111 protein-coding genes, 2 tRNA genes and 1 pseudogene (1 of these 114 running past the window's edge) are annotated in these 113,900 nt (G+C 68.3%); 45 read left to right on the forward strand and 69 right to left on the reverse strand.

The features are described from left to right. Positions 1–123: 123 nt before the first annotated feature. From A5771_RS07635 to leuC, 3 genes are all read right to left on the reverse strand, one after another. A complete protein-coding gene (locus A5771_RS07635) occupies positions 124–810 on the reverse strand; it encodes an HU family DNA-binding protein (protein WP_064854616.1) in 687 nt (228 codons plus the stop codon). A gap of 198 nt (positions 811–1,008) precedes the next feature. Further along, positions 1,009–1,605: a 3-isopropylmalate dehydratase small subunit gene (gene leuD / locus A5771_RS07640; protein WP_064854617.1), complete on the reverse strand. Its 597-nt coding sequence runs from the start codon at positions 1,603–1,605 to the stop codon at positions 1,009–1,011. A 28-nt stretch (positions 1,606–1,633) separates the two neighbouring features. Beyond that, positions 1,634–3,061 carry a 3-isopropylmalate dehydratase large subunit gene (leuC, locus tag A5771_RS07645; protein ID WP_064854618.1) on the reverse strand — a complete coding sequence of 476 codons (1,428 nt, stop codon included), beginning with the start codon at positions 3,059–3,061 and terminating at the stop codon, positions 1,634–1,636. Between the two features lie 30 nt (positions 3,062–3,091). Here leuC and A5771_RS07650 point away from each other — a divergent pair, with 30 nt between their 5' ends. Further along, positions 3,092–3,793 carry an IclR family transcriptional regulator gene (locus A5771_RS07650; RefSeq protein ID WP_064854619.1) on the forward strand — a complete coding sequence of 234 codons (702 nt, stop codon included), beginning with the start codon at positions 3,092–3,094 and terminating at the stop codon, positions 3,791–3,793. 45 nt (positions 3,794–3,838) lie between these two features. Further along, the gene (locus tag A5771_RS07655) at positions 3,839–4,339 is read left to right on the forward strand and encodes a pyridoxamine 5'-phosphate oxidase family protein (RefSeq protein ID WP_064854620.1); all 501 of its coding nucleotides are present in this window, start codon (positions 3,839–3,841) and stop codon (positions 4,337–4,339) included. Between the two features lie 51 nt (positions 4,340–4,390). Here the strand turns inward: A5771_RS07655 and A5771_RS07660 are convergent. The 4 genes from A5771_RS07660 to A5771_RS07675 form a co-directional block, all read right to left on the reverse strand. Beyond that, positions 4,391–4,463: transfer RNA gene (locus A5771_RS07660), tRNA-Glu, on the reverse strand. Positions 4,464–4,537: 74 nt separating this feature from the next. After that, a tRNA-Gln gene (locus tag A5771_RS07665) sits at positions 4,538–4,609 on the reverse strand. A gap of 107 nt (positions 4,610–4,716) precedes the next feature. Continuing rightward, positions 4,717–6,180: a glutamate--tRNA ligase gene (gltX, locus tag A5771_RS07670; RefSeq protein WP_064854621.1), complete on the reverse strand. Its 1,464-nt coding sequence runs from the start codon at positions 6,178–6,180 to the stop codon at positions 4,717–4,719. Continuing rightward, the gene (locus tag A5771_RS07675) at positions 6,177–6,974 is read right to left on the reverse strand and encodes a fumarylacetoacetate hydrolase family protein (RefSeq protein WP_064854622.1); all 798 of its coding nucleotides are present in this window, start codon (positions 6,972–6,974) and stop codon (positions 6,177–6,179) included. Before A5771_RS07675 ends, gltX begins: the two co-directional genes overlap by 4 nt. Before the next feature lie 60 nt (positions 6,975–7,034). Here A5771_RS07675 and A5771_RS07680 point away from each other — a divergent pair, with 60 nt between their 5' ends. The 6 genes from A5771_RS07680 to A5771_RS07705 all read left to right on the forward strand — a co-directional run bounded on the left by A5771_RS07680 (position 7,035) and on the right by A5771_RS07705 (position 12,075). Continuing rightward, positions 7,035–8,291 (forward strand): MFS transporter, encoded by a 1,257-nt coding sequence (locus tag A5771_RS07680; protein WP_064854799.1) that lies wholly within the window; start codon positions 7,035–7,037, stop codon positions 8,289–8,291. Between the two features lie 25 nt (positions 8,292–8,316). Next, on the forward strand, positions 8,317–8,826 hold the full coding sequence (gene ectA, locus A5771_RS07685) for a diaminobutyrate acetyltransferase (protein WP_064854623.1): 510 nt from the start codon (positions 8,317–8,319) through the stop codon (positions 8,824–8,826). Positions 8,827–9,012: 186 nt separating this feature from the next. Then, complete coding sequence (gene ectB, locus A5771_RS07690) at positions 9,013–10,284, forward strand: diaminobutyrate--2-oxoglutarate transaminase (RefSeq protein ID WP_064854624.1); 1,272 nt, start codon at positions 9,013–9,015, stop codon at positions 10,282–10,284. Continuing rightward, positions 10,281–10,688 carry an ectoine synthase gene (locus A5771_RS07695; RefSeq protein WP_064854625.1) on the forward strand — a complete coding sequence of 136 codons (408 nt, stop codon included), beginning with the start codon at positions 10,281–10,283 and terminating at the stop codon, positions 10,686–10,688. Before ectB ends, A5771_RS07695 begins: the two co-directional genes overlap by 4 nt. Beyond that, complete coding sequence (gene thpD / locus A5771_RS07700; protein ID WP_064854626.1) at positions 10,685–11,575, forward strand: ectoine hydroxylase; 891 nt, start codon at positions 10,685–10,687, stop codon at positions 11,573–11,575. Before A5771_RS07695 ends, thpD begins: the two co-directional genes overlap by 4 nt. A gap of 8 nt (positions 11,576–11,583) precedes the next feature. Beyond that, positions 11,584–12,075, forward strand: a complete 492-nt coding sequence (locus A5771_RS07705) for a DUF3830 family protein (RefSeq protein ID WP_064854627.1) — start codon at positions 11,584–11,586, stop codon at positions 12,073–12,075. A gap of 104 nt (positions 12,076–12,179) precedes the next feature. Here the strand turns inward: A5771_RS07705 and A5771_RS07710 are convergent, their stop codons facing one another. After that, a complete protein-coding gene (locus A5771_RS07710; protein ID WP_064854800.1) occupies positions 12,180–13,553 on the reverse strand; it encodes an amidase in 1,374 nt (457 codons plus the stop codon). Positions 13,554–13,565: 12 nt separating this feature from the next. Then, positions 13,566–14,546 carry a D-2-hydroxyacid dehydrogenase gene (locus A5771_RS07715; protein ID WP_064854628.1) on the reverse strand — a complete coding sequence of 327 codons (981 nt, stop codon included), beginning with the start codon at positions 14,544–14,546 and terminating at the stop codon, positions 13,566–13,568. 81 nt (positions 14,547–14,627) lie between these two features. Between A5771_RS07715 and A5771_RS07720 the strand changes: the two genes are divergently transcribed. Genes A5771_RS07720 through A5771_RS07735 form a run of 4 tightly spaced genes read left to right on the forward strand, consistent with a single transcriptional unit; the run spans position 14,628 to position 17,993 of the window. Further along, complete coding sequence (locus tag A5771_RS07720; RefSeq protein ID WP_064854629.1) at positions 14,628–15,395, forward strand: maleate cis-trans isomerase family protein; 768 nt, start codon at positions 14,628–14,630, stop codon at positions 15,393–15,395. Next, entirely contained in the window at positions 15,392–16,111 is a 720-nt protein-coding gene (locus A5771_RS07725; protein WP_064854630.1) for a maleate cis-trans isomerase family protein, read from the forward strand. The genes A5771_RS07720 and A5771_RS07725 overlap by 4 nt, the downstream gene beginning before the upstream one ends. Continuing rightward, entirely contained in the window at positions 16,108–16,791 is a 684-nt protein-coding gene (locus tag A5771_RS07730; protein WP_064854631.1) for a GntR family transcriptional regulator, read from the forward strand. Before A5771_RS07725 ends, A5771_RS07730 begins: the two co-directional genes overlap by 4 nt. Beyond that, on the forward strand, positions 16,788–17,993 hold the full coding sequence (locus tag A5771_RS07735) for an MFS transporter (RefSeq protein ID WP_064854632.1): 1,206 nt from the start codon (positions 16,788–16,790) through the stop codon (positions 17,991–17,993). Before A5771_RS07730 ends, A5771_RS07735 begins: the two co-directional genes overlap by 4 nt. Here the strand turns inward: A5771_RS07735 and A5771_RS07740 are convergent. From A5771_RS07740 to A5771_RS07775, 8 genes are all read right to left on the reverse strand, one after another. Further along, positions 17,990–19,006 carry a 3-isopropylmalate dehydrogenase gene (locus A5771_RS07740; RefSeq protein ID WP_064854633.1) on the reverse strand — a complete coding sequence of 339 codons (1,017 nt, stop codon included), beginning with the start codon at positions 19,004–19,006 and terminating at the stop codon, positions 17,990–17,992. The genes A5771_RS07735 and A5771_RS07740 overlap by 4 nt on opposite strands. Further along, positions 19,003–20,589, reverse strand: a complete 1,587-nt coding sequence (serA, locus tag A5771_RS07745) for a phosphoglycerate dehydrogenase (RefSeq protein WP_064854634.1) — start codon at positions 20,587–20,589, stop codon at positions 19,003–19,005. Before serA ends, A5771_RS07740 begins: the two co-directional genes overlap by 4 nt. A 44-nt stretch (positions 20,590–20,633) precedes the next feature. After that, positions 20,634–22,109, reverse strand: a complete 1,476-nt coding sequence (locus A5771_RS07750; RefSeq protein ID WP_064854635.1) for a biotin carboxylase — start codon at positions 22,107–22,109, stop codon at positions 20,634–20,636. A gap of 139 nt (positions 22,110–22,248) precedes the next feature. Continuing rightward, on the reverse strand, positions 22,249–23,250 hold the full coding sequence (gene ilvC, locus A5771_RS07755; RefSeq protein WP_207545408.1) for a ketol-acid reductoisomerase: 1,002 nt from the start codon (positions 23,248–23,250) through the stop codon (positions 22,249–22,251). 45 nt (positions 23,251–23,295) lie between these two features. Next, positions 23,296–23,808, reverse strand: a complete 513-nt coding sequence (gene ilvN, locus A5771_RS07760; RefSeq protein WP_064854637.1) for an acetolactate synthase small subunit — start codon at positions 23,806–23,808, stop codon at positions 23,296–23,298. After that, positions 23,808–25,673, reverse strand: a complete 1,866-nt coding sequence (locus A5771_RS07765; RefSeq protein ID WP_064854638.1) for an acetolactate synthase large subunit — start codon at positions 25,671–25,673, stop codon at positions 23,808–23,810. Before A5771_RS07765 ends, ilvN begins: the two co-directional genes overlap by 1 nt. 205 nt (positions 25,674–25,878) lie before the next feature. Beyond that, on the reverse strand, positions 25,879–26,733 hold the full coding sequence (locus tag A5771_RS07770; protein ID WP_064854639.1) for a metal-dependent hydrolase: 855 nt from the start codon (positions 26,731–26,733) through the stop codon (positions 25,879–25,881). Then, positions 26,730–27,380 (reverse strand): TetR/AcrR family transcriptional regulator, encoded by a 651-nt coding sequence (locus A5771_RS07775; protein ID WP_064854640.1) that lies wholly within the window; start codon positions 27,378–27,380, stop codon positions 26,730–26,732. Before A5771_RS07775 ends, A5771_RS07770 begins: the two co-directional genes overlap by 4 nt. Before the next feature lie 149 nt (positions 27,381–27,529). On the opposite strand from A5771_RS07775, the gene A5771_RS07780 reads away from it, so the two are divergent. After that, positions 27,530–27,868: a PH domain-containing protein gene (locus A5771_RS07780; RefSeq protein ID WP_064854641.1), complete on the forward strand. Its 339-nt coding sequence runs from the start codon at positions 27,530–27,532 to the stop codon at positions 27,866–27,868. 27 nt (positions 27,869–27,895) lie between these two features. On the opposite strand, the gene A5771_RS07785 is transcribed toward A5771_RS07780, so the two are convergent. Then, the gene (locus A5771_RS07785) at positions 27,896–28,705 is read right to left on the reverse strand and encodes a DoxX family membrane protein (protein WP_064854642.1); all 810 of its coding nucleotides are present in this window, start codon (positions 28,703–28,705) and stop codon (positions 27,896–27,898) included. Between the two features lie 147 nt (positions 28,706–28,852). Here A5771_RS07785 and A5771_RS07790 point away from each other — a divergent pair, with 147 nt between their 5' ends. Further along, positions 28,853–29,974, forward strand: coding sequence for a PQQ-dependent sugar dehydrogenase (locus tag A5771_RS07790; protein WP_064854643.1), 1,122 nt, complete (start codon positions 28,853–28,855; stop codon positions 29,972–29,974). Positions 29,975–30,289: 315 nt separating this feature from the next. Continuing rightward, positions 30,290–31,339 carry an outer membrane porin GjpA gene (gjpA, locus tag A5771_RS07795; RefSeq protein ID WP_064854644.1) on the forward strand — a complete coding sequence of 350 codons (1,050 nt, stop codon included), beginning with the start codon at positions 30,290–30,292 and terminating at the stop codon, positions 31,337–31,339. Positions 31,340–31,616: 277 nt separating this feature from the next. On the opposite strand, the gene gatB is transcribed toward gjpA, so the two are convergent. Together gatB and tenA are read right to left on the reverse strand one after the other, a co-directional pair. After that, positions 31,617–33,119 (reverse strand): Asp-tRNA(Asn)/Glu-tRNA(Gln) amidotransferase subunit GatB, encoded by a 1,503-nt coding sequence (gene gatB / locus A5771_RS07800; protein ID WP_064854645.1) that lies wholly within the window; start codon positions 33,117–33,119, stop codon positions 31,617–31,619. Positions 33,120–33,142: 23 nt separating this feature from the next. Next, entirely contained in the window at positions 33,143–33,811 is a 669-nt protein-coding gene (gene tenA, locus A5771_RS07805) for a thiaminase II (protein WP_064854801.1), read from the reverse strand. Positions 33,812–33,844: 33 nt separating this feature from the next. On the opposite strand from tenA, the gene A5771_RS07810 reads away from it, so the two are divergent. Further along, positions 33,845–34,231: a DUF2237 family protein gene (locus A5771_RS07810; RefSeq protein WP_064854646.1), complete on the forward strand. Its 387-nt coding sequence runs from the start codon at positions 33,845–33,847 to the stop codon at positions 34,229–34,231. Between the two features lie 4 nt (positions 34,232–34,235). Here the strand turns inward: A5771_RS07810 and A5771_RS07815 are convergent, their stop codons facing one another. From A5771_RS07815 to gatC, 5 genes are all read right to left on the reverse strand, one after another. After that, a complete protein-coding gene (locus tag A5771_RS07815) occupies positions 34,236–34,613 on the reverse strand; it encodes a hypothetical protein (protein ID WP_234782994.1) in 378 nt (125 codons plus the stop codon). Between the two features lie 81 nt (positions 34,614–34,694). Continuing rightward, positions 34,695–35,726 (reverse strand): ATP-dependent 6-phosphofructokinase, encoded by a 1,032-nt coding sequence (locus tag A5771_RS07820; protein ID WP_064854802.1) that lies wholly within the window; start codon positions 35,724–35,726, stop codon positions 34,695–34,697. Positions 35,727–35,786: 60 nt separating this feature from the next. After that, positions 35,787–36,023 (reverse strand): amphi-Trp domain-containing protein, encoded by a 237-nt coding sequence (locus A5771_RS07825; RefSeq protein ID WP_064854648.1) that lies wholly within the window; start codon positions 36,021–36,023, stop codon positions 35,787–35,789. A 44-nt stretch (positions 36,024–36,067) separates the two neighbouring features. Next, entirely contained in the window at positions 36,068–37,549 is a 1,482-nt protein-coding gene (gene gatA / locus A5771_RS07830) for an Asp-tRNA(Asn)/Glu-tRNA(Gln) amidotransferase subunit GatA (RefSeq protein WP_064854649.1), read from the reverse strand. Continuing rightward, complete coding sequence (gene gatC / locus A5771_RS07835) at positions 37,546–37,845, reverse strand: Asp-tRNA(Asn)/Glu-tRNA(Gln) amidotransferase subunit GatC (RefSeq protein ID WP_064854803.1); 300 nt, start codon at positions 37,843–37,845, stop codon at positions 37,546–37,548. The genes gatA and gatC overlap by 4 nt, the downstream gene beginning before the upstream one ends. A 30-nt stretch (positions 37,846–37,875) precedes the next feature. Between gatC and A5771_RS07840 the strand changes: the two genes are divergently transcribed. Continuing rightward, complete coding sequence (locus tag A5771_RS07840) at positions 37,876–38,550, forward strand: hypothetical protein (protein ID WP_064854650.1); 675 nt, start codon at positions 37,876–37,878, stop codon at positions 38,548–38,550. Here the strand turns inward: A5771_RS07840 and ligA are convergent. Beyond that, positions 38,547–40,622, reverse strand: coding sequence for an NAD-dependent DNA ligase LigA (gene ligA / locus A5771_RS07845; protein WP_064854651.1), 2,076 nt, complete (start codon positions 40,620–40,622; stop codon positions 38,547–38,549). The genes A5771_RS07840 and ligA overlap by 4 nt on opposite strands. Positions 40,623–40,835: 213 nt before the next feature. Between ligA and A5771_RS07850 the strand changes: the two genes are divergently transcribed. Next, complete coding sequence (locus A5771_RS07850) at positions 40,836–41,687, forward strand: EamA family transporter (RefSeq protein ID WP_207545405.1); 852 nt, start codon at positions 40,836–40,838, stop codon at positions 41,685–41,687. Positions 41,688–41,704: 17 nt separating this feature from the next. Next, positions 41,705–42,100 carry an MmcQ/YjbR family DNA-binding protein gene (locus A5771_RS07855; RefSeq protein ID WP_064854652.1) on the forward strand — a complete coding sequence of 132 codons (396 nt, stop codon included), beginning with the start codon at positions 41,705–41,707 and terminating at the stop codon, positions 42,098–42,100. Here the strand turns inward: A5771_RS07855 and A5771_RS07860 are convergent. Continuing rightward, complete coding sequence (locus tag A5771_RS07860) at positions 42,095–42,400, reverse strand: ArsR/SmtB family transcription factor (RefSeq protein ID WP_109401062.1); 306 nt, start codon at positions 42,398–42,400, stop codon at positions 42,095–42,097. The two genes, A5771_RS07855 and A5771_RS07860, sit on opposite strands and share 6 nt — an antisense overlap. Continuing rightward, positions 42,397–42,885, reverse strand: a complete 489-nt coding sequence (locus A5771_RS07865) for an SRPBCC family protein (RefSeq protein WP_064854654.1) — start codon at positions 42,883–42,885, stop codon at positions 42,397–42,399. The genes A5771_RS07860 and A5771_RS07865 overlap by 4 nt, the downstream gene beginning before the upstream one ends. Positions 42,886–43,108: 223 nt before the next feature. Between A5771_RS07865 and A5771_RS24635 the strand changes: the two are divergent. Both A5771_RS24635 and A5771_RS07875 read left to right on the forward strand, forming a co-directional pair. Beyond that, positions 43,109–43,518, forward strand: a pseudogene (locus tag A5771_RS24635) (DUF4226 domain-containing protein). 215 nt (positions 43,519–43,733) lie between these two features. Continuing rightward, positions 43,734–44,303 (forward strand): sensor domain-containing protein, encoded by a 570-nt coding sequence (locus tag A5771_RS07875; protein ID WP_165606152.1) that lies wholly within the window; start codon positions 43,734–43,736, stop codon positions 44,301–44,303. A 123-nt stretch (positions 44,304–44,426) separates the two neighbouring features. Here the strand turns inward: A5771_RS07875 and A5771_RS07880 are convergent, their stop codons facing one another. Next, positions 44,427–45,440: a methionine synthase gene (locus A5771_RS07880; RefSeq protein WP_064854657.1), complete on the reverse strand. Its 1,014-nt coding sequence runs from the start codon at positions 45,438–45,440 to the stop codon at positions 44,427–44,429. A gap of 94 nt (positions 45,441–45,534) precedes the next feature. Between A5771_RS07880 and A5771_RS07885 the strand changes: the two genes are divergently transcribed. Next, positions 45,535–46,110, forward strand: coding sequence for a sensor domain-containing protein (locus tag A5771_RS07885; protein WP_082947135.1), 576 nt, complete (start codon positions 45,535–45,537; stop codon positions 46,108–46,110). A 10-nt stretch (positions 46,111–46,120) separates the two neighbouring features. On the opposite strand, the gene mnmA is transcribed toward A5771_RS07885, so the two are convergent. The 9 genes from mnmA to A5771_RS07930 form a co-directional block, all read right to left on the reverse strand. Continuing rightward, entirely contained in the window at positions 46,121–47,197 is a 1,077-nt protein-coding gene (gene mnmA, locus A5771_RS07890) for a tRNA 2-thiouridine(34) synthase MnmA (RefSeq protein ID WP_064854659.1), read from the reverse strand. A 10-nt stretch (positions 47,198–47,207) separates the two neighbouring features. Continuing rightward, entirely contained in the window at positions 47,208–48,392 is a 1,185-nt protein-coding gene (locus A5771_RS07895; RefSeq protein WP_064854660.1) for a cysteine desulfurase family protein, read from the reverse strand. 37 nt (positions 48,393–48,429) lie between these two features. Continuing rightward, positions 48,430–49,272 carry a lysophospholipid acyltransferase family protein gene (locus A5771_RS07900; protein WP_082947114.1) on the reverse strand — a complete coding sequence of 281 codons (843 nt, stop codon included), beginning with the start codon at positions 49,270–49,272 and terminating at the stop codon, positions 48,430–48,432. Beyond that, positions 49,269–50,081, reverse strand: coding sequence for a GNAT family N-acetyltransferase (locus A5771_RS07905; protein ID WP_064854661.1), 813 nt, complete (start codon positions 50,079–50,081; stop codon positions 49,269–49,271). The genes A5771_RS07900 and A5771_RS07905 overlap by 4 nt, the downstream gene beginning before the upstream one ends. A gap of 76 nt (positions 50,082–50,157) precedes the next feature. Beyond that, positions 50,158–50,883 (reverse strand): SDR family NAD(P)-dependent oxidoreductase, encoded by a 726-nt coding sequence (locus A5771_RS07910; RefSeq protein WP_064854662.1) that lies wholly within the window; start codon positions 50,881–50,883, stop codon positions 50,158–50,160. Next, positions 50,880–51,623 (reverse strand): SDR family oxidoreductase, encoded by a 744-nt coding sequence (locus A5771_RS07915; protein WP_064854663.1) that lies wholly within the window; start codon positions 51,621–51,623, stop codon positions 50,880–50,882. The genes A5771_RS07910 and A5771_RS07915 overlap by 4 nt, the downstream gene beginning before the upstream one ends. Before the next feature lie 92 nt (positions 51,624–51,715). Further along, positions 51,716–54,442 carry an ATP-binding protein gene (locus A5771_RS07920; protein ID WP_267887463.1) on the reverse strand — a complete coding sequence of 909 codons (2,727 nt, stop codon included), beginning with the start codon at positions 54,440–54,442 and terminating at the stop codon, positions 51,716–51,718. 67 nt (positions 54,443–54,509) lie between these two features. Next, positions 54,510–55,466, reverse strand: coding sequence for an electron transfer flavoprotein subunit alpha/FixB family protein (locus A5771_RS07925; RefSeq protein WP_064854664.1), 957 nt, complete (start codon positions 55,464–55,466; stop codon positions 54,510–54,512). 30 nt (positions 55,467–55,496) lie between these two features. Continuing rightward, complete coding sequence (locus A5771_RS07930; protein ID WP_064854665.1) at positions 55,497–56,288, reverse strand: electron transfer flavoprotein subunit beta/FixA family protein; 792 nt, start codon at positions 56,286–56,288, stop codon at positions 55,497–55,499. Positions 56,289–56,485: 197 nt separating this feature from the next. Here A5771_RS07930 and A5771_RS07935 point away from each other — a divergent pair, with 197 nt between their 5' ends. The 4 genes from A5771_RS07935 (at position 56,486) to A5771_RS07950 (ending at position 62,251) form a co-directional block, all read left to right on the forward strand. Then, complete coding sequence (locus A5771_RS07935) at positions 56,486–57,268, forward strand: class I SAM-dependent methyltransferase (RefSeq protein WP_064854666.1); 783 nt, start codon at positions 56,486–56,488, stop codon at positions 57,266–57,268. After that, the gene (locus A5771_RS07940) at positions 57,265–58,785 is read left to right on the forward strand and encodes a 1,4-alpha-glucan branching protein domain-containing protein (RefSeq protein ID WP_064854667.1); all 1,521 of its coding nucleotides are present in this window, start codon (positions 57,265–57,267) and stop codon (positions 58,783–58,785) included. The genes A5771_RS07935 and A5771_RS07940 overlap by 4 nt, the downstream gene beginning before the upstream one ends. Before the next feature lie 136 nt (positions 58,786–58,921). Further along, positions 58,922–60,166, forward strand: coding sequence for a glycosyltransferase family 4 protein (locus A5771_RS07945; protein ID WP_064854668.1), 1,245 nt, complete (start codon positions 58,922–58,924; stop codon positions 60,164–60,166). A gap of 6 nt (positions 60,167–60,172) precedes the next feature. Then, positions 60,173–62,251: an MMPL family transporter gene (locus tag A5771_RS07950; RefSeq protein WP_064854669.1), complete on the forward strand. Its 2,079-nt coding sequence runs from the start codon at positions 60,173–60,175 to the stop codon at positions 62,249–62,251. Here the strand turns inward: A5771_RS07950 and A5771_RS07955 are convergent. Next, positions 62,214–63,167, reverse strand: a complete 954-nt coding sequence (locus A5771_RS07955) for an alpha/beta hydrolase (protein WP_064854670.1) — start codon at positions 63,165–63,167, stop codon at positions 62,214–62,216. The two genes, A5771_RS07950 and A5771_RS07955, sit on opposite strands and share 38 nt — an antisense overlap. A gap of 72 nt (positions 63,168–63,239) precedes the next feature. On the opposite strand from A5771_RS07955, the gene A5771_RS07960 reads away from it, so the two are divergent. Then, positions 63,240–64,211, forward strand: coding sequence for an LLM class flavin-dependent oxidoreductase (locus tag A5771_RS07960; protein WP_064854671.1), 972 nt, complete (start codon positions 63,240–63,242; stop codon positions 64,209–64,211). Positions 64,212–64,215: 4 nt separating this feature from the next. Here A5771_RS07960 and A5771_RS07965 read toward each other — a convergent pair whose 3' ends face one another. After that, positions 64,216–66,234: a hypothetical protein gene (locus tag A5771_RS07965; protein ID WP_234782995.1), complete on the reverse strand. Its 2,019-nt coding sequence runs from the start codon at positions 66,232–66,234 to the stop codon at positions 64,216–64,218. 26 nt (positions 66,235–66,260) lie between these two features. Next, entirely contained in the window at positions 66,261–67,301 is a 1,041-nt protein-coding gene (locus tag A5771_RS07970; RefSeq protein ID WP_234782999.1) for an ATP-grasp domain-containing protein, read from the reverse strand. Positions 67,302–67,830: 529 nt separating this feature from the next. Here A5771_RS07970 and A5771_RS07975 point away from each other — a divergent pair. Genes A5771_RS07975 through A5771_RS08010 form a run of 8 tightly spaced genes read left to right on the forward strand, consistent with a single transcriptional unit; the run spans position 67,831 to position 75,259 of the window. Beyond that, positions 67,831–68,931 carry a polyprenyl synthetase family protein gene (locus A5771_RS07975; RefSeq protein WP_234783000.1) on the forward strand — a complete coding sequence of 367 codons (1,101 nt, stop codon included), beginning with the start codon at positions 67,831–67,833 and terminating at the stop codon, positions 68,929–68,931. Then, positions 68,928–70,451, forward strand: coding sequence for a phytoene desaturase family protein (gene crtI / locus A5771_RS07980; RefSeq protein WP_064854673.1), 1,524 nt, complete (start codon positions 68,928–68,930; stop codon positions 70,449–70,451). The genes A5771_RS07975 and crtI overlap by 4 nt, the downstream gene beginning before the upstream one ends. Next, positions 70,448–71,410: a phytoene/squalene synthase family protein gene (locus A5771_RS07985; RefSeq protein WP_064854674.1), complete on the forward strand. Its 963-nt coding sequence runs from the start codon at positions 70,448–70,450 to the stop codon at positions 71,408–71,410. Before crtI ends, A5771_RS07985 begins: the two co-directional genes overlap by 4 nt. Continuing rightward, a complete protein-coding gene (locus A5771_RS07990) occupies positions 71,407–71,730 on the forward strand; it encodes a lycopene cyclase domain-containing protein (RefSeq protein WP_064854675.1) in 324 nt (107 codons plus the stop codon). Before A5771_RS07985 ends, A5771_RS07990 begins: the two co-directional genes overlap by 4 nt. After that, the gene (locus A5771_RS07995; RefSeq protein WP_064854676.1) at positions 71,727–72,038 is read left to right on the forward strand and encodes a lycopene cyclase domain-containing protein; all 312 of its coding nucleotides are present in this window, start codon (positions 71,727–71,729) and stop codon (positions 72,036–72,038) included. Before A5771_RS07990 ends, A5771_RS07995 begins: the two co-directional genes overlap by 4 nt. Next, a complete protein-coding gene (locus tag A5771_RS08000; protein WP_064854677.1) occupies positions 72,025–72,750 on the forward strand; it encodes a class I SAM-dependent methyltransferase in 726 nt (241 codons plus the stop codon). Before A5771_RS07995 ends, A5771_RS08000 begins: the two co-directional genes overlap by 14 nt. Further along, positions 72,747–74,267, forward strand: coding sequence for an FAD-dependent oxidoreductase (locus A5771_RS08005; RefSeq protein ID WP_064854678.1), 1,521 nt, complete (start codon positions 72,747–72,749; stop codon positions 74,265–74,267). Before A5771_RS08000 ends, A5771_RS08005 begins: the two co-directional genes overlap by 4 nt. Continuing rightward, complete coding sequence (locus A5771_RS08010) at positions 74,264–75,259, forward strand: DUF5914 domain-containing protein (RefSeq protein WP_064854679.1); 996 nt, start codon at positions 74,264–74,266, stop codon at positions 75,257–75,259. The genes A5771_RS08005 and A5771_RS08010 overlap by 4 nt, the downstream gene beginning before the upstream one ends. A gap of 7 nt (positions 75,260–75,266) precedes the next feature. On the opposite strand, the gene A5771_RS08015 is transcribed toward A5771_RS08010, so the two are convergent. Next, complete coding sequence (locus tag A5771_RS08015; protein WP_064854680.1) at positions 75,267–75,998, reverse strand: DUF1990 family protein; 732 nt, start codon at positions 75,996–75,998, stop codon at positions 75,267–75,269. A 310-nt stretch (positions 75,999–76,308) separates the two neighbouring features. On the opposite strand from A5771_RS08015, the gene A5771_RS08020 reads away from it, so the two are divergent. Beyond that, positions 76,309–77,058, forward strand: coding sequence for a DUF1990 family protein (locus A5771_RS08020; protein WP_064854681.1), 750 nt, complete (start codon positions 76,309–76,311; stop codon positions 77,056–77,058). 41 nt (positions 77,059–77,099) lie between these two features. On the opposite strand, the gene A5771_RS08025 is transcribed toward A5771_RS08020, so the two are convergent. The 6 genes from A5771_RS08025 to A5771_RS08050 all read right to left on the reverse strand — a co-directional run bounded on the left by A5771_RS08025 (position 77,100) and on the right by A5771_RS08050 (position 82,059). Beyond that, positions 77,100–77,486, reverse strand: coding sequence for a hypothetical protein (locus A5771_RS08025; protein WP_082947118.1), 387 nt, complete (start codon positions 77,484–77,486; stop codon positions 77,100–77,102). 13 nt (positions 77,487–77,499) lie between these two features. Beyond that, positions 77,500–77,958 carry an SRPBCC family protein gene (locus A5771_RS08030; protein WP_064854682.1) on the reverse strand — a complete coding sequence of 153 codons (459 nt, stop codon included), beginning with the start codon at positions 77,956–77,958 and terminating at the stop codon, positions 77,500–77,502. Between the two features lie 225 nt (positions 77,959–78,183). Continuing rightward, positions 78,184–79,227: a type 2 isopentenyl-diphosphate Delta-isomerase gene (fni, locus tag A5771_RS08035; RefSeq protein ID WP_064854683.1), complete on the reverse strand. Its 1,044-nt coding sequence runs from the start codon at positions 79,225–79,227 to the stop codon at positions 78,184–78,186. Positions 79,228–79,231: 4 nt separating this feature from the next. After that, entirely contained in the window at positions 79,232–79,723 is a 492-nt protein-coding gene (locus A5771_RS08040; RefSeq protein ID WP_064854684.1) for a TspO/MBR family protein, read from the reverse strand. Between the two features lie 149 nt (positions 79,724–79,872). Then, positions 79,873–81,258: a cryptochrome/photolyase family protein gene (locus A5771_RS08045; RefSeq protein WP_064854685.1), complete on the reverse strand. Its 1,386-nt coding sequence runs from the start codon at positions 81,256–81,258 to the stop codon at positions 79,873–79,875. Between the two features lie 60 nt (positions 81,259–81,318). Next, the gene (locus A5771_RS08050; protein WP_064854686.1) at positions 81,319–82,059 is read right to left on the reverse strand and encodes an acyltransferase; all 741 of its coding nucleotides are present in this window, start codon (positions 82,057–82,059) and stop codon (positions 81,319–81,321) included. A gap of 103 nt (positions 82,060–82,162) precedes the next feature. Between A5771_RS08050 and A5771_RS08055 the strand changes: the two genes are divergently transcribed. Then, entirely contained in the window at positions 82,163–83,449 is a 1,287-nt protein-coding gene (locus A5771_RS08055) for a PQQ-binding-like beta-propeller repeat protein (protein ID WP_109401068.1), read from the forward strand. Between the two features lie 16 nt (positions 83,450–83,465). Here the strand turns inward: A5771_RS08055 and A5771_RS08060 are convergent, their stop codons facing one another. The 9 genes from A5771_RS08060 to A5771_RS08100 all read right to left on the reverse strand — a co-directional run bounded on the left by A5771_RS08060 (position 83,466) and on the right by A5771_RS08100 (position 92,388). After that, entirely contained in the window at positions 83,466–84,167 is a 702-nt protein-coding gene (locus A5771_RS08060; protein ID WP_064854687.1) for an esterase, read from the reverse strand. A gap of 77 nt (positions 84,168–84,244) precedes the next feature. Beyond that, entirely contained in the window at positions 84,245–85,453 is a 1,209-nt protein-coding gene (locus tag A5771_RS08065; protein WP_207545410.1) for a THUMP-like domain-containing protein, read from the reverse strand. Beyond that, positions 85,450–86,418 (reverse strand): class I SAM-dependent methyltransferase, encoded by a 969-nt coding sequence (locus tag A5771_RS08070; protein ID WP_064854688.1) that lies wholly within the window; start codon positions 86,416–86,418, stop codon positions 85,450–85,452. The genes A5771_RS08065 and A5771_RS08070 overlap by 4 nt, the downstream gene beginning before the upstream one ends. Before the next feature lie 34 nt (positions 86,419–86,452). After that, positions 86,453–87,511 carry a histidine phosphatase family protein gene (locus tag A5771_RS08075; protein ID WP_064854689.1) on the reverse strand — a complete coding sequence of 353 codons (1,059 nt, stop codon included), beginning with the start codon at positions 87,509–87,511 and terminating at the stop codon, positions 86,453–86,455. A 160-nt stretch (positions 87,512–87,671) separates the two neighbouring features. Continuing rightward, complete coding sequence (locus A5771_RS08080; RefSeq protein WP_064854690.1) at positions 87,672–88,763, reverse strand: histidine phosphatase family protein; 1,092 nt, start codon at positions 88,761–88,763, stop codon at positions 87,672–87,674. Positions 88,764–88,894: 131 nt separating this feature from the next. Continuing rightward, a complete protein-coding gene (locus A5771_RS08085) occupies positions 88,895–89,905 on the reverse strand; it encodes a histidine phosphatase family protein (RefSeq protein ID WP_064854691.1) in 1,011 nt (336 codons plus the stop codon). 82 nt (positions 89,906–89,987) lie between these two features. Continuing rightward, entirely contained in the window at positions 89,988–90,722 is a 735-nt protein-coding gene (locus tag A5771_RS08090; RefSeq protein WP_082947136.1) for an enoyl-CoA hydratase, read from the reverse strand. Further along, the gene (locus A5771_RS08095; protein ID WP_064854693.1) at positions 90,719–91,537 is read right to left on the reverse strand and encodes an NUDIX hydrolase; all 819 of its coding nucleotides are present in this window, start codon (positions 91,535–91,537) and stop codon (positions 90,719–90,721) included. Before A5771_RS08095 ends, A5771_RS08090 begins: the two co-directional genes overlap by 4 nt. Further along, positions 91,534–92,388, reverse strand: a complete 855-nt coding sequence (locus tag A5771_RS08100) for an ABC transporter ATP-binding protein (protein WP_064854694.1) — start codon at positions 92,386–92,388, stop codon at positions 91,534–91,536. The genes A5771_RS08095 and A5771_RS08100 overlap by 4 nt, the downstream gene beginning before the upstream one ends. 162 nt (positions 92,389–92,550) lie before the next feature. On the opposite strand from A5771_RS08100, the gene A5771_RS08105 reads away from it, so the two are divergent. After that, positions 92,551–93,945 (forward strand): PE-PPE domain-containing protein, encoded by a 1,395-nt coding sequence (locus tag A5771_RS08105; RefSeq protein ID WP_064854695.1) that lies wholly within the window; start codon positions 92,551–92,553, stop codon positions 93,943–93,945. An 84-nt stretch (positions 93,946–94,029) separates the two neighbouring features. Here the strand turns inward: A5771_RS08105 and serB are convergent, their stop codons facing one another. After that, entirely contained in the window at positions 94,030–95,256 is a 1,227-nt protein-coding gene (gene serB, locus A5771_RS08110) for a phosphoserine phosphatase SerB (RefSeq protein ID WP_064854696.1), read from the reverse strand. 58 nt (positions 95,257–95,314) lie between these two features. Further along, a complete protein-coding gene (ctaD, locus tag A5771_RS08115) occupies positions 95,315–97,039 on the reverse strand; it encodes an aa3-type cytochrome oxidase subunit I (protein WP_064854812.1) in 1,725 nt (574 codons plus the stop codon). 138 nt (positions 97,040–97,177) lie between these two features. Here ctaD and A5771_RS08120 point away from each other — a divergent pair, with 138 nt between their 5' ends. Continuing rightward, the gene (locus A5771_RS08120) at positions 97,178–98,257 is read left to right on the forward strand and encodes an iron-siderophore ABC transporter substrate-binding protein (RefSeq protein ID WP_064854697.1); all 1,080 of its coding nucleotides are present in this window, start codon (positions 97,178–97,180) and stop codon (positions 98,255–98,257) included. Here the strand turns inward: A5771_RS08120 and A5771_RS08125 are convergent. After that, a complete protein-coding gene (locus A5771_RS08125; protein ID WP_064854698.1) occupies positions 98,254–98,697 on the reverse strand; it encodes a hypothetical protein in 444 nt (147 codons plus the stop codon). The genes A5771_RS08120 and A5771_RS08125 overlap by 4 nt on opposite strands. Positions 98,698–99,032: 335 nt before the next feature. Here A5771_RS08125 and A5771_RS08130 point away from each other — a divergent pair, with 335 nt between their 5' ends. After that, positions 99,033–100,625: an adenylate/guanylate cyclase domain-containing protein gene (locus tag A5771_RS08130; protein ID WP_064854699.1), complete on the forward strand. Its 1,593-nt coding sequence runs from the start codon at positions 99,033–99,035 to the stop codon at positions 100,623–100,625. A gap of 133 nt (positions 100,626–100,758) precedes the next feature. Then, on the forward strand, positions 100,759–101,811 hold the full coding sequence (locus A5771_RS08135) for an NAD(P)-dependent alcohol dehydrogenase (RefSeq protein WP_064854700.1): 1,053 nt from the start codon (positions 100,759–100,761) through the stop codon (positions 101,809–101,811). 14 nt (positions 101,812–101,825) lie between these two features. Here the strand turns inward: A5771_RS08135 and A5771_RS08140 are convergent, their stop codons facing one another. Continuing rightward, complete coding sequence (locus tag A5771_RS08140) at positions 101,826–103,025, reverse strand: CynX/NimT family MFS transporter (protein WP_064854813.1); 1,200 nt, start codon at positions 103,023–103,025, stop codon at positions 101,826–101,828. A 102-nt stretch (positions 103,026–103,127) separates the two neighbouring features. Between A5771_RS08140 and A5771_RS08145 the strand changes: the two genes are divergently transcribed. Next, on the forward strand, positions 103,128–103,802 hold the full coding sequence (locus tag A5771_RS08145; protein WP_064854701.1) for a FadR/GntR family transcriptional regulator: 675 nt from the start codon (positions 103,128–103,130) through the stop codon (positions 103,800–103,802). Positions 103,803–103,807: 5 nt separating this feature from the next. Here A5771_RS08145 and A5771_RS08150 read toward each other — a convergent pair whose 3' ends face one another. From A5771_RS08150 to A5771_RS08160, 3 genes are all read right to left on the reverse strand, one after another. Beyond that, a complete protein-coding gene (locus tag A5771_RS08150; RefSeq protein ID WP_064854702.1) occupies positions 103,808–104,221 on the reverse strand; it encodes a DoxX family protein in 414 nt (137 codons plus the stop codon). After that, positions 104,218–105,450 carry an MFS transporter gene (locus A5771_RS08155; RefSeq protein ID WP_064854703.1) on the reverse strand — a complete coding sequence of 411 codons (1,233 nt, stop codon included), beginning with the start codon at positions 105,448–105,450 and terminating at the stop codon, positions 104,218–104,220. The genes A5771_RS08150 and A5771_RS08155 overlap by 4 nt, the downstream gene beginning before the upstream one ends. A 71-nt stretch (positions 105,451–105,521) precedes the next feature. Then, positions 105,522–106,496, reverse strand: coding sequence for a GlxA family transcriptional regulator (locus A5771_RS08160; RefSeq protein ID WP_082947119.1), 975 nt, complete (start codon positions 106,494–106,496; stop codon positions 105,522–105,524). A 122-nt stretch (positions 106,497–106,618) separates the two neighbouring features. Here A5771_RS08160 and A5771_RS08165 point away from each other — a divergent pair, with 122 nt between their 5' ends. Together A5771_RS08165 and A5771_RS08170 are read left to right on the forward strand one after the other, a co-directional pair. Next, complete coding sequence (locus A5771_RS08165) at positions 106,619–107,254, forward strand: HD domain-containing protein (protein WP_207545412.1); 636 nt, start codon at positions 106,619–106,621, stop codon at positions 107,252–107,254. Between the two features lie 17 nt (positions 107,255–107,271). Beyond that, complete coding sequence (locus A5771_RS08170; protein WP_064854705.1) at positions 107,272–107,973, forward strand: nitroreductase family protein; 702 nt, start codon at positions 107,272–107,274, stop codon at positions 107,971–107,973. Between the two features lie 100 nt (positions 107,974–108,073). Here the strand turns inward: A5771_RS08170 and A5771_RS08175 are convergent, their stop codons facing one another. Next, positions 108,074–108,514 carry a hypothetical protein gene (locus tag A5771_RS08175; protein WP_082947120.1) on the reverse strand — a complete coding sequence of 147 codons (441 nt, stop codon included), beginning with the start codon at positions 108,512–108,514 and terminating at the stop codon, positions 108,074–108,076. After that, positions 108,514–109,647 carry a hypothetical protein gene (locus A5771_RS23900; RefSeq protein ID WP_234783004.1) on the reverse strand — a complete coding sequence of 378 codons (1,134 nt, stop codon included), beginning with the start codon at positions 109,645–109,647 and terminating at the stop codon, positions 108,514–108,516. The genes A5771_RS08175 and A5771_RS23900 overlap by 1 nt, the downstream gene beginning before the upstream one ends. 123 nt (positions 109,648–109,770) lie before the next feature. Here A5771_RS23900 and A5771_RS23315 point away from each other — a divergent pair, with 123 nt between their 5' ends. Continuing rightward, on the forward strand, positions 109,771–109,908 hold the full coding sequence (locus A5771_RS23315) for a hypothetical protein (protein ID WP_165606175.1): 138 nt from the start codon (positions 109,771–109,773) through the stop codon (positions 109,906–109,908). Positions 109,909–110,010: 102 nt separating this feature from the next. On the opposite strand, the gene nrdF is transcribed toward A5771_RS23315, so the two are convergent. The 3 genes from nrdF to A5771_RS08190 form a co-directional block, all read right to left on the reverse strand. After that, complete coding sequence (nrdF, locus tag A5771_RS08180) at positions 110,011–110,985, reverse strand: class 1b ribonucleoside-diphosphate reductase subunit beta (RefSeq protein ID WP_207545406.1); 975 nt, start codon at positions 110,983–110,985, stop codon at positions 110,011–110,013. A gap of 107 nt (positions 110,986–111,092) precedes the next feature. Continuing rightward, complete coding sequence (locus A5771_RS08185; protein ID WP_064854707.1) at positions 111,093–112,613, reverse strand: flavin-containing monooxygenase; 1,521 nt, start codon at positions 112,611–112,613, stop codon at positions 111,093–111,095. A gap of 119 nt (positions 112,614–112,732) precedes the next feature. Continuing rightward, a protein-coding gene (locus A5771_RS08190; protein ID WP_064854708.1) for a hypothetical protein crosses the window boundary here: on the reverse strand, positions 112,733–113,900 show its 3' portion. The gene runs 788 nt beyond the window's last position; only the last 1,168 of its 1,956 coding nucleotides appear in the window; its start codon lies beyond the right edge, outside the window; it ends in the stop codon at positions 112,733–112,735.

Here is a 113,900-nt window from a genome sequence, read left to right on the forward strand (position 1 = left end):
GCGCGCCGGGGGGGGGGGGGTGCTCCCCCCCCCCCCCCCCGGGCCCCGCGGGGGGCCCCCCCCCCGGGGGGCCCCCCCCCCGGGCCCGGGGGCCCCCCCCCCGCGCCCCCCGGCTATTCGTGGTTACTTACGGCCTTTTCGTGCCGTGGCCTTGGTGGCCTTCTTGGCCGGAGCCTTCTTGGCCGCCGTCTTCTTGGCGGTGGCCTTCTTGGCCGGAGCCTTGGTTGCGGCCTTGCGGGCCGGAGCCTTGGCCGCCGTCTTCTTGGCGGTCGCCTTCTTCGCCGGAGCCTTGGCCGCAGTCTTCTTGGCCGCCGTCTTCTTGGCCGCGGCCTTGGTTGCGGCCTTCTTCGCCGGAGCCTTCTTGGCCGCCGTCTTCTTGGCGGCGACCTTCTTGGCCGGAGCCTTGGCAGCCGTCTTCTTGGCGGCGGCCTTGGTGGCCTTCTTGGCCGGCGACTTCTTCGCCGCCTTCTTCGCGGCCGTGGTACCGGCACCGGCGCCACGCTTGACCGCGAGACCCTCGGACGGGACGCGCTGCGCGCCAGACACAATCGCCTTGAACTGCGCGCCCGGCCGGAACGCGGGGACAGACGTCGGCTTCACCTTGACCGTCTCACCGGTGCGGGGATTGCGGGCCACGCGCGCGGCGCGACGGCGGCGCTCGAACACGCCGAACCCGGTGATGGTGACGCTCTCACCCTTGTGGACGGCACGCACAATGGCATTGACGAAATGCTCCACGGCTTCTGTCGCCGACCGACGGTCGGTGTCCAATTCCTTTGTGAGCACCTCGATGAGCTCTGCTTTGTTCATCCAATCCCTCCGAAACCAGTGGCCCTCCTTGAGCCGACTAGAGCACACGGTAAACCCTGATACCACTGATATCCAAGAGCCACGCGCAATTTCAGATGAGATTATCGGCCAATTCCGCAATCCGGTTCCCGCCCTTGGCCGCTGACGAGAGGCGTTCAATCAACCGGAAATAGGCTTCCGGAGACCGTCACGAGACGGTCACGAGGCCGGCAAGGTCCGCGGTTTCCAGTCCGGCCGGGCCGCCTCAAAAGAATCGATTTCGTCGAGTTTCCGCAGCGTAAGGCCTATATCGTCAAGCCCTTCGGACAGTCGCCAGGCGGTGTAGTCGTCAATAGTGAACGCCACCACCGACGTTCCGGCGGTGATATTCCGATCTTGAAGATTGACAGTGATTTCCAGTCCGGGGCTTGCCTCGATGAGTTTCCAGAGCAGTTCCACGTCGTCCTGGGCCACCTGGGCCGCCAGCAACCCCGCCTTGCCGGCGTTTCCGCGGAAGATGTCGGCGAAACGCGAGGAGATCACCACCCGGAAGCCGTAGTCGAGCAGTGCCCACACCGCGTGTTCCCGCGATGAACCGGTGCCGAAGTCCGGCCCGGCAACCAGCACCGAACCTTGGTCGAACGGCTTGAGATTCAGGATGAACGACGGGTCGGTGCGCCAGGTGGCGAACAGGCCGTCCTCGAATCCGGTCCGGGTGATGCGCTTCAAATAGACCGCGGGAATGATCTGATCGGTGTCGACATTGGACCGCCGCAGCGGGACGCCGATTCCGGTATGGGTGTGAAAAGCTTCCATGACTAAACTCCTTTAAATACCGTGGCAGTCAGTTCAAGTCGGCAGGGGCCGACAGCGTCCCGCGGACCGCGGTGGCGGCGGCCACGACCGGAGACACCAGGTGGGTTCGCCCGCCTTTGCCTTGCCGGCCCTCGAAATTGCGGTTGGAGGTCGACGCGCAGCGCTGTCCCGGAGCGAGCTGATCCGGGTTCATTCCCAGGCACATCGAGCAGCCGGGCTGACGCCATTCGGCACCGGCGGCGGTGAAAACCTCAGCGAGCCCTTCGGCTTCGGCCTGGTTACGCACCCGCATCGATCCCGGCACGACGAGCATCCGCACCCCCTCGCAGACCTGCCGACCCCGCAGTACGTCGGCCACCGCGCGCAGATCCTCGATCCGTCCATTGGTGCACGACCCGACGAACACCGTGTCAACCGCGATCTCACGCATCGGCGTCCCGGGGCGAAGGTCCATGTAGGCCAACGCCTTCTCCGCGGCCCGCCGCGCGGCCTCGTCGGTGATCGTCTCCGGATCGGGCACCGCCGCACCCAGCGGCACCCCCTGGCCGGGGTTGGTGCCCCAGGTGACGAACGGGGTCAGTGCCGAGGCGTCCAAGAAGACCTCGGCGTCGTACACCGCACCGGGGTCGGTGCGCAGACGGTCCCAGTAGGTCACCGCGGCATCCCAGTCCGCGCCGGCCGGCGCATGCGGGCGGCCCCGCAGATACTCGTAGGTGGTCGCATCGGGAGCGACCATCCCGGCCCGGGCGCCGGCCTCAATGCTCATGTTGCAGATCGTCATCCGGGCTTCCATCGACAGCGCCTCGATGACACTGCCCCGGTATTCGATGACGTAGCCCTGGCCGCCGCCGGTTCCGATCTGGGCGATCACTGCCAGGATGATGTCCTTGGCGGTGACCCCCGCCGGCAATTGACCGCCTTCCCCTTCTACGGTGACCGCCATCGTCTTGAACGGCCGCAGCGGCAACGTCTGGGTGGCCAGCACGTGTTCGACCTCCGAGGTCCCGATGCCCATCGCCAGCGCGCCGAACGCACCGTGGGTCGAGGTGTGGCTGTCACCGCAGACCACGGTGGTGCCGGGCTGGGTGAGACCCAGCTGCGGCCCGATGATGTGCACGATGCCCTGGTCGATGTCGCCCATCGGGTGCAACCGGATGCCGAACTCGGCGCAGTTGTGCCGCAGCGTCTCGACCTGGGTACGCGACACCGGGTCGGCGATCGGCTTGTCGATGTCGATCGTCGGAACGTTGTGGTCCTCGGTGGCGATGGTCAGATCCGGGCGCCGCACTGCGCGGCCGGCCAAGCGCAGACCCTCGAACGCCTGCGGACTGGTTACCTCATGAACGAGGTGCAGATCGATGTAGATCAGGTCGGGTTCGGTTCCGCCGCCGGAGACCACGACGTGGTCGGCCCAGACCTTTTCGGCCAGGGTGCGAGGTTGCTGCGTCATTACCATTCTCACATTCTGAGACGTTAGTATCTAGATATGGGACAGCATAGCGGCATCGGCGTTTTGGACAAAGCCCTGGTGGTGCTGCACACGGTCGCCGAATCGCCGTGTGGGCTCGCCGAACTGTGCGATCGCACCGGCCTGCCTCGCGCGACCGCGCACCGCCTGGCCGCCGGACTCGAGGCGCACCGGCTGCTCGGGCGCGACGATGACGGCCGCTGGCAGATCGGTCCCGCGGTCACCGAACTGGCGGCCCGCGCCGATGATCCGCTGCGCGCAGCCGGCGCCGCGGTGCTGCCGCGGCTACGGGAGATCACCGACGAGAGCGTTCAGCTGTACCGCCGCGAGGGCTCCGCGCGGGTCTGCGTGGCAGCGCTGGAACCCCCTGCGGGGCTGCGGGACACGGTTCCGGTCGGCGCCCGGCTGCCGATGACGGCCGGCTCGGGAGCCAAGGTTCTCCTGGCCTACGCCGAACCGGCGCTCCAGCAAGAAGTGCTGGCGGAGGCCAAGTTCACCAGCCGCACCCTGGCCGACGTGCGCCGGCGCGGCTGGGCGCAGAGCGTCGCCGAGCGCGAACCGGGTGTGGCCAGCGTCTCAGCGCCGGTGCGCGACCAGCGCGGCACGGTGGTGGCGGCCATCTCGGTGTCGGGTCCGATCGACCGGATGGGACGACGCCCCGGCGCGCGCTGGGCGGCTGCACTGCTCGCGGCCGCCGAGGCACTCACCGCCCGGCTGTGACCCAGCCGCGTACGCCGTTGGCCACGCACCTGCCAGACTGCTGGGATGGGAACCAACCAGCGCGCGCAGATCGTCATGACCGACGCCGAGGTCGCCGACTTCGTCACCAGCCACCGCACCGGAACGCTGGCCACCATCGGCCCCGACGGCCAGCCGCACCTGACTGCGATGTGGTACGCGGTGCTCGACGGCGAGATCTGGCTCGAGACCAAGGCCAAGTCGCAGAAGGCGGTCAACCTGCGCCGCGATCCGCGCGTGAGCTTCCTGTTGGAGGCCGGCCAGACCTACGACACCCTGCGCGGGGTGTCGTTCGAAGGAGTCGCCGAGATCGTCGACGACCCGGAGACCTGCTTCCGGGTCGGCGTCAGCGTCTGGGAGCGCTACACCGGGCCCTACAGCGACGAGATGAAGCCGGGCGTCGAGGCGATGATGAACAACCGGGTGGCTGTGCGCATCGTCACACGGCGCGCCCGGTCCTGGGACCACCGCAAGCTGGGGCTGCCGGCGATGCCGCTGGCCGGTTCGACCGCGCCGACGAGCGCCTGAGCCCGCCCGAAATCCACAAAGGCCCGCACCTTGGTGCGGGCCTTTGATTTGTACCCCCGATGGGATTCGAACCCACGCTACCGCCGTGAGAGGGCGGCGTCCTAGGCCGCTAGACGACGGGGGCTAGAACATTTACGGGTTGTCAGCATAGCCCAACCCCAACGGCCCGCCTAATCGCTTGCGGCGGACCGGTTTTTGCTGGGGTACCAGGACTCGAACCTAGAATGGCTGAACCAGAATCAGCTGTGTTGCCAATTACACCATACCCCATTGGCTAGCCATAACCGCTGGTCACAGTGCCGGTCGGGCACTTCGAGCCAGCCGCTGTGGGCCGACGTGCAGACTACCAAACTTCTACCGCGAAGTACTCATCGCGCTTACCCGACGCCGTTACGGGCCGCCCGCAACCGCGCCAGGCTGCGTTCTGCGCCCAGCAGTTCCAGTGACTCGAACAGCGGCGGGCTGACCAACCCGCCGGTGACCGCGACCCGGACCGGACCGAACGCCTTACGCGGTTTGAGCTCCAGAGCCTCCAGCAACGCGGCCTTCAGCGCAGCCTCGATGGCCTCGGTGGTCCAGTCCCCCACCCCCTCCAGCGCGGCGATGGCGGCGTCCAGGACGGGGCCGGCCTCAGGCCCCAACTCCTTGGCGACCGCGCGCGGGTCCAGCGCGTAGGCGTCGTCGTTGAAGAACTTCAGCAGTCCCCAGGCGTCGCCGAGCACCACGATGCGGGTCTGCACCAGCGCCGCGGCCGTCGCAAAGGCGGCGCCGTGCAACCCGGTGTCATGACCATGGGTGTCGAAGTAGGCGCGCAGTCGGGTGGTGAAGTCTTGCGCGTCCAGCATCCGGATGTGCTCGGCATTGAGCGCATCGGCCTTCTTCTGATCGAACCGGGCCGGGTTGGAGTTGACGTCGGCCACATCGAAGGCAGCGACCATCTCGTCGAGACCGAAAACGTCGCGGTCGTCAGCGATCGACCAGCCCAGCAGCGCCAGGTAGTTCAGCAGCCCTTCGGGGATGAAGCCGCGGTCGCGGTGGGCGAACAGATTCGACTGCGGATCGCGCTTGGACAACTTCTTGGTTCCTTCGCCCAAAACCGTTGGCAGGTGCGCGAACTCCGGAATACGGTCGGCCACGCCGATGCGCATCAAGGCCTGATACAGCGCGATCTGCCGGGGGGTGGACGGCAGCAGGTCCTCACCGCGCAGCACATGGGTGATCTTCATCATCGCGTCATCGACCGGGTTGACCAGCGTGTACAGCGGATCCCCGTTGGCGCGGGTCAGCGCGAAATCGGGAACGGTGCCCGCCGGGAAGGTCGTCGGCCCGCGAACCAGGTCGTTCCAGCCCAGCTCGGTATCGGGCATCCGCAACCGCACGACGGGCCGGCGCCCCTCGGCCAGGTAGCCGGAACGCTGGTCATCGGTGAGGTCCCGGTCGAAGTTGTCGTAGCCCAGCTTGGGATTGCGGCCGGCGGCCAGGTGACGGGCTTCGACCTCGTCCGGCGTCGAAAAGGCCTCATAGGCCTCGCCGGCCGCCAGCAGCTGGGCAACCACGTCGCGGTGGATGTCGGCGCGTTGCGACTGCCGGTAGGGGCCGTAGGGACCGCCCACTTCGGGCCCCTCGTCCCAGTCCAGCTGCAACCAGCGCAGCGCGTCGAGCAACGCCAGATAACTTTCCTCGCTGTCGCGCTGCGCATCGGTGTCCTCCACCCGGAAGACCAAGGTGCCGCCGGTGTGCCGGGCGTAGGCCCAGTTGAACAGTGCGGTGCGGATCAGGCCGACGTGCGGTGTGCCGGTCGGAGATGGGCAGAACCGAACGCGAACAGCGGGTGCGGTCACGACTTTCCTTTGCGGATAACCGGATTAGTGAGGGTTCCGATGCCTTCGACGGAGACGGACACGGTGTCGCCGTGTTCGATGGGGCCGACGCCGTCGGGGGTGCCGGTGAGGATGAGGTCGCCGGGCAGCAGGGTCATCACCGCCGAGATCCACTCCACGATGGCGCCGATGTCGTGAATCATCAGCGAGGTCCGGCTGTCCTGCTTGACCTGCCCGTTGACCTCGGTGCGGATCGCCAGGTCGGTCGGGTCGAGGTCGGTGACGATCCACGGCCCGACCGGGCAGAAGGTGTCGTGCCCCTTGGCCCGAGTCCACTGGCCGTCGGATTTCTGCTGGTCCCGCGCCGACACGTCATTGCCGATGGTGTAGCCCAGGATGTTGTCGCAGGCCCGGGCCGCCGGAACGTCCTTGCACGGCCGCGAGATCACCACGGCCAGCTCGCCCTCGTAGTGGACCGGGGACGCATTGGCGGGCAGTTGAATCGGCACGTTCGGCCCGACGATCGCGGTGTTGGGCTTGAGGAACATGGTTGGGTTGGCCGGTGCGGCGCTACCCATCTCGGCGATGTGGGCCGCATAGTTCTTGCCGATGCAGACCACCTTGCTGGCCAGGATCGGGGCCAGCAGGCGCACGTCGGCCAGCGGCCAGGACCGGCCGGTGAACTCCGGTGTGCCGAACGGGTGCTCGGCGATTTCGCGAGCGGTCATCGCGGTCATGTCATCGGGCCGGTCCGGGTCACACTCCACACTGACGAAGGCGACGCCGTCCGGGCTGGCAATTCGGCCTAGGCGCATTCGAGCAAGCCTAGTGTTCGTGGCCAGCAGACACCGACTGGCATGTGGAACCATGACCAGGTGTCCACGGAGTCGATCAGCAGTGCTGCACGCTGGTCGGTGATGATCGTGGCGTTGGTGGCGACGCTGTGCTCGTTCGTGTTCATCAACGGCATCGCCTTCGTCATCCCGATGCTGGAGACCAAGCGGGACACCAATCTCGCGATGGCGGGTCTGCTGGCCTCGATGCCCAGCTTCGGCATGGTGCTGACGCTGTTCGCCTGGGGCGCCCTGCTGGACCGCATCGGCGAGCGGATCGTGTTGTCCGTCGGCTCCGCGCTGACCGCGCTGGCCGCCTTCGGGGCCGCGTCGATGCACTCACTGGTCGGGGTCGGCGCGTTTCTGTTTCTGGGCGGCATGGCCGCCGCCAGCGCCAACAGCGCCAGTGGCCGGCTGGTGACCGGTTGGTTCCCGCCGCACCAGCGCGGGCTGGTGATGGGGATCCGCCAGACGGCGCAGCCGCTGGGAATCGCCCTGGGAGCCGAGGTGATTCCGGAACTGGCCGAGCACGGTCTGGCGCGGGCGCTGATGTTCCCCGCGACGCTGTGCGCGGTGGCGGCGGTGGCGTGTGCCATCGGGGTGGTCGATCCGCCGCGGCGACCGCGGTCGGCGGCGACGGGCGCCGAGTTGTCCAACCCCTACCGCGGCTCGAAGGTGCTGTGGCGCATCCATGTGTCCTCGGCGCTGCTGATGGTTCCGCAGTGTGTGCTGGCCACCTTCATGCTGGTGTGGCTGATCGTCGACACGGACTGGTCGATCGCCGCCGCCGGCAGCCTGGTGACGGTGTCGCAGTTGCTCGGCGCCGCCGGGCGGGTGCTGGCCGGCCGATGGTCCGACCGGGTGCACTCGCGGCTGCGACCGATCCGCAGCCTAGCCGTCGCCGGGGCGGTGGCGATGGTGGTGCTCGGGGTGACCGATCATCTGCACTCCCACCTGGCCGAAGCCGCGATGGTCGTCGCGGCGGTGATCAGCGTGCTGGACAACGGGCTGTCGTCGACGGCGGTCGCCGAGATGGCCGGGCCGTACTGGAGCGGACGCGCACTGGGCACGCAGAACACCACCCAGCGCCTCACCGCCGGAATCGCGCCCCCGGTGTTCGGTGCATTGATCGGCGCCATCGGCTACCCCTTGGCCTTCGCGCTGTGCGGGCTGTTCCCGCTGGTTGCGTGGCGGCTGGTGCCGGTCCGCGCCGAGCCCGAGGGCCGCTCGGTGCTCGAGGCGCTGCGCACGCTGCGGGTGCCGCCCGGCCCGCCGCCCGACCCGTCGGTGAATCCGTGATCGCCTGCCCCGTACCGTCGATCAGATGACGGACCCGGCTGACATTCATCTTCGGACACCGACTGTGGCGGACGGCCCGGCCCTGTGGCAGATGGCCGTCGACAGCGCGACCCTCGACGTCAACGCGCCCTACGCCTACCTGCTGTGGTGCCGCGACTTCGCCGCCAGCTCGGTGATCGCCGAGGTCGGCGGCGAGCCGGCCGGCTTCGTCACCGGCTACCGCCGCCCGCAGCAGCCCGCAACGCTGATGGTCTGGCAGGTGGCGGTGAACGACGCGCACCGCGGCATAGGCCTGGCCGGCCGGATGCTCGATCATCTGGCGGCCGACCTGGTGGCCGACGGCGGCACGCACCTTGAGACGTCAATCACACCGGACAACGAGGCCAGCCGCCGTCTTTTCGGCGCTTTCGCGCGCCGCTGGGAGGCCGCCCTCGAGTGCTCCGAGCTGTTCGGGGCGGGTTTGTTCCCCGAGTCCCACTTGGCCGAGGAGCTGTTTCGGATCGGCCCGTTGCGGGTAGACACGCCACGTCGGTAGCAGCATCACAAGGTTGAGATAACAATTTGGTCTCGGTAAGGTCGCGACCGCGCAAAGTGAGCCCCGGCAAGGCAGCCGGGGGCATCCGAGCGGGGTGGTAGGTCGAGCCGAGATCACCCGCGGCACGAGTTTTAAATCGACCTGTCGTTCCGTTCCGTTGTATGTGACCGACGGACGGAGGAAGCCATGAGCATTTTCGAAAGCCTTGAATCCGAAGTACGGAGTTATTGCCGGTCCTGGCCGGTGACATTCGACCGGGCCAAAGGTTCCCGGATCTGGGACGTCGACGGCACCGAATACGTGGACTTCTTCGCCGGCGCCGGGGCGCTGAACTACGGCCATAACCATCCGGACCTGAAGGCGCCGTTGCTGGAGTACCTCAGTTCGGACCGGGTGGTGCACAGCCTCGACATGAACACGGTGGCCAAAGGTCAGTTCCTGGAGCGGTTCGAGGAGGTGATCCTCAAGCCGCGCGGGCTGGATTACAAGGTGCAGTTCCCCGGCCCCACCGGAACCAACGCGGTGGAGTCGGCGCTGAAGCTGGCCCGCAAGGTCACCGGCAAGGAAAGCATCATCAGCTTCACCAACGCGTTCCACGGTATGACGCTGGGTTCGCTGAGCGTCACCGGCAACTCGATGAAGCGCGGCGGCGCCGGCATCCCGCTGGTGCATGCCACCCCGATGCCCTACGACAACTACCTCGACGGCGTCACCCCCGACTTCATCTGGTTCGAGCGACTGCTGCAGGACAGCGGCAGTGGGCTCAACGAGCCGGCCGCGGTGATCGTCGAGACGGTGCAGGGTGAGGGCGGAATCAATGTCGCCCGGCTGGAATGGCTGCACGGGCTGGCCGAACTCTGCAAGCGCCACGAGCTGCTGCTGATCGTCGACGATGTGCAGATGGGCTGCGGGCGCACCGGGCCGTTCTTCAGCTTCGAGGCGGCCGACATCGAGCCGGACATCGTCTGCATGTCCAAGTCGATCAGCGGATACGGCCTGCCGATGGCGCTGACGCTGTTCAAGCCCGAGCTCGACGTGTGGGAGCCCGGCGAGCACAACGGCACCTTCCGCGGCCAGAACCCGTCGTTCGTCACCGCCACCGCGGCGCTGAACTTCTGGACCGACAACCTGCTGGAAAAGCAGGTGATCCGCAAGGGCGAGCAGATCGAACAGGCGCTGACCGAGGTGATCGAGCCCTTCGACGGGGTCCAGACCCGCGGTCGTGGGCTGATCCGCGGGGTGGCGTTCGACCGGCCCGAGTTGGCCGGCGCGGTGCAGAAGGAGGCGTTCGCTCGCGGCCTGCTGTTGGAGACCTCCGGACCGGAGGGTGAGGTGGTGAAGATGATGCCGCCGTTGGTCATCGACGACGACGACCTGGCCGAAGGCCTGACGATCGCGGCCCATGCGATCGAGGCTGTCGCCGCTAAAGAACTCACTACCTCAGGAGCCAAAGGATGATCGTTCGTACCCTCGCCGAGATCAAGGGCACCGACCGCGACGTGCAATCCAAGACCTGGAACAGCCAGCGGTTGCTGCTGGCCCGTGACGGGCAACGGTTCTCCATGCACGAGACCATCCTGTACGCCGGTACCGAGACCTCGATGTGGTACGCCAACCACGTCGAGGCGGTGTACTGCGTCGGCGGCGAAGGTGAGCTGATCAACGAGGAGACCGGTGAGGTGCACCCGCTGCGCGACGGCACCCTCTACCTGCTCGACGGGCACGAACACCACCGTGTTTCGGCCCACACCGACCTGCGCATGGTGTGTGTGTTCGACCCGCCGGTCACCGGTCAGGAGGTACACGACGAAACCGGCGCCTACCCCCTACTCACCGAGGAAACCCAGGAGACCGCTTCGTGACGACGGCCGTCACCGACCACTACCCCACCCGCAACAACGTCACCCTCGGCATCGAGCCGCGACACGACCCGGTGGTCTGGGGCGCGGCGGCCAACAGCGGGCCGCTGCCGGCGGCCGAGGTCGAGGCGTTCGATGCCGATGGATTCCTGGCCGTCGACGCCCTGGTGGACGCCGACGTGGTTGCCGACCTCCGCAATGAGCTGGACCGGCTGCGCGCCGACCCGGTGCTGGCGGCCGACGAGCGCTCGATCTGCGAGCGGGACAGCGGGCAGATCCGGTCGGTCTTCGAGGTGCACCGGATCAGCCCGGCGTTCGCCGCGCTCGTCGCCGACCCGCGTCTGGTCGGCCCGGTCCGCCAATTGCTCGGCTCGGAGGTCTACGTGCACCAGAGCCGGGTCAATTTCAAGCCGGGCTTTAACGGCCGGGAGTTCTACTGGCACTCCGACTTTGAGACCTGGCACGCCGAGGACGGCATGCCTGCCCCGCGGGCGATCAGCGTCTCGGTGGCCCTCACCGAGAACCTGGACAGCAACGGTTCGCTGATGATCATGCCGGGATCGCACCGCTGGTTCGTGTCCTGCCCGGACGAGACGCCGCCGGATCACTACCGTTCGTCGCTGAAGCAGCAGGAGATCGGCACACCCGACGACGACAGCCTGACCTGGATGGCCGAGCAGCACGGCATCCGCCAGATCACCGGCCCGCCCGGGTCGGCGGTGTTCTTCGACAGCAACTGCATGCACGGGTCGAGCAGCAACATCACCCCGTATCCGCGCTCGAACGTCTTCATCGTCTACAACAGCGTGGAGAACACTCTGGTGGAGCCGTTCGGCGCCGCCGCCCCGCGGCCGACCTTCGTCGCCAGCCGCACCTTCGACCCGGTGTAGGGACTGCTGTGGCGCGTTTCCTGTCGATCACGCTGACCGGCCGTGGCGTGTCGTGCCGCGCGCGGCTGCTCGACGACGAGGCGCCCCGGACCTGCGCCCTGGTCTGGGAGGCGTTGCCGCTCGCCGGCCAGGCCTACCACGGCAAGTACGCCCGCAACGAGGTCTACACGCTGTTGCCGCCGCTGGGCGACCCGGGGCGGGAGAACACCACGGTGACGCCGATCCCCGGCGACGTCTGCTTCTTCGGCTTCGACGCCGGCGACATCGGTAACCCCGCCTACGGTTACGACGAAGGCGGACAAGGGAAATCACCGATGGGCGCGACCGACCTGGCTATCTTCTACGGCCGCAACAACCTGCTGCTCAACGGTGACGTCGGTTGGGTGCCCGGCAATGTGTTCGCGACGATCGAAGAGGGTTTGGCCAAGATGGCGGCCGCGTGCAACGACCTGTGGATGGCCGGCGCGGTCGGCGAGCGACTGGCCTTCGCCCGCGCCTAGTTACCCCCTTCCCGGTTACCCCCTTCCCGCGAGCGTGCGTGTCCCCGGCCGACACGCCGTGCGGTTTACCGTTTTTGCGCACGCTCGCGTGAAAGGGGAACTCGTCAGAGGCCAAGCACGCGCTCGGCGAACAGTCCGGCCGCCAGCACCAGGTCGTCACTGTGCCGCGGACCGACGATCTGTAGGCCGATCGGCAGACCCTCGGCGGTCTTACCGATCGGGATACTCAGCGCCGGCTGCTGAGTCATGTTGAACGGGTAGGTGAATGGCGTCCACTGGGCCCACCAGCGCAGGCCCGAATCGATCGGCACGTCGTGCCCGGCGGCGAAGGCCGGGATCGGCACCGTCGGCGTGAGCAGCAAATTGTGGCGTTCGTGGAAGCGCCCCATGGCCATTCCCAGGTCCACGCTGACCTGACGGGCGGCCAGATAGTCGACAGCCGACACCGCCAGGCCTCGGTCCCACATCTCGGCCAGGCCGGAATCGACCAGCCCGCGGTCCTTTTCGTGGCCGCGCAGGCTGCCGGCCGCCCCGGTCGCCCACAGCACCTCGAAGGCATCGATCGGATCGGCGAAACCGGGATCGGCGACCAGGACGTTGAGTCCGGCGACGGCGAGCGCCTGCACCGCCGCGGCAACCGCGGCCTCGATCTGCGGGTCGACGTCGACATAGCCAAGCGTCGGCGAGTAGGCGACGTCCAGGCCGACCACCTCGCGCCGGACTTCGCCACGGTAGGTGGTCAGGGTCGGCGGTAGCGACGTCGGGTCCCGGTGATCGGGTAGCGCGATGATGTCCATGAGCACTGCGGCGTCCTCGACGGTCCGGGTGAGCGGCCCGGCGTGGGCCAATGGCCCGAACGGGCTGATCGGATACATCGGGACCCGTCCGTGGGTGGGCTTGAAGCCGACCACGCCGCAAAAACTCGCCGGGATGCGGATGCTGCCCCCGCCGTCGGTGCCGATCGCCAACGGCGCCATCCCGGCGGCCACCGCGGCCGCGCTGCCGCCCGACGACCCACCCGCGGTGCACGTGGTGTCCACCGGGTTGCGGGTGATGCCGCTCCGGGGGCTGTCGGTGACCCCCTTCCACGCCAGCTCCGGGGTGGTGGTCTTGCCCAGCAGCACCATGCCGTCGTCACGCATCTTGCCGACCGCCGGGCTGTCGTCGGGCCACGGCCCGGCGGCGTCGGCAAGCAGCGATCCGCGCAGGGTGGGCCACCCGGCGGTGCGGAACACGTCTTTGACCGCGACCGGCACCCCGTCGAGCAGGCCCTTGGTGTAGTTGCCGCTCCAGCGTGCTTCGGACTTACGGGCCGCCGACAGGGCGGCCTCCTCGTCGACCAGGCAGAAGGCGTTGACCTCGCCATCGCGCTCGGCGATCGCCGCGATCGCCGCGGCGGTTGCCTCAACCGGCGAGAGCTCACCGGAGGTGTAGGCGGCAACCAGTTGCAGCGCGGTCAGTTCGGTGGGATGAGTCATGTGCACGCCTCCTCAACCGGTTCCGTTCGGCGTGGTCGTCGACGGCGCGTAACCGCGGCGTTTATCGATGACGTTGTGCAGCGGCTGGCCGGACACGTACCGCCGGAAGTTCGCAATGAACTGTTGCTGCAAGGCGTTTCGCCAACCCGTGATGTCGCCACTGTGGTGCGGGGTCAGGCGCACGCCCGGAGCGCTCCACAGCGGGTGGTTCGGCGGCAGCGGCTCGGGGTCGACGACATCGAGCGCCGCGCCGGCAAGGGCGCCGGCGTGCAGGGCCGACACCAACGCCTCGGTGTCGATCAACTCACCGCGACCGACGTTGATCAGCCGGGCGGTCGGGCGCATCGCGGCCAGCGCGCCGGCGTCGACCATGCCGCGGGTCTGCGGCGTCAATGGCGCGGCCAGCACCACGTAGTCGGCATCGGCGACCGCGGCCGGCACGTCGGTGGTGATCGCCCCGAAGTCGGGATCCGCACGCGCTGAACGCCCGACGCCGCGTACCGACATTCCGACCGCACGCAGCAGCCGCGCGATGGCCCGGCCGACCGGCCCGGGGCCGACGATGGTGACCGACGCACCGGCGACCCTCTCGGTGTCGAAGTGTTGCCACCGCCGGTCGCGCTGGGCCTCCCCGGACCGCCGGAAGTCCTTGGCGAAGGCCAGGATCTGTCCCAGCACGTATTCGGCGATGGGCTCTTCGAAGATGCCGCGGGAATTGGTGACCACGACGTCGCTGTCGATCAGGCCGTCGAACAGCACCGCGTCCACCCCGATGGCGGCAACCTGAACCCAGCGCAGCGCATCAACGGCCGGCCACACCGATTCCAGTGCCGGAGAGGAGAAGTCGTACAGGAACAGCACGTCGGTGCCGGTGATCGCCCCGGCCAGCCGCGCCGACGGAACCATCCGCAGCTCGGCGTCTGCGCTGATCGATTCGAGTAGGGCGGGAACCGACTCTCCGTGCTGGACGGTTACCACCGGCCGCGCGTCCACATTGACACGGTAAAAACCGATCGTATGATTGTCAACAATCCAGGGCTGGCCTGGGGGTGGAACGTCAGTATGGGGAAACCCATGGATCTGTCCCTGTTTCCGGGAGTGCCGGATTTCGACGGGCTGGTCGATCAGCGCGATGTCGGCATCATCGCGCCCTTCGATCTGGCGATCGAGCGTGAGCTGTGGCGCTGGATCCCCGCCGAGGTGGCGCTGCACCTGGCGCGCACCCACTACGAACCGGTGCCGGTGAGCCGGGCGATGGCCGAACTGGTCTCCGACACCAACCACCTGCAGGCCGCCACCCGCGACGTTCTGCACGTCGAGCCGGAGGTGGTCGCCTACCTGTGCGCATCGGGCAGCTTCATCCGCGGCGTCGACTACGAGAAGACCCTGGTCACCGCGATCGAAACGGCGGGCGCCGAGGCCGCGGTCACCACCTCGGGGGCACTGGCCGAGGCGCTCATCGCGCTGGACATCTCCCGGGTGTCCGTGCTGACCCCCTACGACGCCGAACTCACCGATCTGCTGCGGGCATTCTTGACCGAGCTGGGGGTGACCGTGCTGCACTCGGATCACCTCGGCCTGGGCGGCGGCATCTGGAAGGTGAACTACCGGACGGTGGCCGAACGGATTCTCGCCGCCGACCGTCCCGACGCCCAGGCGATCTTCGTCAGCTGCACCAATCTGCGCACCTACGACATCATCGCGCCGCTGGAGGAGATGCTCGGCAAGCCGATCCTGACGGCGAACCAACTGACGATGTGGGCGTGCCTGGGCCGGATGAACCTGCCGATGATGGGCCCCGGCAAATGGCTGCGGGACGTCTTCACCGGAGCCCCGCCATGAGCGGCGTCGGCTGCGTGGGTTTTATCTATCCTGATCACGCCGCGGAATCCGACTACGGCCACGCCGGCCGGCTGCTCGGGATAGAACTACCCGTCGTGCACATCTACGGCACCGACCTGCACGCCGTGCCGGAGCTGATGGATCTCGGCAGCCCGGCCAAGCTCGCGCAGGGCGCCGCGCTGCTGGCGCCGCGGCGGCCCGCCGCCGTGGTCTGGGCCTGCACCTCGGGCAGCTTCGTGTTCGGCCCCGGCGGCGCCGCCGACCAGGTCGACCGGCTGGCCGCCGAGGCCGGGGTGCCCGCCTCGAGCACGTCGTTCGCCTTCGTACACGCCCTGGCCGCTTTGGGCTGCCGACGCGTTGCGGTCGCCGCCAGCTATCCGCGCGACATCGCCGAACTGTTCGCGGATTTCATCGCCGCCCATGGTGTCACCGTTGCGGCGATGGGAGATGCCGGTATCCCCACCGCCGCCGAGGTCGGCCGCCTCACCCGGTCGCAGATCCGGGACCTCGCGCTGGGCAATGACGTGCCGGGCACCGATGCGCTGTTGATCCCCGACACCGCCATGCACACCATCGCCCAGGTCGACGAGCTCGAGCGGCTGCTCGGCAAGCCGGTGCTGACCGCCAACGCGGTGACGGTGTGGGAGGGTCTGCGCATCGCCGGAATAGCGGGGCGGGCAACGGGTCTCGGCAAGTTGTTCGAGGTCAGCCCATGACACTGTCACGAGACGCCGGGTTCGAGCCGTTGAGCAGGCCCTCCACGCCGGAGCTGATTGCCGAGCGGCTCCGCGCGGCGATCATCCGCGGCCGGCTGGCGCCGGGCCAGCAGCTCGGCGAGGCGAGTTTGGCCGCGCAGTTCGAAGTGTCCCGCGGTCCGTTGCGCGAAGCGATGCAGCGTCTGGTGGCCGAGGGGCTGCTGCGCAGCGAACGCAATCGGGGCATCTTCGTCGTCGAGCTCACCGACGACGACGTGCGCGATGTCTACCAGGCACGCAAGACCATTGAACGGGCCGCCGTGACCGAAGTGCTGCACGGCGATCCGGGGGCCGCCGCGACCCGGCTGCGCGCACCGGTGGAGGCCATGCGGGTTGCCGCCACCCGGGGTGACGAGGCCGCAGTGGCCGACGCCGACCAGGAGTTCCACGAGGTGCTCGTCGATTGTGCGGGCAGCCCACGGTTGCACCGGGCGATGCGCACCCTGTTGTCGGAGACCCGGATCCTGCTCGGCGAACTCGAAGAGGCCTACCCCGACCTGGGTGAACAGGTCACCGAACATGTGGTGTTGCGCAAGGCGATCGGCGACGGCAACGAAGCCGTCGCGATCCGGCTGATCGAGGAGCACATGGACGATGCGGTCCGCCGGCTGCTGGTGCGGCGTGCGACGATCACCGGGTGACCGCTGACGCGATAAGTAGCGCGCGCCGCTGGTCGATCCTGGGATTGGCACTGACGGCCACCATGTGCGCCAGCGTGTTCATCAACGGTGTGGCGTTCCTCATCCCCACCCTGCACAGCGACCGCGGCCTGGATCTGGCTCGGGCCGGGCTGCTGTCCTCGTTGCCGAGCTTCGGTTTGGTGATGACGCTGATCGCCTGGGGTTATCTGGTGGACCGGCTGGGTGAGCGGCTGGTGCTGGTAACGGGCTCGGCGCTGACCGCGCTGGCGGCATTCGGAGCCGCGACCGCTTCTTCAGGGGGCTCGCTTACCGCGACCGGCGCCTTCCTGCTGCTGGGCGGAATGGCGGCGGCCAGCAGCAACACCGCGAGCGGCCGACTGGTGGTGGGATGGTTTCCCGCGCATCAGCGCGGCATGGCGATGGGCATCCGACAGACCGCACAACCCTTGGGAGTCGCGCTGGGCGCCTTGGTGATTCCGCGCCTGGCCGAACACCACGGCATCGGCGTGGCGTTGCTGTTCCCGGCTGCGGTGTGTGCGGTGGCGGCGCTGGCCTGCGCGGTGGGGGTAACTGACCCGTCTCGTCCACCGCGCACCGGCGCACCGCCCGAGCACCTGGCCAACCCCTACCGCGGGTCGGTGTTGCTGGTGCGGATCCACGCGATGTCGGTGCTGCTGGTGGTGCCGCAGGTCATGGTGTGGACGTTCATGCTGGTGTGGCTGATGTCCGAGCGGGGCTGGTCGGCTGGCGCGGCCGGCGTCCTGGTCACCGTCAGCCAACTGTTGGGAGCGGCAGGCCGGATCGGGGCCGGACGCTGGTCGGATCGGGTCGGGTCCCGGCTACAGCCGGTGCGCACCATCGCCGTCGCCGCTGCGCTGACCATGCTGGCGCTCGCGGTGGCCGCCTGGGCCGGCTCGCCGATCAGTGTGGCGCTCATCGTGGTGGCGTCGGTGATCACGGTGTCGGACAACGGATTGGCGTTCACCGCGATCGCCGAGATCGCCGGCCCATTCTGGAGTGGGCGGGCGTTGGGCGCCCAGAACACCAGCCAACACTTCGCGGGCGGGTTGGCGCCGCCGTTGTTCGGCACCCTGATCGGCGTGGCCGGCTATCCCCTGGCGTTCGCGGTCTGCGCGCTGTTCCCGCTGGCCGCGCTGCCGGTGGTGCCCGCCGACCCCGAAGAGCGAACGCGGAATGCTTAGAGCAGTCCCAGGATCCGGTCGCCGGTGGCGACGGTGGACAGCTTCTGCCCGCCGCGGGTAGCCAGGTGCTTCTCGACGGCCGCGTCCACCCGGTCGGCGGCGGCGTGCTCACCGATGTGGTTGAGCAGCATGGCCACTGACGTCACCGCCGCGGTCGGGTCGGCGATGCCCTGCCCGGCGATGTCGGGGGCGCTGCCGTGCACCGGCTCGAACATCGACGGATTGGCTCCGGTGGCGTCGATGTTGCCGCTGGCCGCCAGCCCGATTCCGCCGCACACCGCCCCGGCCAGGTCGGTGATGATGTCGCCGAACAGGTTGTCGCTGACGATCACATCGAACCGGCCGGGATCGGTGACCAGGTAGATGGTGGCGGCGTCGACGTGGGTGTAGGCCGTCTCGACGTCCGGATAGTCCTTGCCGATCTCGGCCACCGTGCGCGTCCACAGCGACCCGGCGTAGGTCAGCACATTGTTCTTGTGCACCAGGGTCAGGTGCTTGCGCCGGGCGCGCGCCTTCTCGAACGCGAAGCGCACCACCCGAGCCACGCCGTAGGCGGTGTTGACGCTGACCTCGGTGGCGACCTCGTGCTCGGTGCCGACCCGCAGCGCCCCGCCGTTGCCGGTGTAGGGGCCCTCGGTGCCTTCGCGCACCACCACGAAGTCGATGGCCGGCGGATCGGCCAGCGGGCTTGTCACCCCCGGGTAGAGCCGGCTGGGGCGCAGGTTGACGTGGTGGTCCAGGGCGAACCGGGCGTGCAGCAACAGGCCGCGCTCGAGCACGCCCGAGGGCACCGACGGGTCGCCGATCGCCCCGAGCAGGATCACGTCGTGGCCCCGGAGTTCGTCGAGCACCGAGTCCGGCAGCACCTCACCGGTGGCGTGATAGCGCTTGGCGCCCAGGTCGTAGCTGGTCTTCTCGGTGCCGGGCAGCACCGCGTCGAGCACCTTCACGGCTTCGGCGATGACCTCCGGGCCGATGCCGTCACCGGGGATGACCGCGAGTTTGACGCTCATGACAGGTCGACCTGCTCAATCACGTTGGCGCTGACGGCCGCACTGATCGCCGACTGCACCTCGGCGGGCACCGGGCGGTCCACCCGCAGCAGGATCGTCGCCGCCGGCCCCTCGGCGTCTTCGGAGAGCTGCGCGGCATGGATGTTGATACCCGCCGATCCCAGCAGGGTGCCGATCTTGCCCAGCGCGCCGGGCTGATCGGAGTAGTTGATGATCAGGTTGACGCCCTCGGCCCGCAGATCGAAGTTGCGGCCGTTGACGGTGACGATCTTCTCCACCAGCTGCGGACCGGACAGCGTGCCGGCCACCATGACCGCCGACCCGTCGGCGGTGACGGCCCGCAGTTCGACGACGCTGCGATGGTTGGGACTTTCGGAGGCGGTGCCGATCTCGGCGTCCACCCCGCGGTCGGCGGCCAGGGCCGGCGCGTTGACGAACGTCACCGGGTCCTCGATGACCGCCGAGAACAGTCCGCGCAGGGCCGAAAGCTTCAGTATTCCAACATCTTCGGACGCCAGCTCGCCGCGTACCTGCACGCTCAGGGAGACCGGCGGCCCATCGGAAAGCACGCCGGCCAGCAGGCCGAGCTTGCGCACCAGGTCCAGCCAGGGTGCGACCTCCTCGTTGACCGCGCCGCCGCCGACGTTGACCGCGTCCGGCACGAATTCGCCGGCCAGCGCCAGCTTCACGCTCTTGGCGACATCGGTGCCGGCCCGGTCTTGTGCCTGGGAGGTGGAGGCGCCCAGGTGCGGGGTCACCACCACCTGCGGCAGGTCGAACAGTGGCGAGTCGGTGCACGGCTCGGTGGCGAACACGTCCAGGCCGGCGCCGCGGACATGGCCGCCGGCGATGGCCTCGGCCAGGGCGGCCTCGTCGATCAGCCCGCCGCGGGCGGCGTTGACGATGATCACCCCCGGCTTGGTCTTGGCCAGCGCCTCCTTACCGATCAGGCCCGCCGTCTCGGGGGTCTTGGGCAGGTGCACCGAGATGAAGTCGGCGCGGGCCAGCAGCTCATCCAGCGACAGCAGCTCGATGCCCAGCTGGGCGGCCCGCGCGGCCGACACGTACGGGTCATAGGCGACGATGTGCGCGCCGAACGCGGCCAGGCGCGCCGCGACCAGCTGGCCGATCCGGCCCAGTCCGACCACGCCGACGGTGTGGTCGAAGATCTCGGTGCCCGAGAACGACGAGCGCTTCCACTCGCGGCCGTGCAGGGAGGCGTTGGCGGCCGGGATTTGTCGGGCGGCGGCCAGCATCAGCGCGATCGCGTGCTCGGCGGCGCTGTGGATGTTCGAGGTCGGAGCGTTGACCACCAGCACGCCGCGCGCGGTGGCGGCGTCGACGTCGACGTTGTCCAGGCCGACACCGGCGCGCGCCACGATCTTGAGCTTGGTGCCGGCGGCGAGTACCTCGGCATCGACGGTGGTTGCCGAGCGCACCAGCAAGGCGTCGGCGTCGGGGACGGCCGCCAGCAGCTTCTCCCGGTCCGGGCCGTCGACCCAGCGCACTTCGACCTGGTCACCCAGGGCGGCCACGGTGGATTGGGAAAGTTTGTCAGCGATCAGAACCACGGGCAGAGTCACCCGAACAGCCTAACGATGGCTGCCTGGACGCCGAAGCCGGGCGGTCACGCCCTCGCCACGAGCCGCGGGACGGTCGGTTCACCCGGGGTCAGGCGAGTCGAGCGGAAGTGGGCCTTGATGCCAGCGACCCAGCGCCGGCACCGCTCGGTGAGCCGATAGTCCTTGGTCTGCAGGTGCCCGCGGGTGACCAGCACGCCGAGTTCGGCGCCCTTGCAGCGCACATCGCCGGGCGCCGCGATGCGCATGTAGAACGCCTCCGACTCGTCCATCAGCGAAGCCCAGTCGTTGGCGGGACGGGCAAACAACACCCGTCCGTCGTCGTCGAGCCGCCACACCCCGGTGCGCGGCGTCGCGGTCAGCAGCTCGACGTGCGAGGAGGTCTCCCAGATCATCAGCTGCCCCCAGACGTCGTCGTCGCCGTAGCCGCGTTCCCAGCGCGAGTTGAGCTCGTCGACGTCGAGGTCGTATTCCACGTCCAGGTATTCGAGCAGGTGGAACAGGAACAACGGCACGTCGGCGTAGGCCTCGGTGGTCAGGTTCGTCATCGGGCTCACTCCGCTCAGACGGGGATTCACCTCGCCGAGATACAGCTCGCCGGAGTCCAGGTCGCGCAGCAGGTCCACCTCGAAGTAGCCACGGTATCCCTCGCGCCCCAAACAGCCGCCCAGCTTGCTCACCATCTCCCGCGCGGCGTGCGTCTGCGGCGGTGTCAGCGCCCCGCGCCACACGTCATTGCCGCACCACCCGCCCTTGTACGGGGTCAGCTCTGAATAGCCGACCAAGCTGGTCATGGCCGGGCCGACCACGGTGCCGTGCCGGGTCAGCGCGCCCTCCAGGCACACCTCGACATTGCGGATGCGCTTCATCACCTTGAGTTCCTGTCCGACTAGGGCCTCGGCATACCGGTCCCAGTCGCGTTGGCCGCGCAGAAAGTACGTCGTCGTGCCGGCGTCGCCGTAGGCGGCCTGGACGACGAGGTTCTCCCCCAGCCCGGCACCGTGGGCCAGCGCCAACAGGTCGTCATAGGAACCGGCCCGCCCGATCACATGGGGCACGCTCGACACGCCCGCCTGCTGAGCCAGGCGCGTCATGACGATCTTGGAACCCAGACGATGCCGCAGCTCCCATCCCGGCTGCATGACCTCCAGCTCCACTTCGTGGGCCAGAGCCTGGGTCGCCTCGTCGAGCATCACGAAGCAGGCCTTGCCGCCGGGCCCTTGGTGCGCGATGAACTCGAGTGTCTCCGGATCACGCAGCAGGTAATTGCACACATCCTGCATGGAGTCGAAGTCCATCCGGTTGCGCCGGCGGGGGACGAACACCCGCGGATGCTCGCCTTCGAACGAGTCGAAGTACGTCAGGTAGAAGAAGTTGCGCACCCAGCGGTCGATGCCGAGCAGGTTGAACGGGGTCGGCGAGATGAAGTACAGCGGGACGGTGTTGGTGTGAAAGAACGCGCGGATGTCGGACAACCCGCGCAGCGGGGGGCGCGGCTCGGGCTGCGACCCACCGGCGTGCATCCCTCAAGTCTGCACCGGCCGCCGTGCATAGCGAGAAAATCGGCCCCGACCGCCGCGCGAGCGTGCGTAGTCCCGGTCTCGGCACGGAGTGTCGGACCGGGGACACGCACGCTCGCGCAGAAGGTGGCGCAGAGGGTGACTAGGCCGTCTCGGTGATGGGCCGGTCCACCCAGCTCATCAGGTCGCGCAGCTTCTTGCCGGTGACCTCGATCGGGTGCTCGGCGTTGGCCTTGCGCAGCCCCTCGAGTTCCTTGTTGCCGCCTTCGACGTTGGCGACCAGGCGCTTGACGAAGGTGCCGTCCTGGATGTCGGAGAGGATGTCGCGCATCCGCTGCTTGGTGTCGGCGTCGATCACCCGCGGCCCGGACAGATAGCCGCCGTACTCCGCGGTGTCGGAAACCGAGTAGTTCATCCGGGCGATGCCGCCCTCGTACATTAGGTCGACGATCAGCTTGAGCTCGTGCAGCACCTCGAAGTAGGCCATCTCCGGGGCGTAGCCGGCCTCGACCATGACCTCGAAGCCGGCCTTGACCAACTCCTCGGTGCCGCCGCACAGCACGGCCTGCTCACCGAACAGGTCGGTCTCGGTCTCCTCCTTGAAGGTGGTCTTGATGACGCCGGCCCGGGTGCCGCCGATGCCCTTGGCGTACGACAGCGCCAGCGCCTCACCGGCGCCGGTCGGGTCTTGGGCGACCGCGATCAGCGAGGGCACGCCCTTGCCGTCGACGAACTGGCGGCGCACCAGGTGCCCCGGCCCCTTCGGTGCGACCATCCCGACGGTGATGTCGGCGGCCGGCTTGATCAGGCCAAAATGGATGTTCAGGCCGTGGCCGAAGAACAGTGCGTCACCCGCCTTCAGGTTGGGCTCGATGTCGTTCGTGAAGATCTCGGCCTGCGCGGTGTCGGGCGCCAGCAGCATGATCACGTCGGCCCACTTGGCGACCTCGGCCGGGGTGTCGACCTCCAGGCCCTGTTCGGAGACCTTGGCCCGCGACTTGGAGCCCTCCTTGAGGCCCACCTTCACCTGCACGCCGGAGTCGCGCAGGCTCAGCGAGTGCGCGTGGCCCTGGCTGCCGTAGCCGATCACACCGACCTTGCGGCCCTGGATGATCGACAGGTCGGCGTCGTCGTCGTAGAACATCTCAACTGCCACTTTGTGTCACTTCTTTCTATCTTTTCTGGGGGACTATTTGGTCGTGCCGATGCCGCGTGGACCGCGGGACAACGATACGAGACCCGATTGGACGATCTCGCGGATGCCATAGGGCTCCAGCACCCGCAGCAGCGCCTCGAACTTGGCCGGGGTGCCGGTGGCTTCGATGATCAGCGATTCCGGCGAGACGTCGATCACCCTGGCGCGGAACAGGTTCACCGCCTCGACGATCTGCCCGCGGGTACCGGCGTCGGCGCGGACCTTGATCAGCGCGATCTCGCGGGAGACCGAGTTGTCGTCTTCCTGCTCGACGATCTTGATGACGTTGATCAGTTTGTTGAGCTGCTTGGTGATCTGCTCCAGCGGGGTGTCCTCCACCGAGACGACGATCGTCATCCGCGACATGTTCTTGGTCTCGGTGGCGCCGACGGCCAGTGACTCGATGTTGAAGCCGCGCCGGGAGAACAGCGCGGCGACCCGGGCGAGCACGCCGGGCTTGTCCTCGACCAGCACCGAGAGGGTGTGCGTCTTCCAGGCGGTGGTCATCAGGCGTGTCCTTCGTTGTCTTCGTCGTCGAACAGCGGCCGGATACCGCGGGCGGCCTGGATCTCGTCGTTGCTGGTGCCGGCGGCCACCATCGGCCACACCTGCGCGTCGGCGCCGACGATGAAGTCGATCACCACCGGGCGGTCCGTGATCGCCCGGGCCGCCTTGATCACGTCTTCGACGTCTTCTTCACGGTCGCAACGCAATCCGACGCAGCCGTACGCCTCGGCCAGCATCACGAAGTCGGGAATGCGGTGCGAGTGGGTGGCCAGGTCGGTCTGGCTGTACCGCTCCCCGTAGAACAGGGTCTGCCACTGCCGCACCATGCCCAGGTTGCCGTTGTTGATCAGCGCGACCTTGATCGGGATGCCCTCGATCGCGCAGGTCGCCAGCTCCTGGTTGGTCATCTGGAAGCAGCCGTCGCCGTCGATCGCCCACACCTCGGCGTCCGGGCGGCCCATCTTGGCCCCCATCGCCGCCGGGATCGCGAAGCCCATGGTGCCCAGTCCCCCGGAGTTCAGCCAGGTGCGCGGCTTCTCGTACTTGACGAACTGCGCCGCCCACATCTGGTGCTGGCCCACGCCGGCGACGTACAGCGCCTCGGGTCCGGCGATCTGGCCCAATTTCTCGATCACGAACTCCGGGCCGAGGCTGCCGTCGCTCTGCGGGCCGTAGCTCAGCGGATAGGTGGAGCGCACGTCGTCGAGGTAGGCCCACCACTCATCCAGGTCCAGCGCCAGCTTCTCGGTGCGCAGCGCGGCGATCAATTCGGTGATGACGGCCTTGACGTCGCCCACGATCGGCACGTCGGCATGCCGGTTCTTGCCGATCTCGGCCGGGTCGATGTCGGCGTGGATGACCTTGGCGTCCGGGGCGAACGAGTCCAGCTGGCCGGTGACCCGGTCGTCGAAGCGGGCGCCGAGGGTGATCAGCAGATCAGAGCGCTGCAGGCCGGCCACCGCCGACACCGTGCCGTGCATGCCGGGCATGCCCAGGTGCTGGCGGTGACTGTCCGGGAAGGCGCCGCGCGCCATCAAGGTGGTGACCACCGGGATGTTGGTCAGCTCGGCCAGCTCACGCAGCTCCGCGCAGGCGTCGCCGCGGATCACCCCGCCGCCGGTGTAGAGCACCGGCCGGCGCGCCGCGGCGATCAGCCTGGCGGCCTCCCGGATCTGCCGGTTGTGCGGTTTGGTGGTGGGCTTGTAGCCGGGCAGGTCCAGCTTCGGCGGCCAGGCGAAGGTGCACTGGCCCTGCAGGATGTCCTTGGGGATATCAACCAGAACTGCTCCAGGCCGTCCGCTTGCCGCGATGTGGAATGCCTCGGCGATCACCCGGGGGATGTCGTCGCCGTTGCGGACCAGGAAATTGTGCTTGGTGATCGGCATGGTGATGCCGGAGATGTCGGCCTCCTGGAAGGCATCGGTGCCGATCAAGGACCGCCCGACCTGACCGGTGATGGCGACCACCGGGATCGAGTCCATCTGCGCGTCGGCCAGCGGGGTGACCAGGTTGGTGGCACCCGGCCCCGAGGTGGCCATCATGACCCCGACCCGCCCGGTGGCGTGCGCATAGCCACTGGCGGCGTGCCCGGCGCCCTGCTCGTGACGGACCAGCACGTGGCGCAGTTTCTTGGAGTCGAACAGCGGGTCATAGACCGGCAACACCGCTCCACCGGGGATACCGAAGATGACGTCGACGTCGAGTTCCTCCAGCGACCGGATCACCGACTGGGCGCCGGTCAGCTGCTCGGGTGCGACGCGCCGGACCGCGGGTTTGGCTTTCTCGGCGGAGGGGGCCCCGTAGGCCGGCTGCGGCCCCTCGGTTGCGGCCGACCGCTGCGACGGTCGCGTGGTGGGTGCGCTCACGGTTTCCTCTTTGTCTCTGGTGAACTGGACTGGTGGCAACAAAAAACCCCCGCCAGCTCAGCTGCTGCACGAGGGTTGCGCGTTGGTGGTTGAAAGCTCAGGCAACAACCAACGCGCAGGGGGTTACTACGAGCATGCCGTTGTCCATAGCCAAAGACGGTAGTCGCTGCACCGACCGGGCGTCAAATGACTCGGTCGGTGTACTTCAGTGCAAATGGCCGGCGAGCACTCCTTGCTCACCGAACAGCGCCGCCGTCCACTGCTCCAGTAGCGCGGTGTTGTCGTGGTCGTCGGGGTGGAAGCCAGGCCGCATGTACTCCCCCAGCCGGCGGAAGACTGCGCGAGTCAAGAACGGCGAGTGCCGCAGGGCCGCAAAACTGCGGACGAGTCGCACCGGGTGATAGGCGGCCCGGTCGGCGAAGAGCGAGATGAGGGTGTTCGTCACGACAGCGAGGGGAAAACTGAAGCGGATTATCCGCATCGTCCGGATGCGCCGGGTCTCGTCACCCCCGACCGCGCGATAGACGTCGAAGGCCACCGAGCGGTGCTCGGATTCCTCGATGGCGTGCCATAGCAGCATGGATCGCACTTCGGTGTTGCCGAGCAGGGCCTGGGCCCGCTCATCAGTGAGCAGGGTCTCGGCGAACACGGCGGTGAAATGTTCGAGCGCGGCAGTGATGGCAAGGCACGTCAGCGGGGAGAACCGTCGTTCGATGGCTTTCTGGCGGCGGTTCACCAGCCGGTCGATCCTGCGGGTCGGGTAACCCATCTCATGCAGTCGCTCATTGAGTGCACGGTGCTCGCGCCCGTGGGTGACCTCCTGGCCGATGAATCCCTTGACCTGATCTTTGAGGTCGGGGTCGGTGATCTGGTCGGCGTAGCGACGCACCGAACGAATGAAGAAGTCCTCGCCCTCGGGGAACACCGCCGACAGGTGCGCGATCATGTGGCTCATCACCAGGTCACCCTGGACGAAGTGGCGATCCAGGGCCGCCACCGGGTAGTTGAACCGGATGCGACGCGGCTGTACCGCCGGGTGGCGGTTCTCGTTGGCGGTCATGACTCTCTCTCGGGTTGTCGGTCTGCCGGGCCGGCCACCAGCGGTCGGGCCAGCGTCTTGAAAGTGTCGAGAATGTCGTTGGCGGCCAACGGTTCGTAGCCGTCGATCAGGCGCGACATCGCCAGGCCGTTCATGAGCGCGAAAGCCATCTGCAGCCCGACGCGCGACTGCGGCGTGGCGGTACTGTCCGGGCCGGCGGGGGCCAGCAGTTGGGCGTACACCCGTTCGCAGGCCTCCGCGAACTGCCGGTCGGTTTCGATGATCGCCGGCGCCAGATCGGGGTCGGTCCGAGCCGCCACCCACAATTCGTGCGTTGCGGTGAAGGTGGGACCGGAGAACATCGACCACAGCAGGTCGAATGCCTCGTCGAGCTTGTCGGCGGCGGGGTCGAGGCCGGCCATCAAGATCTCGAACTCCTCGATCCGGCGATTCAGCGCGAACTCGATGGCGGCGGTCAGCAGCCCGATCTTGCTCGGGAAGTGCCCTTGCAGCGCCCCCACCGACACCCCGGCGCGACGGGCCACCTCCGTGGTCGTGGTGCCCTTGAAGCCGAGCTCGACCAGTGCGTCAAGCGTCGCGTCCAGCAGCGCGTGCCGGGTTCCCGCGGTCCGCTCCGCCTGGGTCCGGCGAGGTCTGGTCGGCGCCATGGGGCCATCCTGCGCTACTTAAAATAAGTAGTCAATATTTTTATGGGGGCTTTCGGCTGCGAGCGCACTACCGGGACCGGCGGTGACATCATGCGAGGGTGGCCTCCCACTCCCCCGATCCCGCACCGTTGGTGATCCGACTCTCGCCGATGGCCCACTTCGCGGTCGGTTTCCTGGCCCTGGGCCTGCTGATACCGGTCCTGACCTGGCCGGTCACCGCGCCGGTACTGGTGTTGCCAGTGCTGGCCTCGGCGTTGATCGCCCGGTGGCGGACCGTAGCCGACGCACATCAGGTCACCGTGCGGAACCTGCTCGGCAGCCGCTCGGTGGACTGGGACGACATTGCCGGGCTGGGGTTCAACCGGGGGTCGTGGGCGCGGGCGCATCTGCACGACGGCGAGCAACTGCGCTTGCCGGCGGTCAGCTTCGCCACCCTGCCGCTGCTCACCGAAGCCAGTGGCGGGCGGGTACCCAACCCGTATCGCTGAACCGTGCTACGGCGGTTCCAGCCGGGTTCAGCCGATCGGGTTCGCCCCGTTGAGGAAGATCCACATCGCCACGCCGCCGGCGATCCCGAGCAGCAACGCCGCGATCGACCCGATGAACGGGCGCCGGGCCCAACCCCGGTCCCCGTCAAGCCCGTACCGGCCCGGTCCGACCAGCACGATCGCCACCGCCACCACGATCAGCATCAGGTGGAATTCGTGACCGTCGGGCAGGAAGAACTCGAAGCGGCCCGGGCTCTGCGACGAGACGCCGGCGAGCACGCCGTTGATCAGGTACGCCAGGGCGCCGGCCGCGGCCAGCGGGGTGAACAGACCCAGCACCAGCAGCAGCCCGGCGGCGATCTGCCCGCCGCCGGCGGCGTAGGTCAGGATGTCGGCGTGCTGGTAGCCGGCGTCGGCGATCGAACTCTTGAATCCGGTCACGCCTTGGCCGCCCCACCAGCCGAACAGCTGGCGCAGACCGTGGGCTACCAGCAGCACGCCCAGGCCCACCCGCAGGATCAGCAGGCCCAGATCTTGGGTTCCGCGCCGGTCCACCACCCGAAATGGATCGTCGGTGTCAGCGCCGACCGGACCGGGCACCCGCCCGGCGGGGGCCTGCGGTTCGGCATACGGCAGCGGGTTGTAGTCGCCGCCGAGGGGACGCGAGCCGGTCGGGTCATAGGGCGGGATAGCCGCAGTCTCGAAATCACCGGTATAAGTCGGCGATGGCATGTCGTCCTCCGGATCTACCAGACGTGCCGACTCGGGACGTCCTTTGCCTGCGTCGGCAGCTCCACCCGGCCGACGCCAGTGTGAGCCCTCACCTTGACTCTTCACCCTGCAAGGGTAAGGGCAACCCCGGCGGGATTGGGGATTTGAACGGCTTCGTTAGCGAATCGATTCCGGCCCGGTGCGACCTCGACGACGCCGCGCTACAACGGGCTTCGTGGCGGACCCGGGCCCGGTGTCCGTAACCTGGCGGGCATGCGGATGCGCGGGGCGGTTCACCGGGTGCCTGTCGTCTTGGGCGCGGCCCTACTGATTCTGACCGGTTGCGCGCACTTCGACGACGCGCAGTCCCAGCCCTTCACCACCGTGCCCCGCCGCGGGATGGCGCCCACCACGACGCCCCCGCCGCCGCCACCCCTGCCGGCCAACCCCTTCCCCAAGCAGTGCCCGGCGCCCGGGGTGATGCAGGGGTGCCTGGAGAGCACCAGCGGCCTGATCATGCACGCCGACAGCAAATCGGCGCTGGTCGCCGAGCGGACCACCGGCGCGGTCAAGGAGATCTCGCTGACCGCCGAACCCAAGGTGAAGACCGTTATCGGCGTCGACCCGGCCGGCGACGGCGGGTTGATGGACATCGTGCTGTCGCCGACGTACGCCCAGGACCGGTTGATGTACGCCTACATCAGCACCCCCACCGACAACCGGGTGATCCGGGTCGCCGACGGCGATGTGCCCAAGGACATCCTGACCGGGATCCCCAAGGGCGCGACCGGAAACACCGGCGCGCTGGTCTTCACCAGCCCGACCACCCTGGTGGTGCTGACCGGCGACGCGGGCAATCCGGCCGCGGCGGCCGACCCGGGATCGACGGCGGGGAAGGTGCTGCGCATCGAGCAACCCACCACAATCGGCCAGGCCGCCCCCACCACCGCGCTGAGTGGGCTGGGCGCTGGCGGGGGCCTGTGCGTCGATCGCGTCGACGGCTCGCTCTACGTCACCGACCGCAGCCCGAGCGGCGACCGCCTGCAGCGCATCACCAAGGACTCCCAGGTGTCGACGGTGTGGACCTGGCCGGACAAGCCCGGCATCGCCGGGTGTGCCGCGATGGACGGCATCGTGCTGGTCAACCTGATCAACACCAAACAGACCGTCGCCGTGCGCATGGCGTCGGGTACCGGTTCGGTCACCAGCGAGCCGGAGGTCATGCGCCAGGACTCCCACGGCCACGTCTGGGCCGTCAAGATGTCGCCGGACGGCAACGTCTGGGGCGCGACGGTGAACAAGACCGCCGGTGACGCGGAGAAGCTCGACGACGTCGTGTTCCCGCTGTTCCCGTCCGGCGGCGGCTTCCCGCGCGCCAATGACGACAAGGACTGATCCGGTCGCGCATTGACCTGAGCTTGCAATAGGTCGACTCAGAGCAATCTTTGCAATCGACGGGACAACCCCTGCAGGTCGGACGGATTGCACGAACGGCACGGCTCTCGCCGGTCCGCAGACTGCCCGCAATAATCGACTAAAAATCTGTTTGACCAGGTATTCATTTGGGTCGACTCCGAAAATATAGACCGCTGTCCGACGCGTCCCCGTCGGCCGCGTCACAATCCCGACGGTGGTTGGCCTCCTAAACTACTTTCAAGTAACCTTTCGTAAGCTGTGCGACCCGTCACAGAAACCGTAATGAGGAGACCCATGCAATACGTTGTTCGCTCACCGTGGATCGTCGCCGGCGCGGCGCTCGTCGGCGCCGGCGCCATCGCCGCCATCCCGGTCACCGCGCCGCTGCCGACCCTGCCTGCCGCGCACTCATCCGCGGTGGCGCTGACGGCCGACTTCGATCCGTTCGGAGCCTGGCAGGACGTGTTCGACACCGCCAAGACCAACGCCACCACGCTGTGGGACGCCGTGTCGGCGGCTCCGATGATGGCCAGCCAGCAGCTGATCGCCAACCTGATCAACGGCGTGTCGATCGACCCGCAGGCCGTCATCGACGCCGTCGTGCAGCCCAGCATGGAGACCGACCTGCCGATGTCACCGCTGCTGTTGAGCAACGACGCGCTGCAGGCACTGATCACCCTGGTGATGCCGCAGTACATGCCCGACGACTTCCCCCTCAGCACCGATGAGCTCACGCCGGTTCTCTCTTTCCTGGCATCACCGCTCAGCGGGGTGCTGATCGGCGCGCTCGCCCCGAGCATCAGCCCGCTGGTTGCGCTCTACAACGGCGTTACCGAGATCAGCACCGCGTTGTCCGGCGACAACCCGGATTGGACGGCGGCGCTGCAGGACATGGCCAACCTCCCGGCCAACATGCTCGGCGGACTCCTCAACGGGGCCACCCTCAACCTGGATGCGCTGCTGCCCAGCCTGACCGAGGCCGGCCTGCTGCCCGAAGACCTGGACGTCACCGCGCTCAGTTACACCTTCGGCGGCCTGCTGTCCCCCGGTCTCACCGGCAGCGACGTCGAGGGCTTCGTCAACCTGATCTCCGACGGCAGCTCCCCCGGCATCGGCGGCTCGATCATCAACGGATTGGGGCTGACCACCGGCCTCATGGGCTTCCCGCTGGTGGTTGAGGGCCAAGGCGTCGGGCTGCTGGGCGCGTGGCAAAGCCTGGAAGAGATCATCGCCCACGCTCTCGGCTGGGACGGCGTGAGCAATCCGCTCGACGATGTGGCCGCCGGTGGCAGCGCGGTCGGCACCGACCTGCTCGCCGACCTGATGGGTTCGATCGGCCTGTAGGCCCGTTCTCCAGCCCACGAGTGGCCCCCTCCGATCGCGGAGGGGGCCACTTTCGTCGTCGGTAGCGTGCGATCGGTTCTCACAGAAGCTTTACCGACTGCGCCCCCGCGGCCTTAAATATCGGCTTTAACTTGGGAGTCACCTAGCGAAAAGGACGACGACACGATGTTGATCGACGTGCGGTGGCTGCAGTTCATCTTCGACCACCGGAGCAACCAGCGAGTCCGTCATCTGCCGCAGATCGCCGGCGCCGCCGCCGCCGACTGAGGCGGCCGGACTACCCGCAGGCTTTCAGCACCAGTTCCCGCACCCGGGCGGCGTCGGCCTGGCCCTTGGTGGCTTTCATCACCGCGCCCACGATGGCGCCGGCGGCCTGCACTTTGCCGCCCCGGATCTTCTCGGCCACATCGGGATTGGCGGCCAGCGCATCGTCGATCGCCGCTTGGATCACCGAGTCGTCGCGGACCACGACCAGGCCGCGGTCGGTCATCACCTGGGCCGGCTCCCCCTCCCCGGCGAGCACTCCTTCGACCACCTGGCGGGCCAGCTTGTTGGACAGCTCGCCCGACTCCACCAGCGACACCACCTCGGCGACCTGCGCCGGCGTGATCGCCAGGGCGTCGAGTTCGACACCGGCTTCGTTGGCCTTCTGCACCAGGAAGTTTCCCCACCAGGCCCGGGCCGCCTCGCTGGAGGCCCCGGCTGCCACGGTGGCCGCCACCAACTCGACCGCGCCCGCATTGACCAGATCCCGCATCACCTCGTCGGAGACGCCCCACTCGTCTTGAATCTTCTTGCGGGCCAGCCACGGCAGCTCACCGATGGTGCCGCGCAGCTGCTCAACCAGCTCGGCGCTCGGCGCTACCGGCTCCAGGTCGGGCTCGGGGAAGTAGCGGTAGTCCTCAGCGGTCTCCTTGGCCCGTCCCGGGCTGGTGTAGCCCGCCTCGTGGAAGTGCCGGGTCTCTTGGATGACGGTGCCACCGCCGGTCAGCACCGCGGCCTGGCGACGCATCTCGTAGCTGACCGCCACTTCGACGCTCTTGAGCGAGTTGACGTTCTTGGTCTCGGTACGGGTTCCGAATTCCGTTGTCCCGGTAGGCATCAATGACACATTGGCGTCACAGCGCATCGATCCCTGGTCCATCCGCACATCGGAGACGTCCAGGGAGCGCAGCAGATCCCGCAGCGCGGTCACATACGCCCGGGCGATCTGCGGGGCACGCTCACCGGCGCCGGTGATCGGCTTGGTGACGATCTCGATCAGGGGAACGCCGGCCCGGTTGTAGTCCACCAGGGACTCGCTGGCGCCCTCGATGCGGCCGGTGTCGCTGCCCACGTGAGTGAGCTTGCCGGTGTCCTCCTCCATGTGGGCACGTTCGATGTCCACCCGCCACACCGAACCGTCCTCCAGTGGCACGTCCAAGTGACCGTTGAACGCGATCGGCTCGTCGTACTGGGAGATCTGGTAGTTCTTCGGCTGGTCGGGATAGAAGTAGTTCTTGCGGGCGAACCGGCACCAGGAGGCGATCTCGCAGTTCAGCGCCAGCCCGATCCGGATCGCCGATTCGACCGCGGCGGCGTTGAGCACCGGCAGCGAACCGGGCAGGCCCAGGCACACCGGGCACACCTGGGTGTTGGGTTCGGCGCCGAATGCGGTAGAGCACCCGCAGAACATCTTGGTGGCCGTGGACAGCTCGACATGCACCTCCAGGCCCAGCACCGGGTCGAAGCGGGCGACGACGTCGTCGTAGTCGAGCAGTTCGGCGACAGCAGCGGTCATGGCCGAAAGTCTAGGTGACCCCGTCACACCGGCCAGTCCTCCATCCGGTAGGCCGCGTCGAAGAACATCCACTCGTAGCGGGCGGTGGTGTGGAAATGCCGGCGCATCAGTTCCCGCTCGGCCGGTGACGCGTCCGCACCGACCCGGTCGGTGACCGCGAGCACCGCATCGACCACCTCCTGGAACTCCTGGCCGGCGTAGGTGTCGATCCAGCGTTGGAACAGCGGCTCGGGCGAGCCGTGACGCTGCAGGTGTTCGCCGACCCGGGCGTAGATCCAGTAGCAGGGCAGCACCGCCGCGACGGCTTCGGGGTAAGAGCCGGACGCGGTGACGGCCAGCAGGTAACTGGCGTAGGCCTGGGTGGTCGGGCCGGCCGGAACCGCCGCGGCCGCGCCGGCGTCGAGCCCCAGGTCGGTGAGTAGCCCGGCGTGCAGCTCGGTCTCGGCGGCGATCGCCACGCCGACGTGCTCGGCGAACATCGTCAGCTCCGCCTCGAGCGGCGCCTTGGCCGCACAGCCCGCCAGCGCCCGCGCGTAGGCCCGCAGGTAGTGGTCGTCCTGGACGATGTAGTAGCGGAATTGGTCGTGGCCCAAGGACCCGTCGGTGAGTCCGGTGATGAACGGGTGTGCGCAGATTCGCCGGTAGATATCGGCGGCCTGGTCCCAGAGTGCGTCACGTGTGCGATTGACCATGACCCACCGTAGCCCGCCCACTAAACTGGCCGGATGTCCGAGCGCAACGTATTGGGCGATCCGCTACAACCATGCGGCAGTGACCCGATCACCGGTTTCTACCGGGACGGCTGCTGTTCGTCGGGTCCGGAAGACATTGGGCTGCATACCATTTGCGCGGTGGTTACCGCCGAGTTCCTCGAGCACCAGCGCTCGATCGGCAATGACCTGTCCACGCCGATGCCCGCCTATCGGTTTCCGGGCCTGGCCCCCGGTGACCGCTGGTGTGTCACCGCGGTGAATTGGCTTCGGGCGCATCGTGACGGGCGGGCAGCTCCGGTGGTGCTCGCCGCCACCCATGAACGCACCCTCGACGTCGTTCCGCTGGATGTGCTGCGCGCCTATGCCGTTGACGTGCCTGACGACCTGGGCGATCTGTGATCCGCTACGAGCCGAGCACGGCGCCGATACCGCCGTTTTGTTGCTGCTGCTGACGGTGATGGACGTACCAGACGAACTGCTCTACCAGCTCGCCGTATTGGGGGCAGTCTGCCATCACCGACCCGGCCAGCAACTGTCCGGTCTGGTCCTGAGGCAAACCGGAAGTAGCCAGGATGTGGTCGACGGCGTGTTTGACGCCCGCCAGAGTCGGCTGGTCGCTCATGAACGCGCAGACCTCGCCACCGTGCTCGTCGACGTATCCGCTCACCGCGTCGCCGCTGGCGTGCGCCGGGGCCGCTGGGGCCAGCACTACCGGCACGGCGCACAGCGCCGCGGCCATCCGCAACAGCTTCCCCATTCGCGCCCCCCGACGTTCGTCCATCCGGCTAGCGAACCGTAGTCCGCCGAACACGCATCGACCATTCGGTGACTATTTCCCCAACAGGTGATGCACAAACGCGAACTACCCGAAAAACGCCGCCGCGTCGTCATAGCGGCTCTGCGGTACCACCTTGAGCTGGCGCACCGCGTCGGCCAACGCGACCCTGCCGATCTCCTGGCCCTGCAGCGACACCATCATTCCGTACTCACCGGCGTGAGCGGCGTCGGCGGCGTTCACACCGAAGCGGGTGGCCAGCACCCGGTCGTAGGCGGTCGGGGTGCCGCCGCGCTGCACATGCCCCAGCACGGTGGTGCGCACCTCTTTCTTGACCCGCCGCTCGATCTCGACGGCCAATTGCGCGGCGACCCCGGTGAATCGTTCGTGGCCGAACTCGTCGATGCCGCCGGCCCGTAGCTCCATCGATCCGGCGGCGGGTTTGGCTCCTTCGGCGACGACGCAGATGAAGTGCGACGAGCCGTGCTGGAAGCGCTGCTTGACCAGCCGGCACACTTCTTCGACATCGAAGGGTTGCTCGGGGATCAACGTCATGTGCGCACCGGAGGCCAGGCCGGCATTGAGTGCGATCCAGCCGGCGTGGCGGCCCATCACCTCGACCAGCATCACCCGCTGGTGGGATTCGGCGGTCGAATGCAGCCGGTCGATGGCCGCGGTGGCGACCTCCAGGGCGGTGTCGTGCCCGAAGGTGAGATCGGTGCAGTCGATGTCGTTATCGATGGTTTTGGGCACCCCGACCACCGGCACGTCCTCCTGTGACAGCCAGTGCGCCGCGGTCAGCGTGCCCTCTCCGCCGATGGGGATGAGCACGTCGATGCCGTTGTCGTCGAGGGTTGCCTTGACCTGGGCCAGGCCGGCGCGCAACTTGTCCGGGTTCACCCGGGCCGTGCCGAGCATGGTGCCGCCCTTGGCCAGCAATCGGTCGTTGCGGTCGTCGTTGGCCAGCTGGATTCGCCGGTTCTCCAGCAAGCCGCGCCAGCCGTCCTGGAATCCCACCACCGACGAGCCGTAGCGGGAATCGCAGGTGCGCACCACCGCCCTGATCACCGCGTTCAAGCCGGGACAGTCACCGCCACCGGTGAGGATTCCGATCCGCATGAGATCCATCTTGCCGGGTGGCCGCCTGTCGGTTCCGCTGTTGGCCGGATCTCGCCCGGCTCAGGCCTTGGGGACCGACCACCCCAGTTCGAACTCGACCTCGTATTTGACCCTGCTGCCCTTGTCCTCGCGCTCGATCTCGATCTCGCGCTCGAGCGCCTCGGGCACGTCGAGCGTGCCGCCGGCACCGTAGGTGATCGTGCCGGCTTCCAGTTCGTCGGCGAGGCGACGCAGGTCTGCGGCGGCCTCGGCCCGACTCATCATCCGTTCTTCCTCGTGAATCGTGACTTCTCCCATACCGCCAGGGTACGGATGCCATACCCGCGGGGGTATGTACTCGACTACACCGGGGTGGGCAGAGCCCCCCGGGCGGCCTCGTAGGCGGCGCCCACCCGGTAGAGCCGGTCGTCGGCCAACGCCGGCGCCATGATCTGCAGGCCCACCGGCATCCCGTCGTCGCCGGAGAGACCCGACGGCACCGACATCCCGCAATGCCCGGCCAGGTTCAGCGGCAGCGTGCACAAGTCGAACAGGTACATCGCCAGCGGGTCGTCCACCTTCTCCCCCAGCCGGAACGCCGTGCTGGGCGTGGTCGGTGAGATCAGCACGTCGACGGACTTATAGGCCTCGTCCAGATCGCGGGCGATCAACGTGCGCACCTTCTGCGCCTGGTTGTAGTAGGCGTCGTAGTAGCCCGCTGACAGCGCGTAGGTGCCGAGCATGATGCGGCGCTTGACCTCCGGACCGAATCCGGCTGCGCGGGTCAGCGCCATCACCTCCTCGGCGCTGTGGGTGCCGTCGTCACCGACGCGCAGCCCGAACCGCATCGCGTCGAACCGGGCCAGGTTCGACGACACCTCCGAGGGCAGGATCAGGTAGTAGGCGCTCAGCGAGAAGTCGAAGTGCGGGCAGTCCACCTCGGAGATCTGCGCGCCCAGCGCCGTCAGCTGTTCGACGGCGGCGTGGAACGACGCCAGCACGCCCGGCTGGTAGCCCTCCCCGCTGTGCAGCTGGCGCACCACCCCGATCCGCACACCCGAGAGGTCGCCGCCGGCCCCGGCTTTCGCGGCGGCGACGACGTCGGGCACCGGTGCGTCCAGCGAGGTGGAGTCGCGCGGGTCATGCCCGGCGATCACCTGATGCAGCAGCGCGGTGTCGGCCACCGTGCGCGCGCACGGCCCACCCTGGTCCAGCGATGACGCGCAGGCCACCAGCCCGTAGCGGCTGACCGTGCCGTAGGTGGGTTTGACGCCGACGGTGGCGGTCAGCGCGGCCGGCTGGCGAATGGAACCGCCGGTGTCGGTGCCGATGGCCAGCGGCGCCTGGAAAGCCGCCAGCGCTGCGGCGCTCCCACCGCCGGACCCGCCCGGCACCCGCTCGACATCCCAGGGGTTGCGGGTCACCTGGTAGGCGGAGTTCTCCGTGGAGGAGCCCATCGCGAACTCGTCCATGTTGGTCTTGCCCAGGATCGGGATGCCGGCCGCGCGCAGCCGTGCGGTCACGGTCGCGTCGTAGGGGGGCCGCCAGCCTTCCAGGATCTTCGATCCGCAGGTGGTGGGCGCATCGACGGTGGTGAACACGTCCTTGAGCGCCAGCGGCACCCCGGCCAGCGCCGAGGGCGCCTCGCCGGCGGCGATCGCCTGGTCGGCCGCTTCCGCCGCGGCGAGCGCCTCATCGGCGCCGACGTGCAGGAACGCCCCGTAGCGGTCGTCGGTGGCCGCGATCTGGTCCAGGTGAGCTCTGGTGACCTCGACCGAGGACACCTCGCGGGCAGCGATCCGCGCCGCCAGGGTGGCCGCGTCGGACCGGATCAGCTCACTCACTGGCTCTCCCCCAGGATCTGCGGCACCGCGAAGCGGCCGTCTTCGGCACGGGGGGCGGCCGCGAGCGCCTGCTGCTGAGTCAGGCAGGGCACGATCTCATCGGGACGGGTGACGTTGACGGCCTTGAGCGGATTGTCGGTCGCCTGCACACCGGTGACGTCCACGGCCTGGATTGTGCTGACGTGGGTCAGGATCGCGTCGAGTTGGCCGGCGAAGCCGTCGAGTTCGGCGTCGGTCAGCGCCAGCCGGGCCAGCCGGGCCAAGTGCGCTACGTCGTCACGGGAGATCTGGGACACGACCGCCAAGCCTAGCCGGGCTGTGGAACAGTGTTCGCCGTGCCTTCCTATCTGCTGCGCGTCGAACTGGACGACCGCCCGGGCAGCCTCGGGTCGCTGGCGCTCGCCCTGGGCTCGGTGGGTGCCGACATCTTGTCGCTGGACGTCATCGAGCGCGGCAGTGGCTCGGCGATCGACGATCTGGTGGTCGAGCTGCCGCCCGGGTCGATGCCCGACGTGCTGATCACCGCCGCCGAACGGCTCACCGGGATACGAGTGCACAGTGTGCGCCCGCACACCGGGCTGCTGGAGGCGCACCGCGAACTCGAGCTCATCGACCGCATCGCGGCGGCCGGTGACCGCCGGGCCAAACTGCAGAAGCTGGTCGACGACGCGCCCCGGGTGCTGCGGGTCAGCTGGTGCATGGTGGTGCACGGCGAGGGATCCGCCGGGCGGTTCCGCCGGCTGGCCGGCAGCCCGGGCACCCCCGAGACCGAAGTCGGTGCGTTGCCGTGGCTGCCCATCGAGCGCGCCACCGCGCTGGACAACACCGCCGAGTGGGTCCCCACGGTCTGGCGGGAGATGGACACCGCGCTCCTGGCCGCCCCGCTGGGCGACCCGCGCACCGCGGTGGTCTTGGGACGCACCGGCGGTCCGGCGTTCCTGCCGGCCGAAGTGGCGCGGCTGGGCTATCTGGCCGGGATCGTCGCGACCCTGCTGGGCTAATCCGTTGTCTCGGCCGGCCCTTCGGCCAGCAACCTGGCGAAGCCCTCTTCGTCGAGGATCGGCACGCCGAGTTCGACGGCCTTGTCGTACTTCGACCCCGGCGCGTCACCGGCGACGACATAGGCGGTCTTCTTCGACACCGATCCGGCCGCCCGGCCGCCGCGGGCGATGATTGCCTCCTTGGCCTCATCGCGGGAGAAGCCGGTCAGGGAACCGGTCACGACGATGCTCAAGCCCTCCAGGGTTCGTGCGATGCTCGCGTCGCGCTCGTCGGCCATCCGCACCCCGGCCGCCCGCCACTTGTCGACGATCGTGCGGTGCCAGTCGACGTCGAACCATTCGGTGACCGCGCTGGCGATGGTGGGCCCGACGCCCTCGACGGCCGCCAGCTGCTCGGTGGACGCCGCGGTGATCGCCTCCAGGCTGCCGAACTCGGTGGCCAGCGCCCGGGCCGCGGTCGGGCCGACGTGGCGGATCGACAACGCCACCAGCACCCGCCACAGCGGTTGGGATTTGGCCTTGTCCAGGTTGACCAGCAATTGCCGGCCGTTCTTGGACAGCGCACCACCTTTGGTGGTGAACAACTCGGTGCGCAGCAGGTCGTCTTCGGTGAGGGTGAACAGATCGCCCTCGTCGGTGATGACGCCGGCGCTCAGCAGCGCGATCGCCGCCTCGTACCCGAGGGCCTCGATGTCGAAGGCGCCGCGGCCGGCGACGTGGAACACCCGCTCGCGCAGCTGCGCCGGGCAGGACCGCGCGTTGGGACAGCGGATGTCGACGTCGGCCTCCTTGGCCGGCGCCAGCAGGGTTCCGCATTCGGGGCAGTGGGTGGGCATGACGAATTCGCGTTCGGTGCCGTCGCGCAGGTCGACGACCGGCCCGAGCACCTCGGGGATCACGTCGCCGGCCTTGCGGATGATCACGGTGTCGCCGATCAGCACGCCTTTGCGTTTGACCTCCGAGGCGTTGTGCAGGGTGGCCAGCCCCACCGTGGAGCCGGCCACCTTGACCGGGATCATGTAGGCGAACGGGGTGACCCGGCCGGTGCGCCCGACGCTGACCCGGATGTCGACCAGCGTGGTCTGCGCCTCCTCCGGTGGGTACTTGTAGGCCACCGCCCAACGCGGCACCCTCGAGGTGGCACCAAGTCGGCGCTGCAGTGCCCGATCATCGACTTTGACGACCACACCGTCGATTTCGTGTTCGACGTCGTGGCGGTGCTCGCCCCAGTAGGTGATGCGTTCGGCTACAGCGGCCATGCCTTCGACGCGGGCGGTGTGGGCCGAGACCGGCAGGCCCCAGGCGCTCATCGCGGTGTAGGCCTCGTGCAGGGTGGCCGGGTTGAATCCCTCGGTGTAGCCGAGACCGTGGCAGACCATCCGCAGATTGCGGCGGGCGGTGACGGCCGGGTTCTTCTGCCGCAGTGACCCGGCCGCGCTGTTGCGGGGATTGGCGAACGGCGCCTTGCCCTCGGCGACCAGCCCGGCGTTGAGGGTTTCGAAGTCCTCCAGCCGGAAGTACACCTCGCCGCGCACTTCCAGCACCGCCGGGATCGGGAATTCGCCGGCGGCGGTGAGGAATTCGGGGATGTCGGCGATGGTGCGCGCGTTGAGCGTCACGTCCTCGCCGACGCGGCCGTCGCCGCGGGTGGCCGCGCTGCTCAGGCGGCCGTCGCGATACACCAGCCCGAGCGCCACCCCGTCGACTTTGAGCTCGCACAGATAGGTGGTGTCGCCGCCGATCTCCCCGGCAACCCGGCCCGCCCAGGCGGTCAGCTCATCGGGTGAGAACACGTCCTCCAGCGACAGCATCCGCTCCAGGTGCTCGGCCGGCGCGAACTCGGTGGTGAACCCGGCCCCGCCCACCAGCTGGGTCGGTGAGTCCGCGGCCCGCAGCTCGGGGTGCGCGTCCTCGAGCGCGAGCAGCCGGTTGAAAAGATCGTCGAATTCACTGTCGGGGATGATCGGCGCGTCTTTGACGTAGTAGCGGAACTGGTGCTCGCGCACGTCTTCGGCCAGGTCGTGCCACTGCCGCCGGATCTCAGGGGTGACGCTGTCCGCTTGTGGGCTCACCCCCGCAGGTTATCCGGTTCGGTCTGCGCCGGAGTTTCGGCGCAGGGTGATTCTTGTCCCGCCGGCCCGCTGGCCAGGGCCGAAAAAACCGAACCGACCCGAACCGTTCACGGCCTGTACACCGCGAGTGGTTAATCTGCGCCCTGCGTAAGCCATCGGGAGAGAGCTTGCTCACCACCGCGGGACTGACCTCATTAGGAGCACCGAGCACGCATGGCCTCTTCAAGCCCCTCGCTGGCGTTGCTGTCGGCCGCCGGCTTCGGCGTCACCGACTTCGTCGGCGGGGTGGCCGCCCGCCAGGTCACCGCGCTGCGGGTGATCCTGATCTCCACGCCGGTGTCGATGGTGCTGATCGGCGGCCTGGCCGTGCTGTGCGGCGGCTCGGTCACCACCAACGCGGTGATCTACGGGGCACTGGGCGGGATCAGCCAGGCGGTCGGTATCTGGTGGTTCTTCTCGGCGCTGGCCGCCGGACCGATCTCGGTGGTGTCACCCCTGGCCGCCCTGGTCGACTCCGCCGTCCCGATCGGTTTCGGGTTCCTCTCCGGTGAGCGGCCCAGCCCGGTGGCCACGGCCGGCATCGCACTGGCACTGATGGCCGTGTTGCTGATCAGCCGAGAGGCCACCGGCGGGACTCCCACACCGCACCGCTTCACCTACAAGGTGGCCTGGCTGACGATCGCCTCCGGATTGGCGCTCGGACTCAACTTCGTGTGCATCGACCACACCGAGCTCCAGTCGCGGCTCTGGCCACTGCTGTTCGCCCGGGCCGCGGCGACCGTGCTGGTGGTTGTGCTGGCGACGGCCACCCGCAACGCGGCGCCACCGTCGGGGGCCCCGCTGCGGCTGGCGCTGATCGCCGGCGTGCTGGACACCGGGGCCAACGTGACGATGGTGCTGACGCTGCACACCTCGCTGCTCTCGCTCGGCAGCGTGCTCATCTCGCTGTACCCGGCAGCAACAGTGGTGCTGGCGATCGTGGTGCTGCGCGAACGAGTACATCGCTGGCAGGTCGTCGGCATGGTGCTCGCGGCCGCCGCGGTGGCGATGATCACCACCGGCTGAGGCTTTAGCCTGATACGGTGCCGCACCCGATCATGTTCCGCGACGACGACCCGGGCCTGGCGGACCTGCGCCGCATCGCCTTGGGCTTTCCCGAGGCGTCCGAGAAGATCTCGCACGGCCGCCCGGTGTTCTGCGCGCCGAAGATGTTCGCGATCTACAGCGGCAGCACCAAGATCGACGGCACGATGGTGCGCTATCCCCACTCGCTACTGGTCAAGGTCGAGGAATCCGAGCGGCGCGCCCTCGAGCAGGACAACCGGTTCTTCTATCCGATGTATCTGGGACCGTCAGGCTGGCTGGGACTGGATTTCGATGCCGCCCAGGTGGATTGGGATGAGGTCGGCGAACTGGTCGACGCCTCGTTTCGGCTGACCGCGTCGTCACGGTTGATCCGGCTGCTCGACGGGCTATGACTCGACGTGGGCGCGCAACCGGTGGATGGTGGCGTCCCAGCGCCGCGACAGCGCGGCGAGGTAGTCACCAGCTTCGGCCAGGGGCCGGGTCTGCACCTCCCAGATGCGTTCTCGGCCGCGGCGGGCGCTGTTGACCAGGCCCACCTCCTCCAGCAGTTGCAGATGTTTCGTGGCCGCCTGCCGCGTCACCGGGACCACCTGGGCGACTTGAGAAGTCGAACAGGGACCGCCCTCGCACAGCCGCTTGACGATTAGCAACCGGTTGGGGTCTCCGAGCGCGCCGAAGACCGGGGCCGTCACGCCGGCCGGCCCAGCGCCAGGTGCTTGCGCACCAACTCCGCCTGGTGCGCCCAACCGCCGGAGTTCGCCTCGAACGCACCGGAGCGCCGGGCTTCCGGCAGCGCGTCGAAGCCGCTCTCGACGATGGTGAGGTGCACCCCGTCGGCCGTTTCGGCGAGGGTGAACTCCACCAGGGTGGTCGGCTCGTCCTCGGCATCGGCCTCACCGGCGCATGGGTGCCAGCGGTAGGCGAACCGTCGCCGCGGTTCCACCGCGACGATCTGCCATGTCGTTCGGTTGCCCGCGTGCGGCTCCTGCAGCCGGGCGACCTCCTCGTCGACGGTCGTCGGGGTGATCGTCGCCGTCACCGAACTGCCGGCGACGAAGGGTCCGTCGATCCGGACACCGAACCACTGCCCGAATTCCGCCGAGTCGCTGATCGCCTGCCACACCCGGTCCAGCGATGCCCGCAACACGACCTGCTTCTCGATACGATCGGCGCTCATACGCAACCTCCTGGTTGCCTATCAGTAGAACAAGCCCCGGCCCCGATGCGCAACCCTTCGGTTGCGCTGTTAGATCGGGCCGAATCCGCCGACGGGACACTGCCGTAGGGAAGCAGGCGCCGTTCCGGTCAGCGCGACGACAAAGACGACATCACTGGCCGGGGCCAGCGCGAACCAGTCACTTGCGTACACGCGATGACGCCGACGCGCGTACCTTTGCGCTATGCCGGACCAGTTGGGCGCCTTCGCCGATGCCGCCCGGGCACGCGAACAGCAGTTGGTGCAGCGGCTGGCGACGTCGGTGGAACTCGACCGGACTTTCGAGGGGATCCTGCACGGCGCGCACCAGTACAACCTGCAGGCACGACAGCGTTGGATGCGCTTGAAACAGAGATCCGTGCGGCCGCCGCAACCTGGCCAGGCCTTGGCACCCCGGCCGGAGCCCGCCAGTTCCAGGCGTATCTGCTGGCGTTGACCGGGCGGTACCCGGCTGGTGGCGCGAAGCAAAAAGGCGGTCCTGACGATCAATCACCGGTAAATGAATCACTTGACGATCTGTATCAGGACTTGGCGGAAGTGAACGTAAAAATTGCCGCACAACGCCCGCCCCCCGGATCCCCGAAACCCTGCTGAGGCGGCGGAGTATAACGCGGAAGCTCAGGAATTATATGACGAAATTCTTACCTTGTCAGCCAAATTCCTCGCTTATGGCGTCACGATACAAGTGCCACCTACCCCAGAACTTCCTAGATGAGGTGTCTGACCGTGTGGTTTTTGGAGGGGATAACGTGATTCGCAAAAGGTTGTTCCCACGGTTCAAGATGCCCGCTATCACGTACGGTATTGTCGTGGCGCTAAGCGCCTGCCATTCCGGCGGCGTTGGCGCGGTACCGGGCGTAGATGCCGGCTCGTTGATCGTGGGGCTCGGTGAGGTTAAACGTATCGCTGACCGCAACGACCTCACTTCGCTGCCGGTGAGGGATGCGCCCGCCTCGCATCACGAAAGCTCGCACACGCCGGAGCAGTGTCGCCCGGTGTTCGGCCAAGAAGACGCTTTTGGCCATAACTGGACACAGTTTCGCGCCATGACATACACGGCCGTCGGTAAAGAAATAAACGTCATCTCTGCCGTCACGCAGGCGGTCGGGATATATCCCGATGACGGCGCGGCGAAAGCTGAATTCGACCGGATCGTATCGTTCTCCGAGGCTTGCGCGACGCTAAAGGCAAAGCTCTACGATTTCCGCATGAATAGACAAGATCCGTCCACTGTTGCCCTGGTCTTCCCGGGGAATTCGCAGAGCGTAATATACCGCGTAGCATCATCAGTGCTGATCGATGTCGTAGTCCAAGGTATTCCCCGCTCGGACCAGATCGCAGAAGCTGTCACGCAATTGATCTCCGACCGGGTGAAGTAAGTAAATAATCGCCGACCTCGTCGTTCGCCGCGCATCGCGAGACAGCATCACACGCACGCCGACAACTAGTTCGTCATCTGCGGAAAATCAGCCTCGGTTCGGGGCCGGTTTCCGCCGGAGCCGCTACACCGCCTCCGGATCCTGCGCCAGCGCCTCACCCGCCTTGCGCACCAGCCCCACTGCGGTGCGTGCCCACTCGGGCGTGGCGCCGGCCATCCCGCAGACCGGGCTGATACCGACCCGCTCGCCCAGCACCGAGCGCGCAAAGCCGATCCGGTCGGTGACCGCGGCCACCGCGGCGGCGAGTTCCTCCACCGACGGGCGCCGCGCCGGCGCGACCGCCGGGAGCAACCCCAGCACCACGGTGCGGCCGGAATCGACGAACGCGCCGATCGCGTCGTAGTCGGGCGCCTCCAATGCGGTGGCGTCCAGCGATACCGCAGTGATACTACTGCGCTGCAACACATTCCACGGCAGTCCAGCCGCGCAACTGTGCACCAGCACCTCGCCGCCCACGGTCTCGGCGCAGCCGTTGAGCAGCGCCGTGGCCACCGCCTCATCGATGCCGGGCACCGGGCTCAGCGCGGTCACCCCGGCCAGCCGGCCGGTCACCGCGGCGGTCAGGGACGGCTCGTCGAACTGCACGACCACCGGGGTGTCGAGCCGACGGGACAGCTCGGCCCGATGCGTCTTGAGCCCCTCGGCCAGCGACGCGGCCAGGTCCCGGACCGCACCGGGGTCGGTGATGGCCCGGTGGCCGTTAGCCAGCTCTACCTCGGCGGCCAAGGTCAGCGGCCCGGGCGCCTGCACCTTGACCGGCTGCCCGCTGCCGCGCAGGCCGGCGATCTCCCAGGCTTCTTCGAGGGCATCGGCGTCCTCGCCGAGCAGGCTGACCGCGCGCCGGCTCACCGCGCCGGGCCGCGCGGCCAGCCGGTAGCCGCGCGGGGCGGTGTCGATGGCGATGTCGACCAGCAGTGCGCCGGCCCGGCCGATCAGATCGGCACCCACCCCGCGGCCGGGCAACTCGACCAGGTGCGCCAGGCTGCCGCCCAGCTCCCCCACCACCACCTCGGCGGCTTGGCGCGCGGAGGTACCCGGCCAGGAGCCGATACCGGTGCCGGTGGCGAAAACACTCACCCGGGAACCGTACCGGCGGGCTAACCTTCGACGAGTGAGGACCTCGCGGCTGCTGCCGTTGTGCGCGGTCGCGGCCCTGCTGGGGTGCACCCGGATGGTGGGTGGCGCGGGCCTACTGCCACCGACGCAGATTCCGGGTCGCCTGCCACCCGAAGGGGTCGAGGTCAGCAGGATCTTGCTCGACAACTCCCGGATGCGTGGGATCACCGGCGCCGGTGAGGAATTGACGATTATCCCGTCCATGGATACCACCTCGCCGGTCGACATCGACGAACTCGCCGCGACGCTGCCTGCACCGTGCCGCTACATCTACGCCGAGAACACGGTGTTCGGCCGGGAGTTCGCCCAGTTCCGCAAGATCACCTACCAGTACCCTCCCAAGGGCGCCTTGATCTCCGAGGGCGCCGCCGTCTACCCCGACCCGGATACCGCCCGGAGCGCATTCGACGCCCTCATCGGCACCGTCGCCGAGTGCGCCGACAGTTCGGCCGGCCCGGTCCTGGTCGGCGACTGGGCCGCCGACCAGCAGACGCTGCATACCCGTGCCGGCGCGTGCGGCCGTTCCTACCTGCTCAAAACGGTGGCCCTGCTGGAGGTCACCCACTGCGGGTTCTCGGAGTCGATCGCCGATCTGGTGGTGATCAACATGGCGGCCGGGGTTCCCGGTTAAGGGCGGTGGCTCAGTCGCCGGTGCCGGCGATGGTGGCGCTGGCGATCACTTCGTCGCCGTGCGCGTCCGGGCGGTAGCAGGCCAGGGTCTGGCCGCGGGCCACTCCGCGCAGCGGCTCACGCAGCCGCACCCGCAGTTCGTCGCCGACCGGTTCGGCGATCGCGCCGACGGTCTCGCCGTGCGCGCGCACCTGCACCTCGCACTCGACGGGCCCGTCCCACGCCCGCCCCGAGGTGAACACCGGCGTCCGCCCGGTCAGCTCCAGCACGTCCAGGTCGGCGGCGGCGCCCACGGTGACGGTGCCGGTGGCAGCGTCGATACCGGTCACATAGCGCGGCCGGCCATCCGGTCCGGGCCCGGCGATGCCCAGGCCCTTGCGCTGGCCGATGGTGAAGCCGTGCACCCCGTCGTGTTCGGCCAGCACCGTGCCGCCGGCGTCGACAACGGCCCCGGGCCGCACCCCGATATGGCTGCCCAGAAAGGTGCGGGTGTCGCCGGTCGGGATGAAGCAGATGTCGTGGCTGTCGGGTTTGCCGGCCACCGCCAGGCCGCGTTCGGCGGCTTCGGCGCGGATCTCCGGCTTGGGGGTATCACCGATCGGGAACGCCGCGTGGCTCAGCTGTTCGGCGGTCAGCACCGCCAGCACATAGGACTGGTCCTTGTCGGCGTCGACCGCGCGGCGCAGCCGGCCGTCGGCGAGCCGGGCGTAGTGACCGGTGGCCACCATGTCGAAGCCGAGCGCCACGGCGCGAGCGGCAACCGCGGAGAACTTGATCTTCTCGTTGCAGCGCACGCACGGGTTCGGGGTCTCGCCGCGGGCATAGGATTCGACGAAGTCGTCGATCACCTCTGCCTGGAACTGCTCGGAGAAGTCCCACACGTAGAACGGGATGCCCAGCACGTCGGCGACCCGACGGGCGTCGTCGGAGTCCTCCCGCGAGCAACAGCCCCGCGAGCCGGTGCGCAGCGTGCCCGGGTTGCGCGACAGCGCCAGGTGCACGCCGACCACGTCGTGGCCGGCGTCGACCATGCGGGCCGCGGCGACCGACGAATCCACTCCGCCGCTCATAGCGGCGACTACCTTCATTTGGCCACCTTCATCGCGGCACCCCCGCGGCGGCCAGCATAGCCTGTCGGGCCCGTTCCACGGCGCCGGGCAGCACCGCCAGCACCGCGTCCACGTCGGCCTCGACGCTGGTGTGCCCCAACGACAATCGCAGCGAGCCGCGCGCAGCGACCGGGTCGGCGCCCATCGCGGTCAGGACATGCGACGGTCGCGCCACCCCGGAAGTACACGCCGAACCGGTGGAGCATTCGATCCCGTTGGCGTCCAACAACATCAGCAAGGAGTCGCCTTCGCAGCCGGCGAAGGTGAAGTGCGCGTTACCCGGCAGCCGGTCGGTGCGCGACCCGTTGACGCAGGTGTCGTCGATCGCCGCGAGCACCCCGTCGATGAGGCGGTCGCGCAGGCCCGCCACCCGGTCGGCGGTAACCTCCAGTGAGCCCACCGCGATCTGCAGTGCCGTGGCCATCCCGACCGCGCCCGCGACATCGGGTGTGCCCGAACGGATGTCACGTTCCTGACCGCCGCCGTGCATCAGCGGGACACACGTCACGTCGCGGCGCACCAGCAGCGCGCCCGCCCCGCAGGGACCACCGAACTTGTGGGCGGTCAGGCTCAGCGCCGACAGCCCGCTGGTTTGGAAGTCGACCGGCAGCTGCCCGACGGCCTGCACAGCGTCGGAGTGCATGGGCACCCCGAATTCCGCTGCGACTGCGGCTAATTCGGCGACCGGTAGCACGGTTCCGACCTCGTTGTTGGCCCACATCACCGATATCAGCGCGACATCGTCAGCGCGACCGGCCTCCAATTCCGCGCGCAGCGCGGCCGCCGACACCGAACCGTCGGACTGGGTGGGCAGCCAGGTGATCTCGGCGCCTTCGTGCTCGGCGAGCCAGCTGACCGAGTCGAGCACAGCGTGGTGTTCGACCTCGGTGGTGATGATCCGGCGCCGGCGCGGCTCGGCATCCCGGCGGGCCCAGTAGATTCCCTTGACCGCCAGGTTGTCGCCGTCGGTGCCGCCGGCGGTGAACACCACCTCCGACGGGCGGGCGCCCAGCTGCGCGGCGATGGACTCCCGGGACTCCTCCATCCGGCGGCGTGCGGCGCGGCCGCCCGCGTGCAGCGACGAGGCGTTGCCGACACTGCTCATGACAGCCGCCATCGCCTCGATGGCCTCGGGGTACATCGGGGTGGTGGCGGCGTGATCCAGATAGACCATGACCCGCCCAGAATACCGGGCACTTCGAGGCACCCGATCAGCCATGCATTCCGCAGACGCTGCAGGCCTGGCGGCTTGGCTGTGCCCGACAACCCACCCGGCAACTTACCAAGGCCTGACAGCGGGCGGCCAGCTCACGCCGATCGAACCCCGGCAGCTGCAGGGACGCGACGTGCACCCGGGCAAGGGTGCGCCGTGCGGTGATCAAGCGCCGCATCGAGGCCACCAGGGTGTCGTCACCGACGAACGCGGGCAGGGTCGAGCGCGACCCGTCGGGGTGGTGGTAGCTGAGCCGCAGCGGCTGCACCGGCCGCGATGCGTCCACGGCGGCTTGGAACATCGCCGGGTAGTACCTGCCGTGGGTCCGCCCGCACCAGGTGGTGCCCTCCGGGAACGCCACGACGACGCGGCCTTGCCGCAACCTGGCCGTCACCGCTTCGACGACCGCCGGCAGCCCGCGCAGGCTGTGCCGGTCGATCGGGATGATCCGCAGCAGACGGGCCAGCGCCCCGACGCCGGGCCAGCCGATCAGGTCGGCGCGGGCCACGAACGTGCCCGGCGACACCGCGCCGACGACGAACACGTCCAGCCAAGAGGTGTGCGCACTGACCACCAGCATGCCGGGCAGGTTGCGCACCGGCCCGCCGGTCGTGGTCACCCGCACTCCGAAGCAGCGCAGCACCAGCCGGCAGCAGCCGCGCTGCAAGTGCACCCGGCCCGGTAGCGGCACGGCCAGCAGTGGCAGCACCGGTATCAACAGCAGCACCAAGGCCAGCCGGGCCGCCACCACCGCCGGGGACACCCGCTCGGCGGCGCCGTGCACGCACGCCGGCGTGCAGCATCCCCGCGGCGCCCAGGGGTGCACGACGGCCCGGGTCACGCTTCGGCGGTGCCGGCGGCTGCCGCAGCCATCGAGCGCAGCCGGCGCAGATACCGGGTGTCTGCCTCGCTTCGGCACAGCAGCGCCGGGAAGTCCGCCACCCCGAAGGTGGGGTCGTGGGCCGGTTCACCGCAGATCCGCGCCCCCAGCCGCAGATAGCCGCGCAGCAGCGGCGGCAGGACCCGGCGAGCCGGCGGAGTGATCTGGTCAAGGCTCTTGCCACCGAGCACCACCGGCCGATACGGCCTCACTCGGTGCTGGGAAGCGTGACGGCGCCGCACGAAGTCGCGGACGCCGCGGATCTGGCTGCCGGGCGCACCCTCGCCGGAAACGGGCACCGACACGCAGCCGGTGACGTAGGCGTACTCGTGGCGGTCCAGATAGGCCAGTATCCCGGCCCACATCAACAGCACGACGGCACCGTTGCGGTGCCCCGGGCGTACTACCGCCCGGCCCATCTCGACCAGCGACGGCCGCAGTGGATCGAGCGCGCCCACGTCGAATTCGCTTGCAATGTAAAGACCTCCGGCGGCGATGGCACCGGTCGGGGGCAGCATCCGGTAGCAGCCGACCAGCGCGCCGGAGGTGTCGTCGCGCACCAACAGGTGATCGCAGTAGTCGTCGAACCGGTCGGCGTCGCGGCCGTCGGCACTGTGCGGCAGCGCGAATCCCGGCTCGGCGCTGAAGACTTCGTAGCGCAGCCGCTGCGCGGCTTCAATCAGCGCAGGATCCGTCGATACCAGCAGCGAGTATCGCGGGGTGTAGTCGGTGGCGGGGTCGGGGGCGATGAGTACAGAACCAGTGCTCACACCCGGTACGGTCGCGCAATCATGCGGCGTAAAGGCAATCACCGCATGACAGGTCGGTGCACGCTCGGTGACGAATTCAAGCGGCGGCGCCGCCGCCGTCGGCGTGCAGTGTCGATCCGGTGATGAAGCTGGACCTCGGTGAGGCGAGGAAGAGCACCGCTTCGGCGATCTCGGCCGCGTGTGCGGTGCGGCCGAGCGGAAGCGCCCGGCCCAGTTCGTCGTTGACCTCTCCCCATTCGGCGACCACCCCCTCGGTGGCGGTGGGGCCGGGCGCGACGCTGTTCACCCGCACCCCATGCGGCCCGAATTCGGCGGCCCAGGTGCGGGTCAGCGATTCCAGCGCGGCCTTGGAGGCGCTGTAGCTCGACGCCCCCGGCACACCTTTGAAGGCGACCATGCTGGTGACGTTGACGATGCTGCCGTGTCCTCGCCGCATCATTCCCGGGGCCAGGGCGGCGACCAGAAAGTAGGCGCCGCGCACGTTGGTGTCGAACGTCGACTCGAAGGCCGTGACGTCCTGTTCGACGGTCAGCGCGCCCGGGAAGCTCGCGGCGTTGTTGACCACGATGTCGACCTCACCGCAGTGCCGGACAAGGGCTTTCACCGATTCGAGGTCGGACAGGTCGGCGGCCACGAACCGCACACCGGAACCGAGTTCGGCGACCGCCGCCGCGCCGCGCTGCGCCGAACGGCCGGTGATGATGACCGCGGCGCCGTGCTGCGCCAGCAGCCGCGCGGATTCGAGTCCGATGCCCGCGGTCCCGCCGGTCACCAGCGCGGTCTGGCCCGCGAGATCGTTCACTGGCTCGCCAGCCAGTCCACCAGCCGGGTCTGGGCCAGCGTAGCGTCGGCGCCGGTGACCAGCCCGGTGTCGCCGACCTTGGTGCCGAAATAGACCGCGGCCGGGTCGACGACGATCGGCAGGGACTCGCCCCGGTGCGCCAGCACCGCCCCGGCCAGCTCGGCGAAGGTCATCTTCTCCGGGCCGCCGACGTTGACGATCCCGTCGACCGGCGCCGCCTGGGCGGCGCGCGCCACCGCGGCGGCCACGTCCGCGCCGGCGATCGGCTGGATCAGGCCTTCGGGGACCCGCACCACCCCGTCGACGGTCAGCGATGCGGTGATCGCGTCGGCGAACTCGTGGAACTGGGTGGCGCGCACGATCGTGTACGGCAATCCGGATTCGGTGATGATCCGTTCCTGGGCGACCTTGGCCCGCATGTAGCCGCTGTCGGGCAGGGCGTCGCAGCCCACGATCGACAGCGCCACGTAGTGGCTGACATCGGCCTTGCGGGCCGCGGTCACCTGGTTGGTCGTCGAGCGGGTGAAGAAGTCCAACACCGGGTCGTCGTCAAAGTCCGGTGAGTTCACCACGTCGACCAGCACGTCGGCACCCGACAGCGCCTCGGCCAGGCCCTCGCCGGTGAGTACGTCCGCGCCGGTGTTGCGCGAGGCGGCCACCGGCTCGTGCCCGGCGGCGGCCAGCAGCGACACCACCTTCGTGCCGATCTGACCGCTGGCGCCCATCACGGTGATTTTCATGTCCTTCCGCCCTTCCGTCGGCCGACTGTCTCTGGTCCAGACTGGCACCGGCGAGCCGATGGGTGTACCCCGGAAAGTCCGTAGTCTCTCCGTCACCGCCACGGGGTGTCGCGCAGCTGGCGGCGCGAGCGAATGGCCAGCTTGGCGAACACCTTGCGCAGGTGCCATTCCACGGTGTGCGCGCTGATGAACAGCTGGGCGGCGATTTCGGTATTCGTCAGCCCCGCCCCGGCCAGTTCGGCGATCTGCTGCTCCTGAGCGGTCAACGCGTCCCCCGCGCCGGCCGGTCGCTTGCCGGCCTTCTGGCCGGTGGCCTGCAGTTCCCGGCGGCTGCGGTCGGCGAACGCCGCGGCGCCCATCCGGGTGAACGCCTCGTGCGCGGTCCGCAGCTGGGCACGCGCGTCGGTGCGGCGGTTCTCCCGGCGCAGCCATTCGCCGTACAGCAGGTGGGTGCGCGCGAGTTGTACGGCGATACGCGTGCGACCCAGTCGCTCGATCGCCTCGCGGTAGAGGCTTTCCGCGGTGTCGCCGCCGCTGAGCAGCGCCGCCGAGCGGGCGCGCACCCCGTGCGCCCAGTCGGTTCCGGCGGCCCGGGTTCGTTCGCCGAGCTGCTCCAGCGCGTCGGCGGCCACATCCTGCCGGTCGCTTCGGACGGCCGCCTCCACCAATTCCACCAGGTTCCACCCGTAGAGCCCCAGGTCCTCGTATTCACAGGCCCGCACCAGCAGCTCACACGCCGCCTGATAGTGGCCCAGCCCGTTGTGCAGCACCGCGCCGGCGTACCCCGCCAGCCCGGTCACCCGTCCCTCACCGCGAGCGACGCCGTCGCGCATGGCGGCGTCGAGCAGTCGGGTGCTCTCCGCTTCGTCACCGACCCAGGCCGCCAATGCCAACTCGTGATAGCGCAACGGTGCCTGGCCGGCGGCAGCCGAGAGGGCGCCGGCCTCGGCCAGCAATGCCTGCGCCGACGCGAACTCGCCGGACTGGATGTGCAGGCCGGCGCGGGTCGTCAGCGCCGTCGGCAGCATCGCCAGCGCACCGGTATCGGTCGCGACCCGCACCGCGTCGGTGGCGATCCGGTACCACGATTCGTCGTCCCACGCATCGTGCACGGCCGCTTCGTACCCGACCGGAAACGCCTGCCAGGACCAGGTTGCCGGGGTCAGCGCGGCGACGGCGGCACGCAACAGCGGCACGCCGGCAACGCTTCCCGCGCTGATTCGGGTGTTCAAGGCCCGCAACAACAGTTCGGCTGGTCGGCTCGGGTCCGCAGCCGAGCCGGCGGCCAGCGCGGCGGTGACGTGCGGGCGCACATCGGCCCCGAATTGCCGGCCGGCGTACATCGCGGCGCTGACCGCTTCCAACAGGGTCTCCTGCGCCATTGCGGCGTCCAGCGATTCCAAAGTGCTTGCGGCGCGAAAGAATTGGTGGACCGAATCCACCAGCGCCAGCGCATCACCGCTACCGCGGCCGCGGGTGAACGCCAGTTGCGCGCGCATGCGTGCCAGCCGCGCCCGCTGCAGCGTGTCCAACGGCGCCAGTTCGGCGGTGGCCAGCAGCTCACCGGCGGCGTCGAATTCAGCGGCGGCTCGCTTGGCTTCGGCGGCGTCGAGTGCGCGCGATCCGCGCCGGTGGGCATCGGGGGTCAGTTCGGTGGCACGGGCCAAAAACGCTGCGACGGCGGCGGTTCCGCCCCTGATCGCGGCTCTGCCGGCGGATTGTTCCAGCTCCGCGGCGACGGCTTCTTCGGGTTCGGCCGCCGCGTGCGCGCGATGCCAGGCCCGCCGGTCGGGATCGTGCGCCGGGTCGGTGGCCGCGGCCAACGCGCGGTGTGCGTCGCGGCGATCGTCGCCGGTCGCCGCGCGGTAGACCGCGGAGCGCACCAGCGGATGCCGGAATCGCACGTGTGCCGCCACCGCGACCAGCCCCGCCTCCTGCGCCGGTGTCAGCGCCGCCGCGGGCAGGCCCAGTTCCTCGGCGGCCCGCAGCAACAACGCCGCGTCACCCACCGGTTCGGCGGCGGCCACCAGCAGCAACCGCTGGGTATCGTCGGGCAGCGACCGGACCTGTTCGAGGAAGTGCTGTTCGATCTGGCCGACGACCGGTTGGACGTCGGGCCGGTAGTAGCCGCCGGCCAATTCGGCGGCGGACAGGCCTCGGGGCAACTCCAGCAGCGCCAGCGGATTACCGTGCGTTTCGGCGACGATCCGGTCCCGCACCTGAGCATCGATGCGCCCGGGCAACGCCGATTCCAGCAGCTCCCGGGCGTCGGCCTCGCCGAGCCCGCGCAACACCAGCCTGGGCAGGCCGGTGAGCGCGTCGACCCGCTCACGCAGCCCGAACACCAGCGCGACCGGTTCGGCCCGCAGGCGGCGGGCCACGAACCCCAGCGTCTGCGCCGTCACCCGGTCCAGCCACTGGGCATCGTCGACCAGACACAGCACTGGCCGCTCGCCGGCGGCCGCGGCAAGCAGGCCCAGCGCCGCGAGCCCGACCAGAAAGCGGTCCGGCGCCGGCCCCGACCGCAGCCCGAAGGCGATCTGCAGCGCCTCGCGTTGCGGTCCCGGAAGCGCGCCGGCGCACTCCATCAGCGGGGCGCACAGCTGCTGCAGGCCGGCGAAGGCCAATTCCATGTCGGACTCCACCCCGGCCGTTCCGATCACCCGGAACCCGGTCGCGCGCTCGGCGAGGTAACCCAGCAGCGCGGTTTTGCCGATGCCGGGCTCACCCCGCAGGACCAGCACCTGCCCGTGGCCGTCGCGGGCAGCGTCGATGAGGTCGCGCAGCTGTGCGCACTCGCCGTCACGCCCGGTGAGCACCTCAGACGAGAAATCCCCCGACACGCCGAGCGTGCGGGGGATTTGTCGTCTGCTCACGCAGAAGAAACTAACCCTTGCGGGTCTTGACCGCCTCTGTCAGCTGCGGGGCGACCTTGAACAGGTCGCCGACGATGCCGTAGTCGGCGATCTCGAAGATCGGCGCTTCCTCGTCCTTGTTGACCACCACGATGGTCTTGGACGTCTGCATTCCGGCCCGGTGCTGGATCGCGCCGGAGATCCCCAGCGCGATGTACAGCTGCGGCGAGACCGTCTTGCCGGTCTGGCCGATCTGGAACTGGCCCGGGTAGTAGCCCGAGTCCACCGCGGCACGCGAGGCGCCCACGGCCGCGCCGAGCGAGTCGGCCAGCTCCTCGACCACCGAGAAGCTCTCCGCGCTGCCGACGCCACGACCGCCGGCCACCACGATCGGGGCCTCGGTGAGTTCCGGACGGTCACCGGCCACCGCGGGCTCACGCGAGGTGATCTTGGTGGCGTTCTCGGCGGCGGCGGGCACCTCGACGGTGACCTGCTCGCCGGCACCGGCGGTCGGGGCCGGCTCCACGGCACCGGCCCGCACGGTGATCACCGGGGTGTCACCGGTGGGCTCGGCCTCGACGGTGTAGGCGCCACCGAAGATGGAGTGCACCACTTTGGCGCCTTCGGAGACCTCGACCACGTCGACCAGCAGACCGGACCCGATCCTGGCCGCCAGCCGGCCGGCGACCTCTTTGCCCTCGGCGCTGGCGGCGATCAGCACCGCGGCGGGGGTCGCCGATTCGGTCAGCGAGGCCAGCACGTCGACGGTCGGGGTGACCAGGTAGTTCTCCACCACGTCGGACTCGGCGACGTAGATCTTGGCGGCGCCGGCCTCCTTCAGCCCGTCGACCAACGGGGCGGCGGCGCCGGGGGCGCCGACGACGACGGCGGACGGTTCGCCGAGCGCACGCGCGGCGGTGATCAGTTCGGAGCTGACCTTCTTCAGCGCTCCTTCGGCGTGCTCGACGAGCACGAGTACTTCAGCCATGTTTGTTTTCCCTTGAGAGTCCGGTTGTCGCTAAATGAGCTTCTGGCCGACCAGGTAGTCGGCGATCTTGGTGCCGCCGTCGCCTTCGTCGGTCACCTTCTCGCCGGCGGTCTTCGGCGGCTTCGGCGTGGAAGCGGTCACCTTGGACCCGGCGTTGGCGACCCCGACCTCGTCGGCCTCGACCCCGATCTCGGCCAGGGTGAGCACGGTGACTTCCTTCTTCTTGGCGGCCATGATGCCCTTGAAGGACGGGAAGCGCGGCTCGTTGATCTTCTCGTTGACGCTCACCACCGCCGGCAGCGTGGCCTCCAGGGCGAACACGCCGTCGTCGGTCTCCCGCTCGCCGGTGACCTTGCCGTCCTCGACGGCCAGCTTGCGCAGGTGGGTCAGCTGCGGCAGGCCCAGGTACTCGGCGATGATCGCCGGAACCGCGCCGCCGACGCCGTCGGTGGACTCGTTGCCGGCGATGACCAGCTCGGTGCCCTCGATGGCGCCCAGGGCCCGGGCCAGCGCCCAGCCGGTCTGCACCACGTCAGAACCCTTCATGCCGTCGTCGAGCAGGTGCACCGCCTTGTCGGCCCCCATCGACAGCGCCTTGCGGATCGCCTCGGTGGCCCGCTCGGGGCCGGCGGTCAGCACGGTGACCGTGCCTTCGGCGCCTTCCCGCTCACGGATCAGCAGCGCCTCTTCGACGGCGCGCTCGTTGATCTCGTCGAGCACAGCGTCGGCGGCGTCACGGTCCAGCGTGAAGTCACTGTCATTGAGCTTGCGCTCCGACCAGGTGTCTGGGACCTGTTTGATCAGGACCACGATGTTCGTCATGAGTGTGGTTCGTCCTCCTCGAAGGGGTCCTGCGACGGCCGGCCACAGGACTTGGGTCACGATTCACGCAGCCGCACAACCATGTTACTGATGAGTAACTTGGAGCGGTTCGCGTGTACAGCGTAGCGGGTCGTGATAGGGCGACTGCGGGGTAGCCGGTTCGCGTAGCGCGGGGTTCGCGTTAGCCTGCCTATGCAATGAACTCCACTGACGGTCCCGACTCCCCTGCCGACACCACCCTGGTGCTGACCGGCGAGCGGACCATTCCCGGGCTCGACGTCGAGAACTACTGGTTCCGCCGCCACGAGGTCGTCTATGAACAGTTGGCGCCGCGCTGCGCCGGACTCGACGTACTGGAGGCCGGCTGCGGGGAGGGTTACGGCGCCGATCTGATCGCGCGCGCGGCCCGCCGGGTGATCGGCTTGGACTACGACGACGCCGCGGTGGCACATGTGCGAGCCCGCTATCCGCGGGTGGAGGCCATCCAAGGCAATCTCGCCGCGCTGCCGCTGCCCGACGTCGCGGTGGATGTCGTCGTCAATTTTCAGGTCATCGAGCACCTGTGGGACCAGGCGCAGTTCATCGCCGAGTGCGCCCGGGTGCTGCGTCCCGGCGGGCTGCTGATGATCTCCACCCCCAACCGGATCACCTTCTCCCCCGGCCGCGACACCCCGATCAACCCGTTCCACACCCGCGAGCTCAACGCCGCCGAGCTGACCGAGCTACTCGTCGACGGCGGCTTCGTCATGGAGGCGATGCTCGGGGTTTTTCATGGGCCGGCACTACGCGAGATGGACGCCCGGCACGGCGGCTCGATCATCGACGCCCAGATCGAACGGGCGGTCGCCGACGCGCCCTGGCCGGCCGAGCTGCTGGCCGACGTCGCCGCCGTCACCAGTGCAGATTTCGACATCCTCCACGCCACCGAACGCACCATCGACGACAGCTTGGATCTGGTGGCGATCGCGGTGCGGCCGTGAGCGAAAAACCCTCGGTGCCGGGCCTGTTCACCCTGGTGCTGCACACCCACCTACCGTGGCTGGCCCACCACGGCCGCTGGCCCGTCGGTGAGGAGTGGCTCTACCAATCCTGGTCGGCGGCCTACCTGCCGCTGATGCGGGTGCTGCGGACCCTGGCCGCCGAGGGCCGGCGCAACCTGCTCACCCTCGGGGTGACGCCCGTGGTCGCCGCCCAGCTCGACGACCCCTACTGCCTCGACGGCATGCACCACTGGCTGGCGAACTGGCAGCTGCGGGCCGCCCAGGCCACCACCTTGGCGGATCTGCGCGACTTCGGCCGGCACGAGAGCGCCGCGGCCGAGCAGGCCCTCGAGGACTTCGCGCTGCTGTGGCGCCACGGCGCCAGCCCGCTGCTGCGCGAGCTGGCCCAGGCCGGCACCGTCGAACTGCTCGGCGGCCCGCTGGCCCACCCGTTCCAGCCGCTGCTGGCGCCGCGGCTGCGGGAGTTCGCGCTGCGCGAGGGCCTGGCCGACGCCCGGGCGCGGCTGGCCCATACCCCCGCCGGGATCTGGGCGCCGGAGTGCGCCTATGCGCCCGGCATGGAGCAGGGCTACGCCGCCGCGGGGGTCTCGCACTTCATGGTCGACGGCCCGTCGCTGCACGGCGACACCGCGCTGGGCCGCCCGGTCGGTGCGACCGACGTGATCGCCTTCGGGCGCGACCTGCAGGTCAGCTACCGGGTGTGGTCGCCGAAGTCGGGCTATCCGGGCCACGACGCCTACCGGGACTTCCACACCTACGATCACCGCACCGGGTTGAAGCCGTCGCGGGTGACCGGCCGCAACGTCGACCCCGAGCACAAGGCGCCGTATGACCCGCAGCGCGCCGACGCCGCGATCGACGCCCACGTCGCCGATTTCGTCGAGGTGGTTCGCAACCGGTTGCGGGCCGAGTCCGAGCGGATCGGCCGCCCCGCCCATGTGATCGCCGCGTTCGACACCGAGCTGTTCGGCCATTGGTGGTACGAGGGGCCGACCTGGCTGGCCCGGGTGCTGCGGGCGCTGCCCGAGGCCGGGATTCGGGTCGGCACGCTCTCGGATGCGATCGGCGCCGGGTTCGTCGGCGATGCGGTCGAATTGCCGCCCGGGTCGTGGGGTTCGGGTAAGGACTGGCGGGTGTGGGCCGGGGAGAAGGTGGCCGACCTGGTGCAGCTGAACACCGAGGTGGTCGACACCGCGCTGGGCGCCGTGGACAAGGCCCTGGCGCAGACGGCGGGGCCGAGCGCCCGCGACCGGGTCGCCGACCAGATCCTGCGCGAGGCGCTGCTGACGGTGTCCAGCGACTGGCCGTTCATGGTGAGCAAGGACTCCGCCGCCGACTACGCCCGCTACCGGGCGCAGCTGCACGCCCACGCCACCCGGGAGATCGCCGATGCGCTGGCGTCGGGCCATCGCGACGTGGCCGAACGGCTGGCCGAGGGCTGGAATCGGGCCGACGGCCTGTTCGGTGCGCTGGATGCCCGTAGGCTGCCACGGTGACCCCCCGCCCCCTCCCGTTTCAGCGCGAGCGTGCGTGTCCCCGGCCCGACACGCCGCGAGACCACCGTTTTTGCGCACGCTCGCGAGCGGGAGGTACCCCCAGCTCGCGCCGCACTGCTCAGAACGGAACAGCCGCGTGAAGATTCTGATGGTGTCGTGGGAGTACCCACCGGTGGTGATCGGCGGCCTGGGCCGGCACGTGCATCACCTGTCCACCGCGCTGGCCGCCGCCGGTCACGATGTCGTCGTGCTGGCTCGCCGGCCATCGGGCACCGACCCGACCACCCACCCGCTGTCGGACGAGATCAGCGAGGGCGTACGGGTGGTGGCCGCGGCCCAGGACCCGCACGAGTTCTCCTTCGGCGACGACATGATGGCCTGGACCCTGGCAATGGGTCACTCCATGGTGCGTGCCGGGCTGTCGTTGAAAACCAATGGCGGCCAGACATTGTGGCGCCCCGACCTGGTGCACGCCCACGACTGGCTGGTGGCGCACCCGGCCATCGCACTGGCCGAATTCTACGATGTGCCTTTGGTTTCCACGATCCACGCCACCGAGGCCGGCCGGCACTCCGGCTGGGTGTCGGGCTCACTGAGCCGTCAGGTGCACGCGGTGGAGTCCTGGCTCGTTCGCGAATCCGACTCGCTGATCACCTGTTCGGCCTCCATGCGCGACGAGATCACCGACCTGTTCGGTCCCGGGCTGGCCGAAACCACCGTGATTCGCAACGGAATCGATGCCGCCCGTTGGCCGTTCGCCCGCCGCGGGCACCGCACCGGACCGCCAGAGCTGCTGTTCGTCGGGCGGCTCGAATACGAGAAGGGCGTCCACGACGCCATCGCAGCGCTGCCGCGGATCCGGCGGGCCCACCCGGGGACGACGCTGACCGTCGCCGGTGACGGCACCCAACAGGACTGGCTGGTCGAATGCGCCCGCAAGCGCCGGGTGCTCAAGGCCACCCGGTTCGTCGGGCGCCTGGACCATGAGGAACTGCTGGCGGCGTTGCACCGCGCGGATGCCGCCGTGCTGCCCAGCCACTACGAGCCGTTCGGGCTGGCCGCCTTGGAGGCCGCTGCGGCCGGAACCCCGCTGGTGGCATCGAACGTCGGCGGGCTGGGCGAGGCCGTGATCGACGGTGACACCGGTATGTCGTGTCCGCCGCGCGATGTGCCGGCCCTGGCCTCGGCGGTGTGCGCGGTGCTCGACGACCCGGCCGCGGCGCAACACCGCGCCGTGGCCGCCCGGGAGCGGCTCAGCGCCGACTTCGACTGGCACACCGTGGCCGACGAGACCGCGCAGGTCTACCTGGCCGCCAAGCGCCGCGAGCGCGAACCCCAGCCGCGCCGGCCGATCATCGAGCACGCGCTACCGGACCGGTAACGCCCGGTGTGGGACCGAATCGCCACCGTAGTCACGCACCGTCGGTCGTGGCTGGTGGCACTGGTGATCCTGGCCGCCTCCGCCGCGCTGATGGCATTGGGCGGCCACAACACCGACGCGACCACCTCACCCACGCTGCTGCCCGGGTCCTCGGAGTCCGCCGCGGTCGCCGCGGCGCAGCGCGAGTTCCCCGGGGGCGATCGCGCGACCGCGATCCTGGTCGTCACCCGCCACGACGGCTCAGCGTTGACGCAGGCCGATCTGGCAGCGGTCGAGCAGGCCCGCGATCGGATGCAGCAGGTGCCGCAGGCACTACCCGGCCTGCCGGCGCCGGCGCCGGTGTCCGCCGATGGCAAAGCGGCGATCGCCACCGCGCAGGTGAGCACCGCGCTGTCCGGATTCGAGCTTCGTGACGCGGTGCAGGCGCTGCGCGAGGCGGTCCGCGGCGGGTTGCCCGGCCCGCTGAGCGCGCACCTGACCGGCGGCCCCGCCTTCGGCGCGGATATCGCCGATGCCTTCTCCGGCGCCAACATCACCCTGCTGGCGGTGACCGCGCTGGTGGTCGCCCTGCTGTTGATCGTCACCTACCGCTCCCCGGTGCTGTGGCTGCTGCCGCTACTGGCCGTCGCGTTCGCCGACCGGGTCGCCACCGCGGTGGGCGGGGTGATCGCCAACGCCACCGGGGCCACCTTCGACGGCTCGACGTCCGGGATCACCAGCGTGCTGGTGTTCGGCGCCGGCACCAACTACGCACTGCTGCTGATCTCGCGCTACCGCGAGGAGCTGCGCCGTTCGCCGGAGCACCGCGGCGCACTGCGCGCCGCCGTCCGTGCCGCCGGCCCGGCGATCGTGGCCAGCAACGCCACAGTGGTGCTGGCGCTGCTGACCCTGATCGCCGCGAGCATTCCGAGCACCCGCAGCCTGGGGATCTGCGCGGCCAGTGGCCTGGTGGTGGCCGCGGTGTTCGTGCTGCTCGTGCTGCCCCCGCTGCTGGCGTTGTGCGGCCGAAACGTCTTCTGGCCGTTCATTCCCCGTGTTGGCGACGGCTCGGGGAACACCGGCTGGCGCCGGGTCGCCGATGCGGTGGGCCGCCGGCCGCTCCCGGTCTGCGTGATTGCGGTGCTGGTGCTGGCGCTGTTGGCGACCGGGCTGTTCGGCACCCGGATCGGCCTTTCCCAAACCGAGCAGTTCCGGGTCCGCGCCGACTCGGTGACCGGCTTCCAGACCCTGGCCGAACACTTTCCGGGCGGGGCATCCGACCCGACGGTCATCATCGGGTCCACTGCCCGCACGGCACAGCTGCGGGAGGCCATCACGGCGGTCCCCGGGGTGACGTCGGCGGTGCCCACCGGCGCGTCGCCGGCCGGCTCGACCCGGTGGTCGGTGGTGATCGACGCCGCGCCCTCGACCGGTGGCGCCTTCGACACGGTTACCGCACTGCGGGATTCGGTCCGCACCGTGGACTCCGGTGCGCTGGTGGGCGGTGCCGATGCCCAGGCGCTCGACATCCGCGACGCCGCAGACCGCGACCGCAAGGTGCTGATCCCGGCGATCCTCGCGGTGGTCCTGGTGGTGCTCTACGTACTGTTGCGGGCCGCGCTGGCCCCGCCGGTGCTGGTCGCTGCGACCGTGCTCAGTGCGATGGCCGCGCTCGGTCTGGGCGGCTGGGCCAGCATCCACCTGTTCGGTTTTCCCGCGCTCGACGACGGCACACCGCTGTACGCGTTCCTGTTCCTGGTCGCGCTCGGGGTGGACTACACCATCTTCCTGGTGACGCGTGCCCGCGAGGAGAGCGGCGAACACGGCACCCGCGCCGGCATGGTGGCCGCGGTCGCCGCCACCGGCGGCGTGATCACCAGCGCGGGAATCGTTCTGGCGGCGGTGTTCTGCGTGCTCGGGGTATTACCGCTGATCGTGCTGACCCAGTTGGGCATCATTGTCGGGGTCGGGATCCTGCTGGACACCTTCGTGGTTCGCACCCTGGTCATTCCGGCGTTGTTCACCCTGATCGGCGACCGGATCTGGTGGCCGTCCAGACCCGCGGCGTCTACAGCGCCCCCAGATACCGCACCCGGTCCGCGATAACCCGTTGCGACACATCGGTATCGGGTGCCAGCAGATCGAACGCGTGCGGGCAGCCGGGGTACAGGTGCAGCTCGACGGGAACTCCGGCGGCCAGTAGCCGGTGCGCGAAAATGACGTCTTCTTCGGCGAAGATGTCCAGCCCGCCGACGTCGAGATAGGCCGGCGGCAGACCGGTCAGGTCATCGGCGCGAGCCGGCGCGGCATAGCCGTCGGCGGCCCCACCGGCCAGCAGCGCACCCCAGCCGGTGGCGTTGTCGTCATGGCTCCAGGTGAGCACGGCGCTCGCGGCGCCGGCGCCATCACACGTCCGGTCGTCGAGCATCGGGTAGATCAACAGCTGGGCCGCGATCGCCGGCCCGCCCCGGTCCCGGGCCAGCAGGCTCACACCGGCGGCCAGTCCCCCACCGGCGCTGTCGCCCATCACGGCCAGCCGGGAGGCGTCGACGCCCAACTCGGCGGCGTGATCGGCCAGCCAGCACAGCGCCGCATAGCAGTCCTGAAGTGGAACCGGATGCGGGAACTCCGGGGCGACCCGGTAGTCGACGACCAGCATCGGCACCCCGGATGCGACGACGTAGCCGCGCACCGCCGCGTCGTAGAGCGCACCCAGGCGTGCCCAGTCCAGGATCATCCCGCCGCCATGCAGATACAGTGCGGCGCTGCCGGGTTGGACAGCGCCCGAGCGCCGGTACCAGCGCAACCCGATCGTGCTGCCGTCGTCGGATTCCACCGAAAACGACCGCACCTCAACGCCGGTTATCGGCGGCCGAGACGCCAACACCCGGTTGAACAGGTGGCCCGCATTGCGGCGGCGGGTGACGACATCGCCGACCGCGGGCGGCGGCACCTGCTCGCCGCCGCCGTCGCGCATCGCCAGCAACGCCGCGAGCACCTGGGGGTCGGGCGGTCCGGCCATCAGCGCTCCGTCTCACTCGGTGGATCGTGTCGTCGGCTACGGTAGCGCCGGAGGAGGTGACCGGTCCGTCCCATGCCACTATTGAGCGCCCTGCGCCTGAACATGACCAATGTCCCCGGCGCCGAGCATGCCGAGCGTTACCGGACGGCGCTGGAGATGGCGTCCTACGCCGACGCCCACGGGGTGACCGCGATCGGTTGCGAAGAGCATCACCTCGCGGCCACCGGATGGTTACCGGCCCCGCTGCTGATGGCCGCTGCCGTCGCCGGGTGCACGACGACCATCCGGATCAGCGTGGGCGCGCTGCTGGTGCCGCTCTACGATCCGATCCGGCTGGCCGAGGACATCGCGGTGCTGGATCAGCTATCCGCCGGGCGAGTCAGCTTCGTGGCCGGAATCGGTTACCGCCCAACGGAATACCAGGCCGTCGGCAAGGATTTCCGGCGGCGCGGCCGGCTGATGGACGAATGCCTGACGGTGCTGCTGCAAGCTTGGGGCGAGGAACCGTTCGAACTCCACGGCCAGCTGGTCGACGTGACACCCAAGCCGTACACCAAGCCGCATCCGATGCTGCTCATCGGCGGCATGAGCGTCGCGGCGGCCCGGCGCGCAGCCCGGTTCGGCCTGCCGTTCTCGCCGCCGATGCCGATGCCCGACCTCGAAGCGGTCTATCTGGCCGAACTCGCCCGCAACGACAAGCAGGGGTTCGTGTTCAGCCCCGAAAACGGCAACACCGTCACGCATCTGAGCGCCGACCCGGACAAGGCCTGGGACCGCTGCGGCGACTACTTCCTCAACGAGGCACGCGAATACGCCTCCTGGGCGGTGCCGCAAGTGCCGCGCCCCAACGAAACCCCGGTGGGCACCGTCGCGGAGCTACGCCGGGCCGGCACGGTGGAGGTACTGACGCCAACGGAGCTGATCGCGCAGTGCCGCGCCGGCCGGACCGGGGTGACCCTGCATCCGCTGATCGGCGGCCTACCGCTCGACGACGGCTGGGAGAGCCTGCGGCTGCTGGCCGAACAGGTGCTGCCGGAACTCTGAGGCCTCACGCCTGGACCGCAGCGGTTCCGACCATGCGATCGGCGCCCCAGCTGCGCTGGAGATAGCCCAGCACCCGGTCTAATTCGGTCTGGGTGACCGCGGCCCGCTCGCCCGGTTCCAGCGGATCGAAGTGGAAGATGTAGAGCCGCGACGCGAACTGCTCGAACGGCAGCGACGCCTCGCCGAAGCGTTCACCGTGCCCGGCGGTGCTGACCACCACACCGTCACCCCAATCCTGCCCACTGTCGTTGTTGGGGTTGTAGAAGTACACCCGCATGGCCCCCTCGGGGTCCAGGCCCACCCGCAGCACGGTGATCGCATGCCAGCCGACGAAGCGGGCGGCGCTGTCGGTCACGGCGATGCCGGCCGGCTGCGGGTGGATCAGCGGCTGATTGCCGTTGTAGAACGGGTGGTAGGCGGCGTAGAAGTGCCGCAAAAACCCTTCGAGCTCAACCAGATTGCCGGTCGCGACGTCGACGTTGATGCGGAAGCCTCGCCCGGACCACCAGCCGTGGAACTCCGGATTGACCCACCGGTGCGGGTCGCCGTCGCGGCCGACGCACCGCCGGAACATCTCGGCGTAGATGCGGTCCAGATGCGGCACCACCAGCAACGAGACCGGATCGAGGTCGACGGGAAGGTGGGTGGCCACCCCGCCCCCGCTGTCCTTCGACGAGATCGGCTGACCCTCGAAGTGCATGACGATCTCGTCGTCGCGGGCCGCCCAGGCGATCGTCTGCAGCAGGTAGTCGGGATCGTTGTAGGACCACATCGACAGTGCACGCGCTGCTTGGCAGGTCGGGTTGTCACCCTGCCCGACCCCGAGCGGCAGCCCGAGCATCGACAGCGTCCCCGCCAGCAGCCAGGTGTGCGGATCCTGCACCGTTCCGAACACCTGGGTGAGCCGCTTCCGGGACGCCTTGGAGACCGGCAGCGCCAATTGACGCCACAGCGACGGCGCCACCGGCGGCTGGTAGAGGATGCCGCGCTCCAGCAGCAACGCCAGCCCGTAGATGCACTGGGCCGTCTCGACGTGCACCGCCCCCGAGATCAGGCTGTGCACTAGATCGTGGAAGCAGAGCAGGCTGTCGCGCCCGGTGCTGGACAGGCCCAGCGCCTCGCCGAGCAGATAGTCGTTCTTTTCCAGCAGGAACCGCAGCAGCACTGCGTGATACGGCGACACCAGCCCGGTGTCATGCATCGACCGCGCGAAGCCGGCCGCCTCGTACTGCAGGGTCGGCTCGTCCATCGATTCCAGCCGGCTGCGATACACCTGGACCCCGGGATCTTCCCGGCAGCCGTCGGTGGTGCCGTACAGGCTGGTGATCAACCGATCGGTGCCCACCGCGCCGCTGCCCAGATCGATGCTGGGATCACTGCGCACGATCGAGATCTGGGTGATCATCGCCTTGATCTGGTCGACCTGGATGGGCCGCTGACGCAGAATCCGCCAGATCTCCTCGACCAGCCGGTCCAGAACGCCGTCGTAACCGATCTCCTCGACCAGGTACCCGAACAGGTCGCGGGTCAGCCGCGCCATCCGGCCCTGCAGTTCGCGCTCCGCCTCGGTCGGCGGGGCCAACAGCAGCGACAGGTTGATCGCCAGCACCTGCGACAGATGGTGCCGCGCCTGCTCCGCGGTGATCAGCGGATGGCTGTACTCGCCGTTGGCCACCGCGAGCAGACGCAGTTCGTTGACCGCCTCCAGCACCACGGTGTCAGGATTGGCACTGCGCAACGTACCGGTGGTCAGCACCGGCAGCAGGGTGCGCGGCGATGCCCAGTCCGTCCCCTGGAACAGCCCGGCCTCTTCCAGCGCCGCGCTGCGGGCCCGTACCGCCGCACAGCCACCCGGCTGCAGCAACACCAGCCGCAGCCCGTCCAGAACACGGCGCAGCCGGTCCGCTTTGCCCAGTGGTCCGGCCTCCGCCAACGCCCCGGTCGCGTCGTCGAGCCTGCTCAGCCGACTTTCCAGGGTCGCTAGGTCACCGTTTGTCTGGCTCTCCGGTGAATTCCCATTCACAACGGGTTCCTCACGTGCATGCCGCCTCAGAGGTAGAAGTCAAGCTCTTCTTGCCGCTTGAGCAACTGCCGCATCTCATACGGATCCTCACCGAAGAAGTAGACCAGACCCCAGTGGGTGCCGAAAGCGGTGCGCTTGGTGACGGTCTCTTCGAGCGGTGCGGTGAGTTCGTGCGATTCGAAGTATTGGTGGTCCTCGGTCTCCTCGGGGATGGCAAGCGTGCTGACCACCCGCCGGCGCGGATACACCCCGAAACAGCCGGCGTGTCCCTTGGCGTCGACGACCTCGCGCGGGAAGAACTGCTGCAGTTCCTCCTCGGTGGTCTTGGGGTCGAACGCCAGCACCAGCGCCTGGTAGCCGTTGAAACCATAGACGCGCTCCAACAGTTCGAAGACCTTGAAACCCGGCGGCCGGTAGGCGACCTCACCGAAGTACATCTCTCCGTCGCTGGTCACGAAGTACTCGGGGTGGACGAAGCCGAAATCGATGTCGAACGCCTTGATCAGCTTCTCGATCTGAGCGGCGATCTGCGGCCGGTAGCGTTCCAATTCCGGCGACGCCGGTACGAATACCGAATAGCCGAGGGTGACGTACTCGGAAATGTTGAGAAACCGGATCTTCCCGTTGTGCACCCACGCCTCGACGGCGAATTCCCAGCCGTCGAGATGTGATTCCATCAATGCCGGGAATTCTTCGTCGGGAATCGAGTCGATGTCATCGGGAGCCCGGATCACCCGGTGGCCGAGGCAGCCGGCCTTGTCGAAGGCCTTGAAATGGATGGGGTCGTTGGGGTCGCCGTCGAGTTTCAACAACGTCTGGTTGACCCGTTTGAGGAACCGGATGACGTCGTCGCGGTCGTGCGCCTCCTCGAAGATGCCGACCCGAATTCCGCCCAGCTGAGCACGCCGCTTCATCAGCGATTTGTCGCGTAGCAGCATCGCTTGACCGAGCAGCCGCGGGTTGTCCAGCAGGACGGAGTTGATCGCGCCCGCCCATTCCACGGTCTCCTCGAAGAGTGGGATCGCGACGTCGACGCCGCGCTCCTTGAGTGTTTCGGCGATCTCCATCGACCGCTCGTTCAGGCGCTCGAAGTTCCAGGCGATGTAGGGAATATCGTGCTGCTGACAGTATTCTTCGGCCCAGTCCGGCGCGACGACCACATACCGGCGGTCGAAACGGTCCACTGCATCGACGGCGTTCAAACTCCAGCCGAGTAACGCGATATAACCCTTCTCCGGGTTGCGGTGGTTCTCGTCATTACGGGTCTCGGAAACATCCGTCAAATCCGTCAAGGCGCCCCTCCCTCTTTTCGACCCTCTTCGCGTACGATCCTCGCCCACGGTACCCGCGGCGTTCCGCCGGTGAGCGGGTCGCCGAAGGCTGATCGGTCCCTCGGTGCGGTCCAGGCGTGGGCTGATCGCTCGCCGACCGGACCGGCTGATCCCGCGCCGATCCACCTGGTCAAACCGCTCTTTCTTCGCCATTTAATGGGTTAACCGGCTCCCCGTTGTTTGGGTGCAAACCACGGCGGGTATCGCCCAAAACGACAGGCCTGCGGAAGGAGCGTCCGTGGTCGAACGACATACGTGTTCGCTCATCGGCGAAGTCGGCGTGCCGCAGAATTCCTGCGCGGACAGCAAATGCTTCCAGAGCTGGCAGGCGCACATTCGGCGCCAGGTGCTCGCCGCCGTCGCCGCTTTCGTGGCGGCTCGCCGTTCGGCTGAACTCGGCGGCACCGGCGTGCCCGTCGCCGGCGACATCTTGGTCGACTTCGTCGGGGGCGGCAAATGCCTGCGCTCGACGTTCACCTACCTGGGCTGGCTCTGTGGAGCCGGACCCAGCCGGGCCGCGCTGGCAGCCGCGTCGAGCATGGAGTTGCTGCACACCTTCGCGCTGATGCAAGACGACGTGATGGACGGCTCCGCCACCCGGCGCGGTCGGCAGACCGCGCACCGGCAGTTCGCGGAATGGCATCGCCGGCGCGGCCTGTCGGGGTCGTCGCGACGATTCGGCCAATCCGGCGCCGTGTTGCTGGCCGACCTGTGCCTGATCTGGGCCGAGCAGATGCTGCGCGAATCCGGCTTGGAGAGCGAGCAGCTCCAGCGGGCCTGGCCCCGCTACGACGCGATGCGCACCGAGCTCGCAGTGGGTCAATTCGCCGACCTTGCAAGCGATCTGAGTGACTGCCCGGAGCTGGACGTCGTCCTCGATGTCGCGCGGCGCAAGTCGGGTAACTACACGGTGCGCCGTCCGCTGGAGATCGGCGCGGCCATGGCCGGCTGCAGCGACGCCACCCTGGCCGGGTTGGGCACCTACGGCGGCGAGATCGGCGAAGCATTCCAGCTGCGAGACGACCTCTTGGGAGTGTTCGGCTCGCCCGACACCACCGGAAAGCCCAGCGGCGACGATCTGCGCGAGCGCAAGCCGACCAGTGTCGTGGTCAACGCCTACCACATGGCCGACGCGCCGACCCGACGCGAACTCGCCGAACTGATGAAGCGAGACGACGTCGACAGCCGTGCCGTCGACCGGTGGCGCGCGCTGATCGTGCGCACCGGCGCGGTGGAGGCCATCGAGAAGATGATCGCCGAGAAGCTGGTAACCGCCCGGATTGCGCTGGACGACATGGAAATCGAGGAAAACATTCGCACCGCGCTGGCCCATATGGCCACCGCCTGCACGGAGCGTTCCCGATGACGCGCACCGTAGGCGGCCGCACCGACCATGTGGTGGTGGTCGGTGCGGGCCTGTCGGGCCTATCGACGGCACTGCACCTGGCCGGGCGCGGGCGAGAAGTCACCGTGATCGAGCGGGAGCCGTGGCCGGGCGGACGCGCCGGCCGACTGGACATCGGCGGCTACCGGATCGACACCGGCCCCACGGTGTTGACCATGCCCGACCTTATCGACGAGGCGTTCGCCGCCGTCGGCGAATCTCTCACCGACCGACTGGAACTACTCGCCGTGGATCCGGCTTACGAGGCCAGATTCGCCGATGGCAGCGCGCTGAACGTCCACACCGATGCCGACCGGATGGCCAGCGCGGTCGAGGAGTTCGCCGGCCCCGGCCAGGCTGCCGGATACCTCAGGCTGCGGGACTGGCTGACCCGGCTGTATCACATCGAGATCGACCGCTTCATCGGCGCCAACTTCGACACTCCGCTGGCTCTGCTGAACCCGCCGTTGATGCGGCTGGCCGCAATCGGCGGATTCCGGGCCTGGGACACCATGGTCAAGCGGTACATCAGCGACCCCCGGTTGCGGCGGGTGTTCACCTTCCAGTCGCTCTACGCCGGCGTGGCCCCCCAACACGCGCTGGCGGCCTACGCGGTGATCGCCTATATGGACACCGTTGCCGGCGTGTTCTTTCCGCGCGGCGGCATCCGGGCGTTACCGGATGCGTTGGCTGCAGCAGGTTCTCGCGCCGGAGTGCGGTTCCGCTACGGTACGGCGGTCACCGCGCTGGAAAGCCGCGGAGACCGGATCACCGCGGTCCGCACCGACCGTGATGATGCGGTCCCCTGCGATGCGGTGGTGCTGACCAGCGAACTGCCCCAGACCTATGAACTGTTGGGCCGCACGCCCCGTCGCCTCCGAGCGCTGCGGGCCTCGCCGTCCGCGGTGGTGGTACACGTGGGCTGTCATCGGGTGCAGCCGGCGACCGCGCATCACACCATCCTGTTCGGCGAGGCGTGGCAGGAGACTTTCACCGACATCATCGGCGCGGGACAAGTGATGCGCGACCCGTCGCTGCTGGTCACCCGCCCCACCGCCAGCGATCCCGGGCTGGCCCCGGCCGGACGTGACCTGCTGTACGTACTCGCGCCCGCGCCCAACCTGTCCACCGGGACCGTCGACTGGCCGGCGGCCGGGCCGGCCTACGCAGCGGGCCTGGTCGACACCGTGCGCGATCGGCTGCAGCCGGGTCTGCGCGACAGCGCCGAAGTGCTCGAGATCGTCACACCCGCCGACTGGGCCCGCCGCGGGATGGCGGCGGGTACGCCGTTCGCGTTGGCGCACACCTTCAGCCAGACCGGACCGTTCCGCCCGGCCAACACCATCCGCGGCATCGACAACGCGGTGCTGGCCGGCTCGTCGACGGTTCCGGGCGTGGGGGTTCCGACCGCGCTGATCTCCGGGCGGCTCGCCGCCGACCGCATCACCGGAAGTGTCCGCCACCACCCCTGGCACCTCGACCGGAAAGCATCGTTGCCATGATCCACAGCGAGTTGGACGCCGCCGGCATCGACGACCCGCGGCTGCGCGCGGCGTATCGCCGCTGCCGAGAAATCAACGCCACCCACGGCCGCACCTTCTTCCTGGCGACCCGGCTACTGGCGCCGGATCAACGGCCCGCGGTTCATGCCCTCTATGGATTCGCCCGCTACGCCGACGACATCCTCGACGACCTGGACCCGGCCATCGGCGCCGAGGTTCGTGCCGAGCAACTCCAGCGACTCGCCGATCAGTTCTTCGCCGAGAACGAGCGGCACGACGATCCCGTGTTGGCCGCCGTCAGCCACACGGTGCGCCGGTATGGCATCAGCAAGGATCTGTTCGACGACTTCCTGGCCTCGATGCGGATGGACCTGACCGTCACCGACTATCCCGACCGTGACGCACTCAACCACTACATGCACGGATCAGCCGAGGCCATTGGTCTGCAACTACTGCCGATTTTGGGGGCGATCGGGCCAACCGACGAGGCCGCCCCCTACGCGGCGGCGCTCGGGCGCGCCTTCCAACTCACCAACTTTCTGCGCGATGTCGACGAAGACCTGATGCGGAACAGGATCTACCTACCCGCCGACGAACTTCGTTCCTACGGTGTCGACCGAGAGTTGCTGATGTGGTGCCACAACGCAAACCGCACCGATCCCAAGGTGCGCAGCGCCCTGACGGCCCAACACGCGATCGCCCGGCAGACCTATCGATTCGCGGCCCGCGGGATCGCGCTGCTGGCGCCGCGGTCGCGGCCTTGTGTGGCAACGGCTTTGACGCTGTACTCGGCCATCCTCGATCGTATCGAAGACAGCGGCTTCGCGGTGTTCAACGGCCGGGCGACCGTTGGCAACGCACGACGGGCGCAAGTCGCGGCCGTCGGGCTGCTGCGCGCCTGGCGGGCACGGGCCGGCACTGCCGTCGGGTCGGGACGCGCAGAGTTCGGTGCGGCATGACCGATCGATGGCAATATCTGCTGGTGTTGGGCGCCTGCCTCGCCATCACCGCACCGCTGGAAGTGTTCGGCGGCGGCGTCTACCGGCGACCGGGCCGGACGCTGCGCGCGGTGCTCCCGGTTGCCGCGGTCTTCCTGATCTGGGATGAGGTGGCCGTCGCTGCGCGCGTGTGGACCTACGATCCGGCATACATCACCGGGCTGCATATCCCGTTCGGGGTGCCGATCGAAGAAGTGCTCTTCTTCATCGTGATTCCGCTCTGCGCGCTGCTGACCTACAACGCGGTCGACGACATTCTCGCCAGGATGCGACGACGATGAGCGGTCTGGGTTACACCGCGCCGGCCGTCCTGAGCGTAATAGCCGTCTGCGCACTGGAATTGGGCTGGCTGCGCACCGGACTGTTCCGGCGCCCGGCCTACTGGCTGGCGATGCTGATCGCGCTCGGCTTCCAGGTGCCGGTCGATGGGTGGTTGACCAAACTCAGCGCTCCGATCGTCAGCTACGACGAGCGGCACACCAGCGGACTGCGCTTTCCGTTCGACATTCCCGTCGAAGACTTTCTGTTCGGCTTCGCGATGCTGACCGCGGTGCTACTGCTCTGGGAGCGTCAACGTGCGCCCCGTTGATCAGCGCAGGCAGCACATCGACCTGCCGGCGGCATTCGACGCGGGCTCGGGCAGCTACGACCGCCTGGTCGACGCGAACCCCGGCTATCACGACCACCTGCGGCTCTCCGCACGCCGTATGCGGCTGCCCGGGCGCGGCACGGGGCTGCGGCTGCTCGACGCCGGATGCGGCACTGGCGCCTCGACGGCCGCCCTGCTGTCGGTGGCCCCCGATGCCGAGATCGTGGCCGTCGACGCCTCGGCGGGCATGCTGGACGCCGCGCGCGCGAAACCGTGGCCGGAATCGGTGCGGTTCGTCCACGCCCCGGTCGAGGAGCTGAGCCAACACGGTGTAACCGGGCCCTTCGACGGCATCCTGGCCGCCTACCTGGTGCGAAACCTGGCCGACCCCGATGCCCAGCTGCGACGGTTCCGTCAACTGCTGCGACCGGGCGGCACGCTGGCGGTCCACGAGTATTCCGTGCGCGATTCACCGGCGGCGATCGCGAGGTGGCATGCGGTGTGCTGGGGCATCATCATTCCCGTCGGATGGTGGCGCAGCCGGGACACCACCCTGTACCGCTACCTGTGGCGCAGCGTGCTGGCTTTCGACGGCGCGGCGGCCTTCCGGCGGCGTCTTGACGACGCCGGGTTCACCGCGGTGCACAGCGAATCGGTGCCCGGCTGGCAGGCCGACATCGTTCACACCTTCCTGGCGGATGTGCCGCGATGACCGATCCACGCCGCCAACTACATCGGGCAACTGACGGATTGCCCAACGTCGCGGCCTTGCCGTCGCGGCCGAGGGTGGTGATCGTCGGCGCCGGAATCGCCGGGCTGGCCGCCGCGACCGGGTTGGCCGAACGCGGTGTCGCGGTCGTCGTCGCCGAACGGGAGAACTACCTCGGTGGCCGGGTCGGTGGCTGGACCGAACATCACGACCGCACCGAGGTCGCCATGAACCGCGGCTTCCATGCGTTCTTCCGCCAGTACTACAACCTGCGGGCTCTGCTGCGGCGGATCGACCCGCAGCTGCGCATGTTCACTGCTGTCGACGATTATCCGCTCGTCGACGGCGCGGGCCGGCTCGACACGTTCCGGGGCCTGCCGCAGCAGCCGCCGTGGAATGCGTTGGCGTTCGCGTTGCGCAGCCCGACGTTTCGGCTGCGCGACCTGGTCCGGTTGAATGCGCGAGCGGCCGCGCCACTGGCCGCCGTCTCGGTGCCGGAGGTCTACGAAGCACTTGACGGCATCGACGCGGACACCTTTCTGCGGGCCATCAACTTCCCCGAGGCTGCCCGGCATCTGGCCTTCGAGGTGTTCTCCCGCAGCTTCTTCGCCGACCCGGCCGAGCTGTCGGCCGCGGAGCTGGCGACGATGTTCCACATCTATTTCCTGGGCTCCAGCGAGGGGTTGATCTTCGATGTCCCCGACGCCAACTACGACGAGGCATTGTGGAACCCGCTGCGGCAGTACCTGGAATCCGCGGGGGTCGAGTTCCGGCTCGGCGTCGAGGTGCTGCACATCGAAGCCGACCCGGCGCCGTCGTTTCGGATCGTGGACACGAACGGCGAATGCCTCGATGCCGATGCGGTGGTACTCGCCACCGATGTGACAGGCCTGCAGCAGATCGTTTCGGCGTCGGCTTTGGGCGATAAGCGGTGGCGCGAGCGGATACAGGGGCTGCGTACTGCACCACCGTTCACGGTCCACCGGCTATGGCTGGATCGCCCGGTCGCAGCCGACCGGCCGGCGTTTCTGGGAACGGCCGGTCACCCGCCGCTCGACAACATCAGCGTGCTGGAGCGCTACGAACGCCAGGCTCGCACTTGGGCGCGGGAGCGGCGCGGATCTGTCGTCGAATTGCACTGCTACGCCAACGGCTCGGCCGGGTCGGCAGCGGCCGCGGTGCGTCAGCTGCACGCGGTGTATCCGGAGACCGCCCGGGCCGGCGTGCTGGTGCAACGGGAGCTGCACCGCGCCGACTGCCCGCTGTTTCCGCCCGGATCGCACGCGGACCGGCCCGGGATCAGCACCCCGCAGCCGGGCCTGGTGCTGGCCGGTGACGGGATCCGGATCGACCTGCCGGTGGCCTTGATGGAACGCGCCGCCACCACGGGCTTCAGCGCCGCAAACCACTTGCTGAGCCAGTGGCGGCTTGCCGGTCACGACCTGCACACTGTGCCCAACCGGGGTCGATCACGGCCGCTGAGGTGGCTGGCGGACCAGCGAAAGCGAAGTGGCACATGAGTCTTCACCGAGACCTACGGCGGCGATGGCCGAAGAACTGGCCGCTGCAACTTCTGCCCGCGCTGTCGTGGGCGGCGCAATCCCCCACCTACTCCGACGCCGATCCGGCCATCATCAGCGCCGCGCTGCGGCGCGCCCAACGTCGAGCGACCGGCAACTGGTACGCCTTCGCCGCCAGCCGCGACGTGCGCCCCGACCGGCCGCTGGGCACCACCGTCGCCGGGGTCGAAATCGTGGCGTGGCGCGATCCGCAGCACCGGTTGGCTGTCGGGCCGCGCAGTTGCCCGCACCTTGCCGCCGACCTGGCCACCGGGCGGGTACTCGACGGCGTCCTGATCTGCCGCTGGCACGGGCTGCCACTGGACGGCAGCAGCTGCGTACTGGGCTGGCGGCCGATGACCAGCCACGACGACGGCGTGCTGGCCTGGGTGCGCCTTGATGCCGTCGGCGGCGAAGAACCCCTGGAGCAGCCGGTGCTTCCGGCCAGACCGACGGGCGACACCTTGCACGCCGTCGCCCGGCTGGTCGGCATTTGTGAGCCCGCCGACATCATCGCCAACCGGCTCGACCCGTGGCATGGCGGGTGGTTTCACCCCTACTCATTCAGCAGGCTGGAAGTGCTGGCTACTCCGACCGAGCAGGACGATCGCTTTCTGGTAGCCGTCACCTTCCGGATGGGGCGCTTCGGTGTACCGGTCATCGCCGAGTTCACCGCGCCCGACGCCCGTACCATCGTGATGCGGATCGTGGAAGGCGAAGGGGTGGGCAGTGTCGTCGAAACCCATGCCACACCAATCGGTTCCACCGCCGACGGCCGCCCGCGCACCGCGGTGCTGGAAGCCACCATCGCGCGCTCCGAACGGCCTGGGTTTCAGCGCGCCCTCACCGCGGCTGCGGTCATCACACCGCTGATGCGGTTGGCCGCGACCAGGTTATGGCGCGACGACCTGGCTTATGCCGAACGCCGCTACCAGGTGCGGGCTAAGCAGTGATCGGGTCTCACCCTCCGGAGTGGTGCGCTTTGATCGTCAACCGCTCAAACGGATTGCGCCTGATGCCCGACGGCGCCATGATCAGGCCCTCTGACGTCAGTATCGGCTGCGGAGCTTCGCCGCCGGCCAAGACGGTTTCCACCGCGCTGCGCAGCCTGCGACCCACCTGCGCGTAGAAGTACAGCTGGAGTCGCCTGCCGAAGATCTCGAAGCCGGCCCGTACCACCGGGTTCGCTATCGGGGCGCGCCGCGAGTAGGCGCTCAACACCAGCTGCACCTCCCCGCTCTGCTCATCTTTGGTCACTTCGTAGAGCAACCGGCCCTGCTCCAGATGACCTTCGAGGGTCTGGTATGCCCATCCCCACGCCCGCTTGCCGTCGCGGTAGCCGTCGACCACCTGCGTCACCCGCACCCCCACATAAAACCGAAGTCCGGCAAACCGCGCCTCGAGCAACATGTCTCGGCCCAGCAGTTCGCTGTCGGGCCGGTACACCGCGCGGATGATGCGCGGGTCGGCGAATTCGTACTCGCGCACCAGCGTGCAAGCGATGTCCCACGGCCCGCCGGGGACCGGCGGGCCGGGCGGCTCGGCGGCGATGAACGCGCTCGGCTCGTCGATGTGCCAGTCGCCGGGATTCCCGGGCCGGGGAGCGTCCGCTTCGTCGTAGTTGATTTTCAGATGCGCCAGCTTGGCCAGTTCGGCGGCGAAGTCGACGCGCCCGGGCAATGCCTCGATCATCCGCCCACTCCGAAGCGCTGCGGACCGGCAACAGTATCGGCGGCGACCCACAAGAATTGTGGCCACAGCCCGACGAACAACGCGCGCCGTTCGGCGTTGCCCCGTTCTGCCTGGTCAACCGATTTGGCTCGGATCCATAACGCGATGCTCAATCCGACTGACCCGACCGAAGCGCCCCGCAGCGCGGTGCTCAACCACTGCCTTGCATACCCGGGTCCTTCCAGAGTCATGGCAACGCGATACCCGCTGGGGAATTGGGGTAACCCTCCGCCTACCGCTAGCGGCGGTGATCCCACGAAAGGGGCAGAAGATGCACGCTCCAGGGCACGTTTGGGCCGGCCTTGCGCGCTATGGCGTCGGCGTGCCGTTGGTCAGCTGGCGCTATGCGTGGTCGACCGTTCCGCTGCACCGCTCGACGGCGCCCGGCGATGCCGGCGATGCGCCGCCCGCGGCGCCGCGCGAACACCTCGCTGACCCCAGCAGCCAATTGCTGGCCAGCGGTACCGGACCGCTGTATCACCGCGTGTTCGGCGTCGATATCGATGACGGGCGACTGCGCGCCGATCAGCTTGTCGGCGTGCTGGGCGCCGACCTCAACAGCGCTGTGCCCAGCGAGGCGGCCGAAGTCGAACTTCCGGCTCACCAACACCGCCAGTTGCACCCCGGGGACCGCATGACGTTCCGAATTCCGGGTCCCTGGAACGGCCCGGTGCGCGTCATTCACCGCGATATCAACTCTTTTCGGCTGGGTACCCTCGCCGGCCACATGGAAGCAGGGCAGATCGAGTTCCGCGCTCACGACCGAAACGCCGGGCTGCGGTTCGAGATCGAGGTGTGGGCACGGTCGGCTAACCGGGTGGTGGATCTGCTCTACCGGCACCTGTGGGTCGGCAGCGAGATCCAAGTGAACATGTGGATTCGGTTCTGCCTATCCGCTGCCCGTCTCACCGGCGGAAAGCCGCGAGACGGTGTCACGATCACGACCCGGGTCGTCGGTGAGCCGCGCGCCCTGGCCAGCTGTCTGCAAGCCGAACGGGCGGTCGAGCGGCGGCACCGGTGATCACGATCCGTCGGGCCATGTGTCGCCTCCCCCGCGTCGCGTCACACGAGCGCGCCCAGCAACCCCTCGCAGTCGGCGACGGTCACAGTGACGCCGGGATGGCGCAGCAGGCCGGTCGGCTCGATCGCGCGAATCGGGGTGTGCAGCCTGATGCACACCCCCTGCTCGGCATTCGTCGCGAAGGTGATGCCCCGATCGGCAAGTGACAAGTGTGCCGGCCCCGCGGTTTTGAGAAAACGATACGGGCCGGTGATCTGAGCGTCGGCGATGTTGTCCCGCTCGACGTTCGCTCGCCACGGCCCGAATCGGATTGCCACGCCGCCGCTGCTCACTCGTACCTCGCATGTCGACGGGCTGACGCCGAAGAGCAACCCGGCGATCAGGTAGGGCCGGGTGAAGTGGAAGTCGAACGCTGGCAAATGCGTCACCCTGATCCGACGCTCAGGAGCGTTGCACGTCGCCGCGCCATGCTCCGGTTTCCACCGGCCGGCTTTCGATGAATTCTTTGAACCGCTCCATATCCCCGTGAACCCGACGGTCCAGAATGCCGAGTTTGTCGGCGACGTTTTCGACGAACCCCTCCGGGTCGATGTCCATCTGCGCCGTCACGCGGGTGACGTCATCGCTGATTCGGTGAAACGTGACGACGCCGGCGTGGTCGGGTCCGTCGTCCGAGTGCCACGCCACCCGCTCCTCGGGGTGCTGTTCGGTCACGGTCGCCCGGAATTCGCGGCTCGCGGGGCCGACGCTGATCCGCCACTTCAGGTGGGTGTCATCGAGCTGGTCGACCCGCTCCACGCCCTCCATGAATTGCGGAAACGATTCGAACTGGGTCCATTGGTTGTAGACGGTGCGGATGGGGCGATTCACGTCCACCCTGGCGGTGATGTTGCTGGTCATGCTCTGTCCTCTCGATCGAAGTCCTGCCATTCGGTGCTGCCAGACCGGCTACCCGCACCGGGCCAGCAGTCAAACCTGCTGCCCAGCAGTGCTTTACGCGAGACATAAATGTTGACGGTCAGGCACCGTCCCAGCGGAGCACCGAGATTCGTGGCGATGACCGAGGCGATGGCGACCTACGAGGATGAGCTGGCGGTCCAAACGCGCAGCATCAAGCGGTAGTCGTCACTCAGCGGCTAGCTGAACTGTGTGCAGTGCCGCGAGATCCGGCGTCCCGCAACCGTGCATGCAGATGCGCAGTTCCTCGATGAATCGGTGCAGCCAGGCCGACACCGAATCCGCCGATTCGATCGCGGCGGCCAGCAGCGGTCGCGCGATCGCGACGACGTCGGCGCCCAGGGCGAGCGCCTTGGCCGCGTCCATGCCGGTGCGAATGCCGCCGGATGCGACCAACGGGATCTCCGGCAGGGCAGCCCGGACTTCGCAGATCGCCCGGGCGGTCGGGATGCCCCACTCGGCCAGATCCGGGTAGCGCAGGTGACCGTAACGGACATACTGCTCGACGCGCGCCCATGAGGTGCCCCCGGCACCCGCGACATCGATCGCCGCCACCGGTGGCTCCGGGCAGCACCTGAGCAGTTCGCCCACTGCTGCAGCGCCGATCCCGTGGCCGACCTCCTTCAACAGCAGGGGGTACCCGATTGCAGCGGCGAACTCGCCCAGCCTGCCCAGCGAACCCGAGAAGTCGGTGTCGCCGTTGCGCTGCAGTGCCTCCTGTAATGGATTGGTATGCACCGCAAGGGCGTCCGCCCCGACCCGGTCAAGCGCTGCGGCAATGGCCGGAGCCGCGGCCTGCGACAACTGCGCCAACCCGATATTGCCGATAAGCAAGACATCGGGCGCCACATCGCGAACCGCGAAGCTGGCCGCCGCCTGTTCGGTCATGTCCGGCTCCAGCATGATTCGCTGCGAACCGAGCATCATCCCGATGCCCAGCTCCTGGGCGGCGGCGGCCAGGTTCCGGTTGATGGTTCCGGCCAGCGCGGGACCGCCGGTCATGGCGCCGATCAACACCGGAGCTCGCAGCCGAACCCCGAGGAAGTCGGTGGCCATGTCGATGCCGGTGAGGCTGGTCTGCGTCAGCGCGTTGTACGGCATCCGGTAGCGCTCCAGGCCCGTCGACACCCGTTCGAACTCAACGCGTTCGGTCAGGCACACATCGATGTGTCGCCGCTTGCGGGAGGCGACCAACTCGGGCTCCGCACTCATGGCGCTACCGCTGACGGCGATTGAGCACCGAGATGTGCCCGGACAACACGGTGGCGAAGGCGCACCACAGCGGGTACAGCACCAGTGGTATTGCCCGCGCCTTATCGACGCTGACCGCTCGACGGGCAAGGTCGGCGCTGCTGGCCGTGAGGATCGCACTCAGCAGCGTGGCGGCGCCGAAGCGCCGGCGGTTGAAGAACAACCACGACCAACCGGCGTTGAGCGCCAGGTTGCCAGCGAGCGCGGCCTGATAGGCCCGTTGCTCACCGTCCTGCCCGGCGTCGCGCAACCGGTCGATCGCCGACGCCGAAACAATGGCGATGTCGGCGTAGAGGGCCGGCCACACCACCGGAAACACCTGCCGGGGCGGTTGATAGGCGGGCTTGCGCAGGTGGTCATACCACGTTGATCGGACCGCCGGGGTGGTCGCGGCGGCGCCGAGCGCGGAGGTCAGCAGGACGGCAGCCGCGGTGCCGAGCAGGGTGGGGATGCGCATACCGGCCCTTTCACCAGTTGTGGGTACCGCTGGCGTATACCCCGTGGGTGACGATCGGATGCCTGGCCCTTCCGGGTTCGCACGCCGCGCTCGATGCGGATCAACCGCCACTCTAACGCGACCCGCGATCTTTTTCATTTTCTAGAATATTAATTCGGCGAACGTCGATTGCCGTCTGATCCGCTCTCTGACTTCGGCCCGACGAACTGATACCGGCGCAGCGCTTCCCGGCGTTCGGCATCGTGGTCGACGATGGGGTCCGGGTAACCGGGCGGACGATCCCCGCACTTGAGATGGACGTCGTCGACGTCGGCCAATTCCGGAATCCACCGTCGGACATAGGCGCCGTCGGGATCGAACTTGTCGCCCTGGGTGGTGGGGTTGAACACCCGGAAATACGGTGAGGCGTCGGTGCCCGAACCCGCACACCACTGCCACCCATGCTGGTTGCTGGCCATGTCTCCGTCGACCAGTTGCTCCAAGAACCAGCGCGCGCCCCACTGCCAGGGCAGGTGCAGGTCTTTCACCAGAAACGACGCGGTGAGCATCCGGACCCGGTTGTGCATGAAACCGGTCTGGTTGAGCTCACGCATCCCGGCATCGACGATCGGAAATCCCGTTTCGCCGGCCTTCCACAGTTCGAAAAGCCGTTGCGCCTCGGCGCCGGTGTCGGTCTCGATGGCGTCGAAATTTCGGTTCCAATTCCACCAGGCGCTGCGCGGCCAGTGATACAGCACCGCCGCGTAGAAATCCCGGAACCCCAACTCGCGCAGATAGGCCTGGGCGCCGGCGCGGCGCAGATCCAAGTCGACCAGCATCGTGCGCGGGTGAATGGTGCCGAACTTCAGGTGCGCCGACATCCGGCTGCTCTGGCGGTCCGGGCGGTTACGGTCCTCGCTGTAGCGCTCCAGCCCGGTCTCGACGAAGTTCTTCCAGTGGCGTGTCGCCGCTGCCTCGCCGGCCGCGAGGGTCATCTCCACCCCGCCGTCGGGAATGTCCACCGGTTCGGCCGACCGTGTCGGCAGGTCCTGCGGGTCCAGCCAGCGCGCCGAGGCCCGGTCAGACCGGGCCGGGGTCCGCCACCCGTGCTCGCGCCAGCGCCGGAAGAACGGTGTGTACACCTTGAAGGGGTTTCCGTCGTCTTTGAGCACACGTCCTGGGGAGACCAGGTAGGGCGATCCGGATGCGACCAGCGGCACCTGCCCCAGCGCCGCCCGGACCCGCTCGTCGCGGCGCCGGCCGAACGGCGCGAAATCTTCGGAAATATGCACCGACGACGCGCCGATCTCGTTGGCTATCGACGGGATTCGCTGCTCGGGCGGTCCCCGGGTCACCAGCAGCCGGCCATCGAGCTCGTCGCGCAGCTGCCGCAGCGAGTCACCCAGGAATTGCATCCGGCGCGGGCCCGACGATGCTTCCAGCCGCGGATCGAGAACGAAGCAGGCCAGCACGTCGTTGCTGTCCGAGGCGGCGGACAGCAATGCCGGCAGGTCATGCAGCCGCAGGTCGCGGCGAAACCACAGCAGGGCGGTCATTGGTCAAGTCTGCCCGCCGGGGCGGCGCCAAGCAGCGCGATGGGGTTCCGGCCGGACCGCCTAGTTGCGCGCCGCTTTCTTGCGTTCGATGTCGGCCAGCGCGGCGGCCAACTCGGCCCGTTCGGCGGCCGAGGTCTCCCAGGCCAGCTTGCGGTTCTTGACCACCTTGGCCGGCGCGCCCACCGCGATCGAGTAGTCCGGGATGACGCCCTTGACCACCGCGTGGGCGCCCAGTACGCAGCCGCGGCCGATGCTGGTCTCGCGCAGGATGGTGACCTTGGCCGCCACCCAGGTGTCCGGACCGATCCGCACCGGGCTCTTGACGATGCCCTGGTCCTTGATGGGCACGTTGATGTCGTCCATCCGGTGGTCGAAGTCGCAGACGTAGCACCAGTCGGCCATCAGCACCGAGTCACCGAGCTCGATGTCCAGGTAGGTGTTGATGACGTTGTCGCGGCCCAGCACCACTTTGTCGCCGAAGCGCAGCGACCCCTCGTGCGCCCGAATGGTGTTCTTGTCGCCGATGTGCACCCAGCGGCCGATCTCCATGTATGACATCTCCGGGGTGGCCTGGATCTCCACGCCCTTGCCCAGGAAAACCATGCCGCGGGTGATGATGTGCGGGTTGGCCAGCTTGAACTTCAGCAGCCGCCAGTAACGCACCAGGTACCAGGGCGTGTAGGCGCGATTGGCCAACACCCAGCGCAGCGAGGCAAGGGTGAGGAAGCGGGCCTGTCGCGGATCCCGCAGGCGCGAACCGCGCCAGCGTTTGTGGATCGGAGCACCCCACATGGTCGTCATGGCCGGAAAGCCTACGCGAGCGGGTTGGGCTCACGCGCTACCCTCACCTGGACTTGTTGACTGGGGATTGGGGATTGCCACTGTGTTGCCGCGACGTGGTGTCCTGGCAGCCATCGCGACGACGGCGGCGACAGCGGCGGCCGTGACGCTGGGCGGCTGCGCCAACACCGATTCGTGGGTGGAGGCCGCGCCCGCGCCGGGCTGGCCCGCCCAGTACGCCGACGCCGCCAACAGCAGCAACACCACCACTACCGGGGCTACCGACCTGCAATTGGACTGGACCCGCTCGGTCAAGGGCGAGCTGGGAGCCGGCCCCGCGCTGGGCGTGCACGGCTGGCTGGTGCTCAACGGGCAGACCGAGGCCGGCTGTTCGCTGATGCAGTGGGAGAACGCCGAGCACGGCAGGCAGCGCTGGTGTACCCGGCTGCATCAGGGCGGCGGGTTCTTCGGCCCGCTCATCGACGGCTTCGACAACGTCTACGTCGGCCAGCCGGGTGCGATGCTGTCGTTTCCGCCCACCCAGTGGATCCGCTGGCGGGCACCGGTGATCGGGATGCCCTCGACGCCGCGGATCCTGGGCGACGGCCTACTGCTGGTGGTGACCCACCTGGGGCAGACACTGGTGTTCGACGCGCACCGCGGCACCGTCGTCGGCACCCCGCTGGACCTGGTGGACGGCGTCGACCCGACCGATTTCCGCCGTGGATTGTCCGACTGCGCCGCCGCCGGGCCGGACTGCCCGGTCGCGGCCGCCCCCGCCTTCTCACCCGCGAGCAACACCGTGGTGGTGAGCCTGTGGCAGCCCGGCGCCACCGAGTCCGGACTGGTCGGCATCAAGTACCACCCGGGCGGCACTCCCCTGCTCACCCAGGAGTGGACCAGCGACGCCGTCGCCGCCGGGGTGCTGGCCAGCCCGGTGCTGTCCGCCGACGGCGCGACCGTCTACGTTAACGGGCGCGACCAACGGCTCTGGGCGATCAACGCCGCCGACGGGAAGGCGAAATGGTCGGTGCCGCTGAAGTTCCTGGCCCAGACCCCGCCGGCGGTGACGCCCGGTGGGCTGATCGTCTCCGGCGGCGGGCCGGACACCGACCTGGTCGCGTTCGCCGACCGCGGCGAGTACGCCGAGCAGGTGTGGCGCCGCGACGACACCACTCCGCTGTCGTCGTCGAGCCTGGCCGGAAAGGTCGGCTACACCGTCGTCGCCGGTACCAGTGTCGGCCCGGCCGGATTGTCGCTGCTGGTGTTCGACCCCAACGACGGCCATACCGTCAACAGCTATCCGCTGCCCGAATCGCGCGGGTTTCCGCTCGGGGTGTCGGTTGGCCACGACCGTCGGGTGGTGGCCGCCACCAGCGCCGGGCAGGTTTTCAGCTTCGCCCCCGCCTGAGGTCGCTCCCGGCCGCCTAGACGGCCAGCGGCGGCAGCGCGGTGCGCGGCACCTTCACCGAGGTGGCACCGGCGCTCATCGGCAGCAACTCGCCGGGCGCGAAGTAGAAGATCACGTCCTCGTTGGTGATGGCGAAGTTCTGGTAGTGCGACGGGTCCATTCCCGAGCCCGGCGAGATCAGGATCGCCGGCACGCCGGTCTGGCGCTCGAGGTCGCGCTGCACGACCGGAAAGATCGCTTCCAGCGGCTTGCTGTTCGGCGCGAACAGCGTCTCGAAGGTGATCGGCTTGCGGGCGGCCAAGTCGTAGTTGAAGGACTGGTACCAGGTGGAGGGCTGCGGGCCGCCGAGGTCCTGGAAGATCTTGAGCACGACGCTCTGAGTTCCCTTGGGCGGCTGACCCGACCGGTGCTGCTCCGAGGTGGCGTCCATTTCATAGGGCAGGTCGCGCGACCCGGGCGACTTGGCGACGGTCAGGAATCCGTCGCGGTTCTGGACCAGGTAGTCGGTCAGGGTCTGCTGATCGGGGTAGTCAACCGGGAACTTCATGTCCAGGGTGTAGCTGGAGTTCGAGGAGTGCACGTGACACAGCCCGCCGGCCTCGACGTTTCCGCCCAGTTCGGCACACGGCGAGGCCGCCATCGCCGAGGGGGGGCCGACTAGGCCCAACCACCCGCTTACTGCCCCGCCCGCCAACAGGGCGGCCACCACGATGCGCATTGTCGGTTCGTCTCGCTTTGTCTCGACTTGCCGCAGCAAGCAGGAATGGCCCCGAAGCCGATAGCCTACCGGGCCGCTCACCGGGATGGACGGCAGATAAACGCAATTGTCCGAGCCATTGTCCCGCTCCCGATGCGGGTGATAACCACCGACAGCGGCACCTGCCCACGCAGCCGCAGCCGCCGGCGCAAGCCATCAGGGTCGGCCTGTACCTCGCGCACGCCGCGCACCAGGATCTCCAGGGCGCCGCAGCCGAGCGCCGCCAGCGCCTGACGCAGGCGCTTCTCGCTATAGGCCAACGTCTCGAGTATCTCGAATCCCCTTACCCCACAGGGTAATTCATCTCCAGACAGGTAAGCGATGTTGGGATCGAGCTGCCAGAGCCGGTGCCGGGCACCGTATTGGCGTACCAGGCCGGCACGCACCACCGCGCCGTCCGGATCGATGATCCACCGCCCCGCCGGGCGTATGTCGCAGTCGTCGGGTTCGGCGTCGGTGATCTCTTCGTTGCGGTCGAGGATCACCGCGCGGCGGCGCACACCGGGCCCGGACAGTCCGGGCGACCACAGGCAGGCCTCGCGTACCGAGGCCCGCCAGGAGGTGACTTCGATCTCGCCCTGGAAGCCGAGCATCTCGACCTTCTCGAAATCGATTCCCGGAGCGGTCTTTACGACGAGATCGCGTCCGGTGTAGACATCCAGCAGCCGGTCCAGGGCGGGTTCGTAATCGGCCGGATCGAAGCGGCGCCGTCCACCACCGCGACGGCCCGGGTCGGCCAGCACCACGGTGTCGCGGCTGACCGGGGTCAACGCGTCGGCTTGAACAAGACAGACCCTGGCCGCCCCGCCCAGGTTGTGGCGCGCCATGGCCAGCCGAACCGGGTCGAGGTCGCTGCCCAGCACAGCGGCGGTGACCTCGGACAGCGCTGCCAATTCGGTACCGACCGAGCAGGTCACGTCGTGCACGACGGCATGTGGCGCTGCCGCTGTGATGCGCTGCGCGCGGTGTCGGGCCACCGGTGCGGCGCTGGCCTGCTGCAGCGCCTCGTCGGTGAACAGCCACTGCGAGGTGTCCGGCAGCTCGGCCAGCTTGGCCGCCGCCCGGCGCCGCAGCAGGATGGTCTCGGCCAGGGCCGGCGTCCGGTCACCGAAGCGACCCCGCAGGGTGGCGATGTCGGCGACGCGGCTGGCATCGGTGAGGGCCAGGTCCGCTGCCTCGGCCAGGGCGGCGGTACCGGCCGCCGACCGCAGGTAGCCGATGTCGGCCAGCGAGAAGCGGTAGCTCAGGAGGGCTTGACCCCGGTGACCATCACGTTGTAGTACCAGCCCTTGGGCACCACCCGGCTCAACACGTTGGCGTCCACCCAGCTCAGGGCGGTCCAGCTGCGGAAGGCGAATCGCGCCCAGCCCCACCCGAGCTTGCCCGGCGGGACGGTCGACTCGAAGGTCCGGACCGGCCAGCCCAGCATGGCGGCGGTGAACTCCTCGCTGGCGGTGCGCACCTCGACAGCCCCGGCGTTGGTCGCCATCCGCTCGAGGTCGCGCGGCTCGAAGGTGTGCAGGTCCACGATCCATTCGAGCGCAGCGGCACGGGAGTTTTCGTCGAGCTCTTCCTGCGGCCGGCGCCAGGAGCCCATCCCGGGCAGCTTCATCGCGGCGACCGTCGTCTTCCAGGTCAGGTCGGCCAGCCGGCGCGCGTAGAAGTTGCCGACCGTGGTGGGCTCGCCGGCAAAGATGAACCGGCCGCCGGGCTTGAGCACCCGGACCACCTCACGCAGCGACAGCTCCACGTCGGGGATGTGGTGCAGCACCGCGTGGCCGACCACCAAGTCGAAGGTGTTGTCCTCGTACGGGATGCCCTCGGCGTCGGCGACCCGGCCGTCGACGTCTAGGCCGAGGGCCTTGCCGTTGCGGGTGGCGACCTTGACCATGCCCGGCGACAGGTCGGTCACCGACCCGCGCCGCGCCACCCCGGACTGCATCAGGTTCAGCAGGAAGAACCCGGTGCCGCAGCCCAGCTCCAGAGCCCGGTCATAGGGAAGCTTGTCCCGGTCGGCCGCCGGCACGATCACATCGAAGCGGCCCCGGGCATAGTCGATGCAGCGCTCGTCATAGGAGATCGACCACTTCTCGTCGTACTGCTCGGCCTCCCAGTCGTGATAGAGCACCTGAGCGAGCTTGCTGTCGTGGCGGGCGGCCTCCACCTGCTCGGCGGTGGCGTGCGGGTTCGGCGTCGGGTCCGTACTCGTCATAGCGAGTCAGCCTAACGGCTGGGCCGACCTCGGGTCAGATCGCTCCCAGCAAGCCGTCGGCCAGCGAGTCCGCGGCCCCGCCGGCGCCACCCCCAAATGCGCCGGTGATGGTGTCCATCACCGCCTGCGGGAAGGCCTCGTACGCGGCGAGCACGTCGTTGAAGCCGGTCTGCAACGCCGTGCTGATGTCGGCAGAGTCACCACCCTGGATGGCCTCCCAGAGGTGCCACAACGCGATCTGCGGCGCGGTGATCAGATCGCGGTAGTCGACGAGCAATCCGGTGATCAGATCCGGCGTCGCCGGCACGGCGATGCCGTCCCAGCTGACCAGCGTCCAGCCGTCGGTGGGGTTGCCCGCCAGGATGGCCTCGCCCGCGTTGGGAGGCGGACCGCCGTTTTCCAGCACCGTCTGCAGAATCGGCCAGATATCGGGGTTCTTGACGTTCATCAGAATCCAGATGGCGATGTCCCCGCCACTGGAAGACGCCACCGCGGTCGTCGGGCCGTCAGCGGCGATGGTGTTGTCGTACATCGTCTGGACGGCTTGGTTGACCTGGTCCTCGAAGACCACCCCGTTGTAGTTGGTGCCGGGCTCCGAGACCAAGAGGTTGCCGAGAATCCATGAGGCCATCGGCAGGAAGAAGTTGGCTTCGGTGATCAGGTCGCGGGGGTGTCCTTCGAAGAGACCGGCGGGGATCTCGTTGAGATCCGGCAGCACCGTCACGTCCGGCATCCCGGGCAGCGCGGCCAGCGCGGCCATGGTCTCTTGTGTCCGGACCAGCTCCGAGGCGTAGATGCCGGCGATACCGCCCGGAAACTCCTGCTGAATGTCCTGGGCGACCTGCGCGGCCTGTTGTTCTCCCAAGTCGGTGAGGTGGGCGCCGGGCGGCATGGTGCCGAGAATGCCATTGAGGTCGTCGGTCGATTGCCCGTGCCGCACGAGATCGAGCGTGATGTCCTCGGCGGTGAGCCGAATGTCGAAGGCGACCGCGCCGGCGGGTGGCGGCGCCGTCACCGGTGTGCCGGCCACAAAGCCGGCGCTGACCAGCGTGACCCCGGTGATCACCCACGAATGGTTGACAAGTCGCTGCATGTCCGTTTCCTCCCCTGGCAGGACACCGTGTGACTCGTCTCACGATACATATTCCACAGCGAGCCGGGCAATACCAAACTTTCAGGGAATTCGATATCGGCTTTCAGATGCCGAGGACGGGCGCTGCGGGTTCACGGCAGCGCCCGGCCAAGCCCTAGGTTCAGCCGGCCAGCCCCGCCACCACGTCGCCGACCGCCTCGGCCGCGCTGCTGGCGGCGGTGTCGCCCACCGACCCGGTGATGGTGTCGATGACCGCCTGCGGGAATGCGGCGAAAGCGGCCAGCACGTCGTTGAAGCCGGTCTGCAGCGCGGCTGTGATGTCGGCCGGGTCCCCGCCCTGAAGGGCTTCCATGATGTGCCAGCTCGCCATCTGCGGCGCGACCATCAGATCGCGGAAGTCCACGAACAGCCCGGTGAGCAGTCCGGGGTTCTCCGCCACCTCGGTGCCGTTCCAGCTGACCAGCGTCCAGCCGTCGGTCGGGTTGCCCTCGATCACCACCTGGCCGGTGTTGGGCAACAACCCCTGCATCAACGACTTGAAGTAGATCTCGAAATCGGGGTTCTTAACGTTCATCATCACCCAGGTGGAGATCGCCGCCGCATGGGAGAACGCCACGCTATTGAGGTTGCCGTCGGCGTCGACCGGGCCGCCGTTGTTGTAGATCGTCTCGACGGCGTCGCTGAACCGGTCCTGGAACGCCATCCCGTTGGTGTCGATCGTCGAACCCAGCTGCGGCACCCAGTACTGGCCGAACATCCACGCCAGCGGTGCGGCCAGGTACAGCAGCGCCATCGCCTGGTTGGACTGCGAGCCGCCTTCCAGGAGGCCGGCGTTGAGTTCGTTGAGACCGGCAAGGACCGTCGGCGAGGTCTCCGACGCGCCCGCGGCCGTCAGCCAGTCGGTCGCGGTCTGCTGGGTCCGGAGGAACTCCGAGGCGTAGACCCCGTCATAGAAGCTCGGGTCGGCCAGGCGCAGCGGGTTGTCCGGGTCGGCGAGATAGGCCGCCTGCGTCGCACCCTCATCGGTGAGCGCCGCCCCCGGCGGCAGCGTTCCGATGACGCCCTCGACGTTGTCCACCGACTGGCCGTGGCGCACCAGGTCGAGCACCATGTCGGCGGCCGTGAGCTGGATGCCGGGCATGGCCGCGACCGCGGACAGCGGCCCGCCTACCGGGGCCACCGGGGTGACGGCGAGAAGACCGGCGCCGATGAGGGCGACTCCGGCGGTGATCCACGGACGGGTGTGGTTCATGACGTTCCCTTCGGCGGGCGGCAGGCTTCCGTTACGCTACGACGCGTAGCGCAAATGACTTCCCTGAGGCTAATCTGATGTTTTCCTCACTGTCAATGGGTTGCCGGAGAAATCGGACGGCCGCGTCGCGACTAGCCGCTCAACGCCCCGCTGAGGGTGTCGATGACCGCCTGCGGGAAGGCGGTGAAGGCCGCGACGACCTGGTCGAATCCGGTCTGCAGGGCGGCGGTGATGTCGGCCTGGTCGCCGCCCTGGAAGGCCTCCAGGATGTGCCAGGCGGCGATCTGCGGCGCCGTGGTGAGATCGCGCCAGTCGACGAACAATCCGGTGAGCAGGTCCGGAGTGGCCGACACCTCGTGCCCTTCCCAGCTGACCAGCGTCCAGCCGTCGGTCGGATTGCCCTCGATCACGACCTGGCCGGTGTTGGCCAGCGGAGTGTGGGTGTCGAGCAACTCTTTGATGACCAGCCCGAAGTCGGGGTTTTTGACGTTCATCAACGTCCAGATCGCGATCGTGCCCGCGTGGGCGAACACCGCGCTGCTCAGCGGGTTGTCCTGGTCGGAGACGGTGTGGTTGTAGACGGTTTCGATCGCGTCGGTGACGCGGTCGTTGAACGCCACCCCGTTGGGGTCGATCGTTGATCCCATCATCGGCACCCAGTACTGACCCATGACCCACATCAATGTCGGTAGGGCGTAGGCGATCTGGGTGAGCGTGTCGAGTTCGCGCCCGTCGAACCATCCGGCATGGATTTCGTTGAGCCCGGCTAGGTGCGTGACCTCCATTCCCAGCAGGTCCGCTAGCGGCTGGGCGGTGTGCTGGGCGCGGATCATCTCCGAGGCGAAGAGCCCGGCGATTCCGTCCGGGAACGCCTCATGAATCGCCGGGGCGACGTCTGCCGCCTGCTGCCGGCCGAGATCGGTGAGCTCCGCACCTGGCGCCAAGGTGCCCAAATAGCCTTCGGCGTTGTCCACCGACTCGCCGTGGCGCACCAGGTCCAGGGTGATGTCCTGGGCGGTCAGCAGGATGTCCACCGCGGCGACGTCAGGCGGCGGCGTCGCGACCGGCGGGGCCGCGACGGCTCCCGCGGCGACCAGCGCAACGGTCGCGGTGATCCACGGACGGGGGGCAAGTGGCTGCATTGGTCTCTCTCCCTGACGCCGGCACGCGGCGAACATCGCCGCGTGACTGAACGTTAGCTGATAAGAGAGTTAGAACGGGTGATTATCGGGGGTTTTCGCCGAGTCCGGCGGCGAACGCTTGTGCGTAGCGGCGGCGGTCCGCCGCGGCCCGCTCGGCCGGGGGCAGCGTGGCCACGGAGTCGATCGATGCCTTGGCCGCGGCCAGCGCCTGCCGCGGGGCGTCGACAAACCGGCCGGCCCAACTCATCGCCGCGTCGTAGACCGTGTCGGGGGCGACCATATCGTCGATCACGCCCAGCGCGAGCGCTTCCTCGGCATCGAAGAACCGCCCGCTGTAGGCCAACTCCTTGGTGCGGCTGGCCCCGATGGTGCGGGTCAATCGGGCCAATCCCGCCCCATCGGCAACGAGGCCCGCGAGGATCTCGGTGGCGCCGAACTTGACGTTGTCACCACTGACCCGCCAGTCCGCCGCCAACGCCAGCGCCAGGCCGCTACCCAGCGCGTAGCCGGTGACCGCGGCCACCGTCGGCTTGCCGATCGCCGCCACCGCCTCCACGGCGTCCTGGCGGACGGCCGCGAAGCGCTCAGCCTCGGCGGGGATCAGGGTGCGAAGTTCGGGAACGTCGTCACCGGCGCAGAAGATCTCGTGGCCGCCGAACAACACCACCGCGGCGACGTCGTCGCGCGCCGAGACCTCCACGGCCGCCTCGGTGATCTCCCGGTAGACCTGACGGGTCAAGGCGTTGCTCGGCGGACGCGACAGCACCAGGGTGGCCACTCCGGCCGGCGACGGGTGGAGCGTGACGAATTCGCTCATCCGGGCCACCGCGTTCCGCGCGCCTCGTTATAGCGCGTCGAGTCGAAGAACTCGATCTCCCAGTTGTCGCCGTGCCGGGCCAGCGTCGGCTGGGTCACCACGATCTGGCGCTCCAGCGTCAACACGTCCTGCACGCTGCGCCCGACCAGCGAATCCAGTTGGGTCCAGGTCGGCGGCAGCAGGAAGCTGCGTCCTGCCGCGAAGTCGGCGATCGCGGCGTCGGGGGTGACCCAGCCGGCGCCGTCGGACTCGGTGTTCTCGCCGTCGGCGCGCTGCCCGTCGGGCAGCGCGGCGACGAAGAAGTAGGTGTCGTAGCGGCGGGTGCGCTCGGCCTCGGGTGTCACCCAGTTCGCCCACGGCCGCAACAGCTCGGCGTGCAGCACCAGATTCTCGGTGCGCAGGAAGTCGGCGAACGACAGCTCGCCGACGGCCAGCGCGCGCCGGGCCTCGGCATACACCGAGGCATCGGCGACGACGCGCTGCGGGTCGTCGGCGGGGCCGGCGAACAGCACGCCGGATTCCTCGAAGGTCTCCCGCACCGCCGCGCACACCAGCGCGGCGGCCAGATCGATCTCGACGCCGAAGCGCTGCGCCCACCAGGACGGGTCCGGCCCGACCCAGGCGATCTCGGTGCTGCGGTCGCGGTTGTCGACCCCGCCGCCGGGAAACACCATCACCCCGGCGGCGAACTCCATGGCGGCGTGGCGGCGCATCAGGAACACATCCAGCGGGCCGTTCCCCCTGTCCCCGTCGCGCACCAACATCACCGTCGCGGCGGGCCGGGTCGGCAACGGCGGCGGCTGTGCGGCGCTCATGCGCGCCTCCGATGGGCGGCCCGGCCGCGGGTCCGGCGGGCGAAGTATCGCCCGTCGATGACGTCCAAGGAGATCGACTGGCCGAACGCGGCGGTCAGGTTCTCGGCGGTCATCACATCGCTGAGCAGACCGGCCGCCACGGTGCGGCCCTCGGCCAGCAGCAGGCAGTGACTGAAACCGACCGGAATCTCCTCGACGTGGTGGGTGACCAGCACGATCGCCGGCGCGTCCGGGTCGGCGGCCAGATCAGCCAGCCGGGCGACCAGTTCCTCCCGGCCACCCAGGTCCAGGCCCGCCGCCGGTTCGTCGAGCAGCAGCAGCTCGGGGTCGGTCATCAGGGCGCGGGCGATCAGCACCCGTTTGCGCTCACCCTCGGACAGCGTGCCGTAGGTGCGGTCGGCCAGGTGTTCGGCGCCCAGGCTCTCCAGTAGGTCCACGGCGCGGTCGTGATCCATGGCGTCGTAGCGTTCCCGCCAGCGCCCCAGCACCGCATAGCCCGCCGAGATGACCAGGTCGCGGACGGTTTCGTGGTCCGGAATCCGCTGCGCCAGCGCCGAGGAGCTCAATCCGACCCGAGCCCGCAGTTCGGTGGAGTCGACCCGGCCCAGTTGCTCGCCGAGCACAAAGGCCGCGCCCGAGGACGGGTGTTCGGTGGCGGCGGCGATCCGCAGCAGCGAGGTCTTGCCGGCGCCGTTGGGCCCGATGATCACCCAGCGTTCGTCAAGTTCCACCGACCAGTCCAGCGGGCCCACCAGGGAGCGCCCGTCACGGCACAGCGAAACGCCCTCGAAGTGGATCAGCAGATCTTGATCGGCCGCTGCAAGCGGGCCGGGGCGTCCGGTGTCGGGCACGGCCCTATGGTGCCGTACCCCGGCCCGGCAGCAACCGACCGGGTGCCGGTAGCCCGCAGCGCCGCTGGAGGGCGTCGGAGCCGGCAAACGCGCGTCGCTGTGTTGTAATTTGAGTCACAGTGATCGCACATGAGTGTCTAGGGTCCATATCAGGGGGTTCGCATGTTCCGGGTTCCAGGCGCACTCGCGGTCAGCCTCCTCACCGGGACGTCGCTGATCGGCTCCCCCACTTTGTTGGACGGCCAGACTCACGCCGTGCGGCTCACCGCTGCCCATTCCGGGGCGCTGGGCAACGGGACAGCGCTGATCCTGGGCCCCAGCGGCATCTCGACCCCCGGCCAGGCCTACGCCGATCGCGTCAACGAGCTGTACCTCGCTCCGCACGGCTTCACCGGCACCACCCAGATCCTGACCACGCCCGAGGGGCTGTACCCGTTCCTCGGCCCGTTCGGCGAGACCTTCGACAGATCGGTGGAGCAGGGCAACCAGGTCCTGGAGGCGGCGATCCTAGAACAGATCGCCGGCGGCCACGTCGACGCCGACAACCCGGTGGTGGTGTTCGGCTGGTCGCAGAGCGCGGTGATGTCCGCAGTGCTGATGCAGCAGCTCGCCGACCAGGGTGTGCCGAGCGACTACGTCCACTTCGTGCTGGCCGGCGACGAGACGGTGCCCAACGGCGGGATGCTGGCCCGGTTCGACCTGCCGACCGGAGAGCACCCGACCATTCCCAGCCTGGGCCTGACGTTCAGCGGTGCGCAGCCGACGACGTTGTTCCCGACCGACGTCTACACCAACGAATACGACGGCTTCGCCAATTTCCCGCAGTACCCGATCAACTTCTTGTCGGTCATCAACGCCGTGATGGGCATCGCCTTCCAGCACAGCACCTACCTCGGGCTCGCCCCGGAGGACATCGCGAACGCGGTGCTACTGCCGACCTCGAGCCCGGACGTCCTGACCGACTACTACATGATTCCGGCCGACACGCTGCCGCTGCTGGCGCCACTGCAGCTGCTGCCGTTCATCGGCAATCCGCTGGTCGACCTGTTGCAACCGGCCCTGCGGGTGCTGGTGAACCTGGGCTACGGCAACATCGAGCACGGCTGGAGCCCCGGGTTCGCCGACATGCCCACCAGTCTGGGTTTCCTGCCGGACGCCAGTGTGCTGCAACAGGTTCCGCAAGCCCTGGCCGACGCTACACAGCAGGGCATCAACGATTTCTTCGCCCGGCTGGCCGACCCGGCCAACTACGTGTACACCCTGCCGGAGTGGGCCGAGCAGCTGAGCAGAGAGCTCCCGGCGTTTGCCGGCAGCGAGACCTCGTTGCTGTCGATGGTGCCCACCACCTGGACGGATCTCTTCGAAACCACCCCGGCGCACACCGGCATTCCGCTGCTGGACATGCTCAGCGCGGTGCTGTTCACGCTGCCCGAGTACAACGACCAGATTTACACGTCCATACTCGCCGACGGCGGCAGCATGCTCGACGCCATCGGCACCCCGCTCGCCGCCGACCTCGGGCTGCTGCCGCTGATCCTGATCGGCGCGGTGTTCTGACCCCGGCTCACCCACCCCTCGCGAGCAGACGTCAAAGCCCCTAATTTCGTGGCGTATCGGGCGCTTTCGCGTCTGCTCGCCGCGCTACTCCGGCGGGATCTCGACCCGGCGCAGCACCCCGTCGTGCGCGTCGGCGGCTTCGATCTCCGCGCGGGTGACACCCAGCAGGAACAGCACCGTGTCCAGGTACGGGTAGCTCAGCGATGCGTCGGCGACCTCGCGCAACGCCGGTTTGGCGTTGAACGCCACGCCCAGCCCGGCGGTGGCCAGCATGTCGATGTCGTTGGCGCCGTCGCCGACCGCGACGGTCTGCTCCAGCGGCACGCCGGCCCGGTCGGCGAACTCGCGCAGCGCATCGGCCTTGCCCGACCGGTCCACCACCGGCCCGATCACCCGGCCGGTGAGTTCGCCGTCGACGACTTCCAACTCGTTGGCGGCGACGAAGTCCAACTTCAGTTCGTCGGCCAACGGCGCGATCACCTGGCGGAAGCCCCCGGAGACCACCCCGCACTTGAAACCCAGCCGGCGCAACGTGCGCAATGTGGTGCGCGCCCCCGGGGTGAGCTCGATCTGCTGGGCCACTTCGTCGATGACCCCGGCGGGCAGCCCGGCCAGCGTCGCCACCCGGTGATGCAGTGACTCGGCGAAGTCGAGTTCGCCGCGCATGGCGGCCTCGGTGATCGCCGCGACCGCATCCCCGGCGCCGGCGCGTGCGGCCAGCATCTCGATGACCTCGCCCTGGATCAGCGTGGAGTCGACATCGAAGACGATCAGGCGCTTGGTCCGCCGCGACAGGCTGGCGTCCTGGAAGGCCACGTCGACCCGCTGCTGCGCGGCGACCTGGCTCAACGCGGTCTGCAACCGGCCGGCCGCCCCGGGGGGCACCGAAACCCGCAGTTCCAACCCGGTGACCGGGTAATCCGAGACGCCCCGGATCATGTCGATGTTGGCGTCGATCTCGGCGATCTCGGTGGCCAGCGCTCCGAGGGCGGCTGCGGTCACCGGCCGTCCCAGCACCACGATCCGGTGCGTGGACGGCACCGCGATGATCGGCGCGTCGTCGCTGCGTTCGATCGTGACGTCCAGGCCTACGCCGTGGATGGCCGCGGTGACCTCGGCTACCAATGCCGTCCCGTCGGCCACCTCCGGTACCGCCGACACCAGCACACCCAGCGTCAGCCGGCCGCGGACCACGACCTGTTCGACGTTGAGCAGCTCGATCTGATACCGCGACAGCACCTCGAAGAGCGCCGACGTCACGCCTGGCTGATCAACGCCGGTGACCGTGATCAGCATCGGCACCTTGGGCATCCTCACCCGCGGCGGCGGCCGGACCGGACCCGGCGCCACCTCACCCCCGACGGGCTCATCAAGCGTTTGCGGGCTCGTACAGCTCGTCGCCGGGGTGACGGCCGACGTGCGCCTCGGCACGCAGCCGATCGATCATGTGCGGGTAGTGCAGCTCGAAAGCCGGGCGCTCCGAACGGATCCGGGGCAGCTCGGTGAAGTTGTGCCGCGGCGGCGGGCAGCTGGTCGCCCACTCCAGCGAGTTGCCGTAACCCCACGGGTCATCCACGGTGACGACCTCGCCGTAGCGCCAGCTCTTGAACACGTTCCAGGTGAAGGCCAGCATCGAGGCACCCAGGATGAAGGCGCCGACGGTGGAGACGATGTTGAACGGCTGGAATCCGTCGGTGGGCAGGTAGTCGGCGTAGCGACGCGGCATACCCATGTTGCCCAGCCAGTGCTGGATCAAGAAGGTGGTGTGGAACCCGATGAACGTCAGCCAGAAGTGCAGCTTGCCCAGCCGCTCGTCGAGCAGCCGGCCGGTCATCTTCGGGAACCAGAAGTAGATTCCGGCGAACGTGGCGAACACGATGGTGCCGAACAGCACGTAGTGGAAGTGCGCGATCAGGAAGTAGCTGTCGCTGACGTGGAAGTCGATCGGCGGGCTGGCCAGCATGACGCCGGTCAGGCCGCCGGCCAGGAAGGTGACGATGAAGCCGAGCGAGAACAGCATCGGCGTCTCGAACGTCATCTGGCCCCGCCACATGGTGCCGATCCAGTTGAAGAACTTCAGCCCGGTCGGGATGGCGATCATCAGGGTCAGCAGCGCGAAGAACGGCAGCAGCACCGCACCGGTGGCATACATGTGGTGCGCCCACACCGCCGTTGACAGCCCAGCGATGCTCATCGTCGCGTACACCAGGGTGACGTAGCCGAAGATCGGCTTGCGGGCAAAGACCGGGATCACTTCGCTGACGATGCCGAAGAACGGCAGCGCGATGATGTACACCTCGGGATGGCCGAAGAACCAGAATAGGTGTTGCCATAGCAACTCGCCGCCGTTGGCGGAGTCGTAGATGTGCCCGCCCAGGTGCCGGTCGACGGCCAGGCCGAGCAGGGCCGCGGTCAACAGCGGGAAGACGATCAACACCATGATCGAGGTGACCAGGATGTTCCAGGTGAAGATCGGCATCCGGAACATCGTCATCCCCGGGGCGCGCATGCAGGCCACGGTGGTGATCATGTTGACCCCACCGAGGATGGTGCCCAGGCCGGCGACGGCCAGGCCCATGATCCACAGGTCGGCACCGGCGCCCGGTGAGTGCACCGCATTGCTCAGCGGGGTGTAGCCGGTCCAGCCGAAGTCAGCCGCGCCGCCGGGAGTGATGAACCCGGCCAGCGCGATGGTCGCGCCGAACACGAACAGCCAGAACGAGAACGCATTGAGCCGCGGGAACGCCACGTCCGGGGCGCCGATCTGCAGCGGGAGCACCAGGTTGGCGAATCCGAACACGATCGGGGTGGCGTAGAACAGCAGCATCACCGTGCCGTGCATGGTGAACAGCTGGTTGAACTGCTCGTTGGACAGGAACTGCAGGCCCGGCGCGGCCAGCTCGGTGCGCATCAGCAGCGCCAGCAGGCCGCCGATGAAGAAGTACACCATGCAGGCGACGCAGTACATGATGCCGATCAGCTTGTGATCGGTGGTCGTGATCATCTTGTAGAGCAGGCTGCCCTTGGGACCCATCAACGGGGGGAACGGCCGACTTGGCTCGAGTTCTGCGCGCGGGGGTGCTTCGGCGGTCAACATTCCTCCAAACATGGGCATCCCGGAACTTGGGTCAAATCCTAACCCCGAGCCTCTCCCCGCCGGTATAGCCCTCCTACAAACTGTCGTATTCGTCTCCTCCCCGGGCCCGCCACAAGCGGGTGTTACCGTCACCGCGTGATCAGGGCGGACCGGCGGACAGTGTCCGCGGCAGCATTGGCCGTGACGCTGATCACGGTCTCGGGTTGCTCCGGCGATGGCGCGGAAACGGTCCCGACGTCCACCACCACGACCATGGTCGCCGGCGCCGGAGTGCTCGGCAACGACCGCCGGCCCGACGAGTCCTGCGCCCCGGAGCCGGCCCGGGCCGACCCGGGACCACCGATGCGGTCGGTCCACAACGCGGCCGGGGTGGAGCCGCCCAGCGTCGAGGTGCCCGAGGACGCGGAGCGCATCGTGGTGCTCTCCGGTGATCAGCTCGATGCGCTGTGCGCACTGGGCCTCCAGTCCCGCATCGTCGGGGCCGCGCTGCCCGACGGCGCGGAGAGCCAGCCGTTATATCTGGGCGCCGTGGTGCACGACCTGCCGGCCGTGGGCACCCGCAGCAATCCCGACACCGACGCCATCGCCGCATTGCGCCCGGACCTGATCCTGGGGGCACAGGGCCTGACGCCGGGATATGCCGAGCTGGCCTCGATCGCCCCAACCATGTTCACCGGGGCGCCGGGCGCGGCATGGGAGGACAACCTGCGCGGGGTCGGCGCCGCGACCGCGCGCAGCGGCGCCGCCGACGAGGTGCTCGGCAGGTTTAGCGAGAAGGCCGATGCCACCGGCGAGTCCAGCGACGCCACCCACTTCCAGGCCTCGGTGGTGCAGCTCACCGACGGCGGCCTGCGGGTGTACGGGGCGGCCAACTTCGCTGCCAGTGTGCTCAAGGCGGTCGGGGTGGACAGGCCGCCGGCGCAGCGGTTCACCGACCAGCCCTACCTCGAGATCACCGCCGGCGACGGCGATCTGGGCGGCCGCGCGGACTTCTCGGCTGCCGACGGGGACATCGTCTACGTGTCGTTCGCCTCGCCGGCGGCCAAGGCGCGAGCAGCCACCGTGTTCGACAGCGTCTCCTGGCGCCGGCTGGCGGCCAACCGCGACAGCCGGGTGTTCGTGGTGAACAACGAGGTGTGGCAGACCGGGCAGGGACCGATCGCGGCCCGCGGAGTGGTCGACGACCTGCGCTGGGTGAACGCGCCGATCAACTAAAGCGGCCGCTGCGCGATCAGCTGCCCCAGTTCGGCCGAGGCCCGCTGACGGGCCTGCCCGGCCTCCTCGCGCAGCCGGCGCACCTCGGAGTCCAGTTCGCTGACCCGGTCTTGTAGGCCGTTGAGCTCACGCACCTGCCGGTTCCGCAGTTCGCCTTCGGCGCCCTCGGTGCCGAGCACCCGGAGCTGTTCGGCGATGCGGCTCTGCGCGTTGTAGACCTCCTCGCGCTGTTCTTCGGCGCGTTCGCGTTGCGCGTCGAGCCGGCGAGCGTTGTTCTGGTGCGTCAGCACCTGCGAGAGCGCGCCGACCGCCCCGGCGTCCAATGAGCGGCCGGCCAGCGCCTGCTCCAGCCGGCCCGGTTCCAGGTCGTAGTAGCCGATCTCGGATGCGACCGGCCAGGTCTGCAGCACCGTCGCTTCGGCGCTCTGGTGTCCGGCCACCGGGGACGCTGAACCGGCACCAGCTCCCGTCCCGGCCGGCCTCGGTGGCGCCGTCCTGCGCGGTGACGAAGTGCTGAGGACGCCACGAAAATTGCACCACCGTCGACATTGCAGCGAACTCTCAGCCTTACCGCTCAACTTCACAGCAATGCGTCACACGCATTCGCTGACGTGCACCGCTTTCCGGGTGCGAGGAAACGGAAACCTGCTGTATCGCAAGGCTTTCCTTCCGGCTGACGCTTCCCGTCGGGGCCGGCGACCGCCCGTGTGATCGGCGTGTGTCTGGCCACTCCGTTTTCGGCGACGGCTAACCCCGGCCGCAGTACGCTCATTCCGTGCCGGAAACGTCATACGCCAAGTGTGGCGATCTCAGCCTGGCCTATCAGCTGTTCGGCGATGGGCCGATCGAGCTGGTCATCGTCGGGCCGTTCGTGACCCACGTCGAGCTGGCCTGGACCCTGCCCCAATTCAAAGCGTTCGTTGACCAGCTCGGAACCTTCTGTCGCGTTGCCTGGTTCGACAAGGCCGGGGTCGGGCTGTCGGACCCGGTGCCGAAAGTTCGCACGCTGGAGGAGCGAGCGGCCGAGGTCGAGGCGATCATGGACACGGTCGGCTTCGGACAGGCCGTCGTGTGCGGACTGAGCGACGGTGGACCGGTCGCCATCATGTTCGCGGCAACATGGCCGACCCGAACCAGGGCGCTGATCCTGTCCGGAACAGTTCCGTATTGGGGCTTCGAGGACTGGGACGACTTGGATCGAGACCCGGCCGAGCTGCGGGCGCGCTTCCTTGCCGAGCTGGGTGAGGACTACACGCCCTCGATCGATCAGCTCGCCCGCTTCCAGCAAGCCGGCCGCACGGTGCGCTCCGGGTGGGGAAACGGCGAGACAGCCAGCATCAGTTCGCCATCGGTCCGGTCGCTACGCCAGCTCGCGATGTGCGAGCGCATGTGTGCGAGCCCGGGAATGGCGCGGGCCTCCTTTGAAGCGGCGTTTCTGATCGACGTGCGGCCGATCCTGCCGACGCTCACCGCGCCGACCCTGGTCATCCATGCCCGCGAGGACAACGCGGTGCCGGTTCAGGGCGGCCGGTATCTCGCCGCACATATCCCCGGAGCGCGATACCTGGAGGTCGAGGGTGTGGACCACGCACCCTTTCTGACCGAGCCGGACAGGATCCTGGCGGAGGTCGAAGAGTTTCTCACCGGTGGCCATGCCGCGCCGGCACAGTCACATCGCGCGTTGCGCACCGTGTTGTTCACCGACATCGTCGCTTCGACGCAACACGCCGCGGCGACCGGCGACGAGCGGTGGCGAGCGGTGCTGCAGCGCTTTGGTGAAATCACCGCCGAACTCACGGAACGATTCAGCGGCACGGTGGTGAAGAGCACCGGCGACGGTCACCTCGCCACGTTCGACGGCCCGACGCAGGCGATCCGCTGCGCCGAGGCGTTGCAGACCGACGCCGACGCACTGGGCATCGAGATCCGGGTCGGTATCCACACCGGTGAATGCGAACTGATCGACAACGACATCGCCGGGATGGCCGTGCACATCGCGGCGCGGATCGTCGGCCAGGCCGGCGCGGGCGAGATTCTGGTGTCGCGCACCGTGCGCGATCTCGTCGTCGGCTCGGGCACGGGCTTCGAGGACCGCGGTAGCGTCGAGCTTCGCGGCGTTCCCGGCACCTGGCAACTCCTTGCCATCGATCGCAACGGCCCGGCGGCCGGATCAGTCGAGGCCGAACTGGCCTCAACGCCGACCCCCGGCCCGCAGGCCTCGATGCGCCGCTCGGACCGGGCCGTAGCCGTGATGGCACGGCAGACACCATGGATCCTGCGTGGGGCAGCCCGTATCGCTCTGACCACCCGCCGCAGATCGAAGCCCCGGCACGTCGAGCCGCGGCGGGATGTGTCAAAGATTACGTAACGGTCCCGGCACCGCCCATACGCTGGGCAAACAGGTGTCGCCATTGCGCCTGACCGAGGAACGGACGACCACCCCACCAATTTACTTCGCTAGGCTATATAAAAACGCCGAGTTGTGAAGAGAGATATCACCGATGAGCACCGTTGCCGCTTATGCCGCCACGTCGCCGACCGACCCGCTGAGCAAGACCACCATCACCCGCCGGGACCCCGGCCCGCACGACGTCGCCTTGGACATCGCTTTCGCCGGTATCTGCCACTCCGACATCCACACGGTCAAGGCCGAGTGGGGCCTCCCGCAATACCCCTTGGTCCCCGGACACGAGATCGCCGGGGTGGTGACCGCGGTCGGAGCGCAGGTCACCAAGTTCAAGGTCGGCGACCGCGTCGGCGTCGGCTGCTTCGTCGACTCCTGCCGGGAATGCCCCAGCTGCCTGGCCGGCCACGAGCAGTACTGCACCGGGGGTGGCATGGTCGGCACCTACGCCGGTGTCGGCCGGGACGGCCAGCCCACTCAGGGCGGCTACAGCGGCGCGATCGTGGTCGACGAGAACTACGTGCTGAGCATCCCGGACGAGATTCCGCTGGATGCCGCAGCGCCGCTGCTGTGCGCCGGCGTCACCACCTACTCGCCGCTGCGCCACTGGAATGTCGGCCCCGGCAAGCGAATTGCGGTCGTCGGCCTCGGCGGACTGGGTCACCTGGCCGTCAAACTGGCGGTCGCGATGGGTGCTGAGGTGACGGTGCTGTCGCAGTCGCTGAAGAAGATGGAGGACGGGCTGCGGTTGGGCGCCGAGCACTACTACGCCACCAGCGACCCCGAGACGTTCAAGAAGCTGCGCGGCAACTTCGACGTCATCCTCAACACCGTCTCGGCGAACCTGGATCTGGGCGCGTACCTGAACCTGCTCACCCTGGACGGCACGCTGGTCGAGTTGGGCATGCCCGAGGGTTCGCTGGCGGTGCCGCCGGGCCCGCTGGTCCGGATGCGGCGCAGCGTGTCGGGGTCGTTGATCGGCGGGATCGCCGAGACCCAGGAGATGCTGAACTTCTGCGCCGAGCACGGCGTGCGCCCCGAGATCGAAGTGATCGAACCGGACTACGTGAACACCGCCTACGAGCGGGTGCTGGCCTCCGACGTGCGCTACCGCTTCGTCATCGACACCGCGTCACTGCGGCGGGTCTGAGCCGGGCTTCCGCCTCAGACGTAGCGGCCCCGCCCGGCCAGCGCACCCGCCAGGATCTGCACCAGGTAGACGGCGAGCATCATCAGCCACGGCACGGTCCAGCCGCCACTCACGTGGTGCAACAGACCGAACAGGAACGGGCCGACGCCGGCCAGCAGGTAGCCGAAGCCCTGCGCCATCCCCGACAGGCGCGCGGTGTCCTCGGCGTCGCGGGCGCGCAGCGCAATCACGGTGAGCGCCAAGGAGAACACGCTCATTCCCAGCCCCACCAGCACGCTCCACAGCAGCGGTGCGGCCGCCGGCGCGATCAGCAGACCGAGCATTCCGGCGATGCCGAGCACGCCCAGGCCGACGATCCATCCGCTTTGGCTTTGGCGGCGGGCGGCCAGCGGCGAGACGATCAGGCTGATCGGCACCGCGATCAGCGAGATCAACCCGAGCAGCAGTCCCGCGCGCGTCTCGCTTGTGCCGTTCTCGATCAGCACCTCGGGCAGCCAGCCAATCACCACGTAGGCCAGGAACGACTGGGTGCCGAAGAACAGCGTGACGGTCCAGGCCAGCTTGCTGCGCAACAGCGACCGACCCGTTGTCGCGACCGCGGGTGCGGCGGTGGCCGCCCGCTCGAATCCGCGGGCCCCCACCACCCATGCCGCCAGCGCCAGCAACGCCAGCGCACTCCATGCCCCCAGCGCCGAGCGCCAGCCTCCCAAGGCGTTGTCGAGCATCGGGGTGACCGCGGAGCCCAGTGCCCCTCCCCCTTGCAGCGCCGCGGTGTAGATACCCGTCATCAGCCCGACCCGCGCCGGAAACGACCCCCGGATGATGACCGGGATCAGCACGTTGATCAACGCGATGCCGGCGGTGGCAACCAGTGTTCCGCCGAGCATGACGAGGGGCCCGTCGCAGACCCGGATCAGCAGTCCGGCGACGAGGGTGAGCAGCGCCGCCGAGACCGTGCGGGCCAATCCGATCCGCCGGGATAACCACGGCGCGCCCAGCCCGGCTCCGGCGAAGCACAGACCCGGCAGTGTGGTCAGCACACCCGCCCAGGTGTGCGAGACGCCTAAGGCTCCCCGCATCTCCGGGAGCAGCGGCCCCACGCTGGTGATCGCAGGGCGCAGGTTCAGCGCGGTCAAGACCACCGCGACAGTCAGCAGTGCACCGCCGGCCGCCACCGTCGCCGGCCGGAATTCGGCGGCGCCTTCGAGTTCCAGTTGGAGGTCATGCTCGTACTGGTCGCGTGTTGCGTGGCGGGCGGTGCGGGTCACCTAAAATAGGTTCGCATACATCCCATGATTGGATGAACGGAGGATGCTGTGCCGTTGGTCACCACCCGCCGCACCGGTTTGGTAGATCAGGTGATCGAGCAGCTTCGCGCCTCGGTGACCGGCGGGGAATGGCCGGTCGATTCACGAATCCCCCCCGAGCAAGAGCTCGCCGACGCGCTCGGCGTCGGCCGCAACACCGTGCGTGAGGCGGTCCGGGCGCTGGCCCACAGCGGCATCCTGGAAGTCCGCCAAGGCGACGGGACCTACGTGCGCGCCACCAGCGAGGTGTCCGGCGCCGTGCGCCGGTTGTGCGGCTCAGCGCTGCGCGACGTGCTGCAGGTGCGGCGTTGCTTGGAGGTGGAGGGGGCCCGGCTGGCCGCGGTCGCCCGCACCGACGACGACCTGGCCGCGTTGCGCGCCCTGTTGGAGCGCCGCGACGGCCACCAGCAGCAGGGCCAACAGGAGGACTTCGTTCGGTCGGACACCGATTTTCATCTCGCGGTGGTCCGCTGCTCGCACAATCCGGTGTTGACCGAGCTGTACTGCGGGCTCACCGATGTGGTCATGGCCAGCGTGGCCACCACCAGCGCGAAACCGGTGCACTCAGACCAGATTCGGCATCGGGGCCTGGTGGAGGCGATCGCCGCCGGCGACGTCGAGGCGGCCGGACGCGAGGCCGGCGGATTCCTCGATGAGCTGTTGAACCGGCTGCCGCCAAGTTGAGTCGCTCAGGTGCGCCGAATTCCCAACACCCGCAGTAATTCCGGCCGGCGCAGGATGAGCGCGATCCACGTCAGCACGCCGACATACACCCCGGACAACACGAAGCCCGCCAGCGGCTTGTCGGCATGCAGGTTCATGGTCACCGCCCCACCGAGGTAGGCGGTGAGGCCAAGGGCGCCCAGCACGGCGGTGCGCGGAATCAGGAAGACGATCAGACATACCAGCAGGACCCAGCCGATAACCGCGGTCTTGTCCGGGGAGAAGCCGAGCGCTTCGGTGCCTTCGCGGGCGAAGGACACACCGAGGATCTTTGGGATGGCATCGAACGCAAAGAACAACCCGAGCAGGGCGGTGATCGCGGCTCCGGCGAACCACGCTCGGGAACGCTTGCGGCGGTCGGTGTTTGGCGTCGTCGTCATCTCGCACTCCTGGGACTCGAAGGTAATGGTGAGGGTTCGCGGGCGGGGAGGAATATCGCGGTGTAGCCGAACAGCAGCACCGCGGTAGCCACCAACAACACCAGCGCGACGGTGTAATTGTTGTGCACCGGGTCATATGTCGCACCCATCACCAGCGGCGGGAAGTAGCCACCCAAGCCGCCGATCGCTGCCACGATCCCGGTGACCGAACCGATCGAACCGGCCGGGGCGCGACGCGACACCCATGCGAACACCCCGCCGGTGCCGATACCGAGCGCGACGGCCAGCGGAATGAAGGTCAAGCCCGTCCACAGGTCCGCCGGCGGGCGGAAGACCGCGATGAGCGTCTGCGCGGCAACACCGGCCAACGCGGCCAGCACGACGTACTTAGGCACGATGTGGTCGGCCAGTATCCCGCCGAGCAGGCGTGCCAGCACCGCCGCCAAGGCAAAGGCCGCGGTGCGTTCACCGGCGCCGACCCGCGAGAAGTCGTAGATGGTCTTGGTATAGATGGGCAAGTAGTTGCAGAACGCGACGAACCCACCGAACACCAACGCGTAGAGGATCGACATCTGCCAAGTCACCCGCAATTTCGCGGCGGCCTTCAGCTTGGGCAGCACGCTCGCCGTGTTCGGCACGAATCGCGGGCCGTTGCGTAGCACCGCGGCGCACAGCAGTGCAGTTGCCGCCAGCGCCACCGCCACGATCGCGTGGGTGGTGAACAGGCCGAACGACTTGGCGAACCGCGGGGTGAAGAATGCCGAGGCCGCGGTTCCGGCCATTCCCATGCCGAACAGCCCGGTGGCGAAGCCGCGACGTTCCGGAGCAAACCAGTTGTTGGCGAACGGGATTCCGATGGCGAACACCGTTCCGGCCACGCCCAGGAAGAATCCGGCCACCACCATCATCGGGTAAGAACCGATCTGCGCCGCATAGCCGACCACGAGCACCGGGACGATCGAGGCCAGCGAAACCCCGATGAACATGGTGCGGCCCCCGAAGCGGTCGGTCATCAGTCCGGTGACGATCCGGCCCAGCGCCCCAACCAAGATCGGGGTGGCAACCATCAGTGCCTGCTGGTTGGCGCTGAGCGACATCTGGATGGCGTACTGCGTCGACAGCGGGCCGACCAGATTCCACGCCCAAAAGCAGATCACCGAGACCCAGGTGGCCAGGACCAGTTGCACGCCCGGACGAGCGCCGGCGTCGGGTCGATCAACGCTCCTCACCGGAACATGCAAACACCGCCAGGCCCGGAAGGCTCGTCATTCGCCCAAAAAGCCGGCGCGCAGGCCGGCGTTCAGCCGCGCAGGGCGGTGCGGAATCGGTCTCGGTAGGCCTTCGGCGAGACGCCGAGGTGATCGAAGAACACCCGCCGCAGAGTTTCGGTGCTGCCGAAACCCGCCAGCCGTGCGGCGTCGGTGACGCTGTGGCCTGCGTCCAGGGCGGCCCGCGCGGCGTCGACTCGAACCTTTTCGACGTAGTCGGCCGGAGTCATCCCCAGCTCGGATCGAAACAACCGGGTCAGCTGCCGCGTACTGAGACAGGCCCGGGTGGCGAGGACGCTCACCCGGTGGTCCGCGCCGGGGTCGGCGGCGATCGCGTCGGTAACCGCTCGCAGCGCCGACTGCGGGGCCGGGTCGGCCTCGACCAGTGTGGAGAATTGCGATTGCCCGCCGGCGCGCTTGAGATAGACCACCAGCCACCGGGCCACGGCCCGGACCAGCTCGGCGCCATGGTCGATCTCGACCAGCGCCAGCGCCAGGTCGATACCCGAGGACACCCCCGCCGAGGTGAACACCTCGCCGTCGCGGACGAAGATCGCGTCCGGCTCGACGGTGACCTCGGGGAAGGCGCGAGCGAACAACCGGACGTCATGCCAGTGGGTGGTGGCGCGGCGGCCGTTCAGCAGACCGGCTTGCGCGAGAACGAAGGATCCGGTGCAGATGGAGGCCAGCCGGCGGGTGCGGCCCGCGACGGACTTGACCGCCTGCACCAGCTCGGGGTCGATCGCACGGCGCGGCAGGTTGTCGGCGCCGGCGATCATGACGGTATCGGCGGACTCGATCGCCGCGAGGGTGTCGGTGACACCCAAGCGCGTCCCGATCGAGGTGGTGACGTCACGCCCATCCACCGAGGCGATCTTGATCCGGTAGTCGGCGCCGAACCGGTTGGCTTCGGCGAAGACCTCACCGGCTCCGGCGACATCCAACATCGTCACGTCGTCGAAGACGACGATCACTACTACGCGCGATGGCGCGCTGGCGTCAGCCACGGCTTCATTGTGTCGCAATCTGAGGTTTTGACGGCTCGATCACACCGCGTGGACCGAGCATATCGGCGGCAGGCTGGTTTCTGTTCGACCAACCAAGGAGACCGACTGTGACCATTCAGCGGATCGAGACCATCGCTGACGTCGTCATACCCGACACGCCGCTCGCCCGCGAGGCGACCGAGTTCATTCGCAGCGCCGAGGACGATGTGCTCTTCCACCACTCCCGACGGGTGTATCTGTTCGGCGCGCTGCACGGTCGCCGGTCGGGGCGACAACCAGATCTGGAACTGCTCTATGTGGCGGCGATGTTCCACGACTTCGGTCTCACCCCGCGTTACCGGAATTCCACCCAGCGTTTCGAGATCGACGGTGCCGATGCCGCACGCGAGTTCCTGGTGGACCGCGGCATAGCGCAGTCCGACGCCGATCGGGTGTGGCTCGGCATCGCGCTACACACGACTCCGGAGATCACCGGACGTCTCGACACCGAAACACACTTGCTCGCAGCGGGTGTCAAGACCGATGTGGTCGGTGTGGGCCGGGCGGATCTGGACGCGGCGCACATCGACGCGGTGGTCGCCGCCCATCCGCGCCCCGACTTCAAGAACCGCATTCTGGCGGCGTTCCACAACGGCATGCAGCATCGTCCGGAGACCACGTTCGGGACGATGAACGACGACATACTGGCCCATTTCGACCCGACGTTCCAGCGCGGCAACCTGGTCGAAGCCATTCTCAACAGCCCATGGCCCGAATAGTGGAAAGGAGCAGGCACATGGAGATCCACGAAGCGCTGTACACCACCAGGATGATGCGGCGGCTGCGGCCCGATCCGATTCCGCTGAACACCCAGGCCCGCATCCTCGATGCCGCGGTGCGCGCCCCCAACGGCGGCAACACCCAACGCTGGCACTTCCTCGCCGTCGACGACCCGGAACTCAAACGCGCGCTGGCCCAGCTGTTCCGGGAGGCCCGCGCCGTCGAATACGAGAGGTTCGCGGGCGGGACGGGGCCGATGGTCGCGCCGGCGCCCGGCGCGGATCCGACCCAGCATGCCGAGACCATGCGCCGAATCAAGGGCTCCGGTGACTACCTTGCCGACCACTTCGAAGACGTTCCGCTGCTGCTGTTCGTCTTCGCCATCGACGACCTCGGCGGCGCCAACATCTACCCGGCGATCTGGAGTGCGTTGCTGGCCGCCCGCGCCGAGGGTGTCGGCGGGGTGATGACGATGGTGCTCCGCAACGTCGAGGACCGCGTCAGTGAGATGTTGGGTGTGCCGCTTGCCGAGGGCTGGAAGATGTCGGCAATGCTGGCACTGGGCTACCCCCGAGGTAAATGGGGTGTCGCTGCCAATCGGCTTCCCGTGCAGGAGGTTTCATCACGAAACCGCTGGGGTGCACCCTTCGGCGTCGAGGTCCCGCAGCCGCTGTGGCCGCACGACTACTTGGCGCCCGACCTGGCCACGGTCGGTTGAGACTCGGGCGGCGGCCTGCTACATGACGTGGCGATCCGGATTATGCAACCGCTACCGCGGGATCGCAGCGCGAATCACTGGAGACAGGCTGCGCGTTCTACTACTCGGGTCCGATATTGGCCGAAACTGCGACCTCGGGCCTTTTTGCGATCTTGTTGAACACGATCACAATTACGACCCACAGGGCGACATAGGAAATTAGATACATGGGAATCATGACCCATATCGATGAAGTGTTGAAGATGAGGGAAGTCAAGCCTTTGAGCGCGTCATCGATAAAGTCGGCGATGAATACGATTATCAATATTCCCAGGTAGAAGCGTTCTCGCCGCACCGAGATTTTGCCGCGAACCTTGCTCGAGATAAACCATATCAGCAGCAACACCGTGGATATCGACATGACTGTAAATGCAATTATCAACCACAATGGTAGATTGTTTCTTGCATCCAATCCTGCGGAATCAAAAAATACATTGATGCAGACCATATACGCCACGTATATCGGCATAATGAGGAGCACTCGGCGTGTGTTGATGACCATCAGCGCGTATCCGCCTGTCTTGCACATTCCAGCGAAGCCTCGGCAGCGGTTTTGACAGGCGCCTCAAGGAGGCCCTTCCCGAAACCACCGACGAAGCCCAGCACGCCACCGGCAAGAGCGCCAGGAACAGCACCGGCACCCGCTGCTTCTGGCGTCGCAGCAGCGCCGATCCCAGCGCCTGCCACAGCACCGAACCCCGCCCCTGTGGCGGCCTTCTTGAATCCCTCCTTGACCATATTAAGTCCGATATTTTCACGGAATTCCTGACGGACGCACTGACCGAAATCGGTTTTCACGGCCGCCGTCGGCGCAGGCCCAGGAGATAAAGGCAGGGGCCTAGCTGCCGCGTCCTTTGGGACGGCGGCGGCCACTTCCGGTGGCACCGGAAATGGGCCAATTTGGGGCGGCGGACCCTGCATCGGCGGTAAGGGCTCGGTGCCACCCCCAAACGCCTCCGGTCCCGGCGGGAACGGCTCCGTCGGATCCGGAGCAGGAGCCGGCGCCAATGGCTTTCCGCCGTGACCCCAGCTCACCAACTGCACCGCAGCTTTTCGGTTGTCCGGTTGCGGCCGGTCGCTGACGCGTGTCGGGGCCGCTTCTTCGTGGAAGCTAAGGTCACCAACTTTGGCCAACGTGGTGGTGATTTGAGTGGCGATTTCGTGGTCCTTGGCAATCAGTACGCCCACCCGCTGGCGGATAAACGAGGCGTGTCCCTGCGCCGCGGACTTGCGTTCCGCACGAAAGGCCGCAGATCCGCCCTGATTTCGGTCGGTCACTGAATAGTCCTCACCCACGTCGAACCCGTCGTTGCGGGCTTCTCGGACTGCGTCGAGCACGCCGTGCTTACAGGACTGCACCGCCTCGTCGCCCCGGCGGGCGATCCCGGCTGCCTGGTGCATCTCATCCGCTGGGTCGCGGACTTTCACCATGTCCGCATAAGAGCGACCCAGCGCGCCCTGGCTTCCAACACCGGTCCAAACCGTGCCACCTGGAGCTGACAGCCGGCGGTGAACTTCGGTAAAGGACTCCTCCCACACGTTGGCGGTGTGCTCCCAGAAATCAGCTGCGTTCCGCAGATACGCGGTGTCTAGCGCTTCAACCTGTGACAATTTCAGCATCGGTGTTGCGGGCATCAATACATCCTCGGTGGAGCAACAGCCCGCATCATCGCCGCGGATGTTGCCTCGTTTTCCGTGTAACCGGTCGCTGCTGCGGTTAGCGCGGCGGCAGTCGCCTGCATCCGCATCGCGCACCTGGTGCCGGCCGCGACAACCACGGAGTTGGCGGTGTTGACCGCCGCCGCGCTGGCAAGCCCGGAGGTCGCCGATCCGAACGGCGCGTTGTTGGCGGCCAGCCTGGCCGCCAACGATTCGCACCAACTCGCCTCCGCATGAAGGCCGCCATTAGTGACCCGCAAAGCATCGGAACTGGCTGCCGGCGTTTCCATGCAGCAAGAATACCGCCGCGCCGACGAGAATTACTTCAGCAAGAACGCCTCAGAACTCCCAGTCCTCATCCTCGGTGATGACGGCCTTGCCGATCACGTACGACGACCCCGAACCGGAGAAGAAGTCGTGGTTCTCATCGCCGTTGGGGCTCAGCGCCGACAGGATCGCCGGGTTGACGTCGGTCTCGTCGCGCGGGAACAACGCCTCGTAGCCGAGGTTCATCAGCGCCTTGTTGGCGTTGTAGCGCAAGAACTTTTTGACGTCCTCGGTCAGCCCGACCCCGTCGTAGAGGTCCTGGGTGTATTCGACCTCGTTGTCGTAGAGCTCGAAGAGCAGCTCGTAGGTGTAGTCCTTGAGCTCTTGGCGCTTGGCCTCGTCCAGGGCGGCCAGCCCGCGCTGGAACTTGTAGCCGATGTAGTAGCCGTGCACCGCCTCGTCGCGGATGATCAGCCGGATCACGTCGGCGGTGTTGGTCAGCTTGCCTCGGCTCGACCAGTACATCGGCAGGTAGAACCCGGAGTAGAACAGGAAGCTCTCCAGCAGCGTGGAGGCCACCTTGCGCTTGAGCGGCTCGTCACCACGGTAGTACTGCATGACGATGGCCGCTTTGCGCTGCAGGTTGGTGTTCTCCTCCGACCAGCGGAAGGCCTCGTCGATCTCGTTGGTCGAGCACAGCGTGGAGAAGATCTGGCTGTAGCTCTTGGCGTGCACGGACTCCATGAACGCGATGTTGGTGTAGACCGCTTCCTCGTGCGGGGTCAGCGCGTCGGGGATCAGGCTGACCGCGCCGACGGTGCCCTGAATGGTGTCCAGCAGCGTCAGGCCGGTGAACACCCGCATGGTGAGCTGCCGCTCCTGATCGGTCAGCGTCCCCCAAGAGGGGATGTCGTTGGAAACCGGCACCTTCTCGGGTAGCCAGAAGTTTCCGGTCAGCCGGTCCCAGACCTCGAGGTCCTTGTCGTCTTGGACCCGGTTCCAGTTGATCGCTGAGACCCGGTCGATCAGCTTCAATTTTTCGCTCACCACAACCCCATTTCACCCGCGGGAAGCTAGGCCGTTATAGGCCACTGACACTACCCCTGGGGGCCGACAACCCGTGGCAACACAAGAAGTTGTGTCTGCGTGTCGCCTCAGCCGACTCCAGAGAAGTGGTACTCATCCGGCCGCAGCTTACGGGTGGCCCGCCAGTACTGCCACGTCATGCCGCTCCACAGCGTGCGGTTGACCCCGTGCTCGTCGAGGTACCAGCTGTTGCAGCCGCCGGTGTTCCACACCGACCCGCCCAGCTGGCGCTGCAGTCCGGCGTTGAAGCGGTCCTGGGCGGCACGGCTGGGCGCCAGCGCCTGCGCCCCGGCCGCATCCACCGCGCTGATCGCTTCGGCGACGTAGTGGATCTGCGACTCGATCATGAACACCACCGAGGTGTGTCCCAGCCCGGTGTTGGGTCCCAGCAGGAAGAACAGGTTGGGCATATCGGCGACCGCGATGCCGCGGTGCGCCACCACCCCCTCGCGGTTCCAGCGGTCCACCAGGTCCACCCCGCCCGGGCCCTTGACGTCGACGTAGGTGTAGGAGTCGGTGACGTGGAAGCCGGTGGCGTAGATGATGACGTCGCATGGGTGCTCGATACCGTCGGCGGTGACGATCCCGCCGTGGGTGATCCGCTCGATGCGCTCGGTGATCAGCTCCGCCTTCGGATTGGCGACCGCCTGGTAATAGTTGGGCGCGTAGAGGATTCGCTTGCAACCGGCCCGGTAGCGCGGGGTGAGTCTGCGGCGCAGCTCCTTGTCGGGGACGTTTCGTCGGATGTTCCACCGGCCGACCAGCTCGACTGCCCGTAGCAGGCTGGGCCGCCTGGTCATGGCGAACCCGAGGCCTTCCAGCCCCCAGTAGATCGCCGTACGCACGCCGCGGCGCAGGCCCGGGACCCTCGAGAACGCGGTCAGCACCGCCTTCGGGAACGGGCTGTTCGGCCGCGGCACCACCCAGGGCGGGGTGCGCTGATACAACTGCACCTGAGCTACCTCCGCGTCATCGCGAACCAGCTCGGGCACGATCTGGATCGCGCTGGCGCCGGTGCCGATCACCGCCACCCGTTTGCCGGCCAGCTCGACATCGTGGTCCCACCGCGCGGAATGAAAAGCCGCACCGGCGAATTCGTCCATGCCCTCGATCTCGGGCAGCCGCGGGAGATGCAACGCCCCGGCCCCGGAGATCAAGAACTGGGCGACATACTCCTGGCCGCCGGCGGTGAACACATGCCAGCGGAATTCGTCGTCATCCCAGTGCGCCCGGTCGACGTGCGAACCGAACCGGATGTGGCGGCGCAGGTCGTACTTGTCGGTGACACCCTTGAGGTAGTCCAGGATCTCCGGCTGCGGCGAGAACAGTTTGCTCCAGGTGGCCTTCGGCTCGAAGGAGAAGGAGTACAGATGTGACGGGACGTCGCAGGCGCAGCCTGGATAAGTGTTGTCGCGCCAAGTGCCGCCGATGTCGCCGGCCTTCTCCAGGATCAGAAAGTCCACGCCCTGCTTCTGCAGCGCGATGGCCATGCCGAGCCCGGAGAATCCGGTCCCGATGATGAGCGCCCGGGTATGCACAACCGGTGCACGTTGGCCGGCGTCCTCAGCGGTGTGATCGGTCAGCGTCATCACGCGTCCCTCCCTTTTCGGGTATCGATGTTCAGTGTGTTTGCCGGACCTGAGTCCGTCAACGCCCGCGCCGCCTTCCCGCAGGGTCGTGCGGGAAGGCGGCACGGCGGTTAGGACGCTCAGCCCATGAGGGCTGCTGTCACCTGGTTGTTCAGATCGACCAGTGACTCCATCAGCGGCGCGTACCCGCTCAGGTCGAAGCTGTTGCCGGCGTTCAGGATTCCGGTCGACATGTCGTCGCGTGCATTGAGCAGGCCCGCGATGATGCCGGCGGTCGGGTCGTCCCAGGCCAGTTCGAACACCGACCCGAGCCTTTCCATACCACCGGTCAGCGTGGTTAACGCCTGCGTCCAATCACCGGAGCTGAAGTCGCCCTGCAAACCCTGCCAGGTCTGGTCCACGACAGCCTTCGAGCTCATCATGGCCAGCAGCATCGGCATCTCGATGTCTTTGACCGCCAACGGCATATTGCCGACGAACGCCGCCATGGCACCGGCCGGGTTGGTCAAGAACTCCGAAGAGACGGCGTCCAGGTTCGGCATCAGCGCGGGGTCGCTCATCCGGTCCCAGACGGTCGGTGCGTCAACCTGGCTGCCGAAGATCTTCTCGAAGTTCTCCTCGCCCATTGCGGCCATAACCTGGTAGCGCAGGAGGTTGGCGCCCAGCCAGGAGATGTCGTGGTCCTGGTCCTGGTTGTAGTTCCAATTGAACAGGCGCTCGTGCAGCAGCGCCGCTTGTTCTTCGGGGCTGACAAGGGGATGATCGGCCGGCAGGTAATCCTTGACATCGGCGACGTTCACCACTTGGGAAAACGTCGGCGAACCCGTCGGATTGCCCTCCACGCCCTGCCAGCGGATTCCGAGCATTCCGTTGACGAGGCCACCGGTGTCGATCCAGTTGGCGACGCCAGGGTCTTTGGCGCTGATGACGTAGTAGGTGTAGCCGTCGGGATCCTCGAACGTCTGGGTGCTGTTCAGGCTGCCTTGCGCGGTCACGATCGGGACGTTCTGCCCCCACGCGTTGGCCAGCTCAAGGCCGGAGTACCGGGCGTCGAGGTTGGGCACCTTGACGATCAATGCCTCGTCGTCATCCAGCCGGAAGTGTCCCATCGTGCTGTATTGACCGGGCATGAGTCCGTTGATCGCGGTGGTGGACGATGCGACCGGTGTCATCCAGTTGAGCGGGAGCTTGTTCGGGATCGCGGTCTGGTCGTAGTAGACGGCGTCGGCGTTGGTGGTGGGAATATCCCTGGCGACGTTGCTCAACAGCGTCGTCAGCTGCTCGTCG

Origin of the sequence: Mycolicibacter sinensis, from assembly GCF_001667375.1 — a bacterium.
GTDB lineage: Bacteria > Actinomycetota > Actinomycetes > Mycobacteriales > Mycobacteriaceae > Mycobacterium > Mycobacterium sinense_A.

What these genes read in the sequence shown, in the direction of transcription:
- A5771_RS07635 (WP_064854616.1), bottom strand. Translation starts at nt 810, where the DNA reads ATGAACAAAGCAGAGCTCATCGAGGTGCTCACAAAGGAATTGGACACC.
- leuD (WP_064854617.1), bottom strand. Translation starts at nt 1,605, where the DNA reads ATGGAAGCTTTTCACACCCATACCGGAATCGGCGTCCCGCTGCGGCGG.
- leuC (WP_064854618.1), bottom strand. Translation starts at nt 3,061, where the DNA reads ATGGTAATGACGCAGCAACCTCGCACCCTGGCCGAAAAGGTCTGGGCC.
- A5771_RS07650 (WP_064854619.1), top strand. Translation starts at nt 3,092, where the DNA reads ATGGGACAGCATAGCGGCATCGGCGTTTTGGACAAAGCCCTGGTGGTG.
- A5771_RS07655 (WP_064854620.1), top strand. Translation starts at nt 3,839, where the DNA reads ATGGGAACCAACCAGCGCGCGCAGATCGTCATGACCGACGCCGAGGTC.
- A5771_RS07675 (WP_064854622.1), bottom strand. Translation starts at nt 6,974, where the DNA reads ATGCGCCTAGGCCGAATTGCCAGCCCGGACGGCGTCGCCTTCGTCAGT.
- ectA (WP_064854623.1), top strand. Translation starts at nt 8,317, where the DNA reads ATGACGGACCCGGCTGACATTCATCTTCGGACACCGACTGTGGCGGAC.
- ectB (WP_064854624.1), top strand. Translation starts at nt 9,013, where the DNA reads ATGAGCATTTTCGAAAGCCTTGAATCCGAAGTACGGAGTTATTGCCGG.
- A5771_RS07695 (WP_064854625.1), top strand. Translation starts at nt 10,281, where the DNA reads ATGATCGTTCGTACCCTCGCCGAGATCAAGGGCACCGACCGCGACGTG.
- A5771_RS07710 (WP_064854800.1), bottom strand. Translation starts at nt 13,553, where the DNA reads ATGACTCATCCCACCGAACTGACCGCGCTGCAACTGGTTGCCGCCTAC.
- A5771_RS07720 (WP_064854629.1), top strand. Translation starts at nt 14,628, where the DNA reads ATGGATCTGTCCCTGTTTCCGGGAGTGCCGGATTTCGACGGGCTGGTC.
- A5771_RS07725 (WP_064854630.1), top strand. Translation starts at nt 15,392, where the DNA reads ATGAGCGGCGTCGGCTGCGTGGGTTTTATCTATCCTGATCACGCCGCG.
- A5771_RS07730 (WP_064854631.1), top strand. Translation starts at nt 16,108, where the DNA reads ATGACACTGTCACGAGACGCCGGGTTCGAGCCGTTGAGCAGGCCCTCC.
- A5771_RS07740 (WP_064854633.1), bottom strand. Translation starts at nt 19,006, where the DNA reads ATGAGCGTCAAACTCGCGGTCATCCCCGGTGACGGCATCGGCCCGGAG.
- A5771_RS07750 (WP_064854635.1), bottom strand. Translation starts at nt 22,109, where the DNA reads ATGCACGCCGGTGGGTCGCAGCCCGAGCCGCGCCCCCCGCTGCGCGGG.
- ilvC (WP_207545408.1), bottom strand. Translation starts at nt 23,250, where the DNA reads ATGTTCTACGACGACGACGCCGACCTGTCGATCATCCAGGGCCGCAAG.
- ilvN (WP_064854637.1), bottom strand. Translation starts at nt 23,808, where the DNA reads ATGACCACCGCCTGGAAGACGCACACCCTCTCGGTGCTGGTCGAGGAC.
- A5771_RS07770 (WP_064854639.1), bottom strand. Translation starts at nt 26,733, where the DNA reads ATGACCGCCAACGAGAACCGCCACCCGGCGGTACAGCCGCGTCGCATC.
- A5771_RS07775 (WP_064854640.1), bottom strand. Translation starts at nt 27,380, where the DNA reads ATGGCGCCGACCAGACCTCGCCGGACCCAGGCGGAGCGGACCGCGGGA.
- A5771_RS07780 (WP_064854641.1), top strand. Translation starts at nt 27,530, where the DNA reads ATGGCCCACTTCGCGGTCGGTTTCCTGGCCCTGGGCCTGCTGATACCG.
- A5771_RS07790 (WP_064854643.1), top strand. Translation starts at nt 28,853, where the DNA reads ATGCGGATGCGCGGGGCGGTTCACCGGGTGCCTGTCGTCTTGGGCGCG.
- gjpA (WP_064854644.1), top strand. Translation starts at nt 30,290, where the DNA reads ATGCAATACGTTGTTCGCTCACCGTGGATCGTCGCCGGCGCGGCGCTC.
- gatB (WP_064854645.1), bottom strand. Translation starts at nt 33,119, where the DNA reads ATGACCGCTGCTGTCGCCGAACTGCTCGACTACGACGACGTCGTCGCC.
- tenA (WP_064854801.1), bottom strand. Translation starts at nt 33,811, where the DNA reads ATGGTCAATCGCACACGTGACGCACTCTGGGACCAGGCCGCCGATATC.
- A5771_RS07810 (WP_064854646.1), top strand. Translation starts at nt 33,845, where the DNA reads ATGTCCGAGCGCAACGTATTGGGCGATCCGCTACAACCATGCGGCAGT.
- A5771_RS07815 (WP_234782994.1), bottom strand. Translation starts at nt 34,613, where the DNA reads ATGGACGAACGTCGGGGGGCGCGAATGGGGAAGCTGTTGCGGATGGCC.
- A5771_RS07820 (WP_064854802.1), bottom strand. Translation starts at nt 35,726, where the DNA reads ATGCGGATCGGAATCCTCACCGGTGGCGGTGACTGTCCCGGCTTGAAC.
- A5771_RS07825 (WP_064854648.1), bottom strand. Translation starts at nt 36,023, where the DNA reads ATGGGAGAAGTCACGATTCACGAGGAAGAACGGATGATGAGTCGGGCC.
- A5771_RS07850 (WP_207545405.1), top strand. Translation starts at nt 40,836, where the DNA reads ATGGCCTCTTCAAGCCCCTCGCTGGCGTTGCTGTCGGCCGCCGGCTTC.
- A5771_RS07865 (WP_064854654.1), bottom strand. Translation starts at nt 42,885, where the DNA reads ATGAGCGCCGATCGTATCGAGAAGCAGGTCGTGTTGCGGGCATCGCTG.
- A5771_RS07885 (WP_082947135.1), top strand. Translation starts at nt 45,535, where the DNA reads ATGGTGGGTGGCGCGGGCCTACTGCCACCGACGCAGATTCCGGGTCGC.
- mnmA (WP_064854659.1), bottom strand. Translation starts at nt 47,197, where the DNA reads ATGAAGGTAGTCGCCGCTATGAGCGGCGGAGTGGATTCGTCGGTCGCC.
- A5771_RS07895 (WP_064854660.1), bottom strand. Translation starts at nt 48,392, where the DNA reads ATGGTCTATCTGGATCACGCCGCCACCACCCCGATGTACCCCGAGGCC.
- A5771_RS07915 (WP_064854663.1), bottom strand. Translation starts at nt 51,623, where the DNA reads ATGAAAATCACCGTGATGGGCGCCAGCGGTCAGATCGGCACGAAGGTG.
- A5771_RS07925 (WP_064854664.1), bottom strand. Translation starts at nt 55,466, where the DNA reads ATGGCTGAAGTACTCGTGCTCGTCGAGCACGCCGAAGGAGCGCTGAAG.
- A5771_RS07930 (WP_064854665.1), bottom strand. Translation starts at nt 56,288, where the DNA reads ATGACGAACATCGTGGTCCTGATCAAACAGGTCCCAGACACCTGGTCG.
- A5771_RS07935 (WP_064854666.1), top strand. Translation starts at nt 56,486, where the DNA reads ATGAACTCCACTGACGGTCCCGACTCCCCTGCCGACACCACCCTGGTG.
- A5771_RS07955 (WP_064854670.1), bottom strand. Translation starts at nt 63,167, where the DNA reads ATGGCCGGACCGCCCGACCCCCAGGTGCTCGCGGCGTTGCTGGCGATG.
- A5771_RS07960 (WP_064854671.1), top strand. Translation starts at nt 63,240, where the DNA reads ATGCCACTATTGAGCGCCCTGCGCCTGAACATGACCAATGTCCCCGGC.
- A5771_RS07970 (WP_234782999.1), bottom strand. Translation starts at nt 67,301, where the DNA reads ATGGAGATCGCCGAAACACTCAAGGAGCGCGGCGTCGACGTCGCGATC.
- crtI (WP_064854673.1), top strand. Translation starts at nt 68,928, where the DNA reads ATGACGCGCACCGTAGGCGGCCGCACCGACCATGTGGTGGTGGTCGGT.
- A5771_RS07985 (WP_064854674.1), top strand. Translation starts at nt 70,448, where the DNA reads ATGATCCACAGCGAGTTGGACGCCGCCGGCATCGACGACCCGCGGCTG.
- A5771_RS07990 (WP_064854675.1), top strand. Translation starts at nt 71,407, where the DNA reads ATGACCGATCGATGGCAATATCTGCTGGTGTTGGGCGCCTGCCTCGCC.
- A5771_RS07995 (WP_064854676.1), top strand. Translation starts at nt 71,727, where the DNA reads ATGAGCGGTCTGGGTTACACCGCGCCGGCCGTCCTGAGCGTAATAGCC.
- A5771_RS08005 (WP_064854678.1), top strand. Translation starts at nt 72,747, where the DNA reads ATGACCGATCCACGCCGCCAACTACATCGGGCAACTGACGGATTGCCC.
- A5771_RS08010 (WP_064854679.1), top strand. Translation starts at nt 74,264, where the DNA reads ATGAGTCTTCACCGAGACCTACGGCGGCGATGGCCGAAGAACTGGCCG.
- A5771_RS08015 (WP_064854680.1), bottom strand. Translation starts at nt 75,998, where the DNA reads ATGATCGAGGCATTGCCCGGGCGCGTCGACTTCGCCGCCGAACTGGCC.
- A5771_RS08020 (WP_064854681.1), top strand. Translation starts at nt 76,309, where the DNA reads ATGCACGCTCCAGGGCACGTTTGGGCCGGCCTTGCGCGCTATGGCGTC.
- A5771_RS08030 (WP_064854682.1), bottom strand. Translation starts at nt 77,958, where the DNA reads ATGACCAGCAACATCACCGCCAGGGTGGACGTGAATCGCCCCATCCGC.
- fni (WP_064854683.1), bottom strand. Translation starts at nt 79,227, where the DNA reads ATGAGTGCGGAGCCCGAGTTGGTCGCCTCCCGCAAGCGGCGACACATC.
- A5771_RS08040 (WP_064854684.1), bottom strand. Translation starts at nt 79,723, where the DNA reads ATGCGCATCCCCACCCTGCTCGGCACCGCGGCTGCCGTCCTGCTGACC.
- A5771_RS08045 (WP_064854685.1), bottom strand. Translation starts at nt 81,258, where the DNA reads ATGACCGCCCTGCTGTGGTTTCGCCGCGACCTGCGGCTGCATGACCTG.
- A5771_RS08050 (WP_064854686.1), bottom strand. Translation starts at nt 82,059, where the DNA reads ATGACGACCATGTGGGGTGCTCCGATCCACAAACGCTGGCGCGGTTCG.
- A5771_RS08060 (WP_064854687.1), bottom strand. Translation starts at nt 84,167, where the DNA reads ATGCGCATCGTGGTGGCCGCCCTGTTGGCGGGCGGGGCAGTAAGCGGG.
- A5771_RS08070 (WP_064854688.1), bottom strand. Translation starts at nt 86,418, where the DNA reads ATGACGAGTACGGACCCGACGCCGAACCCGCACGCCACCGCCGAGCAG.
- A5771_RS08075 (WP_064854689.1), bottom strand. Translation starts at nt 87,511, where the DNA reads ATGCAGCGACTTGTCAACCATTCGTGGGTGATCACCGGGGTCACGCTG.
- A5771_RS08080 (WP_064854690.1), bottom strand. Translation starts at nt 88,763, where the DNA reads ATGAACCACACCCGTCCGTGGATCACCGCCGGAGTCGCCCTCATCGGC.
- A5771_RS08085 (WP_064854691.1), bottom strand. Translation starts at nt 89,905, where the DNA reads ATGCAGCCACTTGCCCCCCGTCCGTGGATCACCGCGACCGTTGCGCTG.
- A5771_RS08090 (WP_082947136.1), bottom strand. Translation starts at nt 90,722, where the DNA reads ATGAGCGAATTCGTCACGCTCCACCCGTCGCCGGCCGGAGTGGCCACC.
- A5771_RS08095 (WP_064854693.1), bottom strand. Translation starts at nt 91,537, where the DNA reads ATGAGCGCCGCACAGCCGCCGCCGTTGCCGACCCGGCCCGCCGCGACG.
- A5771_RS08105 (WP_064854695.1), top strand. Translation starts at nt 92,551, where the DNA reads ATGTTCCGGGTTCCAGGCGCACTCGCGGTCAGCCTCCTCACCGGGACG.
- serB (WP_064854696.1), bottom strand. Translation starts at nt 95,256, where the DNA reads ATGCCCAAGGTGCCGATGCTGATCACGGTCACCGGCGTTGATCAGCCA.
- A5771_RS08135 (WP_064854700.1), top strand. Translation starts at nt 100,759, where the DNA reads ATGAGCACCGTTGCCGCTTATGCCGCCACGTCGCCGACCGACCCGCTG.
- A5771_RS08150 (WP_064854702.1), bottom strand. Translation starts at nt 104,221, where the DNA reads ATGACGACGACGCCAAACACCGACCGCCGCAAGCGTTCCCGAGCGTGG.
- A5771_RS08170 (WP_064854705.1), top strand. Translation starts at nt 107,272, where the DNA reads ATGGAGATCCACGAAGCGCTGTACACCACCAGGATGATGCGGCGGCTG.
- A5771_RS08175 (WP_082947120.1), bottom strand. Translation starts at nt 108,514, where the DNA reads ATGGTCATCAACACACGCCGAGTGCTCCTCATTATGCCGATATACGTG.
- A5771_RS23900 (WP_234783004.1), bottom strand. Translation starts at nt 109,647, where the DNA reads ATGCCCGCAACACCGATGCTGAAATTGTCACAGGTTGAAGCGCTAGAC.
- A5771_RS08185 (WP_064854707.1), bottom strand. Translation starts at nt 112,613, where the DNA reads ATGACGCTGACCGATCACACCGCTGAGGACGCCGGCCAACGTGCACCG.